The organism is Prevotella melaninogenica (assembly GCF_003609775.1).
Lineage (GTDB): Bacteria > Bacteroidota > Bacteroidia > Bacteroidales > Bacteroidaceae > Prevotella > Prevotella melaninogenica_A.
Map to the genome: position 1 here is coordinate 692,057 of NZ_AP018049.1, position 115,343 is coordinate 807,399.

A 115,343-nucleotide genomic window follows, 5' to 3' on the forward strand; every position below is an offset into this window, starting at 1 on the left:
TTCAATACTTGGATGATGATATTTCAGACTCTTTTCTTACCATGTTATGAATGAACTTCTTGTAGAACTGATGCGAGAAATTATAATCTTTATCCATAATTCTATAAGGCTTGATAGATAATATATGTGTAACTTTGCAAACGATAAGAATAAAACAGAATAGTAATCACATAATATTAATAGAAAGGAAAGACTTATGGAGAAGAAAGTTTTTGCAGTAAGTGGTATGAAGTGTGTACATTGTAAGGCAAATGTTGAGAACGCCTTAAAAGCACTCAATGGTGTAGTGTCTGCTGAAGCTAATCTTGAAGATGCTAATGTCACAGTAGAATATGACGAAAGTAAGGTTAATCCTTCTGAAATCAAGGAAGCTGTAGACAACAGCGGACGCTATGAGCTGAGTTTATAACAGCTTATTTATAATCTTAAGAGCATATTTTTATGCTCTTTTCGTTTGTGAATTCTTTCTCCTTCTTATGTAAGGGGAATCAAAATATAGTATCATTATGAAACAAACAATTCCTGTTATAGGTATGGCTTGTTCGGCATGTTCAGCCAATGTTGAAAAGAAGTTGAATGAGCTTGATGGCATTAATGCAGCGTCTGTTTCGCTTCCAGGGCGTTCAGCTTTGGTGGATTTTGACCCTCAGGTGATTTCGCTTGAGAGGATGAAGGCTGAAATTAATGCGCTTGGATATGACTTAGTGATTGATAAGGAGACATCGGTCGAAGAGATAGAAAAGCGTGAGTATGTACTCTTAAAGCGTAAAACGGCATTATCATGGTTGTTCTCAATAGCTGTGATGTGTGTGTCTATGCGATGGGTAGACTTAGGTTCTCGTGATATTGCCAATCAGGTTGCATTATTGATAGCCTTGGCAAACATGCTTTATTGCGGTCGCCAGTTCTATGTATCATCGTTTAGACAATTACTTCATGGCAGTGCAAACATGGATACATTGGTGGCTTTATCTACGGGAATCGCCTTTCTGTTCAGTACGTTTAATACGTTTTGGGGCGATGCCGTATGGATGAGTCGGGGAGTTGTATGGCACACCTACTTTGATGCTTCAGTAATGATTATCACCTTTGTCTTGACTGGTAGACTATTAGAAGAGAAAGCCAAAGACGGTACAGCATCCTCTATTCGTCAGATGATGGGTATGGCTCCAAAGACAGCACATATCGTTGATGGCGACAAGATAGAGGAGGTTCCAATCTCAACCATTGAGGTTGGGGATGTTTTGGAGGTTCGCCCCGGTGAGAAGGTACCTGTGGATGGTGAAGTAATATGGGCAGAAAGCTTTATGACAGCTGATGCAGCCTACGTCGATGAGAGTATGATAACGGGTGAACCAACGCCTGCGGAGAAGAAAAAAGGCTCAAAGGTGTTGGCAGGAACGATACCGAGCCAGGGTAAGTTTCGCATGCGTGCTCGTCAAGTTGGTGAAGATACAGCCTTAGCACATATTATTCGAATGGTGCAAGAAGCACAAGGTTCAAAGGCACCTGTACAACGAATTGTGGATAAGGCAGCCTTGGTATTCGTCCCAGTAGTAGCTTGTATTGCTCTTGCTACCTTCCTTTTGTGGTGGTTGATAGGTGGGAATAGTGCTTTACCACAAGCTATTATGTCAGCTGTTGCAGTCTTAGTCATTGCGTGTCCATGTGCAATGGGGTTGGCAACACCAACAGCTCTGATGGTTGGTATTGGTAAAGCTGCTCTGAAACAAATACTCATTAAGGATGCTGCAGCCTTAGAGAGTCTGCGTAAGGTAGATGTGTTGGTGACCGATAAGACTGGTACATTGACCATTCCGAATAAGAATATCGATTTTACAAAGGCTGATAACCTTCCTTTTGAAGAGCGTGAAACATTAAAACCTAATGCTCGTGAGGCAATGGATGAGCTACAGAAGAAGGGGATTGAGGTCTATATGATGAGTGGAGATAAGGACGAGGCTGCTCGTTATTGGGCTGAAAAAGCTGGTATAAAACACTATCATAGTAAGGTGTTACCACAAGATAAGGAGAATCTTGTTAGACAGTTGCAAGCCGAAGGAAAACGTGTAGCAATGGTAGGTGACGGTATTAATGATACACAAGCCTTGGCTTTGGCAGATGTAAGTATTGCTATAGGTAAGGGAACGGACGTAGCTATGGATGTAGCACAGGTGACACTCATGGGAGATGATTTGTCTGCTATCCCTGAAGCAATACAGTTGAGCCGCAATACAGTACGTATGATTTGGGAGAATCTCTTCTGGGCTTTCATCTATAACATTGTCTGTATCCCATTAGCAGCAGGTATGCTTTACGCTTTCGGCATTGATTGGCAGATTACTCCATCATGGGCAAGTGCGCTGATGGCATTCTCCAGTGTTAGTGTTGTACTTAACAGTCTTCGCTTACGGTGGATGAAATAAGATGAATTTAGTATTATAAAAAATAGAGTTTACTAATTACTCGTTCAGCAATGTGCTGTAGTAATTGTAAACTCTATTTCCTTATCTAAACCTGTTGTTTCTTTATCTTACAGGATAATCGTATCGATTGCTATTATAGAAACCATTACGTTGCGAAGGGAGACGGTCAAACTCTACGCTAACAGAAATTGAATTCTGATTGTTTGAGCCCCATTGATAGGTCACACCACCACCAATTCTATCCATGTAGCGACTAACTCCGGTACCATAAGTCCAAGCCATTGGTCCATATCCGTATCCCATTGAAGCATAACCATAGCCGAAAGGCGAATAGCCAAAGCCACCATAGCCAGCCCAATAAGGTGAACCGTAACCTCCGTAGCCAAAGGCATCTCCGAAATTGTTAGATGTGAAAGCCTTCTGTACGAAGGCGTATGCACTCCAATGTTCATTGAACTGATAGCCAAAGACAGCATTGATACCACCCACGAAATAGTTATCACCACGGTAGGTAAGGTGGTTTACATATCCACCCACAGCCAATGTAGCCTTCTTTGATAGGTTTGTAACATACATTAATGATACATCCTGTGAGAAGCCTGCACCATGATTGCTTCCGTGACCAAAGCTTGCAAAGGCCGATGCACCAAGGTTGATGTTCAATCCTTTATGTAATCTCCAAGCTCCAACACCATAACCCCAAGCCGGATAATAGAAATCATTTGGTGTAACTGTTTGTCCGTTCTCTGTAATGAGGGGTAGGTTGTTATCTATCTGTGCCTGTTGTGCACGGTCTTCAGCCAATCGTCTGGCATACTCCTTCTCAGCCTCTGTGGCCTCGCGTGGGCCTTGTAGACGTGCCGATTCTATAGGTTCCACATTGGAAGTGTTCCCATTGTGGTCTCCATTTGTATTCTGTGCATACAATGGTATACAGAGAATAGCCGCTATTATGAAACTATATTTCCTCATTTGCTTGCAAATATAAATATTTGACAGTCAACTGCCAAGGATTTTAAAGATAATTAGTGCTTTTTCAAACTGGAGATATGAACGTCCGAGTAATACAGAAGTTCTTAACGCTTATCCTTTTACTTGGTGCGCATAATCAGTGGAGGATCAGTTGTGAAGAAGAAAACTGTGGCACCATGGAATACCTGTCCTGGGCGTAATTCGTTACTTACTTTCTCCATACCACTATTATATCCAGCATGAATTGGCTGTAATGAGATACCGTAACTCTCCTTACCGTATGTGTTAATATTGAGTGTTGGTTCACTTGAATAGACCGTCATAGCACGTCCACTCTGTGCATCAAAGAGAATTGCTGCCGCCTTCTGCATGTTGTCTGGATGTCGCAACTGATAGGCATTGTCATATCCCTTACTCGTACTCTTGATACGCTCACCAATCTCCCTTGGTTTGGTAAAGTCGAATGGTGTGTTCTTTATGCGTTGAAGCACACCAGTCAACTGTCTTTGAGCGTTATAAGTATTAATCTGGACAGCATCAACCCAAAGATGTTGTTTGAGGATAGAGCGGTGCATCTCTCCTGATAAGTTGAAACAAATACCATTTGTTACTTCCAACTTTGTTTCAGCTGTTGTTGCAACACGATAGTCTACATCAAGGGCGTTTTGGTCAGATAGGGTGTAAGTAACTGTGGCGTTTAACTTTCCATCTAATCCATTCTCTCCCTCTGAAGTCACATATCGCAGCGTAACTGATTGGTTGTCAGAACTAACAAGTTCCCACACTTTTCCAGATAGTGTCTCCTCATTATTTTTACCAAAGTAGATGAGCGTAGCACCTAAAGTTCTATCTTTCAAATATTCCTCCTTATTGGTATATCCTTTTACGACAGGCTCCAACCTACCATTCCAGTTGTGGGCAGTAAGCGAGACAAGGCGAGCACCATAGTTACTGATAACTGCCTCCATACCGTTTCCGTTCACAAGTCGTATTTGTACTTGCTCTTGTGCGTGTGAGCAGAGAACAACGCTAAGCATTGCTACTGTCAGTATTGCATATAACTGCTTCATAGATTTCTTTATATGTTTATGCAAAGATAGTACCAGCGAGTGCAATGAAAGTTTACTTTTATATTGCCGAGTGCAGCCTATCTTATGCAAAGATAATAAAAAAGATGATATGTTACTCAGAATTTCCTTATTTTAATAGAAAGGAATAATGTGTTTTAGTGATAGACACTGGTCACAGAAGCTGGTTATAAGTGTTTTTTAGTGTTTTATACATGTCTATATTGACTCTTTTTTACCATTTTCTATAATGGTATTGATGCCCCGCACATATTGTGCTGTTGGTAAGCACCAATGGTGTTGAGGGCAAGCACAAGGTGTGATGAGCGTTTAATGCCTTGAAGTATGTTGTAGAGAGACGTATGGTCGTCCGTTATGTGCGTATTTTTCTACGTCTAAAAGAGTAGTTGATGATGAAAGCATGCAATCAAATTGTATCTTTAGAATGGTAAAATAAGGTTTTATGCATGATTTGTATTACCTTTGGGGAACAATTAAGTAAATAAGGAATATAAGATATATGATGATGGAGTTAGAATTAGAGCCATTGCGACTTCCGAGCGACAAGGAACGTCCATTAGTCATTGCAGGGCCTTGTTCGGCAGAAACAGAAGAACAGGTGATGTCTACGGCACATAGTCTTGCAGCCAAGGGGTGCCATATCTTTCGTGCAGGCGTATGGAAACCGCGTACGAAACCAGGTGGTTTTGAGGGCAATGGAGAGATGGCTTTACCATGGATGCAGCGTGTAAAGGAAGAGACAGGCATGATGATTTCGACCGAGGTGGCGACGCCAGAGCATGTTGAATTAGCTCTGAAATATGGTATGGACATTCTTTGGGTAGGTGCAAGAACATCTGCTAACCCTTTTGCTATGCAGGCTTTGGCTGATGCTTTGCAAGGAATAGATATCCCAGTGTTGGTAAAGAACCCTGTGAATCCTGACCTTGAGCTGTGGATTGGTGCACTTCAACGTCTTAATCAGGCAGGCTTGAAACGTTTAGGAGTTATTCATCGTGGTTTCTCAAGCTATGATAAGAAAATCTATCGAAATGCTCCTATGTGGCAGATTCCTATTGAGTTGCGGAGAAGAATACCAGGACTTCCTATCATCTGTGACCCAAGTCATATCGGTGGTCGTCGCGATTTGATAGCACCACTATGTCAGCAGGCTATGGACTTAGGCTTTGATGGGTTGATCGTTGAGAGCCATTGTACGCCAGAGAAGGCGTGGAGCGATGCAGAACAGCAGGTAACTCCTGATATCCTTGATTATATTCTTTCGCTTTTGGTAGTACGCGATCACAGCTCTACAACTGAAGGATTAAGATTTCTTCGTGCCCAAATAGACGAGCTTGATAACTCCTTAATGGGACTTCTTGCCAAGCGTTTCCGCATTTGTCGTGAGATAGGAGCCTTTAAAAAAGAGCATAATATGACCATTCTTCAAGCTGGTAGATATGGTGAAATCCTCGAAAAGCGTGGCGCACAAGCAAGCCTATGCGGTATGGATGCCAACTTTGCTGCTCAGGTATTTGAATTAATACATGAGGAGAGTGTACGTCAGCAGTTGGAGGTTGTGAATAAGTAGGGTGATAGGTGGTGAGTGTAGATGAATAGTGATGAAGGAGGTTATTATGGTTTTATGTAGATATTGATGAAAAGGATACAGCTGACATGAGGCGTATTAGGCTAAAATATGTAATCATGTGGCACGAGAGATTGAGATAAAGAAATAATAACTTACTTATCTATAAACCTGAAACTTATGCGTATCTTGTTAACCTTTTTGTTCTTGTTGAGTTCTTTTTTATCTGAAGCTCAAACTCGTTTGACGATTGTTGAACTCAATACCGAGAACTTGTTTGATACTCGACACGATACTTTGAAGAATGATTATGAGTTCTTACCAGACTCTCCTCGCCATTGGACACGTACGAAGTATTGGCAGAAACTGAATAGAATAGGACAGACAATCATTGCTTGTGGCGAAGATAGTAGCGGTTGGACGCTACCTGATATTGTAGGTTTATGCGAGGTAGAGAACGATAGTGTGCTCTTTGACCTTACTCGTCGATCTTTGTTGCATAAGGCTCGTTATGAATATGTGATGACAGTTTCGAATGATGCGCGTGGTATTGATGTGGCGTTGTTATATTCCCCTTTTTCCTTCCGATTGATAAAAGCCGATACGATACGTGTCATACCCATGAAGGAAATGCGCCCAACTCGAGATATTCTATATGTAGAAGGTGAAATAGAAAGCGGTGATACGCTACACGTCTTCCTACTTCATGCACCAAGTCGAATGGGTGGTGAACTTTATTCTCGTCCTTTTAGAAAGCACGTGATGGAACAGTTGTGTAATGTAATAGATTCTCTTCGTAGGCAGTATGTTGAACCTAAATTGTTGGTGATGGGTGACTTTAATGATTATGCAGATAGTCCTTCACTACAACTTGCGTACGAACATGGATTGATAAATGTGTCTGCGGAAGCACATGGGTGTAATGGAGCAAAGGGAACTTATCGCTATCATGGAGAATGGGGAAGTCTGGATCAGATTCTTGTAAGTGAAAATCTACGTTCATGGGTGATAGACTGCCGTATTAATGATGCTCGATTTCTGTTAGAAGAAGATACAAAATACGGCGGAGTAAAGCCCCGCCGCAATTATAATGGTATGCGTTTTAATAATGGATTTAGCGACCATCTTCCACTTGTTCTGCGTCTCCAGCATTGATATTTGCACTTCTTCCCGTATTATTTTCATGAAAAAAAATATTTTTCTTCATGAAAATAAACATTTACTTTCATGAAAATAAATATTTATCTTCGTGAATAAAAAAAGAAAACACTACCCTTCTCGATAGGAAAGGTAGTGTTTAAATTTATGAATTAGTGCAGTCTTCGACTATTGGTTATTAACAAACTTGATGCGTTTGTTACAGTCATCAATCTTTGCCTGAAGCTTAGCAATCTTTCTTTCCATCTTGCTTAAGGTCTTCTGACTCTTAGCCAACTTCTTGTTGATAGACTTAGCTTCCTTCAGACGCTTGATAGTGGTCTTTGCATCCTTAACAGTGCTTGATGCGTTGGTTGTGCTGAATTCTGTTGTTGCTATATTTGCTTCAACATTGATGTCAGCAGCTTTCTTACTGAGTTCGACATTGTTTGCCTTCTCTTTCTCGTAATCTAACTGTAGTTTGTTCAACTCAGTAGTCATCTTAAGCACCTTCTGCTGCTCTTTCAGAGTGTCAATCTTTTCATTATTAAGAGAAGAGGCACAAGATACAAAAGACAACGTTATTAACGCTAAAAAAAATAATTTCTTCATACTTGTATTCTATTTAAATTAATTGTGCAAATGTATATAAAATATTGTTTACATGCAAAAGATAATATGTAAAACCTTTCCTTTTATGTAGAAATATTGTTTTTTAACAACTATCTTTTGCATTATTATCCATCTATAAGTCAGTTCTCTTGTTATCTGAAAGCCTAATATTTACTTAGATAGAATCAGCTTCCACTGTCTTTTTCTTACTATGTCTTGAGGGTTGATTGTCTAAACCGATTTCATCCAGAAGACCATCCATAGCACTTCCCAATAGTCCTTCGATGGCTGAGGTTGCAGGTGCAATGATGTTTTCCTGTAACATCTTCTGTGCTTTCTTCTTAAGTTGTTCCTTCATGTTGATTTCTTCTTTCTTGTAATACTGTTCTGCAGCTTCTTGAAGGTCATCTTCATCTACAGTAAAGATATGCCCGAAGACACCTAAAGATACGATATGATCTTTGCCATCATAGTGTACCTTACCCAATGAGCACACAACATAGTTGTCGACTGTGACGAGATTATCAACTGCAGTCTCAATAACCTTACCTGCAAAGGCATTGCTGACTGTTTTGAAAGCGTTGTCGATGAAAGTGTTGCCTGTAAGATTATCGTTGTCATTTACAGCATCGTTCACAGTAGTGGTGATAACGGTAGAGAGAACTTCCTTGTGTTGTTCCGTCTTAGGACAAGTAACAACCATTACTGCAACCAAGACTACGAGTGTGAGCAGAATACCGATAAGGCAGCCAGTATGGCTTTTCTTCTTAGGTGCTGGCTGCGCCTGCTGGGTTGCTTCTTGTGGTGCAGCTTGTATGATTGGTCTGGCTTCAACAAAAGGTATGTCTTCTGTTTTAACAGGATTATCAGTTGAATCTTTGCTATCAAAGAGTGTGCGAAGTTCCTCTATCTGGTTGGCAGGGATCCATTCTACACCATCTGTTGGCATAACCAATGACGTTTCATCCAACTTACGTTCAGCTAATTCGTTGAGGCTATAAGGACCTCTCTTTTCTTCGTTAATCTTGATATAGTATTCCATTTTTGTCTTTATTTTATGGTAAAGGGGAAGAATCCTCTTATTTAGGCATCTATTAATCACTCTACCAATTTGTTCGGTGCGAAGTTATATATTATTTCTGAACTGGCAAAGGAGTTGCTTTCTTTTTTAATTCTACAAGTGGCTTTATAGCTATATAAGACTTGTTTATAGGCTTTCTGTAAATAGAATTAATTGTTTCGTAGTGTATTTTTAGTCATGTTATTTGCGAGTTAAGTATAAAAGACGTATTTTTGTAGCATCAAAAAGAATAAAAAATGAATTTATAATTACGCCTTAAAACAACAAGAAATGATTGAATTTATTCAGCCTTATGTAGGCATTACCTTGAAACTTGTTACGGGTATGATTGGTATCTTGGCTTTTCTGCGTATTACAGGAAAAGCCCAAATGGCACAGCTTACGCCACTTGATACCGTGAGTGCCTTTGTGATTGGTGCATTAGTCGGTGGTGTCTTGTATAATCCTGATATGTCTATGTGGCATATTCTCTTTGCTTTGGCAGTGTGGACGGGCTTTAATATGCTTGTTCGTTTTGCTATGCGTTCTGCTCGTCTACGTCATATTATCAAAGGAGAGAGTGTTTTTCTTGTGAAGAATGGCGTTATTAACTTTAAGAATTTTAAGCGTAATAGTCTTGAAATGGAGCAGTTTCGTTTGCTTTTAAGGCAGAAAGGAATCTTCTCAATGTTTGAAGTTGAGGATGTTTTGTTTGAAGTAAATGGTGCGGTGACAGTCCTTCCAACAGGCAAGACATCAGAGTCTTTTTTATTGGTAAATAATGGTGAGTTCGTAGCAAGTGGTCTTATGCAGAGTGGTCGTTCACAGGCATGGGTATTACGCGTTATCAAGAAGAATGGGTTTAATAGTCCTGGAGAACTCTTCTGTATGGAGTGGACACCAGGTAAGGGTATTTACTTCGTTACTTACGATGGTCATGTTAAGCGTGGTGTTGTAGAGGTAGGAGCCGACGAGATCGAGTTGGATAACGCACAAGTATAAATATTCAAATATTAGATGGTGATACATGGTTTATGTGTCACTATTTTTATGTTGTTTTTGAAGGGTTCGGAAAATATCTATTACTTATTAACGTTAATAGTATAAAGCTACTATATAAACTCTGTTAGCTTTATGCTATAGAGAATGAAACTATTAGTTCTTAGTATTTAAAGGGACAATAAAATATGAAAAAGCTATTGTTAATAGTCGATCCACAAATCGACTTTATTACAGGAACACTTCCTGTAGCAGGTGCAGCAGAAGCAATGGATGCGCTGGCAACGTATGTAAAAGAACATGGTAATGAATATACTGTAAAGATAGTTACAGCAGATTGGCATCCTTATCATCATAGTTCGTTTGCTGATGAGGGTGGAGTGTGGCCACGCCATTGTGTGCAGCATTCTGTTGGTGCAGCTATTTGGGAATCATTATTGGTTGCTCTTAATGAATCAAAGGGCGGCTTTACCTTATTATATAAGGGTGATAGCATAGAAAAGGATGAGTATTCTATCATGCAAAATGAATCTTCTGCGGATGTTCTCAGCCAGTTGATTAAGGCTTTGAAGATAGAACAAATAGATGTTTGTGGCTTGGCTGGAGATATATGCGTTCTAAATACTGCAAAGGATTTAAAGGATGTTATTGGCAGTACAAAGCTTAATGTACTTGAAGATTATTCGCCTTCTTTGGATGGTGGAACGGCTTTAAGTGCTTTTATTGCAAGCCTATAACAAACGAGAAGAAGATTGGTTAGTTCTGTTTTCTTAAATGGGAATAGAGCTAAAACAAATTAGAAGGAGTTAAGTCCATGTCTGTCTCCGCTACTATCTATAGAATGTTAGCGTGAGAAGATAGGATTTAACTCCTTCTAATATATTGTTTTTTAACTGCTGTGGGGAGTAAGTCCTGACGAAAGATAATTGTCTAAAGTCTGTTAGTCTTACTTATCAGCAATGCGTCGAGTATTGTCATTGCAGCCATAGCCTCAACAATAGGGACGGCACGAGGTAAGACACAAGGATCATGTCGGCCACGTACATCCATCGTTGTTACTTCACCCTCCATGTTTACTGTCTGCTGTTCCATAAGCAGGGTTGCGACAGGCTTGAATGCAACACGGAAGTAAATATCCTCTCCGTTACTGATACCACCTTGTATACCACCGCTATGGTTAGTTTCTACATTGCATATTGGATATTGCATACTATCACCAGCAGGTAGGAAGGTATCATTCTGTTGGCTACCTCTCCATGAAGAACCAGCAAAGCCTTCGCCATATTCAAAACCCTTTACAGCATTGATACTAAGCATAGCAGCACCTAATTGTGCATGAAGTTTTCCAAATTCTGGTTCGCCTAAGCCCACTGGACAGCCTTTGATAACACAAGAAATAACACCGCCGATGGTGTCTCCTTCGTGCTTTACCTGTGCTATCAGATTCTCCATCTCCTTTGCCTTTAAAGGGTCAGGACAGCGAACAGGATTGGACTCAATAAGAGTTAAATCATATTTATGATAATCTCTTTCAAGTTGAATGTCACCCACTTGTGAGGTATAGGCTAAAATGCTGATACCTTGCTGACGTAATACAAGTTTGGCTAAGGCACCTGCTACGACACGTGAAAGAGTAATGCGAGCCGATGACCGACCGCCTCCACGATGGTCACGAATACCATACTTACTATAATAAGTATAATCAGCATGCGAAGGGCGGAATAAGTCACGGATATTATCATAGTCCTTTGAATGTTGATTGGTATTGCGGACAAGAAAGCCAATAGGCGCACCTGTTGACTTTCCCTCAAACACACCGCTCAGCAGTTCTATTTGGTCTGCTTCCTTTCTATCCGTTGTGATGTGGCTTTGTCCTGGTCGACGACGTGCCAGCTCACGCTGAATGAAGTCTATATCAATGGTTACGCCTGCAGGCATACCATCAACAATACCACCCACGGCAGCTCCATGGCTTTCGCCGAAGGTGGTAAGTGTGAAGAGTTTTCCGAATGTATTCATATCAAAGTTTCTATGAATGATTATCGTGAAGTGTGATGATTAGTTGAAAAGCCTGTAGCTTGTCTTACCCAATCACTTCTTTCGCGCTAACTCTCTCTTGTCATTAACAAACGGAAGAGTGCATGGGGTGACTCTTAATGGCAGCCGCAGCAGCCTCCTTCACCTTCCTCATGGCCTCCGCAACCACAGCCACCTCCGTTGTCGCTACCGCAGCCTCCGCCACATCCACCACCACAGTGGTGCTGATTCATCTGCTCAAAGAAGTCCTTTACTTCCTCTTCGCTTGCTTCGCGGTTTTCGAAAACATGACCATAGAACACAAGGTCCTTGCCAGCAAGAGGATGGTTGAGGTCGATGGTTACTTTATCATCTGATACTTCCAAGACCTTACCTAAGAAACGCTGACCATTTTCATTCTGCAAAGGAACGACGGCATCTTTGTAGATATTCTCTGCATCAAATACTCCGTTAGGAGAGAAGGTAGACTTGTCGAGTGCCAAAACACTATTGTCATCATGCTCACCATAAGCCTGCTCCTTTGTGAGAGAGAACTTAAAGTCTGCATCTTTCTCAAACTTAACAATCTCCTCCTCAAAGGCTGGTAACGCCATGTCGCAACCTGTATAGAGCTGCATGGGCTGCATATCCTCTGTCTTTTCGAGGAATTGCTCCTCACCATTTTCTATACTGTATAGTTCGTAGCTGACTACAACGAGTCGATGTGTATTATTCTCCATTGTTATTTTATTAATCTATATTTATTATACGTATTTGCAAAGGTAATGATTTTAAACGGAATAAAATCTGCTTAGTTACTGTTTTTTCCTTTTAGTAGTACTAATATATAGGGGCTATTATATAAGTCAGTGTTGAAACTTTACTTTTGTTACTGATATAAATCAAATGTATTGATGTGTATCAAAAATACACTAAAAAATAAATGATAAGTGTTGAATAGTTATATTGTGTGCGAATAAACTTGTATCTTTGCACTCGTAATAAGGAAATAAATTACAGAATATAAGATAATGATTAGTCTTTTAATAAGACTTTAAATAAATAAGAAAGGATAATGAATATGAAGAAGATTGTATTGACAGTAGCAGCGGTAATGAGTATGACAATGGCTTTCGCAGCGGGCGAGAACGATAACAACAACACAACTACAAACGCAAATGCATACAAGTTTAATTTAAGCACATACGCTTTGAGTCGCGCGCTGAACCTTAATTATGATCAGGTTGATATTGTTGAGGATATTAATCGCACTTTTGCTACAGATATGATGAATGCTTCTGTTGCTGATGGCTCAGAGCGTGAGGCAAAGGTACAGAGTGCTATTAAGAAGGATCTTTCTTACATGCGTTATGTTTTGAACGACCGTCAGTATCGTGAGTATGTAAAACTTCTCAACGTTACACTGAACAACCGTGGTTTGAACAAGTAATAGTTTAAGATACTCTCAGGTAGAAAAGGTTTTATATATGTTATTGGATGGCTATGAGTCAGATTCTGACTTGTAGCCTTTTTTTGTGTGTTTTTATTGCTGCCAGGTGAAAGTTTCTTGTATAAGTCAGTGTTTTTTCTTGTCGTATTAATGACATCTACAGAGTCGACTAATCAATTTTAATCTACGTACTATTGCTTAGCACATGTTGTGTTAGTGCTCCGCACATGTCGTGCTGGCGGTAAGCACAAATGGTGCTGATTACTAAGATGTCTTGCAAGAGTCAGTTTTTTTTTGTTCCTTTGTAGCAGAATATACGCCTTATAATACATTAATTGCAATTAGCCGATAAAGAAATGAACCGTTTAATAGTCTTTCTACTATTTATATTTATCTCTCTCAGCATGAATGCTCAGCGTCCTCGATATGAGAAGATGTCGTCCTTTGTGCGTGAAGCAATGGCTTCTTCTCTGGTCAATAAGCAGCTTACTCGTAGTAAGAGTGACAATAGATTGCTGACTGCTTTTGTGCGTATTGATGGTAATTCAGCAGAAGTGCTTAAACAATATGGCTGTAAAGAACTGGCACGTGTGGGAGATGTTAGTATTGCGGCTATCCCTCTTAACAAACTTGGGGCATTGTCTTGTGGTAAACAAGTAAAGCGGATAGAAACGGGTAGGCGATGCAGTGTACAGATGGATACGACTCGTTTGGTTGTTAATGCTGAGGCTGTTTATATGGGTGAGGGACTATCACAAACCTATACTGGACGTGGTGTAGTTGTTGGTGTACAAGACATAGGGTTTGATTTGACACATCCTAACTTTTATTCGGGAGATATGAGTCGTTATCGTATCAAAGCGATGTGGGATCAGTTGTCGCGTGATACGATAGGTTCAAATTTATATGTGGGGCGTGATTACGTGGGAAAAGATGTCTTGTTACAGTTGAGTCATCCTTTTGATGGTGAAACACAAACACATGGAACGCATACGGCTGGCATCGCAGCTGGTAGTGGGGCGGAAGGGAACAGAGTGATTTCTCCTTATCGAGGTGTGGCATGTGAAGCTGATTTGGTTTTGGTAGATAATGCTGCTGATAATATTTCTTTGATTGCCCCAAAGGATTATTATAAGTACACCTATGCTACTGATGCACTTGGTTTCAAATATATTTTTGATTACGCAGAACGTATGCATCAACCTTGTGTTATCAATTTTAGTGAGGGCAGTTCACAAGACTTTCATGGTGATGACCAGTTGTATTATGATTTACTTGCTAAACTGGTAGGACCGGGACGAATTATTGTGTCTTCTGCAGGTAACAATGGAGCAAGGAATTCGTATATACATAAAGGTTTTGGGAAGGAGCGAGCTGGAGCATTTATCATGAGTAGTGAGAAGCGATTCAGTTGTACGGCTAAGTCTAAGCAGCCTTTTACTTTCCGTGTTAGTGTATATGAGAATGCTACTTCTCCAACTATTGTTGATGTCTCAACAGTTAATATTTGTAGTGCTCAAGACTCACTTCTCACTGATACCTTATCAGTAGGAGGAAAGAAGTATATATGGCGTGTGTTGGCTTATCCTAATAGTTACGATGCGAGTGAGACGGCTTATGACTTTCAACTGAGTAGTCCATCAAAAGTAGGGGATAGTCCACAGGTTTCACTACAAGTTATAGGTAGGGATGCTGATATAGAACTTTATCGTATGTCGGGCTATATGTTTCCACACACACTTGACCCAGTATTGGATGCGGGTGATTGCAGATATACAATCTTTTCCCCTTCCAGTTCTCCTGATGTGATATGTGTTGGTTCAACAAGCTATCGTACACAGTTTGTCAATTATCTGGGTGAAAAGAAAGTATATGATAGCGGGCGGAATGGTATACGTTCTCCATTCTCCGCTATGGGACCAACGTTGGACGGGCGTATAAAGCCAGATGTAATGGCACCAGGTCAGAATATCGTTTCATCTTATAGTACTTTCTTTATCAACAATCCAGCGAATGTAAATGGTTCTGTACAGAGTGATGTTCGTCATTTTGATTATAATGGTCGTACCTATGCATGGAACGCTAACGCAGGGACATCCATGTCTGCACCAGTTGTAGCAGGTGCGATAGCACTTTGGTTGCAAGCAGATCCAACGTTGACACCAGCTGATTGTCTGGAGATATTCTCTAAGACTTGTACCCGCTATGATACTTCACTTAGTTATCCTAATAATCTTTATGGATATGGACAGATTGATGTTGCTGCAGGTCTGAGAGAAGTCTTACGTAGAACGACTTTAGGTATTAATACGATTGGTCAAAAGAAGGTGCCAACGCAAAATGATAATCGTATTTACCTCTTAGATGGTCGTTATGTAGGAATTTCTGAAACAAATCTACCTAAAGGTATATACATAAGAAATGGAAAGAAGTTTATAAAGTAAAACTAAGTACTCCCTAAAAGTAGGTATTTTGCACAAACCATCATTTTTAGGTATTGCAGGTAATAGTTTTTCATTGTATCTTTGCAACCGTAAAGATTAATAAAATCAGAAATTAAATCAGTAACAAAATATGAAGAAGACTATTGTTGTTTACGGTTCATCAACCGGTACATGCGAAAGCATTGCAAATACCATCGCTGAGAAACTCGGCGTTGAAGCTATTAACGTGTCTGATTTCTCTGCAGATGTTGTAGCAGAGAATGATAACCTTATCCTCGGTTCTTCAACATGGGGTGCAGGTGAGTTACAGGATGATTGGTATGATGGTATCAGCGTACTGAAGGGTACTGACCTCTCTGGCAAGACTGTTGCTATCTTTGGTTGCGGTGATAGCGAGAGCTATTCAGATACCTTCTGCAGTGCAATGAAGGAGATTTATGATGCAGCAGAGGGCGCAAATATCCTTCCTGGTGTATCAACAGATGGCTATACTTTTGATGACAGCGAGGCTGTTGTTGATGGTCAGTTCGTAGGTCTTGCTTTGGACGATGTAAATGAAGACGATCAGACAGAAGGTCGTATCGATGCATGGTTGGCAGCTATTAAGCCTGCATTGTAAGGTAAATTGAAACTTAGCGCTTACATTATAACTATTCACACAAAGGGATAACTATGATGACAGATATGATTACCGCCGACATGAAGGTGTTGATGAATCACATCTACGAGTTTCAGAAGGGCGTTCGACAGATGGTTTTGTATACTTGTAACAAGAAGTATGAGTCATTCGCTACGCTACGCCTTGAACGTCAGAATATCCCTTATATTATTCAGCCGGTGGGTCGTGACCGTATGAACCTGTTCTTTGGTCGACAGGAGTGCCTTGATGCTATCCGACTGATGATAACTAAACCACTCAACCAATTGTCACCAGAAGAGGATTTTATCCTCGGTGCAATGTTGGGTTATGACATTCGCGTGCAGTGCGAGCGGTACTGCGAACGCAAGTGTCGCACTTGTAAATGTGCGACATAAGCCATAATTATTAAATGATAATCTTGTTCGCGAAATAAATTATTTCATAATGTTTTTGTATTATAAATAGGTTTGTCGGGAGACAAGCCTTTTTATCTTTTATGTGGTTCTTACTTGCTGAAATATTAAACCCAGATTGGTCATTAGAGGCTAAACAAATTTTGTTTTCAGTTGCTGTCACTTTTAATATTTCTCGTAATATGCATATTATAAAGTGTTTATGTTATATGTTAGGCTGACAGTAGTGACAGTAACTTTAAACTCATGTCGTTTATTAGTGACTAAGGCTGTCTAATTTGATCGACAAATAAATGAAAGAAGTTAGGAATAATATGCAAAGAAGAAATGATGAGTATTATCGTCTACTAATCAATTAGGGTTAAATAAAAGTAGGTGTGTAAAAATACAAATATCTTTCAGTAATATTATAAACAGAAATAAACCAATCAAAAAAGACCATTTCAATAGTCGTTTTATAATAAAGAAATAGTCTTTTCTTTTCGGAGAATCCTACTAATAGTTCTAAAACTTGTCAAACTGTAAATTTATATTTTGACACATCCTCTTTTTTACTATTTTATTATTCTACCTTTAATGTTGTATTTGCTGCAACATTTGCTTGTATTTCATATCCAGCTTGCATTTCAGCTTTTGAACCACAAATAAAGCATGCTGGCCATACGACAAAAGTAAATAGTACAACAGACAAGGCTGTTCTATTTTTACCTTGAATTTGTACCATACCATTTTCCAATGGAATAACTGTACCATTTGGCATAACCAATTCTGTAACATTAAGACTTAGTCTTCCTTTTGTACCCCACCAAGAAGATTTCTTTGCTAATGTAATTATTCCTGAGACAGAAGTTCCATAGGGGATAGCTGTCACGCCATCAATATTGACATCACGTGCTACTGTAAATAAAACTTTGTCACCAGCCTTCACATCAGCAGCAGCTACTGTGTTTGTAGCTCTTAAAGGAATAATTGTTCCTGCTTTTACTTGAACTTCTTTCTGCGCAAAAGCAGATACACACATCAAACTCATAATGAGTGAAAATAAGAACTTTTTCATAGTTTTGTTCTTTATGCAAACTTGACTCCCCAAAGTAAGCAGTTTGAAAATTAAGTTAAATAGAGAAGCGTGGGGGCAATGACGTTTATCCCCTTTGTCTGTTCGTTTATCTATTACTAAAAATAAAGTAGTTCTTTACCCTACGCATACAGAAAAATCATTCCTTTAAAGGACTTGGTTAAGCGCAGTTACTATCATTCAGAATAGATGAATTTTCAGGTGAGGGTTGGTCAAACGCTCTTTAATTCAGGTGAAATCTTTATAGCGTAAATCTACACATAGATCTGCTTGATATTCGGCTGCAAAGGTAAATAAAATTTATTATATAATGTTTGGTTTCTTTAAAATATTATATACATTTTCTTTATATATTTTTTAATCCCTCCTAAATATATCTCTTGTGTACACTTTTTCTTTTACATCATCAAGGCACTTATCGTATCGGTTGGCAATGATGGCATGGCAACGCTGTTTGAAGTCAGCAAGGTTGTTGACAACAAGGCTACCGAAGAAGGTTGCGCCATCTTCAAGCGTAGGCTCATAGATGATGACTTGTGCACCCTTTGCCTTAATTCGTTTCATTACTCCTTGAATTGAACTTTGGCGGAAGTTGTCACTATTAGATTTCATAGTAAGTCGATAGACACCGATGATGCACTCTTTCTCATCTTCAGGGCTATAGTCGCCACGGTCGTAATAGTTGTAATAACCAGCTTTGTGCAATACTTGGTCAGCTATGAAGTCCTTGCGTGTACGATTGCTCTCAACGATGGCTTGGATAAGATTTTCAGGTACATCGGCATAGTTAGCAAGCAGCTGCTTAGTGTCCTTAGGCAAACAATAGCCGCCATAACCGAAAGAAGGATTGTTATAAAAAGAGCCGATACGTGGGTCAAGGCATACACCTTGAATGATATTAGACGTATCAAGCCCTTTTACCTCTGCATAAGTGTCTAACTCATTGAAATAACTTACGCGCAGGGCAAGATAAGTATTCGCAAATAGCTTCACTGCTTCTGCCTCTGTTAATCCCATAAATAGGGTAGGGATATTCTCTTCAATAGCTCCTTCTTGCAATAACTGAGCAAATAACTGGGCTGCTTGTTCCAAGCGTTCGTCACCTTCAGGACGACCAATGATAATACGACTTGGATAAAGATTGTCGTAAAGTGCTTTACTTTCGCGTAAGAATTCTGGAGCAAAGAGAATATTATTGCAGTTGTATTTTGCTCTGATATTCTCTGTGTAGCCAACAGGGATAGTAGACTTAATGACCATGATAGCCTCTGGGTTCACCTTCATTACGATTTCGATAACTTCCTCAACACGACGTGTATCAAAGTAGTTCTTCACTGGATCGTAATTTGTTGGCGTAGCGATGACTACAAAGTCAGCACCTCTATAAGCAGTCTCTGCATCCAAAGTAGCAGTGAGTTTTAAGTCTTTCTCTGCCAAATACTGCTCAATATAATCATCTTGAATAGGCGAACGTCTATTATTTATCAGGTCAACCTTTTCTTTTACTACGTCAACAGCCGTTACATGATGGTGCTGACTCAGTAATGTTGCAATGCTGAGTCCTACATAGCCAGTTCCGGCTACAGCTATCTTTAAGTCTTTAATATCCTTATCCATTGTCTTGTTCAGATTCTTTGCAAAGATACGTATTTCTATTTGAATAAGACAATGGATAAGGACAAAATCCTTACTAAACTCTTTCTTATCTCTTTTTCGCTTTTCTATGTGTTCCCCCTATTACTTAGAGTGATCATAGCCCAGTAAAGGTAATTAACAGGATAGTGCCTAAACCAAGTGATAGGTTTCCTCAAATGGACGGCGATAACGATCTCCCCACACACCATTTGGCATACGAACCCCACAGGTAATAACCATGTTTATTTCTGTATTGTAAGGTAGATTCAGTGCCTTCTTTACCAATAGACTGTCGAAACCTTCAAGTGGACAGGTGTCATAGCCAGCCTCACTCATAGCTAACATAAAAGTCTGAACAGCCAAAGCACAACTTTTGTGTACATTAACTCGCATATCACCTTCGCTCACTTGGCGCATGATTGGGCGGAAAAGACCAATTGTTTGTGCTAAGACCTTACGAACAAGTCCCCATAATCCAAAGCAACGCGAATAGAGAAGCGGCATTACTTTCGCATAATATAGTTCTAACTTTTTAATGCGCTTTTCCTTCTTCTCTGTTGGACTATAATTATTAATATTTTCCTTTTCAAATGCAAGTGCCGCCTGTGCATGTTTCTTGTAGAGGTCTTGACGGGTTACAAACACAACTATCTGTTGGGCAGAACGCGCTGTTAACTGGTCTAAGCATGCTGGTGCCAATTTCTCTAAAACCTTCTTGTCAGTTACATGATAAGCCTCCCAAAGTTGTAAGTTAGAACTTGTAGGGGCTAAGGTTGCCTGCTCAATACATTTCTTTACAACAGTGCTATCAAGTGGCTTGTTAGAGTCAAAAAGCCTAACAGCCCTTCTATGGTCTAATATTTCTTGTAAACTCATAATTTCTTAATCTTTAATAGATTTAAAAGTAGCAAAGTGTATGCCATTAATTCTCTTCAGATAGGTTTGTATGATAGTCTTGTAATAATATGTTAAGTATGAGATTAGATATATAAAACTAAGTAAAACTTTTATGTTTGAAAAATCCCAGACAACCTTTTCGTTGCCTGGGATTTTATATTTGGACTACTATTAGTCACACTTTAAAATGATATTTTGCTTTATCCGCAGTGGAAGTATTGGCGAACAAGTTTCTCCATCATCATTTCCTTGCTCTCAACCTCTTGGCGAAGTGTACGGTCGTTGAAAGAACGGAGCTGTTTGATTATACCATCAATCATAGCAGGAGAGAAGACACCATGCTCTTCATATACCTTACGTTGACGCTCTAAACAGTCAGCCGAAGCGGCACAACTGTCAGGTAACTGAGCTAATGTGGCATAGCGTTCTGCATTCTTTGGATCGTGGATATCACCATCAGCAAAGGTTCTTTCTGCCTCAGCCTCCGCATTCTCCATCTCAAATCCATGGCGACAAGCTACGCAAAGACCAGCTAAAAGCTGATAGATATCAGCTGAAGCGTCTGGGGAACGCATCTCAACGGTCTGCTTGATTGTGTAGTCACGTGCTGTGAGTGGCTCTATGTCATTAGCTTTGTGACACATATCTTCGCCAGAAGTCCAACCTAATGGTACGCGAACAAGTACAGAACGGTTGCTCATACCCCAGCATACATTTGTTGGTGCTTCCTGATGCGGAACAAGACGGAAGTAAGAGGTTGGGTTCTTATTGCCAAAGGCTGTGATACTTTCTGCTAAGTCCATCATACCTGCAATAGCACGGCGCGCATCCTTAGAGAGCTTTCCTCCATCGAGCATCATGTTTTTACCATCTTTCATTATACGCATGTGGATGTGCATACCAGAACCAGCTTTGCCCACAGTAATCTTTGGAGCGAAAGTAACATCGAGTCCTTCTTCATAACCTAAGCTACGGATAACCCATTTGGCAATGAGTAACTGTTCTGCACATTCATTTGCAGGAACAGGCAGGAACTCAATTTCGTTCTGCTCATAACAGCGTCCATTCTCGATGAAATTACCCACTTCAGAATGTCCATACTTAATCTTTCCGCCACACTCAGCAATCAACTGCATAGAGCGCATACGGAAGTCATTACCCTTAGAGAAAGGAGAACTCTCGTGATATCCATGCTGGTCGTCTGCAGGGAACACTCCTTCGTCCTCTCTGATAACATAGTATTCTAACTCACCCATGGCATGAAACTCCATTCCTGTCACTTTCTTAAAGGCATCCATAGCCTTGTGGAGTGTGTACTCTGGAGACGAAGCTAACGGATTTCCATCTCGGTCGAAGAAAGAGCAGAGCATACAGAGCGTTGGAATCTCAGAGAAAGGATCGATAAACGCTGTAGAGAAACGTGGCATGACGTAGAGATCACTACTTGCTGCAGCAATAAAGCTGAAAAGCGAAGAACCATCAACGCGCTCGCCACTTGTAAGTATTGTTTCCAAGTAGTCGGGTGTGTGAAGCATGAAGTTTAGTGTCTTCAATCGTCCGTCACCAGCAGGATACATGAAGTTGATCATTCTGATATTCAAGTCACTAACAACTTGCTTGATATCATCTTTTGTAAACTCATGTGAATCTTTGCCCAAGTGTGCTTCCAGTCTATTGGCTGAATGCTTAAAAAGGTTATTCTCCATTGTTGTAGTTTTTTATAAGATTAGTATTTGATTATGATGACAAAAATACATATTAATTTCTTTATTCGCAATTATTTTTTGTACATTTTTTCTTCATCTCATTATCAGCGAGATACTCATTATTTTTCGTTTTGTCCAACTTTCTTTTATATCAAGAACTTGATGTTAGGTTTTCTTTGTATTTTTGCATCGTAGGAAAAACAAAAGTAGCATTCTTATGACAAAGGAGAAAACAATCAATCCGTCATCTGGTCGTACTATCTGCAGAGCATCAATAGATGATTTATCTATTGTGATGGGACTTATTGAGCAAGGGAAAGCAAAGATGATTAAGGCAGGTAATCCTAATCAATGGTCAGCAAGTTATCCTGCTGAGAGTACTATAAGGCGTGACATCACACAAGGTGTTTGTTATCTAATTCATGAGTGTGGAAAACCTATAGCAACATTTGTAGCTAAGGAGGGACCAGAGCCTAATTACCACCATATTGATAATGGTAGTTGGCTTGATGATCAACCTTATTATGTCATTCATCGTGTGGCTTCTGTGGAAGGTGTACATGGTGTAATGGCTGATATTATCAAGTATTGTTCGGCACTAACCTCATCTATTCGTATAGATACTCATGCAGATAATCGTCCAATGCAGACCTCTTTGGCTCGGTTAGGTTTTGTTTATTGTGGTATTATTTATGTTGAGAATGGAGATAGTCGACAGGCTTATCAACGTGTCTTTTAGTTGTTTTTCATCGTATAACCTTGTTTTTATTTTATAATAAAGAGCTTATTTTGTCTTTAATCGTATAACTTTTTATCCTTCATTGTGGGCTCTTTTATATGGACCTAAGTTCTATGTCCGAATTATTTTCGTGAAAAGAAGAATTTATTTACGTGAAAAAAAATAATTTTCTTCATGAACAAAAATATTTTTTTTCATGAAAATAATTTGTAGTTAGTAGTCGGAATGGTCATATATAATTGGTTATACGAGTCTTATATTGCTATTCTTCTATAGCTTAAAAGCATGCTTTAGGAGTATAATAAGTTATGCTTGATAAAACTCTAAATTTATCCTTTGCCTTTATCAAAATGTAAGGAAGCAATAAGGGCACACGTTTCATACTTCTGTGTTAAGAGTTTGTTTACAGCTGTGTGAAAGGTGTGCCCCTTATTATGATGCTTCTATTTACTCCATAGTTTCGACGGTTACGTTTTCAAATTCAGCCATAAAGTTGAGGAGGTGGTTCTTATAACGCTTCCGCTTGAACTTCATTTCCATCGTTACAACGTAGTAATAGCCTGATGACGTGTCTTTGCGCTTCATCTCGTAGGAGTCAATGATAATTTCCTTATCACGTAATCGCTGCAGAACAAGTTGGATATTTTCTTCTTTTGGTGTGCTGAACGTAACTGTTATATTGCGTGTGCCAAAGTGTAGGAGAATAAAATAAAGTGCTTCCAAACAGAGCAAGACAAGGACCGTTGTAGCAATAGATAGAACATACATTCCTGCACCTGCCGTCATACCGATAGCCGATGTGACCCATAGACCTGCCGCTGTCGTCAGTCCGCGTACCACATGTTTTTGGAATATGATAGTTCCTGCACCAATGAAACCAATACCCGTTACTACCTGTGAGGCTATACGGCTGGGGTCGAGTGAAACCAGTTCGTAATGTCCGAGTACATCGTCAAAGCCAAATTGTGATAGAATCATAAACAGACCGCTACCTAAAGCAACGAGAAAGTGAGTTCTGAAACCTGCTTCCTTCGCACGATATTCACGTTCCAAACCAATTACACCACCGAGAATTGCTGCAACGAAAAGTCTCAATAAAAATTCGTATGTTATCGTATTCATGTTTTTTCTTTATTAAGTTATTAATAGATTGTAGTCGCAAAAATACAAAAAACTTCACGCATCTCGGCCTTTTCTTCCTTAAAAATATATTTTTCGTGAATGAAAATCTCTGTTTCTTAGAAATTGATTTGTATCTTTGTGAGCATAAACGTTAAAGTCAAGATTATGACAGAGAAGGAGAAACAGCAGAAAGGGATGCTTTATCAGGCAAACGACCCAGAGGTTTTGAGTGATCTATACAACTGCGAGAATGAATGTTTTGAAATCAATCAAATTCCGCCTTCACGTAGGGAGGAACGCATGGAACGCCTTAGAAAGTTGTTTGGTAAGGCTGGCGAGGGAATGTTTATTGTTGCTCCGTTCTTTTGTGACTATGGTTATAATATTGAAGTAGGTGAGAATTTCTTTGCTAATACTAATTGCGTGATCCTCGATGAGGCTAAGGTGACATTTGGCGATAATGTTTTTATTGCGCCTAATTGTGCCTTCTATACAGCTGGACATCCACTTGATGTTGAGCAGCGAAACAAGAAGTTAGAGTATGCGTTGCCTATTCATGTAGGAAATAATGTGTGGATTGGTGGTAATGTCGTAGTTGTTCCGGGTGTGACAATAGGCGATAATACAACTATCGGTGCTGGTTCTGTCGTGACACATGATATACCAAGTGGCGTTGTGGCTGCTGGTAACCCTTGTAGGGTGATTCGGAAACTGGAAGAGTAAGGTGCTTCCTTAATTACGATCAAGAGCATGAAGTTGAAGATATGAAAGAATTTTATAGTACTTATGTCATTAAGGTTTTGTTGCTTTCATTGCTACTCTTTATGGCGATAGCCTCGGTGGCACAGAACCGTCTTTCCCCTTGTAATAAGCAGGATTATGAACTCTATGCGCCTGTACTTAAGGAGTTGTATAATCCTCTCGCCTCACAACAGTATATTGTTGTAGACGGGGAGTCTGAGAAGTACGCTTTGCAAGTAATCAAGGGTTCACACTTCTCAGAACGAACATACATACTTGCTTACAAGGACTTAAAAGGCAATAAGAAAGAAATCACTGATAGTCTTTGTCAAATGAAAATAGCATCATTGCTGCGTTATGCTGTGTTTTCTTCTACAACTTTTGTACGTAAGAAGCTTGGTATTCAATTAAAGACTTGTTTCTTCTTTGACTTGCAAGATGGGGCTGAATACTCTTCACGTAAGGTAGATGTTGGGCGAGGAAGTTTGATTGATATTTTGGAAATATCATGTAATGCTGTGAAGAATAATAAGCCAGAAGTTATTCAACAGCTCATCCCTCAAATTGATTCTTTGACACGACACTTTAAGACATTTGAGTTGGCGGAGAGTTGGAATGTCTCTACGTCTGAGGGTTATGCGTATAGTTCCCCTTGTACACAATTATCTACACACTATAACGGATTTCATGTGTGTTTTCTTCGACCAGCGATGACGCCCGATGAACTCAGTAATAAATATGGGAACTTGACACAAACAGTTGCAAAGTGGTTGTTCCTAAATTCAAATATATTAGACTTCACGAGGAGTGTATATATCAATGTGTGCCGTGATAAACCTGATAAGAACAAAAGATTTTCATATAGTTATGGGCATTACTATATAAATGTAACAGAGGATGAACTGACGGAAGAAACTCTGATAGCTCTATTCAAGTTATATTTATTAAAATAGCTCCATGTGGTTTTGAAAAGTATCTTTGTCTATTAATTAATGTATAATCTTGATAGTAGTAGAATCAGTCTCTTTTTTCTCGATTGAGCTTCCTTTGTTGAATAGCATGTTATCCATGTGCCTGAAAGAGTCGCTGTCAGGTCTTGTTTAATGTAGAAAAGTGCAAAAGAATGTATGAATTGTGGTTGTTTTTATTACAATAAACTAAACAAAGCGTATCTTTAACGTTTTTTATCATTGATATTGTAGAATGGACGTTTAAAATGATTTAACTTTGCGATAAATAAACCTAAAAGTATTTTTTAACCTAAGTATACTTAAAGCCTATGTACCTAAAAAGAAAAAGGACTACGAGCTTGTTAATGGTGGCTTTGTTCAGTACAAGTTTACTGCATGCCAACATTACGTATGAAGCGAATGCAGCTGTTGTTCAACAGCAGTCTGTATGTAAAGGAACAGTTGTCGACAATAATGGAGATCCTGTCGTAGGAGCATCTGTCTTTGTCGTAAGTAATGGACAGAAAAAGGGAAGTGTAACTGACCTTGATGGTAATTTTGAGATTGCAGGCGTTGCTTCTGGATCTTCACTTACTATTTCTTATGTTGGTTACAAGACCCAGCAGGTAACTTGGAGTGGTAAGGACCTTAAGGTTACTCTCCAAGAGAACAGTGAGATGCTCGAGAACGTTGTTGTTGTCGGTTATGGTACTCAGAAGAAGGTCAACCTTACTGGTGCTGTCTCTGTTGTAAACTCAAAGCAACTTGAGTCTCGTCCTGTAACGAGTGTTGCACAGGCATTGCAGGGTGAGGTTCCTGGTTTGAACTTCAGCGTAGGTAATGCGGGTGGTTCATTGAAGAGCCGCATGGGACTTAACATTCGTGGTATAGGAACTATCGGTCAAGGTTCTAATGCTGCTCCACTCGTACTTATCGATGGTTCTGAGGGTGATTTGTACTCTATTTCTCCAAATGACATCGAGAGTATCTCTGTATTGAAGGATGCTTCATCAAGTGCAATCTATGGTTCACGTGCTGCGTTTGGTGTTATTCTCGTTACAACCAAGAGTGGTAAGGAAGGTCGTATGAACGTTTCTTATAATGGTAACGTACGTTTCTCTACAGCAACTCAGATTCCTGAGATGCCTAACTCATACGATTTCGCACGCTATTGGAATGATGCTGCTGCTAATAGTGGTGGTAATGCTCCATTCAGCCAGGATATGCTGAACAAGATTAAGAATCATATCAATGGCACACCTGCACCAGGTGAAGAGGTTACTACAACATGGCAGGGTACTGCTGCTAATGAGCCTTGGAGTATGTACACAGGTTCTTGGGACAATACCAACTGGTTCAAGGAGATGTATAGATCTGCCGTACCTTCAACAGAACATAATATTTCTGTAAGTGGAGGCGGTAATAAGGTGAACTACTATATCAGTGGAGCTATCTTAAGTCAGCGTGGATTGATCCGTCATGGTAAGGATAAGTTGAAGAGATATAACTTCTCTTCTAAGGTTACAGCAAATCTCACTGATTGGGCAACAGTTACCTATAACTCTAAGTGGATTCGTGAAGACTATAGCAGACCATCTTATATGACTGGACTCTTCTTCCATAATATCGCACGCCGCTGGCCTACCAACCCTGTTTACGATCCAAACGGACACTATGTTCATGGTAATGAGATTCTACAGATGGAAAATGGTGGTATTGATGCAACCCAAGAGGATAAGCTCTTCCAGCAGCTTGCTCTTGAGTTCCGACCAATCAAGGGTTGGAAGATTAGATTAGAAGGTAACTATAATACAACTAACTACCACAACCATTGGGATGTGTTGCCTATCTACTACTATGACCCAGATCAGCATCCAGTAGCTGCAGCATGGAGTGGAGACTATGCAGCAGGAAAGTCTAATGTTGGTGAAGCAATGTCAAAGAATAATTACTACAATGGACGTTTCTTCACTGAGTATAATATGACACTCAATGACAAGCATGAATTTAAGTTCCTTGCTGGTTTGGACATGGAGTCTAATCTTTATACTTACCTCAGTGCTTCACAAGCTGACCTTGTAACACCATTAGTGCCAACCCTTAACAATGCAACTAATAAAGTTGTTGGACGTGGCTTCTCTAATACACAATGGTCAACGATGGGTATGTTTGGTCGTATCAACTATGCTTACGACTCACGTTATTTGGCTGAGTTCTCTATCCGTAGAGACGGCTCTTCACGTTTCATTGGTGACAAGACATGGGGTACTTTCCCATCTATTGCACTCGGTTGGAATATTGCCAACGAACAGTTTTTCAAGCCTCTTACTAAGACTATTAATACTCTTAAGTTGAGATTGACATATGGTTCACTTGGTAATACTAATACAGTACAACTCTACCCTTGGTTCCTCAGTCAGCCTATCAGCTCAAACTCTTCTGCATGGATTATCAATGGCGAACGCGTCAATACTTCAAATGTTCCTGGACTTGTTTCACCTTTCCTCACATGGGAGAGAGTACAGTCATGGAACATCGGTCTTGACTTCGGTATGTTCAACAACAGATTGCAGGGTACTTTCGACTACTTCGTTCGTACAACAAAGGATATGGTAGGTCCTGCTCCTGTTAAGCCTTCTATCTTGGGTGCAAAACAGCCAGCTGAGAATAATAGTGATATGCGTTCTAATGGTTGGGACTTAGAAGTAAGATGGAGAGATAGAGTTGGACAAGTAAACTATGGTATTAAGGTTGTTCTCTCTGATGATTACCAGACTATTACGAACTTCTATAATCCAAATAGACTGCTTTCTCAATGGTGCGCAGGTAAGCGTATGGGCGATATCTATGGTTATAAAGTAGAAGGTATAGCACAGACTGATCAGCAGATGAACGAATGGTTAGTTAATAACAAACCATCTTGGGGTTCTAACTGGGCTGCCGGTGATGTTATGTACAAAGACCTTGATGGTGATAAGAAAGTGAACTCTGGTAAGAGCACATACGATGATATGGGTGACTTGACCAAGATTGGTAACTCTTTGCCACGTTATCGTTTCGGTATTACTTTGGATGCTAACTGGAAGGGCTTTGACTTCCTCATCTTTATGCAGGGTGTTGGTAAGCGTGACTTCTGGGATGCTTCTCCTTATAGCGTTGGTGCTAATACTGGTTTGTGGCAGAGTGCAGCATTTAAGGATCACCTTGACTACTGGCGTCCAGCTACCGATACCAACTTCGGTCCTAATCCAAATGCTTTCTATCCAAGACCTCTCTTCGGCGCGGGTTCTAAGAACTTCCAGACAAGCGACAGATATCTACAGAATGCAGCATACATGAGAATCAAGAATATTCAGCTTGGTTATACTCTCCCTGCTGCTATTGCAAGCAAAATTGGTGCAAGCCGCGTTCGTTTCTATTTCTCTGCTGAGAACCTTGCTACATTCACTAAGATGAATAAGATTTTCGACCCTGAAGCAACAGGAGGAGACTGGGGACCTGGAAAGATTTATCCTCTTCAGAGAACTGTTTCATTCGGTTTGAATCTTAACTTCTAAACATAACGGAATTATGAAAAAGATTATTTCAGATATACTAAAAGGTGGTCTACCATTGCTGTGCCTTGGCATGACTGTTACTTCATGTAATGATTTCCTTGATAGAAAACCTCTTGATCAGGTTTCACCAAGCGAATACTTCAAAACTGCGGATCAACTTGGTACATTCACCATCAACTACTATACAAGTATTTTCCCTAATAATAGTGGCTGGTTTGGAGGTGTTGCTACATTTGATAATGGTACAGATAACCAAGCTGCAAGAGATGGAAACTCTGGAATGTACCTACAGGACCAGTGGAAAGTCCCAACATCAGGAGGTCTTGATGTGTATGCTATCAGAAATGTAGATAAATTCATTAATGAAAGTGAAGCAAAGATTGCCAAAGGAGAAGTAACTGGTACACCAGAACTCATCAATCAATACATGGGTGAAGCTTACTTCATCAGAGCTATGCTCTACTTTGATAAGTTGAAGACTTACGGTGACTTCCCTATCATGCTTGAGGAGTTAAACATTGATAAAGACCTCGTAGCAGCAAGTAAGCGTCAGCCTCGTAACCTTGTTGCACGTCAGATTCTTTCTGATATGGATAAGGCTATTGATAAGTTGCAGGTGAACTTTGCTAATAAGGTTCGCATCAATAAGAATGCTGCTTTGGCTATGAAGTCAAGAATGGCACTCTATGAAGCAACCTTCGAGAAGTATCACAGAGGAACAGGTCGTGTACCAGGTGATGCTAACTGGCCAGGTAAGAATAAGGAGTGGAACAAGAACTTCACTATCAATCAGGATGATGAGGTAAACTTCTTCCTTGATCAAGCCATTGATGCTGCTAAGAAGGTGTGTGATGCTGTACCTTTGTCTACTCAGAATAGTCATGTGATGAACCCAAGTACTATTGGACAGTATAATGGTTGGAATCCATACTATGATATGTTTGCAAGTCCAAACTTGGCAAAGTATCCAGAAGTTCTGTTGTGGAGAGAATTCAATACTGATATCAATGTAGCTCACCTTACATCAAACAAACTGCGTGGTGGTTTGTCTTCAGGTTGGACACGTGGTCTCGTAGAGTCATTCCTTATGAAGAATGGTTTGCCTATCTACGCATCTGGTTCAGGCTATCACGGTGATACTACTGTTGACTTGGCTAAGACTGATCGTGATGAGCGTCTGCAGCTCTTCATGTTTGGTGAGTCTGATGTTCTTGGTATTGATCAGAAGAGTATTGACTTGGCTAACGAAAAGTTGGCTGCAGGAGCAACTCCACTTACTAAGATCTTGTTTAATGCTGCAACACTTTTTGCAACAGACCAGGCAAGTAGAGACGTAACTGGTTATCGCCAGCGTAAGTTCTACAACTACGACCCTGCAATGCAGTTAGGTCAGACTTTCTCTGATGTTGATGGTCAGATTATCATCCGTGTTGAGGAAGCTATGCTCAACTACATTGAGGCTTCTTACCTCCGTACTGGTTCTTTGGATGCAACAGCAACAGGTTATTGGACAGCTTTGCGTGCACGTGCAGGTATCACTGCTCCAATCTCAACAACTATTGCTGCTACTGATATGAGTAAGGAGGCTGATGTGAATCGTCCATCATACGATTGGGCAGCATTCTCAGCTGGTCATCCAGTAGATGCAACACTCTATTCTATCCGTCGTGAGCGTCGTAGCGAGTTTGCAGGTGAGGGTCTTCGTGACGATGACTTGATTCGTTGGGCAGCTTTGGATCAGGTGAAGAAGTATCAGATTGAGGGTGTTAACTTCTGGGATCAGATCTATCAGAATCCTTCTTTTGTAAATGATAAGGGTGTGAGTCTGATTATTGCTGATGGTGAGTCTAAGGCTACGATGTCAGCTAAGACACTTTCAAAGTATATTCGTCCTTACCAGATTCAGAAGACTAACAACATTCTCTATAATGGTTACACCTTCTATCAGGCACACTACTTGTCTCCATTCTCTTATCAGGAGATGCAGCTCTGTTCACCTGATGGTAATGCAGAGAACTCTAACTTGTACCAGAATATCTATTGGCCAGTTGAGGCAAATGGTGAAGCTATCAAGTAAGTTTAGACTGAACGAAGTATAATCAAATAGATTACAAATAATGTTTGAGGGTGTGTCAAGTGATTGATACACCCTCTTTCTATAACATGTTGCAAGGAGTTTAACAATCAACGCTATGTGTGACGAGTTACAATATATACATGATAAAACTTTCTTGTAAGTTATTGAAGTCATTTCTTTATAGATGCTTCACTTGTATATGTGAGAATAAAAGGATATCTTTGCAAGAGGTCTTTCTTGTTATTTATACGGTCGGCTTTTCTGGCACAATAAATTAATTATGATTGCATTTACTATCATTATACTAATTTGTATTCTTGCTCTTGGTGTATCACTATTAGTGAGTCATTGGAATAATGGTGCGAAGAGTGGGGAAGCGGTAAAAATAGAAACGCTTTATAAAAAGAATTGGCTCTCCTTTTTTTGGATATCCCTACGTGTGCTGGCGTTTGCTTTGGTTACTGCCTTTCTGTTCTTAACATTATACGCTTCGTTTGCAGGTGATGATGCAGGCGAATGTTGCTTTTGGATCATGATATTTGTTGTTGGAAGTTGGTTTATTTCAATACCTCTTATTATTATTTATTTTTGCTCGCTGGTTCAAGCTATTCGACATCGTGATAATACGAATAAAGTTTTTCTTGTTTTTCATTGTTTTAATGCTCTCCAGCTACTTTGTGTTGTGATATTGGGTAGTTTACCTATTTCTTCCTGAAATCAAATTTGCTGTCACTGCTGTCATTCTTTGTAAAGAGGTAATAAACTGTTACACAGTGAGTTCTCTTTAAATGTTAAAATGACAGCAACTTGAAAATAAAAAAAACATTATACCGATGTGTAATAAATGGCTTCTTAGTTAAGTGAGATTTAGCCTATTTATTAATGAACATATTTTAGCTTGTTCTCTTGTAATTAAGGAGATAAATAAGTATCTTTGTCCAATAATGTCCTGAAAGTTTAATCAACATATAATATGATTATTTTTACTGTTAACATTTTCCTCTTCTTAATAGTTCTTGGAGTTTGGCTATTGATGAATCAAGGGAAGAGGAATAAACAAAAACAAGATGTAAGTAGTATGGATGTGACTTGCGTAAGTAATTATCACTTCTCTTGCTGGTTGTTATTACGTTTTTTGATGCTTGTTTTTATAACAATTTTGTTGTTAATAATCATGTATGTCATCTATGAAGAGGACGATATAGCTGGCTCCTTTTCCTTGCTTATCTTTTTTGTGAAGCTTGGGTGGTTTATTTCAATACCGATTGCTATTGTTTATATCAGTTCTGTTGTACAGTCAGTTTGGTATCGTAATTATGTGAACAATATCTTTCTTGGGCTCCATTGCTTTAATATCTTACAGATGTTGTGTATTACGGTATTTGCTGTTGTTCCACAAAAAGAATGTACCCCTGAGACGATGGAGGCATCATACAAGGCTAATCAACAGAATATAGAGAGACTTATTAAGGTTACAAGAAGTTGGCTGCCAGATAGTACAGGCTTCTTTGTAGAATATTCGAAGCATGGAAAACTGACGCACTGGGGAGTCTCTTCAAATCAAGAAATCAATTTTCATGGCGTTGATATTGGGTCCCAAAAGGAACAAGAGAAGGAGTTACGAAAGATAGGGTTAAGTTTAGAGCGGCTTGATTCAGTTCGTTTAGCCTTGCAGAAGATGGGCTATCGAAGCTTGTCTATCAATAGAGATGGTCCAATAAGTGACTATACAGAAATCGTTTATGGGAAGACAGGAAATAAAGAATTTAATTATAGAATCTATGATAAACCGCTTACAGACTCGCTTGTGTATAAGTTAAATAGGTGTTATGACCTGATAGTTTACAATCGATATGTGGTATTTAGTTGTGTAGAGGATTTTGATTATGATAGCCCTTTCCCTGGTAAATATGATTATTTGGAGAAACGTACAAAGTCAAAGGAAAAGTAGTAGAGTATAGGGAAGTATGAGCACAATAAGTTTGTGAGCTTTATTTTATATTGATAAAGAAAAGAAGTTGCAGTAAAAATAAGAAAACGCTGATAGAGCCTCTATCTTTTACTGCAACTTCTTTGTTTGAGTTAAGAGTGAAATTGTTAAATCTTTAAGTATATCTGCATGTAATTTCTGCAGCTCTACTTATCAGTCTTCTATTCCGTTTATTGTTCAGAGTGCTCAAGAACATATTTTGGTGACTCACCATACTTGTTTGCTTCTGGCTGGCTGTCTTGGAGAAGGAAAATCAAGATTATAATGGCTAAAGCCATGTTTAAAAGATAGAAAACAATGGCTAAAAGCCCTGTTGTACTTGTGATTGCAGTTGTAAGGACATTAATTGCACCTTGAACATCTTGTGATCTTAAGGCTTCAAAGTAGGCACTGAAATCAATTGAAACGATGAAAAGTGTAATAGCAGTGAAGCCTACACAAGTCTGAGCTGCCCACCACCAGCCACTTCGCCCAGTGTCATGTAAGCGACGAAACTGCATAGATACGCCTGCAAGTCCTAAAACAAATACTCCAAGTATTCCGACAAATGGAATTAATGAAACCACAATGGATGCGAGGAAGATTGTAAGAACGCCCCACCAATATTCAGAGCGACGAATACGTCCATTGAACTGGATGATTTTTTTGAATGCATTCTGTGCAGCTACTTCAAACCCAACTTGTGGAAGTTCCTTAAACTGTGACATAGTTATTATTATTTTAAAAGTATGCGTTTGTCTTATTCTTTCAATAGGTCAGGACGTAGGCGTTTGGTGCGTTCCATTGCTTGATCAAATTCCCATTGTCTAATCTTTGCCTCGTTTCCACTGAGTAGAATCTCAGGAACATCCCAACCATTATAGCTGCGTGGACGTGTGTAGATCGGTGCTGAGAGCATATCATCCATAAAGCAGTCGGAGAGTGCACTTTGTTCGTCACTGATAACACCTGGAACTAATCGTACAACAGCATCGGCAATGATGGCTGCTGGTAATTCTCCACCTGTTAGAACGAAATCACCAACAGAAATCTCACGCGTAATAAGGTGATCGCGTACACGTTGATCAACACCTTTATAATGTCCTGCAAGAATAATGAAGTTACCTCCCAATGAGAGGTCATTAGCAATCTTCTGATTGAATTGTTCACCATCTGGTGACGTGAAGATAACTTCATCATAGTCACGTTCTTCCTTCAAAGCAGCGATACAACGATCGATTGGCTCAATCTGCATGACCATACCAGCCTGTCCACCAAAAGGATAGTCGTCGACACGACGCCATTTATCCTTTGTGTAGTCACGAAGATTATGCAGACGAATCTCTGCCAACCCTTTCTTTTCAGCTCTGGCAAGGATACTCTCGTGTACGAATCCCTCCAGCATCTCTGGTAATACGGTGATGATATCTATTCTCATATAGGCACAAAGTTAACTAATCTTTTGCTATTACGTTGATAGTTTAGGATTTTTTTGTAACTTTGCCGTAGATTCTAATATATAAACTAAGAACAGTTATGAAGAGATTCTTTACCCTCGCTATCTGTATGGTAGCAGCTTTTTGTTGTGCAAATGCACAAGATGTCCAGTTACATTATGACTTGGGTCATAGTCTTTGCAAGGACCTTAATTCACGTACGTCAGTAACAACGACGGTTGAAATGTTTAAACCTGACACTTGGGGTTCTACCTTCATGTTCACAGATCTTGATTACAAGAGCGATGGAGTAATGGGTGCTTATTGGGAGATTTCACGTGAGTTTAATCTTACGAAGAATAAGCAGTGGGCTGCACATATAGAGTATAATGGTGGTTTAGGCTCTGGTAAAACTATGGATAGCTATTATGGTAATCGTTATCAGCATGCTGTTCTTCTTGGTGGAGCATGGAATTGGGCTTCAAAAGACTTTTCAAAAACGTTTAGTCTTCAGCTAATGTATAAGTATCAGTTCAAGAATGGTCACACTGGTGCACATCCTTTCAGTGGTTTTCAGCTGACAGAGGTGTGGGGTACAACCTTCGCTAAGGGTCTTTGTACATTCTCTGGCTTCTGTGACCTTTGGTATGATCCAAATGTTAATGGTAAAATGATTCTTCTCTCTGAACCTCAGTTCTGGTTTAATCTCAATACGCTAAAGGGAATGAAGGATGTAAACCTCTCTTTGGGTACAGAGGTTGAGATTAGCAACAACTTTGTTTGGAATGATAAAGGTCAGAACAACCGCTTCTATGCTATCCCTACTGTAGCTGCTAAGTGGACCTTCTAAATTAGCGAATAAGACTTTTATTATTATAATACAACAAAAGGAGATGATGTGTATATCATCTCCTTTTGTTGTATATAGTTTTTTCTTTTATCATTAGAATAAACTTCCTTCTGTTGGTTGTGAGGGAGAATCTGGGGCTGTGGACTGTGCAAAGCGAGCGATGAACTCATCTTCAGAGATAATTGGAATAGAAAGTTCCTTTGCTTTCTGATTCTTTCCAGAAGAGCTTTCTACATCATTATTAATAAGAAAATTCGTTGATTTAGAAACAGAACCAGTTACTTTACCTCCCTGACTTTCAATGTATGCTTTCAGTTCGTTACGGTTCTTATAATGATGAACATCACCTGTAACAACAAAGGTTAATCCCTGGCAACTATCACCAGTTGGTGCTGATGAAGGTTGACTAATATTTAGCTCAACCAGCAGATGTTGTAGCATAGACTGATTATCAGTATCTTTCATCCAGCGCACAAAACTTGCACTCTTCTCTGGTCCAATACCAGCAATGGTCGAGAAGACATCTTCTGCAGCACTTTCTGTAGCCGTTTTAATAAGTTCCTCCAATGGATATGCTGATAACAAACGATTGCAGACATCTTGACCTACAAGTGGAATGTTTAAAGCAAAGAGTAGACGACGTGCCTCTACGTTGCGAGCCTTTTCAATGGCCGCCAACAACTTGGTGACACTCTTATTACCGAAGCCTTCCATTGTACGCAGCTCATTAGCATGGTCATTGAGGTGGAAGAGGTCAGCATATTCACGAATCCAACCAAGATTGATAAACTTCTGCACGGTTTGTTCAGAGAGTCCGTCAATGTTTACACCTTCTTTTGATACAAATCTACCAAACTTCTTCAGCTGTTTAGCTGGACAATGTGTATTGGTACAGTGTAGTGTGCGTGTTCCACTAACCTCGCTTTCACTAACTTCTGTAGCAGAATGGCATACTGGGCAAGTCGTAGGAATATGGAAAGTACCAACGCTTTCAATAACGTTAATAACCTTCGGAATAATCTTATTTGCCTTTATAACAGCTATCTTTGTTCCTTTATCACCAATCCCTAATCGTTCACATTCGGAGATATTGCAGAGTGAAGCACGCTTAACGGTTGTTCCTTCTAAGTCTACAGGACGAAAAACAGCTACTGGAGAGATAGTTGAAGCAGCACATGACCATTCTATATAGTTTAATTCTGTTTCAGCACTCTCGTCTTGCCATTTGAAGGCATAGCCTGCACGTGTGGCATGATGCCCTGTGACAGAACCTGTTGCAGCATAAACGGTATCGTCGTAAGTGATGACTAAGCCATCAACAGGGTAGGGGAAAGGCGATGAACTTGCGCCTGTTACCCTTTCTGTCCAATGATGTATGACAGTTTCTATATTGTCAACGGTTGGTTGTTCGATAACCTCTCTGTCTATAACTTTGAACCCTTGTTGTTCAAGCCACTCCATTCTTTTTCCCCAAGAAGTTATTTCTTCCTCTGTATAAACGAGTGTAAAAGGAATCCAACGCAAGTGGCGAGCTTTTACTTCATTGATGTCTTTCAGTGTGAGTGAGCCTGATGCGAGGTTGCGAGGATTAGCATATTCTTCCTCTGCTTCCATGTTAAACTGTTCAAAGTCAGGATAACTGATGACAGCTTCACCACGGATAACAAGATGTCCCTTGTAAGGAATGGTTTGCAAGATACCATCAATAGCCGTAGAAAGATGAGTAATATTGGTACCAATATGACCATTACCACGTGTGACAACCTTTGTCAGTTTACCATTATCGTATGTAACAACAAGTGTCAATCCATCCAACTTCCATGAAAGCCATATAGGTCTATTCTCTGCCCATTTGGCAAGGTCCTCTACCTTCTTGGTCTTTGCTAAAGATAGTGCAGAGAATTCATGTTCTTCCTTTTTACCAGCAACATTATCAGCAGATACGTTTTGTGTTGGAGAATTCGGGAGTATAATACCTGTTTCTTCTTCTAACTTCTTTAACTTATCAAAGGCTGCGTCCCATTCATAGTCAGTCATAAGTTCATCACGACCATTGTAATATGCATCGGAAGCAGCATTAAGTTGATTGACAAGTGATTGTATTTCTGTGTTCATTGTTTTGTTTGATGATTGACGATGACAAATCGTATTAAATGATTAAAAGTAAAAATAGGTAAAGGCAAACTCCTTACTATTATTTCCAAAGCTTTTTGATAAGTGCGGCGTCAGCTTCAGTCCAGTTGAGTTTTGAGAACTCTTCAGGCTTTAGCCAGCAAGAGTCAATATGCGCAAGCAACTTAAAGTTATTGTCATGTGCCATACAGTCGTAGGCTGTAAGGGTGATGGTAAAGTCTGGATAGTCATATTCAATAGTTCCCAACTTTGCCCCGACATAGATACTCCAATCCATCTCTTCAAGCAGTTCACGACGCAAAGCCTCATGATCACTTTCTCCCTCATTGACTTTCCCGCCAGGAAACTCCCAGTGTTCAGCAATATAATTAGGACCTTTACGCAATCGCTGTGTACAAAGAATTCTGTCACCGTCATGGATAACAGCACAGACAACGTTGAGATGTTTCTTTTCCATAATCTTATCTATTGTTCGGTTATTTCTTCCCTTTTATTTCTTGCTTTACATGCAAATATACTACAATTTGGTGAATGATTCCATCTTTCTTAGAATTTATTTGATTTCTTTATGTGCAACTCATATCTTTTGCGTATCTTTGTACATTAAATAAGATATTAGAAATTATAATCATTTATGTCTACACTAACAATTGCGATTATTGTAGTCTTCGTGCTGGGCTATGCGCTCATAGCAATGGAGAGCCTTACTAAGGTTAACAAGGCAGCAGTTGCCTTGTTGATGTTTGTTTTCTGCTGGACACTTTACATGTTTGATCCAGCACCGTTTGTACAGCTAATGCACCCAGACTTTGAGGGAACAGGTGATAAGGTTGTGTCGTTTGTAAATGCTTTGATAACGGAGCATTTAGGCGATACTGCTACCACACTCTTCTTCCTTATGGGAGCTATGACGATTGTGGAAATCGTCGATCAGAACGGAGGATTCAACTGGGTGAAGAATGTGATGCAGTCTAAAACAAAGCGTAGTCTTTTGTGGAAGATTGCTTTCATGACCTTCTTCCTTTCTGCTATCCTTGATAACCTGACAACAAGTATTGTTATGGTTATGATTTTGCGTAAGCTTGTGCAGGATAAGCATGACAGAATGATTTATGCTTCGTTAGTTATCATTGCTGCTAATTCTGGTGGAGCTTTCTCTCCAATTGGCGACGTAACCACGATTATGTTGTGGAACGCAGGTATGATAACTGCAGGTGGTGTAATTAGTGAGATATTTATTCCTTCATTAGTTTCAATGTTGATACCAGCATTCTTGCTTCAGATGCTTTTGAAAGGTAATATCCAGTATGATGATATGACAAGTGATATGTCAGGTGATCGTGAAGTCTTGGAGTTTAATGGGTTCCAGCGTAAGATAGTCTTTGCTATCGGTGTAGGTGGTCTTTGCTCTGTTCCTTTGTTCCACTTCTTTACTGATTTACCTCCTTTTGCTGGTATTTTGCTCGTATTGGGTATTTTATGGACAGTGACAGAAGTATTCTATCGTAATCTTCATAAGAAAAGAGGTGATGAGATTCAATTCTCAAAGCGTGTAAGCAGTTTGCTAAGTCGTATTGATATGTCTACTATCCTTTTCTTCCTTGGTATTTTGATGGCTGTGGCTTGTTTGGAAGAAGTAGGTGTGTTGAAGGAGTTAGGTCGTGGTCTGAACACAACCTTTAATGGTAATCATTATGCTGTGACTGGTATTATTGGTGTACTTTCAGCTATTGTTGACAACGTTCCACTCGTAGCTGGTAGTATGGGTATGTATCCTATCGGAATAGAGCCAGATATGGCAGTGGATGGTATCTTCTGGCAGTTGCTTGCTTATTGTGCTGGTGTGGGCGGTTCAATGCTCATCGTTGGTTCTGCAGCAGGTGTTGTTGTTATGGGTCTTGAGAAGATTACCTTTGGCTGGTATATGAAGCGTATTACGTGGATTGCTTTCTTAGGTTACATTGCAGGTATCCTTTCATACTGGGTTATCCGTACATGTATTTTTACCACTCCGCTTTAATCGCTAATTCTCAAAATACTATATTTTAAGTAGGAGTATAAACCCTCGTCTGTCCAATCTGAATATTATCATGTGGATAGGTGAGGGCTTATTCTATTCTTTAGGAAATGAGAGGTAAGGTAAGAAGTAGCTTCTTTTCCATCTTACGAAAATGCAACAAAGTAGTTTTATTTTTGTTTTGCTGTCACTTTTAACACTTTGTTTAAATGTGTTGTAAATCAGTAGGTTGCATGGTTAAATTAGATGATAGGAATGACAGGAAAACTTATTTTGTAGAAATTGCTTTGTTATAAGAAAGCAGAGAAACGGAATGAAAGAGGATAGAATATTACAAATACAGAATTGTCTTTGGTGAACAGTGTTAAGGGTTATCTTTTACATTGAAAGCATGCCTTATCATTATGCTTATTTCTCTATATGAAAAGAAATCTATCATTAAGCTTTCTTCCCTTTCTTTATTATTGTGTGGAGGCTCAGCACCAATTGTGCGGAGGCTTAACACTAATTGTGCGAAGGCTTAACACTAATTGTGCGAAGGCTTAACACCAATCATTTGGATGGTTTATAGCCTTGAAATCTTTCTCTTATATTTAGAATAAAAAGAGCAGTTAGCATGTTTATTACGATTAAAAATATAGGAGATGCACAAGTCATGCACCTCCTATTTATCGTTTATAGCGAGTTTTATACAGCCTTGACCTTATTGTGTTTGTGTATTATATAAAACTTTATGATTATTTTGACTCTTTATAAAAGTCGTAAAGTCAAGCTGTATAGTTTATCTTAGTTGGCAAAACGAACGTTCTGTGCGCTATAGCCTACCTGAATATTGCCCTGAATAAGTTTACCCTCTGGAGAGTAATAGAAGACTTCACTTGGTACTGTATAGCTTGGGATATCTATAACATAGATGTTACCATAGCGGTCAACATTAACCTGTGATGGATTATGGAGGCCTGTCATATCAAGGTCGGTTTCCTTTCCAGTTGCGAGATCATAAATAAAGAAACGCTTGTTCGTATCATAGTAGGTAGCATATAGACATACAAGTGCGTTCTTTTTAGCACTGTATGCAATTGAACTTGCCTTGAAGAGTTTTTTAACCTCATCATTTTTAGCATTAATCTTCTGTACAAGTGCATCGTCGTTCTTGAACATTGATACAAAGTAAACATCATTACCAACAGCAATACTTTGGTTATAAGGATTTTTCCCTACGGTAAGTGTCTTTGTCTTCTTAAATGAGTTACAGTCAACAACAGCAACAGTATTTCCTTTACCATAACCTGAGATGTTTGCATAAAGTTTACCATTAGCAACAGAAAGTGCCTCTGGATGATCGCCTACTTCTACAGAGTCAACTAATGGTTTCTGTGCGTTGTTAGGGTTCATCTTGTATACCTTACCATTGTAAGCAGAGAAGTAAACATAATTACCATCTGTTGCCAAATAGCGTGGGCTGGCGTTATGCAACTTAATTGTCTGTTCTTTCTTACCCATTCTATTCAAAACTTCAACCTTTGAAGAGGTTGTACAGGTAACGACAAGCTTAGTTCCAAAGACAATTAAGTCCTGTGCATCACCGATTCCGATACCATTCTGAGTTCTATAAGCATCACTGTAGATGTATGGTGCAGTTGGACGTGACTCGCTGTTATAGTCGAGAATACCCACTGTACCATCATTTGCATTCCAATTACCAGCACAAGCAACATATACATCTGTGTTAGATACTGCTGGCTGTGTGTAAGTAAAGTCATTATCATCACTACAAGCCGTAAATGTAAGTGCTGACATAAGAATAACACCAAGTGTAAGAAGATTCTTTTTCATTTTTTCTTGTTGTTTTGTTTATAATTTATTGTTATCTTGTTTTGTTCTCTTTCTTATTATTTTTGCACATTCCTCTTTTGCTTTTTTGCTACTTTTTCCTCAGAGTTTCCAACTTACTGTGAGTCGCCAGTTTGTTCCTGGCATAGGATAAAAGCGTACCACCTCATAGTTCTTGTTGCCAAGGTTGCGTAAGTCTAATTGTAGGCGCAGTTGTTGTTTGAAGATGTTGATATCCTTTGAAACCGTAATACTATGGTCGGTGAAGGCTGTCATGCGGTTGTCAGGAATATTATATCCCAATGAATAGCGTTCGCCCATCAACAATAGGTTGTAGCTTAAATCCAGCCACGGAGTGTGTAGTAGCGAACTAACTGACCCCGAGTGGCGTGGAGTATAAGCTATCTGGTGTCCATAGTAAATATAGGTTGGATTAGTTTTATCGGTTGCGTTGAGCATACTATAGCTTCCTGTCACACTGAGTGACCAGTCATTCCTCCATCGTTTCTCCGCATTAGCGGAGATATCAAGTCCTATTTGTCGCACTTTACCCGCATTCATCATTTGCCAATAGAACATCTTTGGCACTGCAATAATCTTATCGGTGACATTCCCGAAGTATCCATCTGCCGTCAATGAGAGCTGAAGTGTACGGTTGAAGGTATGAGAATAGGTTGCGCCGAGATTCCACTGGCGTGACTTCTCAGGATTTAAGCGACGATTTCCAATACCTGTATAATAAAGTTCATTAAGTGTTGGTGTGCGGAAGATGTCCTTATATCCAAAGCGGAAACGGAGGTCTTGTAATGCTCTCCATTGTAGGCTGAAGGCAGGGGAGAGGCGATGGAAACCATCAGAGGCATTACCTATCTTTACATGCTCCGTGATATTCGTTGCAAGGAGTGAGGCATTGAAAGTGAACTGACCTATACGATAGTTTGCTGCCAATGCTGTCCATAGGGAGTTGCGTGTAGGGTTTGCAGCCTGTGAAAGCGACATTGATAGATGATTATGCGCATAGTCTTGTGCCAAAGAGAGGTGAAGCCCTTGTAAAGGCTCACTCCATAAAGTTGCTGTCAGATATGCCTCCTGCTGTCTGTAGATATCTTCTTTATAACCACTGGCAGGTACATCTGAATAGCGTGACCATGAATAATTCCACTTAGCAGCAGCTTTCAACTTGATATGCTGGCTGAATTTATTCTCATAGAAAAGCTGTGTGAAGACATTCTTGTCAACTAATCGCTCAGCAGAGTAGGTGTTATCGTAGATGACTGCACCCGGTAAGCCTCGATGAGAGGTGAAACCGTATGTCTTCCACTTCAGTATTTGCTTATCATTGAGCTGATAATCAAGGTTAATTTCTCCTCTCCAAGTCTCAATGTCACTATTGTTACGTCGTTCATTGATAGTCTTGATACCATTTTTCAACTTGAATGCGTAAACGCCATCAGCCCTTTCATAGCTTCCGTATGCTCCAATGCCAAGCCGTGAGAACTGCTGGTGAAAGAGTAGGGAAGGTGAAAAAAGTCCGTAACTACCCGTGCGGATGGTTGTGGAAAGTTCTGTCTTCTTTCTTGTTGACTCGCTATCACGGTCTGTATAGCTTTGCAGTGTATTAATATTAATCATTCCCGCAGAAGCGTATGACTTTGCACTCTGATAAATATTATCGTCTTGACCAATCTGAAGACTGATGAGTGAAATGTTATCGAGGGTAAAGCGAGATAAATCTACTTGTCCGCTTTGACAGTCATCCACCTGTACACCATCATAGATAACCCCTGTATGAGCAGCACCAAGACCACGAATGTTGACCGTCTTCATACCGCCCACACCGCCATAGTCCTTCACCTGCACGCCTGCAAAACGTTTTAAGGCATCACCCATATCGTGGATGCCAAGTCGTTCCATATCAGCATGTGAAAGTGTCTGTACTGGCGAACTTGCCAATACATTTCCAGAAATGCGGAAACCATTGACCACAACCTCATCTATGGTTTGTGTTGTGTCAGTACCAAGGGGCTGTGCAGTTGTACCGAGCGGGCACAATAATAGCAAGAAAGAAGCCAATTGCCTCATATCTCATTCAGTAATCAAAGGGTTCTATGCAGGGCCCTTCCTCGAGGGGTGCAATGACTTGCAATGGCAGGTCTTCTGACTTGTTGTTTAAAGTGAGGTAAGCGCCTTCCCAGTTTAATATGAGCCAGTGGCATTAGCTTACCTTTGACAAACAACTTACAGCTGCGGGACAGTAGCGGACTCCCACCGCTTTCCCTTTTTAATCATGATGGTAATGAACCTATTGCATTTGCAAAGATACGATAAAGGTGAGAGATAGGCAAATAAAGGTGTACTTTTCTACTTACAGCGTAATGGTTATCACTTATTGAAAAGTGATTTTAGAGGGGTTTTTGTAGGTGTTTCATCTTATGACCACCCCATTGGTTGTCATCTACGTAAACGAAACCTACTCGATGATAAAGTCGTTCTGCTTGTGGGTTGCTTGTGTCAACAAGTAATCCAGTAGGGAGGTTCATCTTTCTACCTTTCTCAATTGTTGCTTCAAGCAGTTGCTTTGCAAGACCTCTTCCACGGAAAGAATTGTCAACACAAAGCGAATCAATATATAGTTCACCAGCTGTTGTCTCGTCATCCATATCAGAAAAGTCACGACCGAAAGCCTCCAAAGCTCCTTCAACGAAAGCCTTTCTTAGTTCTTTAAGTTTGGCTCCATCGTAGCTGACACAGACACCAGCAATCTTATTTGTTTCCGTTATTGCTACAAGTGTATTAAGATAGGAGTATTGCGAGTCTTCACGTTCTACCAACTTTGTTATGAGTTGATGAAAGTCTTTTAAACTATGGTTGGGGCCTGCAAACCACTGACAACACTCATGGTTCATAGCCTCCATTATCAGATGGGCTATCACCGTAGCCTGCTCTTTTTGTGCATCTTCAATCCTAATCATAATGCGAAGATACGAAAACTATTTGATTTAATATGTTTATCGTGGATGTTATCTATCGAATAAGGTGTGTTTTTCAAAATATCCCCAACTCTTTTTCAAACTGAAAAGGGTTGGGGATAAACGTTAATTTATTGGAGACCTAAGTCCTTCATTGCCTTCTGTGCAGCCTCGCCAGTCTTGCCCTGCATCTTTTCTGCAGCTTCCTTGGCAGCCTTCTTTGCAGCTTCTACCTGCTCAGGTGAAGCAGACTCAACAGCTTCCTTAGCCTTTGACATACCCTCAGTGATAGCCTTTGGATCAGCCTTTGAGGCAGCGTCGATAGCAGCACCTACTGCGTTTGCTGCAGCCTCATTGCCAGAAGACTTCAATGCAGCCTGAATATTCTCAGAGTTACTCTGCATCCACTGCTGAAGCTTTGCAACATAAGCCTGTGCCTCTTTTGGATCTTTCTGTGCCAATTCAGCCATCTTTGTCTGTGCTGCTGTAAGCAATGCAGCTACACCCTTATCGTCCTTAGCCTTTACTTTCTCGTTGAGCTGCTCGATAAGCTGGTCTGGTGAAGCAGGAGCCTCTGCTGTTACAGCTGAGTCACCAGCAACTGCTTCTGTTGTAGCTGAGTCAGCATTAGCCTTTGGAGCGTTGGTCTTACAGTTGTTACAGCAACTTGTGAAGGTCATTGCTGCTACAGCAATTGCCATGATAAATACTTTCTTCATAATTTTTTTAGCTTAAGTGATTAAAATCTTAACTATAATAATTGCCAAAGATAGGTATTATTTTGTTTATTCGTTCCCCTTTTTAGTATGTTTTAACTATAAAGATGAAAAAAGTACTAATACTACCTTCTTCTAAAGGTGATCTGTTTACTTTCTTAAGGTATAGTATAAATAATAAGATTGATAGGTGTTGTAGGAATGATATTTGTTTTTACATAAAGTCCAATAACACACTCTTTTATGATATAATGTATGCCTATTTCTTTTAGAGTAGAACAGAGTAGTAACTCGAATATAGTAGATAAAACGAATTGTTTTTCGTGAAAATAATTCTGAAATGATTGATATTTTGGATAGGGTAGAGAGAAGACTACTTCTCTATTTTATATTAATGGGGGTTATTCCACCTGTGTTTTCGGCCAGTTTACGAGGTATAAATGCTCTGTAGCACGAGTGAAGGCCGTGTAAAGCCAATGGATGTAGTCGGGTGTGAGCATTTCATCTGTCATATATCCTTGGTCAAGATAGATGTGTGCCCACTGTCCGCCTTGTGCTTTGTGACAAGTGATAGCATAGCCAAACTTTACTTGTAGGGCATTGTAATATTCATCTTCGCGCACCTTCTTCATACGATCAGCCTTTAATGGGATATCTTCGTAATCCTCTAATACACGTTGGAAGAGTTGTTCGTTCTGCTCTTGTGTCAAGGCTGGGGCTTCCGTCATCAGTGCATCAAGGATAACTGTCATCTCCTCTTCTGCATTATCATAATCAGGAAACTCCAAAGATACATCGGCAAAGCGGAATCCATAGAACTCTCGAAGATTACGAACACGGCGTACAACTGCGCGGTCACCGTTGGCAATAAAAGTAAGTGCTGGTTGCTTCTCCTTCCCATGCTCCGAGGGGAGGGGGGATAGAGCATTCTTGTACTTATTCTTCACCACCATCAGCATGTCGCCTGTTGTCAGTTCTTCCTCACGTCCAAGAACCATGTTTCGAATGCCTTGATTGAAGACATTTGCACGTTTGTTAGAGCGGGTGATGACCATTGTTTCGTCTATTCCTACCTCTGAATAGCTGGAAGCAAGTCGTTCGATAAGTTCATCACCTGGTACGATGGAGATGTCAGCAAAACCTTTGAAGCGAATCTTTGGTAGTTGCGTTACCTCATCATGGGTTATCATTTGACGAATAACAGTGGCATTATAGAGGATACCAGAGTCTTGACTCTGTCGGAGAACTTCGTTCAGATCACATTCATAGACTGTTAATCCATAGGCACGAAGGACATCTGAACGCAGGGCCGGACTCTCTTCTTCACCAATAGGGGGAAGCTGTGCCTTGTCGCCAACGAGCAACATACGGCAGTTACGGTCGTTGTAAACAAATTGGATAAGGTCGTCGAGAAGGCAACCGCTGCCGAAAGTGCTATTATTTGATGACAAACTAATCATTGATGCTTCATCAACCATAAACAAACGGTCATGGAAGAGATTGATATTTAGATTAAATTTTCCATCAAGTCCTGTAAATGCTTTTTCCCGATAGATTGCGCGATGAATCGTTGCTGCAGGCTGATTGGCATTTAATGAGAATACCTTTGCGGCACGCCCCGTCGGAGCCAGTAGCGAAACCTTTTGTCGTAATTCCAGCATTGTGCGCACAATCGCACCTGCTAAGGAGGTTTTACCCGTACCAGCACTTCCACGGAGAATCATTACAGCACGCTCATCACGGTCGGTCATAAAGCGTGCAAAGAGGTCTACAGCATACATCTGGTCGACTGTTGGTTCAAAGCCGAAGTTCTGTAATATTCTGTATTTTAGTTCCTCATTTATCATTGCTTAATGTCTTATATATCTTATTAATTCCACTCTTTAATGTCTGCTTGACCTTCTATCTGTTGTTCGATATCATCTGGAAGTTGTGAGAAGAAATCCATTCCCGTGATTCGTTCTACCTCGTCAACAGTATTGACGTAGTCGGTCTTCTTATGTCCTTTGGCAGATGCGTTCCTACATATAAAACCAATAGCCTTCGGTTCGTCTTTCAAACGGAGGACAACCTTGAAGAAAGCCTCAGGTACTTGTACTTTGTTCTTTCCAATAGTCTTATGCTTTTGATTGAAATAGATAGGTCCACAGACGATATAGACATCGCTATACTCTTGTGCCCATGTACGGCATTGTTTCTCTATTGTGTTCCACAAGCCACTGTTTAGAGCTGGTATTTGCGGACAAATATTTGTCATTAGGAAACTCTGTTCCATTGCTTTTTGGCTCCAATGGTTATCACCAGCAGGACACATGTGTCCACGATCATATCCAGAGCGCATATAATCGTAGGTGTCAACGCGTGGTTCTGGAACCTCTTCGTCTGCTTGAAAGTTAATACCATTACGCTTAACTGGTCCGTTGGTATGGTTTGCTGTAAGGTGCCATGCCACCCAGTTAGGCGTACGTGTGTCGACATTATACGAAGTGGTATAACCTTCACGATAGAGTAGTAAAGATGGAACATTAGCTTTACTTATAGGAATTTCTAAACCTTGTTTTACCTCAAAACTACTCTTTTGAGTTGTCTTCTTTTTCCCATTTGTCTTTTGGGGAGAATCAGACTTATCGCTGTTATAGGATTCTACAAAGGGTTTGTCTAATGTTGAGAAATCTCCCTTCTTCTTCACTCCTTGGCAAGCAATAGCCATAAAGGATAGAGAGAGTATGATAATCTTAAAGAATATACGATTCATCTATTGATTTTCTTACTATAATCCCTCTTGAAACAGGTGCTTTGCTCTCTTATTTTATATTACTCTTAATGAAAGATGATAATAGTTTCCATATCAAATAACTGAATAGGAATAAATTAAAAGAAGCATATTTTGCTGTTAAGGGTTCAAACTTAAAGTAAATTGATTATGTTTACAAAGTTACTATTTTCTTGTTATTTAATTGGTGCTTTTCATTAAAGACTTTACTTAAAATCTGTCTTTTATTTGCTTTTTGGGGGTTTAGCGTATGGTTAAGAGTTTGTTCTTTGATTGAATATTTTATCCTTTAAGGTATGAAATATATTTACATAATTTCTTATTTTTAAGCCTTTTGAAATGTATAAAAGTGGGTTTTATGTTGTCTTTGTAACTTCTTTATATTCTGATAGTTATAAGGTTGTATTTTAAAAGGTGCTTACTTGGCTCCTTAAAGGGCGTTAGTTAGACCTCAAAAGGGCATCTTTTGAAAGCCAATTAAGGCTTAATTCAAACGCTGCTGAGCATGAATTGAAAATGAAGCAATGAAAAAATATTACAAAATATGTTTTATAGTTGTTACTCTATTCTATTTATACCTTATTTATATATGGTTATCTTTTTTCGTAGAAAACCTATAGAATATGATTGTTAAGTTGAGGTTAGTCATAAGAAAATGATTATCTTTTCATCACTTTTTTACTAAAATACTTGCAAGTATTGATTTTTAATCTTACTTTTGCAGTGTACTATTATAGTAGTACACTTAGGTTAAAAAAAATGAGAATAAAAAATGCAATCAAAGAAAACAATCTATTAAAAAGAAAAGCCTTATGATTCAAGTAAATGAACTGACTTTCAGCTATCCTAAAAGCAAGCACAACGTGTTTGAGGGGCTGAATCTACAACTCAATGAGAACCGAATTTACGGTCTCTTAGGAAAGAATGGTATGGGAAAGAGTACGCTGCTATACCTTATAGCTGGACTTCTGAAACCTAAGAAGGGTAGTGTTATCGTTGATGGTTACACCGCTTCATGCCGTTATCCAGAAATGTTAGAGGAACTGTATATTGTACCTGAGGAGTATGACTTGCCTAACATGTCACTCAGTAAGTATGCAAAGATTCATGAAGACTTCTATCCTCGATTCAGTGAGGAGGTTCTTGAGAAGTGCTTGACAGACTTTGAGATGTCCGTTGATATTGACTTTAAGCAACTCTCTATGGGACAGAAAAAGAAGGTGTATATGAGTTTTGCACTTGCTACTGGTTGTCGCCTTCTTCTGATGGATGAGCCAACTAATGGTCTTGATATTCCATCAAAGGCTCTCTTCCGTAAGGTTGTGGCAGGCAATATGGCAGAAGATTCATCGCTGATTATCTCTACCCATCAGGTACACGACGTTGAGCAGCTGCTTGATCATATCATCATCCTTGACAATTCACAAGTGATTGTGAACGCATCAACTGAGGATATAACAAATGATTACACCTTCGGTATTCGTCAACCTAACGAGATGGATGACAGCGTACTCTATGCAGAGCCATCCATTCAAGGCAACAACGTGATTGCACGACGTCAGACGGGTGACAATGAGACTACTATCAATCTTGAATTGTTGTTCAATGCAGCAACAACAGGTAAACTTAAATAAAACGAGGAGGAAGAGAATTATGAAGACAACATTTGCAAAAATCATTAATATCAGCCTAATCTCTGTAGCTTGCTTACTTGCTTTAAGTTCTTGCTACATCCGAAAAATTGACTACGGAAAGATGGTGACAGAGGAGGCCTCTGTTGATTCGTTTGACACGATAGACATCCGTGGAGCTGCTACTGTTTATATATCACAAGGTAAGAAGTACAGCTTAAAGTTTAAAGGGGAGGAGAAGCGACTTGATGTATTAAGTTTTGTCAATCCACAGAATAGACTGGTAATTGACATGAAAAACCTGATTCGCCACATAGGTTTTTTTAATGTGAGACCTTCAGATATGGTAACGCAAAGTATTGATATTTATATCACTACGCCAACACTCTCAAAGCTAAGTTGGAACAATTCTGCTACTGTTATTCTTTCAGATTCTTTTAAACTTGATAAGCTCAGCATTGATGCTCCTTTAGGTGGTAATCTGAAGATAAATAAGATGAATATCAATCAGTTGGAAGTCTCTATGGTGGGTTTTGGGGCTGTTGATGTTAAAAGCCTAACTGCTAAAAAGGTAATCTTTGATACCTATGGCGATATAGGCTTAGGTGTAAATTTCTATCGAACTGATACGGCAATTATCTCTGCGAAGGGTGAACCAAAGATCAATACTACGGGAACAACGCGCTTACCTTTGACCATGGTTACAAAGAAGGGAGCCGTTATTAAAGATAAAACAACAAGAATAAAATAGAATCAAGGAGGACATAAATTATGACAAAGTTTGATTTAGACCGTTTCGGTAATGTAATGAGCAGACTCTTGGTTATGTGCCAGCGCAAGATAAATGTAATCTTTATTACTTTTCTTATTATATTCTTAGCTCTTGCAATGTTCACTATACCTATGTTTTCTGGAAAGACGATGGATGATATTAGTTACAGGCAACTCGTCATTGACCTCGTACCTCTTAGGGGTTTTTCTCCAGTTGTCTTCTTCATGTTAGGTACATTTTTTATTCAAGACCTTGAAGGACGTCAGCAACGTATCAATGAATTGATGCTACCAGCTACTAATCTTGAGAAATTTGTTGCCCGTGTACTATTGGTTGCAGTGATTTATCCATTAGCTATTTGTGCATCTTTTATTGTTGCAGACGGATTACAGCAGTTGATTTCAATGATTATTGCACACGGAGAAAGGATGTCTATGGTGGTAGCCTACTTTGATGCTGATACGTATGTAAGTGCAGACTCACCCCTATGGACCAAGGCTTTGTCGACACTTTCGAACTATTCAATTGCTATCTTTGGAGGTTTACTCTTCCGCAAGTTAGCTTGGCTGAAGTCGATAGTTATTTATTTTGTAGTGATTATTCTTTCTTTTATAGGTTTTATCTACTTAAAGTTGTACCTTTACGAAAATACAGACTATGAGATTGTTTTTATAGAGAATCCTTATGCTTCTCTTATCTCGATTGGAGTAAGCCTATTGATGTTCTGGTCTTCCTACAAGATTTTCACGCATCTGCAGGTTATTAATAACCGATGGAGAAACTTTTAGTAAAGAGCTGATTAAATATTAAGGCTTATGAATTTTGAAAATAATAAGGCTATCTATGAGCAAATGGCTGACCGCCTTTGCGATGAGATCATAGCTGGAACCTATAAAGCTGACGACCGAATACCGTCTGTCCGGGAGTATGCGGTTATGCTGCAGGTGAATACGAACACTGCAGTGAAGGCCTATGAGCTACTTTCTCGTGAGGAGATTATATACAATCGGCGTGGACTTGGCTACTTCGTTTCAGCTGGTGCACGTGAGCAAATTATAATAGCTCGGCGTAAAACATTCCTTACACAGTCTCTTCCCTCTGTCTTTCGTGAGATGAAACTATTAGGAATAACAATAGAAGATATAGAGAAAGAGTGGGAAAAAGCGCAACAATGACAGCCTCTTTCTAAATGGATAATAAGTAAGAGGGTTCTCTCTCTATCATGATCTGATAATAAAACTGAGGGATGCACAGGCTGAAGTGCATCCCTCACTTTATCAACACTTACGGATATATAGGTTTAAGATTTTGTGTTTGCTGTCATTCCTGTCATGCAGAATTAAACGTTAAGAAATTGATTATAAGTCTGTTATAAGCAAATGTTAAAATGACAGTAAACTATTCTTAAACATATAATAGAGATAAAAACCTATGGTATCAGAAATGTACTTGTATGAAAGAGTTACATTCAAGTTACCATAGGTTTGTGCTTATTACTTCGTCTGCTCAATGATAGCATTTTTAATCAAGCCCTCCAACTCTTCTGCAAGTTCTGGATTATCCTTGATCATAGTCTTAGTTGCATCACGTCCCTGTGCGAGTTTGGTTCCATTGTAGCTAAACCAGCTACCACTCTTCTGGATAATACCATACTGAACACCCAAGTCAACAATCTCGCCAATCTTTGAAATACCCTCACCAAAGGTAATCTCAAACTCTGCCTTGCGGAAAGGAGGAGCAACCTTGTTCTTTACAATCTTCACACGAACCTGATTACCGATAACCTGATCGCCATCCTTGATAGATGTAACACGGCGGATGTCAAGGCGTACAGAGCTATAGAACTTCAGCGCGTTACCACCAGTCGTTGTCTCAGGGTTACCAAACATCACACCAATCTTCTCACGTAGCTGGTTGATGAAGATACAGCATGTATTGGTCTTTGAGATGGTTGAGGTGAGTTTACGCAATGCCTGACTCATCAGTCGTGCTTGCAGACCTACGGCAGAGTCGCCCATATCGCCCTCAATCTCTTTCTTTGGAGTCAATGCTGCAACTGAGTCGACAACGAGGATGTCAATAGCAGAAGAGCGAATCAGCTGGTCGGCAATCTCTAAAGCCTGCTCACCATTGTCTGGCTGTGAAACCCAAAGATTATCAACATCCACACCTAATTTCTCTGCATAGAAACGATCGAAGGCGTGCTCAGCATCAATGAAGGCTGCAATACCGCCCTGCTTCTGTGCCTCTGCAATAGCGTGAATGGCCAATGTAGTCTTACCAGAACTTTCTGGACCATAAATCTCAATGATTCTACCACGTGGATAACCACCCACTCCGAGTGCAGTGTCAAGTGCAACACTACCTGTCGGGATAACCTCCACCTGTTCTATTTGTTCGTCGCCCATACGCATGATGGACCCTTTACCAAAGTCTTTTTCTATCTTAGACATTGCTGCCTGCAAGGCTTTCAGTTTTCCTTCAGCTGACGATGTCGTACCTGTATCTTCTTTTGCCATATACTATTATCTTGTTTTTGATTGATAAAACATTATTTATTCTTCTTTCTACTCTTTGGATAAGGCAATACCTCTGCCAAGATCTTAACGACCTTGACAGCAAAATCAGATCTTGAAACATCTAACACATAGTGTTCCTTAGCTCCTTCATAAGGGAATCCACGTTCGGCAGATAACATCATTGATTTAATTGCCTCGTGTTCTTTGACATAAGGAATATTGTCACAGACTATGATAACAGGCTTTTCGTCAACATAAACCATGTATTCACCAAACATCTTCCTACATCTCACAGTCCCTGCAGCAGCTATCTGACTACTGACAAATTCAATAAAGTCTAAAGAGCAAGCCATCTTCTTATAGTTCTAAATCACCACCAAACTCTTCATGCCAAGGTAAGCCCTGCTTATTGAGTACCTCCAAGAATGGATCTGGGTCGAAGTCTTCCACATTCCATACACCTGGTTTTCTCCAAAGTCCCTTGAAGAACATCATTGCACCAGCCATTGCCGGTACGCCAGTAGTATAGCTCACTCCCTGCATACCTGTTTCGTTGTAAGCATCTTGATGCTTGCAGTTATTATAGATGTAATAAGTCTGCTCCTTACCATCCTTGATACCACGAATACGGCAGCCGATAGAAGTCTCACCATCATAGTTCTCACCGAGGTCCTGTGGGTTAGGCAACACAGCCTTCAAGAACTGTAAAGGTACAATATTAACCTTCACTGTCTTACCAGAACCGTCTGCCAATGGTGCTTCATACTCAATCTCGTCGATACGGCTCATACCAAGATTCTGGATACAATCGAGGTAAGTGAGGTACTGCTGACCAAAGGTCATCCAGAAACGTGCACGCTTAATCGTAGGATAGTTCTTAACCAATGACTCCAACTCTTCGTGGTGCATCAAGTATGAGTCACGAGGTCCGATATTTGGATAGGTTATGTCCTGATGTACTACCAATGGGTCAGTCTCAATCCATTTGCCATTCTCGTAATAAAGACCCTTCTGGGTAATCTCACGGATATTGATTTCTGGGTTGAAGTTAGTTGCAAACGCCTTGTGGTGGTTACCTGCATTACAGTCAACAATATCAAGATAATGAATCTCATCAAAGTGATGCTTTGCTGCGTATGCGGTATAAGCCTGTGACACTCCAGGGTCGAAACCACAGCCGAGGATTGCTGTCAAGCCAGCCTGCTCGAACTTATCTTTATAAGCCCACTGCCAACTGTACTCGAAGTGTGCCTCATCTTTTGGCTCATAGTTTGCGGTGTCAAGATAGTTGCAACCGCAAGCTAAGCAGGCATCCATGATAGTGAGGTCCTGATAAGGGAGTGCAAGATTGATAACCAGCTCTGGCTTGAATGAGTTGAAGAGTGCCTTCAACTGCTCAACATCGTCTGCATCAACTTGTGCAGTCTTGATGTCAGCCTTGTAGCCCTTATCATGAATTGCCTTAACCAGTTCGTCACATTTCTCCTTACGACGGCTGGCAATCATGAACTCTGTAAACACGTCCTGATTCTGGACAATCTTAAAAGCGGCTACAGTAGCTACGCCACCTGCGCCAATCATTAAAACTTTTCCCATAGTTCAATTCAATTCCCTATCATTTATTCCTATTTCTCTCTCCGAAGAAGAGAGTAAAAGAATGTTATGTTGGGAATCCTTGTTTATTATTATTATTTTATTTTTTACTTAATCTTTTGTTCAATCTCTGATGAGGAAATACCCATTGCGTTAAGGAGCGAATAACCTAAAATCTGCTGTTTGAAGTTACCTCCTTCGAGTGGTTGCATTGCAAACAATGTAATATGCTTTAATTCATCATCTGCATCGCGAAGGGTAGAACGAAGTGTACTCATTAAATGGCTGTCCTCAGCATTTGGTACAAGCATAATACGCTTAATCTCTTCATGACTAAGAACCGTTTTTAGAAGGTCGAGAAGAACGTTGTTTTTTTCAGCTACTTCATCGCTTGTAACAATAGAATTGATAATGAATTCGCCAAGCTGTGGGTCCTTGAATGCCTGCCCATTCAGTTCTTTCACATAATCCGCTGGAGCAAAATTCTCAAGTTTTGGATTCTTTTTATCATGTAAAAGCACCACTTGTGTCTCGTGATTTCCAGGCTTCAAACGTCCATCAAGGGCAATGTTAACAGCCCACTGACTGAAATCAGCAGCGGGAATACGACGGTTCAACATTCGCTCAAAGTTGACAATGAGGTCGAAAGCGACATGGTCTATGTAATCACCATCCACAATGATGATGTTCTCACTCCATTTAATGTTCTGTGCTTCTTGTGCATTCATAGCTACAAAGATACATTAAATCAAGCGAAATGCAAAATAAATAAGGTCGTTTTTATTGCTTTATTGACTTGCGTGATTTATAGATAAATAGAATTATAGCAATAATAATAAGAGAGAATGGTACTATTGATGACATGATAATTAATTTGACAGAACATACTGTAATATACAATATAGCCAACAATAGGATTGGCATTATATCACGAAGAGCTTTAGGATTCCTGTTCTTTCGAGATTTTTCGCTCATAAGACTTGTGTCGTATGGATGCTTTTCTTGGTTGACAATCAGCAAGAATATGATTAATGAAATAACTGGGAGTGTCAGTATAAGATACTTAGAACCATAGCTTTCTGCTTCTCCACCAATGTTCCAATGTAGGATAATAGTCTCAGGTCCACTCAGAACACAATATAATGCAATTATTGTAATTGCAATGATAATGGCTAATGATAGAATTTTACTTTTCATATTATGATTGTTGTTGATGTTAGAAGAGTCAGTTCTTATGACAAAAATACAATTTATTTTGTAAAATACAAAGCAAATACACTTTTTATTATATAAGCCACAATATTGTATTTGCTTCTGAAAACCAGGGCCCTAAGCACATCGGTTGAGATTGTTTTTAGTAGTATAGCTTGTTCTTAATAATAAGTTGAATTTATTTCGGTAGTATATTCCAATGTGTTTATTACTCCACACCAATGGTGCTCACCATTAACACCATTGGTGCGAAGCCTTAGCACGGCATGTGTTGGATAGTGATACATTGGTTAATGATATTGAAAGAGAGGTATTAAGGTTGTTGTTTTGATGGGAGTATGACGCTAATACATATATAATAAAGTTTAGTAAGTTGCACGAATAGGTATAAAAAAAGAGGCTCCTCCATAATGAAGAAGCCTCTTTGCGTATGTTATATAGTGTTTTAACTATATCTTTTTAATCTGTACGTTAGGCGATTATGCCTCCTCGCTCCAGTCTTCCTGAGTCTTGCGAACATAGCTCTTGTAACGGAGCTTAGCCATATCCTCACAAGCCTTGAAGAGCTCCTCACCCTCATTTGGATAAGCCTTGAGGACAGAGAGGAAACGAACCTCACTATGAAGGAAGTCTTGGAACTTATCCCATTCTGGTTCCTTAGAATCGAGTGAGAATGGGTTCTTACCCTCTTCAGCCAACAGTGGGTTGTAACGCCAGAGCTGCCAGTAACCACAAGCAACAGCATTTGCTTCCTGAGCCTGGCTACGACCCATACCACCCTTCACCTTCAAACCATGGTTGATACATGGAGAGTAAGCGATGATGAGTGATGGTCCAGGATATGCCTCAGCCTCACGGATAGCCTTCAATGTCTGTGCATTGTCAGCACCCATAGCAATCTGAGCTACGTAAACATAACCGTATGTAGTTGCCATCAAACCGAGGTCCTTCTTGCGGATACGCTTACCCTTAGCTGCGAACTGAGCAATAGCACCGAGTGGAGTAGCCTTAGAACTCTGACCACCAGTGTTAGAGTAAACCTCAGTATCGAGAACCAAGATGTTAACGTCCTCACCAGAAGCGATAACGTGGTCGAGACCACCATAACCGATATCGTATGAAGCACCGTCACCACCGATAATCCACTGGCTACGCTTAACGAGATAGTGGTCGAGAGTCTTCAGTTCTGCGCATACAGGGCAACCCTTCTCTGCACCAGCAGCGATCAATGGCTTCAACTTAGCAGCAGCAACCTTTGATGCATCAGCATCCTCCATGTTGTCGAGCCACTCCTGTGCAGCCTCCTTGAACTCAGCAGGTGTATGGTCGTTAGCCATAGATTCGTTAAGAAGTACAGCGATACGCTCGCGCATCTTCTTGTTACCCATAGCCATACCCATACCAAACTCACAGAAGTCCTCGAACAGTGAGTTATTGAATGCAGGACCATGACCATCCTCGTTAGTTGTGTAAGGAGTTGATGGTACTGAAGCTGAGTAAATTGAAGAACAACCAGTAGCGTTTGCAATCATCTCACGATCACCGAAGAGCTGTGAAACGAGCTTAACGTATGGAGTCTCACCACAACCAGCACAAGCACCAGAGAACTCGAATAATGGCTGAGCAAACTGAGAGTTCTTAGCGTTAGACTTGATATCAACGAGATGCTGCTTAGTCTTAACGTTCTTAACGAGGTAGTCCCAGTTAGCTGCACGGTGGTTAGCCTCTTCCTCGCCAGCAACGAACTGTGTCATAGAGAGAGCCTTGTTACCCTTCTTACCTGGACAAACATCAGCACAGTTGCTACAACCTGTACAGTCGAGAACTGATACCTCAATGCGGAACTGCATTCCCTTGAGCTGCTTTGGAGCGATGATGTCGAGAGTCTCCTCATTGAAGTTAGCCTTCTCTGCCTCATCCAATACGAATGGACGGATACAAGCGTGAGGACAAACGTATGAACACTTGTTACACTGGATACAGTTCTCTGCATCCCACTTTGGAACGAAGGTAGCAACACCGCGCTTGTCGAAAGCTGCTGTACCTACTGACCAAGTACCGTCAACAGTACCATGATTAACGAAGTCAGAAACCTTCAAGAGGTCACCTGCCTGTGCATTCATTGGGCGAACAAGCTCCTTAACGAATGCTGGTGCATCGTCTGCTTTAGCATCGTCATCAGAGAGGTTAGCCCAAGCTGGATCAACAGCCAACTGCTTGTACTCGTTACCACGGTCAACAGCAGCAAAGTTCTTGTCTACAACGTCCTGACCCTTCTTACTGTAACTCTTAACGATAAACTTCTTCATCTGGTCAACTGCAAGGTCGAGAGGAATAACCTCTGTAATACGGAAGAATGCAGACTGGAGGATAGTATTGGTACGGTTACCGAGGCCAATCTCTTGTGCAATCTTTGTAGCGTTGATATAGTAAACGCTGATATTGTTCTTAGCGAAGTAGCGCTTTACCTTATTAGGAATGAAGTGTACAAGCTCCTCACCATCAAAGATTGTGTTCAACAAGAATGTACCGTTCTTACGCAAACCACGTGTAACGTCGTACATGTTCAAGTAAGCCTGAACGTGACAAGCCACGAAGTTTGGAGTATTTACCTGATAAGTAGAACGGATTGGATTATCACCGAAACGGAGGTGAGAACATGTGAAACCACCAGACTTCTTAGAGTCGTATGAGAAGTAAGCCTGACAGTACTTATTGGTGTTGTCACCGATAATCTTTACTGAGTTCTTGTTAGCACCAACGGTACCGTCAGCACCAAGACCGTAGAACTTAGCCTCGTAAGTACTTTCACCACCCAATGGAATCTCCTCAACCTCTGGGAGAGAAGTGAAGGTAACGTCATCAACGATACCTACTGTGAAGTGGTTCTTTGGCTCTGGCAACTCGAGGTTGTCATAAACAGCGATAATCTTAGCTGGTGTTGTATCTGAAGAACCGAGACCATAACGACCACCAACGATCAATGGCTTGTTCTCAACATCGTAGAATGCGCTCTTAACATCGAGGTACAATGGCTCACCCTCTGCACCTGGCTCCTTAGTACGGTCAAGAACAGCGATGCGCTTAACAGACTTTGGAACTGCAGCGAGCAAGTGCTTAACAGAGAATGGACGATAAAGGTGTACAGCAACCATACCAACCTTCTTACCCTGAGACATCAAGTAGTCGATAGCTTCACGAGCTGCCTCAGTAGCTGAACCCATCAAGATGATGATGTTCTCTGCATCCTTAGCACCATAGTAATCGAAGAGATGATACTCACGACCAGTAATCTTTGATACTTCGCCGAGATAGTGCTCAACAACCTCTGCTACATTCTCGTATGCACTATTAGATGCCTCACGATGTGTGAAGAATGTCTCAGGGTTCTCAGCTGTACCACGTACAACTGGACGCTCTGGTGACATAGCACGGTCACGGAAACGCTTGATATCCTCCTCGTCAACTAATGGGCGAATATCCTCTGCATCGATGCACTCAATCTTATGATACTCGTGTGATGTACGGAAACCGTCGAAGAAGTTGATGAATGGTACTGATGTCTTCAATGTAGCAAGGTGAGGAACTGCAGAGAGGTCCATAACCTCCTGAACAGAACCTGAACAGAACATTGCGAAGCCTGTCTGACGGCAAGCCATTACGTCCTGGTGGTCACCGAAGATACAAAGAGCGTGACTTGCGAGTGTACGTGCTGAAACGTTGAATACACATGGCAAAAGTTCACCAGCGATCTTGTACATGTTAGGAATCATCAAGAGAAGACCCTGTGATGCGGTGAAGGTTGTTGTGAGAGCACCAGACTGCAGTGAACCGTGTACGGCACCTGCTGCGCCACCCTCTGACTGCATCTCCTGAACGCTTACAGTCTGACCCCAAAGGTTCTTACGTCCGCGTGCTGACCACTCGTCTACGTGCTCAGCCATTGGAGATGATGGAGTGATAGGATAGATAGCTGCTACCTCAGAGAACATGTAGCTCACATGAGCAGCGGCCTCGTTACCATCACAAGTGATAAACTTCTTTTCTTTAGCCATTTTGAAATTTATTAAATGAATATTTTATAATGTTTTTGGTCTTGCCTAATAAAGGAAACCCATTAGCCAAAGTGGTACTTGATTGTCTTTACCCACTTCGGTGTTGTATATAGTATAGGTTGTGTCACTGCTAAAACGTTTTTTAGCCTTTCCAGTATCACATACCTTAAACTTTTCTTTTTGATTGATAATATATGTACCTTGTTTATTACCTTCATTTACCGAGCATACTTCTTGTAACGCATTTACAAAGAATGTCTCCATAAGCTGCTGTTCATCAAGTTGGATAGGATAGATGGCATATATCAAGTTTGAGTTTTGCAACATAACCTTTGCAGGTTTCTTTGGAAACTCCTGCCCAACAGGATAAACAAGGTTGATAAGCCGTGCGTCAGCAAGATTCTTGATATAATTCATCACCGTAGCACGGCTGGTATTGATATCTTTAGCAAGGTTGCTGATGTTTGGAGCCTTAGGACCTTCCAAGGCGAGAAGGTAAAATAACTTTTTAATCTTGGTCAGATATTTCAAGTCAATTTGCTTGATGAGAAGGATATCTACCTCAGTCATCATGTTCATCGTCTTCAGTAGATTCTCTGAGAAGTTGCGATGCTCTAAGAAGAAAGGGTAAAAGCCGTGATGAATATAGTCCGCAAAGAACTTCATCGGACTTACCTTTGAGAGGATCTCTCTTGTAATCTCCTCATGGTTGTTTATGATATCCTTTAGTGTGTAAGGCTCAAACTGTTGGTTGGTTTGTAAGTTCAAGTACTCACGGAAAGAGAAGCCTCGAAGGTTATAGCTCTTAACAATGCCATTAAGTTCGGGATTTTCTTCTTTCAGTCTCATGACGCTTGAACCAGTGAAGACAATCTTCAACTCTGGATAATTGTCATAACATTGACGAAGCTCATGACTCCAGTCTGGCTGTTTAAATACTTGATCAATCAACAAGACTTTTCCTCCGTGACGATAAAACTCGCCAGCGAAGTCTGCTATACCTCTGCCTTGGAAGTAAAAGTTATTCATGTTTACATAAAGGCATTGGCGATCAGTAGAGCCATAACGCTCTTTGGCATATTGTAGGAGGAAGGTCGTTTTGCCTACGCCTCGCGTACCCTTGATGCCGATGAGCCGGTCGTCCCAATTAATTTCATCCATGAGACGACGACGCACTGGGGCATTTACATGCTCCACCAAGTAAGTATGCGTGCGAAAGAATGCGTCCATCTTGTTCTCGTTATATAATGTTATGCAAATGCAAAGTTACTGTTTTTTTCTCTAATTTGCAAACTATAGATAGCAAAAAATGATTTTTTTGTTTTTATTTTGTGTTACATTTGCTTTGATGTACCTTTGCACAGCATTAACAAAAGAATTCAATGACATTACACGTATTTAACCCCGAACATGATATAGCATTAGCTTATGATAACAAATACTTTACAGCTCCACACGCAGGTAGGCAGCTGCGTCATGATTTAGATTATCTGCCAGTCCTCTGGGCAGAGGAAGGCGACTTTGTGCTTGTAGAAAACGTGAACTCTGCTCAGCAGCATGCGCTCCGGCTTCAACGTTATGGTAAGCAAGTGCAATTTGTAGATAGAAATGATGTGGAACGTCTGTCAGAACAGATAGATAGAGTCTTGCCGTGGGGGTGGGACTCTTCTGTTAAGTTTCAGTTGGAACAGATGGGTGTTAGTGGTTCGGTACTACCTGATGATGAGGTGCTTGCTGACATTCGTAAACTTAGTAATCGTCAGTTTTCTTCTGATGTTTTAAAGGAGTTACAGGGGTGTCTTAATCATCCAATACTGCTGGGTAAGGCTTTCTATGTTGATAGCCTTTCTGATTTAGAAAATATTCTTAAAGAAAAAGGAAAGATTGTTATTAAGGCTCCTTGGAGTAGTAGTGGGCGAGGAGTGCGCTATATTGATACTGTTTTGGATGCTGCTTTAGCTAATTGGGCTAAGAATGTAATAAAGACGCAAGGCGGTATTATGATAGAACCTTATTATAATAAGGTGAAGGACTTTGGTGTGGAATTTTATTCTGATAATGAAGGAGTTCACTATGCAGGCCTATCAGTCTTTCATACTGTTAATGGAGCGTATATCGGTAATAGTCTTGCTGACGAGGAAGAGAAGCAATCAATTTTGTCAACCTATATATCGAATGAATTATTGATTAAGGTGATATCAACCTTAGAACAGTTGCTTACTGTAAAGTTGAGAGGAGTTTATACTGGTGCGTTAGGTGTTGATATGATGATTGTAGCTGCTGACGAGGACTTTATGCTTCACCCAGTTGTGGAAATCAATCTAAGGCGTACAATGGGGCATGTTGCCTTGGGTTTGTCTGCTTGGGAAGAACTCCATGACAGAATGATGCGAATAGATTATGATGGATCGCATTATTACCTTCATATAGTCCATAAGGATAGATAGTGTTTGCAATCAAACAATTGTTTACAACAAGGGTATATGAGGTGAAATTAACTCTTGTTTTGCAATGTGTTAATCTATAGCACGAATGGTGTTTGCCCTTAGCACGAGTGGTGTTAACCCTTAGCACCACATGTGCTGGGCTACAGAATTTTATTAATAAAGGGGATAAAAGGCTTTTGACTGTCATTAATCATACTTATAGTAATATACTAATGACAATCTAATGTGAGAAATGTTTACCAAGCGGTAGTATTATACAATAATATTTCCGTAGCGTTGTAAGCTTGTAATTTACTCGCAAACTCATTCTTATTCAGCTATATGTAGCCGAATAAGATGTGAAATATTGTACTTTAGTTCGTTAAGAGTTTAATAGCCTTAGTTGTTATACAACCAATAAGCCAATCCTACAACTGCTAAGGCGAAGAATGTCATTACAATCTTCATTACCTTGTTTAATACCTTACGGCGGCGTGCTGCCGATGAAGAAGAAGGTTTGATACCTCCAGTCTGATAGTCGATGTGCTGATGTCTTGTCATGTTTTAGAGTTTGTACGAGGAGGTCTTTCCGTGAATGGTGTAAAACCTTCGTTTGTTAATATATATTTACATTAGTTGTGGCAAAGATACAAAAAATCACGGATACAACCTAATGTATCCGTGATTTTTTAATTTTAATTTATTTTAGAATCGGAAACTTAATTCTAAGTCAAACATTGAGTAGTTTGGTTTTCCGTTAGGACCATTCATTGAGCGATCGTGAACATGAGAATAAATACCACTTAATGCAAGGGTTTTGGTGAATTCATAATCAAGGCCTATGTCGTACTGTGTACGCTGTTTTGCTGCACCATCAGATGGCTGATACATATCGTAACGTGCCTTTGCGTGTAGCTTATTAGGAATAATAGGCGCAATCACGAGTGCATAAACACCTTGAGCCTTGTCGCCATCTGCGCTGAGATTACAGTCAGTTGCAGCAGCTGCGTCTGTATTGCTAAGTGACTTTGCAAAGGCGTAACCTGTTGAATGAACATACTCAGAACGAATTGTCCAGTCTTTTACTTTGTACTCTGCTGATATGGCATAGCGACGCTGTTGTAAGCTGCGAACACCATTTATAGTTGCACCTGCGTCATCAAGCCATGAACCCTTACGTGCATAAGAACCAGTCCATCCAAACCAACCTAAGCGCATACCTTCTACAGGCATAATCCAAATACCACCAATGATATTCTTCTGTTGGTCAGCATCTCTTACGTTGATACCCTGACCATTAAATACACCTACTTGATAGTGAACAAGATTTCTACCTGCATTGGTTTTTAGGAAATCACCTTGTATCTGTACACCGATATCACGGCCATTAGAAGGGTGTGCACCTGCTCGATCAGAGAAGCTTGCCAACTTCAGAACACTTTGAGCTACACTCATAAAGCCTTGGTCGATAGGGTGGATAGGATTGTCAAAGGTAAATGGGTTCTTGAACTGACCTGCCTTAATACGGAAAAAATCATACTTCTGCCATTCAATGAAGAGGTCAAGTAAACGTGGCGATGCGCCCAGTGTCGATGTGTTACCATTGAATTGTAGCTGTGCTTTCCAAGCCCAGTCATTAAGAATACGGCCATCAAGTGAAACACGACCTAAGCGGAGGTTGAACGTGTTTGACTTATTGTTGTTCATACCATTGTATTGGTACTGAGCAATACCGAAGCCAGACAGTTTTACGTTATTAATCCACTTGGGTACTTCCTGTGCTTCTTGTGCTTTGCCGAGGAGTGAGCATAGCATCATTGCTGATAGGATAATTGTTTTTCTCATAACTTTATGAATTTAGGTAATGATAATATTTTTAGGTTGATAACTCGGCTGTTAACGATGCAAAGATAGTATTTTATCAAATACTAACAAAATATTATGCTGTTTTTGTCATGCCTTTTTCTTGGTAATAGCTGGTGATATGGACTGTCTATATATATAAGGTGGAATTGCCTACTATATCAGTCGTAGGGAAGGATAATCCTTTGGGCTGGTATAGCAGGCAATCTTAAAAAATATAGTTAATTAGTTTTTATCGTTTCTCCAATAAGACAACGTTTTCAACGTGCGGAGTATGTGGGAACATGTCTACTGGTTGAACAGCAGAAACCTTATAATCAACGTCAAGTAAAGCAAGGTCGCGTGCCTGTGTTGCAGGATTACAACTGACATAAACGATTCGCTTTGGACTTGCGCCAAGGATAACGTTTACAACGTCTGGGTGCATACCTGCACGTGGAGGATCGGTGATGATAACATCTGGACGGCCATGCTCGCTGATAAAGTCTTCTGTCAGAATGTCTTTCATGTCGCCTGCATAGAAGAGCGTATTATCAATCTTGTTAACCTCAGAGTTTACTTTTGCATCTTCTATCGCCTCTGGAACGTATTCAATACCAATGACTTTCTGTGCCTTCTTAGCTACGAAGTTAGCAATAGTTCCTGTACCAGTGTAGAGGTCATATACGAGTTCGTTGCCTGTAAGGTTTGCAAATTCTCGTGCAACAGAATAGAGATGATATGCCTGTTCAGTATTGGTCTGATAAAAACTCTTTGGACCTACCTTGAACCTCAAGTCTTCCATCGTCTCAAAGATATGATCATTACCTTTGAAAAGTGTAAGCTCAAGGTCGTTAAAAGTATCGTTACCTTTCTGATTGTCAACGTAGAAGAGCGAAGTGATTTGTGGGAATCGGTCTGCAATATGCTGCATCAAAGCCTTTGCACGCTCGTCGTCTCCCTCCTCGTCATAATGGAACTGTACAAGTACCATCCATTCGCCAGTGTTAGAGTTGCGCACCATAATATGACGTAATAAGCCATGCTGTGCACGGATATCGTAGAACTTCATGCCAGTGCTGAGTGCATAGTCACGAATATCTTTGCGAATCTCGTTGCAAAGGTCATCCATCAACCAGCATTTCTCAATAGGATATACCTTGTCGAAGGCTCCTGTAATATGGAAGCCAATTGCTCCTTCTGCCAAACCAACACCTTCTGGAAGAGCCTTTAACTCCTCTTCTGTATACCAACGCTTATTAGCACAGCCGAATTCGAGTTTATTTCGGTATTCTCTGGTGTGTACCGAACCCATAATTGGGCGAAACTCAGGAAGTTCCACCTTTCCAATACGGCTGAGTTGGTCATATACCTGCTGCTGCTTTGCTTTCAGTTGCTCATCGTAAGGAAGGTTTTGCCACTTACATCCACCGCAGATGCCAAAGTGTTCGCACATAGGCTCCTGGCGTACAGTGCTTTTGCTGATGAAACGGATAACTGTAGCCTCGCAATAACTACGCTTCTTCTTGCGTACCTGAAGATCAACTACATCCCCTGGTACAACAAAATGAACAAAGATAACTTTATCGTCAACGTGTGCAACACATTTACCTTCGGCAGCCACAGCTTCTATTGTGACATTCTCCAGAATGGGTAATGGCTTTCTTTTTCTACTCATAATCTGTTTTGTATTTCGGTGCAAAGTTACTAATTTTTTCCCGTTTGCAGTCTGCTTGATAGTTTTTATCAGGTCTGTGTTCGCCAACAAAGTGAAAATGTAAGGTGAGGATAGCAATTTTTATAGAAAAGTTTGCTACTTTGCCTATTTATTGGTATATTTGCACTATAGAAAATAACTAAAATTCATTATCATTTTTAACTTATGAGCGAAAAGAGAGTTTATACCTTTGGTAATGGTACGGCTGAAGGTAAGGCCGACATGAGAAATCTCCTTGGTGGCAAGGGTGCCAATCTGGCTGAGATGAATCTTATCGGTGTTCCTGTTCCTCCAGGCTTTACAATTACCACTGATGTATGTACTGAGTATTATGAGAAAGGTAAAGAGACTGTAGTAGGCTTGCTGAAGGCAGAAGTAGAGAATAGTGTTAAGCACGTAGAAAGCTTGATGAATTCAACCTTTGGTGATCCAGCTAATCCTCTCCTGATGAGTGTACGTTCTGGTGCACGTGCTTCAATGCCAGGTATGATGGATACAATTCTCAATCTTGGTCTTAATGATGCTGTGGTTGCAGGATTAATTGAAAAGACGGGTAACGAGCGTTTTGCTTACGATAGCTACCGTCGTTTTGTACAGATGTACGGTGATGTTGTTTTGGGTATGAAGCCTGTAAACAAGGAAGACATTGATCCATTTGAGGCAATTATTCAGCAGGTTAAGGCTGAGCGTGGCATTAAGCTCGACAGCGAGATGACTGTTGAAGATTTGAAGCAGCTTGTAGCTCTTTTCAAGAAGGCTATCAAGGAGCAGACAGGTAAGGACTTCCCAGATGATCCAATGGAACAGTTGTGGGGTGCTATTTGTGCTGTGTTCGATTCATGGATGAACGAGCGTGCTATCCTCTATCGTAAGATGGAAGGTATTCCACAGGAGTGGGGTACAGCAGTAACCGTTCAGGCAATGGTATTTGGTAACATGGGTGAGTCATCTGCGACTGGTGTTTGCTTCTCTCGTGATGCTGGTACTGGTGAGAACCTCTTCAATGGTGAGTACCTTATCAATGCGCAGGGTGAGGACGTTGTTGCAGGTATCCGTACACCACAGCAGATTACAAAGGAGGGTTCACTTCGTTGGGCTGCACAGCAGAATATTGATGAGGAGACTCGTGCTACTAAGTATCCTTCAATGGAAGAGGCTATGCCAGAGTTGTACAAGCAGCTTTATGCAGTACAGGATAAGTTAGAGAAGCACTACCATGATATGCAGGATATGGAGTTCACTGTACAGGAAGGTAAGCTTTGGTTCCTCCAGACTCGTAATGGTAAGCGTACAGGTACTGCAATGGTTAAGATTGCTATGGATCTGCTCCATGAGTGTGAGATTGATGAGAAGACAGCGCTTATGCGTTGTGAGCCAAACAAGCTCGATGAACTTCTCCACCCAGTATTTGATAAGGAAGCATTGGCACAGGCTCATGTCTTGACACGTGGTTTGCCAGCTTCTCCTGGTGCTGCAAGCGGTCAGGTAGTATTCTTTGCTGATGACGCTACAAAGTGGCATGAGGATGGCCGTCAGGTTATCATGGTTCGTATCGAAACATCTCCAGAGGACCTCGCAGGTATGTCTGCTGCTGAGGGTATCTTGACAGCTCGTGGCGGTATGACTTCACACGCAGCCGTTGTGGCACGTGGTATGGGTAAGTGTTGTGTCAGTGGTGCTGGTGCTATCATGATCGACTACAAGGCACGTACTTTGGAGATTGACGGAACAATTATCCGTGAGGGTGACTATATCTCATTGAACGGTTCTACAGGTGAGGTTTATCTTGGTGAGGTGAAGACTCGCCCTGCTGAGGTGACAGGTGACTTCGCTGAGCTGATGGATCTTTGTAAGAAGTATAGTAAGTTGGTTGTTCGTACCAACGCAGATACTCCACACGATGCAGAGGTAGCAAGTAACTTTGGTGCTGTTGGTATTGGTCTTTGTCGTACAGAGCACATGTTCTTCGAGAACGAGAAGATTAAGGCTATGCGTGAGATGATTCTCGCAAACAGCACAGAGGAGCGTGAGAAGGCTCTTGATAAGCTCTTGCCTTATCAGAAGCAGGATTTCTATGGTATCTTGAAGTGTATGGACGGTATGCCAGTTAACATCCGTCTGCTCGATCCTCCTTTGCATGAGTTTGTTCCACACGATCTTAAGGGTCAGGAGGTAATGGCTGAGGAAATGGGCGTAAGCGTTCACTTTATCCAGAGCCGTGTAAGCGCACTTTCTGAGAGCAACCCAATGTTGGGTCTTCGTGGTTGCCGTTTGGGTAACACATTCCCAGAGATTACTGCTATGCAGACTAAGGCTATCCTCGGTGCTGCTGTTCAGTTGAAGAAGGAAGGCTTTAATCCTAAGCCAGAGATTATGGTACCATTGGTAGGTATTGTTAATGAGCTTGACATTCAGGAGAGCATCATTCGCAAGACTGCAAATAAACTCTTCAAGAAGGAAGGTGTCGAGGTTGAGTTCAAGGTGGGTACAATGATTGAGATTCCTCGTGCTGCTTTGACAGCTGATGTTATTGCACAGAAGGCAGAATACTTTAGCTTCGGTACAAATGACTTGACTCAGATGACCTTCGGTTATAGCCGTGACGATATCGCAAGCTTCTTGCCAAGCTACTTGGAGAAGAAGATTCTCGATGTTGACCCATTTCAGGTTCTCGACCAGAAGGGTGTTGGTCAGTTAATTCAAATGGGTGTTGAGAAGGGCCGCAAGACTCGCAAGAACCTAAAGTGTGGTATCTGTGGTGAGCATGGCGGTGAGCCAAGTTCTGTTAAGTTCTGCCATCGTGTAGGTCTTAACTACGTGAGCTGCTCTCCATTCCGCGTGCCTATCGCAAGACTTGCGGCGGCACAAGCAGTGGTTGAAGAAATGAAGTAATTTCTTAGAAATATAGTATATTAGGCGGTGTATCACGTGTTTACGTAGGTATACCGCCTATTTGTTTACGTAAATCTTTATTAAAAAGTCTTTTGTGTAAGTTGACACAAATAGTTTAAAAAGTGAAATATAAACTTACCAACTATTGATGTCCGGTAAACCTTTTTCAGATATAAAAGTTAAGGGCTGAGATCCTCTCTCGGATTTCAGTTTTTTTGTGGTTCTTTCGTTAAATGCGTGGATGCTTTTCGTATAGCTTTAACGGAAAAACCGAGGTTATTCATTAAACAAAAATATAGTTAAGACTGTCAATTGTCTATTCTATTATCACCTTCCAACACCGCCATCTTTTTTCATTTTAATACTTCAAAAATGTAGATAAGGCTCTGAAAAATCATTACATAATTCAGAATGAAATATCTATAAATAAAGATAAAAACACGTGTAAAAAGCAAGTTTGCAACTAGCAGAAAATCAGTTGGTTATATAGATGTGAAAGAAAAGGTGCTTAATTGGTCTTCAAAAGGGCGTTAGTAACACTCCAGAAGAGCATCTTTTGCAAGTCAATTAGGTGTCTTTTCGCAGGCAAAAGAGCATGTGTTGGTTTTGAGTCGCATGAAAATAGTTTACAGATATTGATTGATAAGAAAATAAACTGTTTGTAGAAGACAACAAGACGTGCTAATGGATAGACATATTTTAATTTGTCTTTTCTACATTATATCTTGTAGTTTATCCCTTTTATATAAACCTAATGGGATATAATCTATCCATTTAGCGGAATAACAAAAAAGTGCTGCGGAATTAAGATGTTAGCTTACCAATGTTTGATTTGATATTAATATTTTTGAGCGATACTACTTTCAAGCCATAGAAACTTATTCCTTTACGTGTGATATAGAACCAAAATTGCGTTAAATTCCAGCTCTTTATATAGTCTTTTTCCTTTTTTTGAGTTATCTTTGTAAATTAAATTAAGAGAAAGCAAAAAAAGAAATGACAGATAATATTTCAGGGAAGAAAGAGCGTGTAAATCCTTTCTTCCTACCTTACGATACACCGCATAACACGGTACCTTTCGACCGTATTACTCTTGCTGATTATGAAGAGGCAATGATGGAAGGTATTCGTCGTGAGGACGAGCAGATTGAGAAGATTATTAATAACCCTGATGAACCTACCTTTGAGAATACAATCATACCAGAGGATGAGGTCAAGGGGCGTAAGCACTACTATGATCTTCTGAGTCGTGTGGAGAGTGTGTTCTTTAATATGCTCAGTGCCGAAACCAATGACGACATGGATGCTTTGGCACAGAAGATGAGTCCTATTCTCACTAAGCATAGTAATGATATTAGCTTAAATCCAAAGATATTCGAGCGTGTTAAGTATGTTTACGAGCATCATCGTGAGTTAACTCTAGAGGAAAACTGTCTGTTGGAGAAAAGTTATGAGGGCTTTGTACGTAGTGGTGCGTTATTGGATGAAGCTGGGAAAGACCGTTTGCGTAAGCTTACCGAGGAGGCATCTATGCTTTCACTGCAGTTTTCACAGAATGTATTGAAAGAAAATAAAGCATATACTCTGCACATTACAGATGAGCAACAACTTGACGGTCTACCTGATACAGCACGTGATGCAGCACAAGAAGCTGCTAAAGAGCATGAGTTAGAGGGTTGGGTGTTTACTTTGGATGCTCCGAGTTATGGCCCATTTATGATGTATAGTACACAGCGTGAATTGCGTAAAGACCTCTATATGGCACGCAATACGCTCTGTATAAAAGATAACGATACAAACAACCTTGAACTTTGCAAGCGTCTGATAAATCTTCGTAGAGAGATGGCACAACTTCTTGGTTATGATACCTTTGCTGACTATGTGATGAAACATCGCATGGCTACGAAGGTTGAGAATGTGTATAAACTTCTTAATGACCTTATTGAGGCTTATAAACCAAAGGCTATTCAGGAACGTGAAGAAGTTGAAACTTTAGCTAAAGAGGAAGAGGGTGTAGCCTTTAAGATGGAGCCTTGGGACTTAGCTTATTATAGTCAGTTGCTAAAGAAGAAGAAATACGACCTTGATCCCGAGATGCTTCGTCCTTACTTAGAGTTAGGCAATGTTATTAAGGGTGTCTTTGGTTTGGCTACACGCCTTTATGGTATTACATTCAAAGAGAACAAGGATATACCAGTTTATCATTCAGATGTTATGCCGTATGAGGTTTACGACAAGGATGGTAGCTATTTGGCTGTACTCTACGTTGACTTCCATCCACGTAAAGGAAAGCGTGATGGTGCTTGGATGACAGAGTTCCAAGGTCAGTGGATAGAGCGCGATGGTACGAATGTACGTCCACATGTTTCCCTTGTAATGAATTTCTCAAAACCTACAGAGGATAAGCCTGCATTGTTAAGATTAGGTGAAGTTGAAACCTTCTTACATGAGTTTGGTCATTCTCTTCACGGTATATTTGCTAACACTCGTTTTGAGAGTTTGTCAGGTACTAATGTATGGTGGGACTTCGTAGAACTTCCTTCTCAGTTTATGGAGAACTTTGCAGTTGAGAAAGAGTTTCTCCGTACTTTTGCTTTCCATTATCAAACGGGTGAGCCAATGCCAGATGAGTTAATTGAAAAAGTGATTGCCAGCCGTAATTACGGAGCTGCAACTGCATGTCTGCGACAGGTGAGCTTCGGTCTCTTGGACATGGCATACTACACTCATAGGGATGAGTTCACAGAGGATATCATTCCATTCGAGAAGAAAGCATGGGCGCCAGCTATCATTGATGAGCAACGTATGGATACATGTATGACTGTTCAGTTCTCTCATATTATGGCAGGAGGATATGCTGCTGGCTATTATAGCTATAAATGGGCTGAGGTGCTTGATGCCGATGCCTTCAGTGTTTTCAAGAAAGAAGGAATCTTTAATCAGACAACTGCACAGCGTTTCCGAGATAATATTCTCTCACGTGGTGGTACAGAACACCCTATGACACTCTATAAACGTTTCCGTGGTCAGGAACCAACAATTGATGCGTTGAAAGAGCGAGATGGACTATCAAAAGAACAATAATAGTTTTTTAGCTGGACAACACTTAAAGGGTACAGCCATAAACTAATGTTCTCATTGCTTTTCCTGTTTATTTATATAATTCTATCAAGACAATGAATAACGAACATATAACAGAACAATTATCTGTTTCTTCTTCCTCTGTGGAGGGAAGAGGTAAAGCTGCAGTGGACTATCGTTACCTTCGTATGGCACGTATTTGGGCTGAGAACTCTTATTGCAAACGACGTCAGGTTGGTGCCTTGGTTGTGAAGGATAAGATGATTATTAGCGATGGATACAATGGTACACCGAGTGGTTTTGAGAATATATGTGAGGATGAGTCGGGTGTAACAAAGCCATACGTTCTTCATGCTGAAGCAAATGCTATTACGAAACTTGCTCGAAGTGGTAATAATAGTGAGGGGTCAACGCTTTACGTAACAGCTTCTCCTTGTATTGAATGTGCAAAACTTATTATTCAAGCGGGTATTCGCCGTGTTGTTTATGCAGAGAAGTATCGTCTTACAGATGGTATAGACCTACTGACGAGAGCAGGAGTAGAAGTGGAGTATAGAAGTCTTGAAGAGGGCTGTAGTTCTTCTTCAGAGGTTCTATAAACGAGAAAAGGAAATTGAGTAAACTGTTGGAGTTTAATTAAATGGATTTTATATCTATTTTTGTTAAGCCCTATTGTTAATAAAATAAAGTATAACAAGTAATTATCGTGTCCCTCTTAAAATTCTCTTCTAATTAAGAAAGATGAGGGTTAGGCTTTTATGAATCAGAATAAAAACAACCGTTTCATGCCGCTGCTGATGGCACTGTGTGTTGTCATTGGTATTCTTATTGGTACTTTTTATGCCAATCATTTCTCAGGTAATCGACTGAATATCATCAATAGTGGTAGTAGCCGATTAAGTAATCTGCTGCATATAATTGATGACCAGTATGTTGATTCTGTTAATATTGACGAACTTGTTGATAAGGCTATCCCTGAGATTTTGTCAGAGCTTGATCCACATTCAGTCTATATCAGTGCAAAGGATGTACAATTAGCAACAGATGATTTGAAGGGTTCTTTCTCAGGGGTAGGTATTGAATTTAATATTCGTCAAGATACATTGCGTATACAGAATGTTATCAAGGATGGACCCGCAGATAAGGCTGGTTTGTTAGCAGGTGACAAGGTTGTTAGTATCAATGGTAAATCGTTTGTTGGTAAAGATGTTACAAATGAGGAAGCTATGCACCGCCTTAAGGGTCCGAAGGATTCGAAGGTAAAGATAGGTGTTAAGCGATATGGTGAAAAAGGCGTAAAGATGTTCACCGTAACACGTGGTGACATTGCAGTGAAGAGTGTTTCAGCTGCGTATATGCTTAACGATACAACAGGCTATATTCGTATTAAGAACTTTGGTGAAAGAACTTATGCAGAGATGTTAGCAGCTTTACAAACTCTTAATATTCGAGGTGCTGACCACTTAGTTATTGACCTTCGTGATAATGGGGGAGGGATCTTGGAGTCTGCTGTACAGATGTCAAATGAGTTCCTTCCAAAGAATCGTCTGATAGTTTATACACAAGGTAGGAAGAGTCCACGTGTTAATTATCGTAGTGATGGTAAGGGAAGCTATCAGCATATTCCAATGGTTGTACTTATCAATGAGGGTTCGGCTTCTGCAGCGGAGATTTTTGCTGGTGCTATGCAAGATAACGATCGTGCAACAATTGTTGGTCGACGTTCCTTTGGTAAGGGATTGGTACAGCAGCAGATTCAGTTTAATGATGGTAGCTTGATTCGATTGACGATAGCACGTTATTATACTCCTTCAGGTCGTTGTATTCAAAAACCATTCAAGCCTGGTGATAATGCTGACTATGAGAATGATATTCTCACACGTTATCAGCATGGTGAGTTCTTCTCTCAAGATAGTATTAAACATGAGGGACCAGCTTATCATACAGTAAATGGTCGTACCGTATATGGTGGCGGTGGTATTACGCCAGACATCTTTGTACCAGAGGATACATCAAAGGTAACTTCTTATTATAAGGAAGCTGTGATGAGTGGACTTATCCTTCAGTATGCTTTCAATTATACTGATATCAACAGAAAAAAACTCAGTAGCTTTGGGGAAATGAAACCATTGGCAAACTACTTGGAGCATCAGAACCTTGTAGGTGACTTCGTTAACTTTGCAGAAAAGAACGGATTGCGTCGACGCAATCTGATGATTATGCGTTCACACTCACTTCTGCAGGATTATCTTAACAGCCGTATCATTTATAATATACTTGATGAACAGGCTTGGATAGAGTATGTGAACCGTGACGATGCAACAGTTAAGGAGGCTGTCAAAGTATTCCATACACCTTCACTTCTATTGCTTAAGCCGAAACAGAAGTCGCAGAAGCAGTCTGATTCTTTACATAAAACAACCTCTCAACGTCGATGATACAGCTTGATAAAAAGTCCTTACGTAAAGAAGTGAGGTCACGTAAAAGGCAGTTTTCTACGGAAGAACTGATAGAAGAATCACGTCCACTAATCCAGCGTGTATTAAGTCATCCATGCTTACAGTACGCTAAGACAATTCTTCTGTATAACTCATTGCCTGATGAGGTCTACACACACGACCTCATCAAGCAGCTTCATGATGCGGGGAAGACAATTCTTCTACCCGTTGTCATCAGTGATACAGAGATGGAACTTCGACGTTATAGCAGTTCTACCTCCTTTGAAACGAGTAGTTATGGAATACTTGAACCTATAGGCGAGGCTTTTACGGATTTTTCTTCAATAGAGTTTGCGCTTATTCCTGGTATGGCATTCGATGGAGAACGCAATCGTCTTGGGCGTGGAAAGGGTTATTATGATCGTTTTCTTCCGCTGCTAACAAATGCCTATAAAGTTGGTATTTGCTTTCCTTTTCAGTTTCTTCCAAACATACCAACTGAAGAAACAGATATAAAGGTAGATGAATGTATCTACTAAAATTATGAGAATCTGTGAAAAAATTACTCTTCTATAAGACAGAAAGATAGTGTGTTGTATCTTTAGATTTTATAGATAATGTCAAAAAAAATCTTATTATAAAAATAGTTAGTGCTTAATTGGATTTCAATTAAGCACTAATTGTATTGTAAAAGGTGCCCTTTTGAGGTCTAATTAACGCCCTTTTGAAAGCCAACTAAGCATCTTTTCTTACGCTATATTGTAAAGCATTGAATTACAATTGATTATATGTGCGTTAAAGAAAGACGTTTTTTATTGTCTCCTAATAGTTTTTGTAGAATGAAATGTAAAATAAATTCTAACCTTAAAAGCCGTAAAAGCGATGTTGTATAGCTGCTTTATGGTGACGGATAATATGGTGTTTCAGTGCTACCTTTCTAAGGTCTTTGTTTTGAAAATATTTGTATTAAACCAAGTCTTCGTAGGCTTGGTTCATTTCATTCATCAGATTTTCAAAGTTATCAGAATTTAATGATACCTTTCTAAACATCATTTCCAGATTTTCCTCTTCAAATTTTACAGGTGCTTCATGAAGGAGTGTCATCATTCCTGCAATCATCAAGCGGTAGACAGTAGCTTGGTGCAAACCGTTAACCTCTGTCTTTGCTTGTGTTACTCCCGCAGCATAAGCTTGCATCTGAACACGGACAATAGAGCGGATAGCCAGTGAAACGGGTACGCTGTTCTCATGAGATAAGGCTGGACAATCAGCAAAATAGTCTTCAGCAGACTGTAAACGACCATCCAGTAGAGCATACATCTGCTTTTGATATTCAGCTGTTACAAGGTCATATAGTTCCTTACTTCCACATGCGTAACGCAACAAGATCTTTGTTGAAGTAGTTTCTGAAAAATGATGACGCTTCATATCCTCTGCCACTGTTTCAAGGTCTGAATAGTTCAGACGGATAAGTACAGGAAAGAGTACTGATACGAAATGACCTGAAAGGTTATCAAAATTGTTAACCAATAATTGCTTGTATTCTTTTGGCTCTAAGCCTTTCTTCCCCGGATGTAAGGCATCAGCCAGTCCTGAGAAAAAAGCATGAAAGTAGCCCCTGACCATTACAGAGGCTACTCTTGAGCGGTTTATGTCCGTTATTCTCATATATTAATTTTTCTACTATCTATGTCCGCCGAATCTACTGTTATTCGTTGGTGCATCAGAACGAGTTGAACCAGATGAAGACTGATTAGAATTCATTGGAGCACTTGGTACTGATGAGCGAGAAGCACCGCCAAATGAAGACTGATTAGAATTCATTGGAGTACTTGGTGCTGATGAGCGAGAAGCACCGCCAAATGAAGACTGATTAGAGTTCATTGGAGTACTTGGTGCTGATGAGCGAGAAGCACTGCCAAATGAAGACCTGCTGCCTGAAGGCTGTTGAGGAGTAGAATACTGCTGCTGTTGAGGTTGGTAAGTCTGGCTTTCCGACTGTGGCCTTGCCCCTCCAAATCGCTGATCATAAGACCTACTTGGTGCAGTGTTCATATTCTCTCTTCTTGCATTGCCAAAGCTGCTTTGTCCATTATTCTGCTGAGGGCTGTTCCATGAGCCACCATTCTGATAAACCTCTTGAGTTGTTCTTGTACGGTTTGTTACAGTTGGTGGGTTACGGCGAGCACCGAATCGGCCTGCGTAATAACTCTCATTATATCTGTTTCGTCCGCCACGATAAGTGTTATATTCTGCTGGAAGTGAACGATAATAATAATTGCGGTCGCGGTAACGATTGTAAACGCGATAAGCATAATCATTATTGTACCAATAAACTGGACGGTAAAAGTAGTCTTCACCTATGTAATAGTTATATTGGCGAGCATTCAGTACGTAGAACAAATCGCTGTTACGGCGTGCCCAATAATCTCCATAAAGTGAGCGTTCGCCCTGCATATTAAGGAGGTAATCAAGATTTATCTCGTACACAGCCTGATACTGTGCGTCACTCAATCCAAGTTCATAAGCCATTTTGTCCGACAAGAAGAGTGCCTGACGGCGTGCCTCTTCATAACCAATTCTGCTGTATGTGCTACTATATCCAACGTTATATCCATCGTCATATACAGAAATAGGACCACCATATCCACCACCCGCAGAGAGGTATGTACCACATGAAGTAAGTGAAAGGCTTAAGCAACCTAAAGCGAATGTATATAAAATATTCTTTTTCATATCTGTAACCTTTTTAAAATGACTACTTATGTTATATCTCTATTGCAAAAGTAGTCTTTTGGTTTCAAATATCCAATAGGTAAATTCCTATTCCGAAAGGGAAAGTTCCTATATCTTATTCCACTTCCTCTACTATGGTGTTAGGAACTTCCTTCGACTTCAACATCTCATCTAAGCTCTTGAAAGTATAAGCAGCCTTGTCTTTAACAAATGTCTTTGCAAAACGATCACGGAGGCTCATTAGCTTCTGTACTGCCTCCTGATATGTTTCGGCTGTAATGCGATCAGCCATTGCTTGTGCATTTACAGGTGTAAAATCGAAGTACTGTACAAGATACTGCTGGAACTGTCGACGCTGGTTCTGTGTCATTTCTTGCAACTGTACATTCATCTTATCCTTAGTGCGATGTATGATAAAGATAAGCTCATCTGGCTCACCACCACGCTGGCCATGGTCATACTTCTTCTCATACTCAAAGTGACAATCGCAAAACCCTTTTTCTGCAAGTTCCTTTAATTCCTGCATAGCTGGGTCAAGAACACGACGACAGAAGTCTGAGAACTTCTTGTAGTTGTTTTCCAAACGAAGCATCTTGCGGAACTCCAAAGTCTTGATAACGGTACGACCTTTGTCCACCCATGACTCTATAAACATATAGATACGCTGAGTATAGCGGTTTTTGCATGCAAAGACAATCTGTTTGCCTAAGCGGTGATAACCGAAGTCTAATGATACAAGACGCTCTGCAACACTATGATCAAGTTTCAGAATTGCATATTTGTTATAAGAACGGTCCTCAGGTATATATACGTCACAAAGGTTAGTAGCCTTTGTGTACTTTCTTCCCTCAGCCGATTTATAGGGAATTTCAACAGGAATTGAAGCAAGCATCTTCAGCGAATTTCTCAACTGAGGGTAGTGATTTGGGTCAACGCCTAATTCCTTAAATGGCAATTTAATAGGCATACGTCCATCCTCATCCAACTCGTCAGTGTGGAATAAGTCAAGCTGAAAACCTCGTTTGTTATTCAAAATTCCATGTAAGATAGATTGCAGACTCTCAACGATAGATACCAGAATTCTCACCTGAATGAGCGAATAGTCATGACGCATCATGGTCACAGCAATAGGCTGCAGAAGCCAAGTTTCTTCTTCTATTGGGATAAGGTCATTCGAGATAGTACGGCTTTTTAATGGGGCTTTCTGTGCCTTTGCTCCATGCTTGCGAGTAACCTTTTTAATGGCTGTTTTATCTGTTGTCATATCTGTTCTCTTTGCTTATCATGTATTTTATAACACTTTACAAGCTACAAAGATACCGCTTTTATTTGGAACAAACCACTAAATAAACAAAAATAGTTTCATCATAGTTGCTTGATATCTTTTACCTGAGGCTATTCTAACTATAAGTTGCTTTGCTCTTAGCTATATATTGCAAGGTGTTTAGTGCTCAGCACCATCCGTGCTAACCAACAACACGACATGTGCTGGGCAATAGCACATCTATAAAAGAGGGTAGATTGCTTTATTAATGTCAGCATAATATATTGCAAGGAAAGGGATGTAAGAAAATAGTTGAATATTAAGTAGCTCTCTTATAGTTGTTTTTCTTTAGAATAATAATTAATAATAAAAAATAAATACTTAATAACAACTATTGCATTATTGACTTTTTTTTTGTTATTTTGCATACGATATCATTACAAAGTGACAAGATGAAGAATCAGAAAATGTATGAGCCCGATGATAAGATGATTTATCTTATCAGAGATAATTATGACCTATTACAGAGCTTGGGTAGCTTTGGTATAAATTTGGGCTTTGGCGATAAGAGCGTGAGAGAGGTTTGTGATGATCAGAATGTAGATACATACACCTTCTTAGCTGTTGTCAATTTTACGATAAATGGATTTAAAGGATTTGATGATGTTGACAGATTGTCCATCCCAACCCTTATACAATATTTGAGAGCGAGTCATACATATTATCTTGAATATAAGTTACCTTTCATACGTAAGGAGTTATGTGCTTCTTTGGATGAAACAGATAATCTGGCTCGTCTTATTATTCGTCTTTATGATGAATATGCTCATTCTATTCACAACCACATGCAGTATGAGGAGAAGAACGTGTTCCCATACGTTGACTCATTGTTGAAAGGTGAGGCAAATGATGCATACGATGTAGAGACTTATTCTAAGCATCATAGCCAGACAGACGTGAAGTTGCGTGAGTTGAAGAGTATTATTATCAAGTATCTTCCTTCTGATGCGCATCATAACAACCGTCTTACAGCTACGTTATATGACATATATAATTGCGAAGCATGGCTTGAACAGCATGCTTTGGTTGAAGAAGAAATCTTTATTCCAGTAATCAGGCGCTTAGAGCAGAAGAGTAAGCAGAATGATGTTAGTGCGAAGATTTCAAACATGATTACGCAGAACCCTGTTTCAAATGAGGTGCTTAGTGATCGTGAAAAGGATGTGATTGTAGCTGTTGCGCAGGGAATGACAAACAAGGAGATAGCTGACCATTTATGTATCTCTACAAATACTGTCATTACGCATCGCCGTAATATCGCCCGTAAGTTGCAGATACATTCACCTGCAGGATTGACAATCTATGCGATTGTTAATAATCTTGTGGATATCAGTAGTGTAAAACTTTAATAGAAATCAGATAATAGGGTGGGTGAGTCACCCTATTACTTTATAAATAAAATGATGGAACATCCAGCTAACATGAGTATGGGGCGTCCCAAGATAGCTATAGTTGATTCTAATACACTTGTGGTTTTAGGACTGAAACAGCTGTTACAGAATGTTATGCCAATCATGACTGTTGAGTCTTTCTCAAGTTTTCAAGAGTTTGAGAAAGCACAGGTTGACTCATACTATCATTACTTTGTGTCACAAGTAATTGTTCTTGAAAATAGACAATTCTTCTCACAATGTATTCACAAAACCATTGTCTTAACACTTACAAAGGACCCAAATGCTCAGCTTTCAGGTTTCCATAGTTTCTGTATCAATGTGCCTGAAGATGAGCTTGTAAAAGCAATTCTAAAGATTGCACAGTACGGTCATTCTGGTGGTAAGAATCTTCCAGAACTTCCGCAGGTCTTAAAGAATAAGATTCTAAGCAATCGTGAGATTGAGGTTTTATCTTTGATTGTTCAAGGGTTGATAAACAAAGAGATTGCAGAGAAACTAAATATCAGTCTGACAACAGTTATTACTCACCGCAAGAATATTATGGACAAGCTTGGAATGAAGAGTGTGTCTGCCTTAACTATCTATGCGGTGATGCATGGTTATATTGATATCAATAAGATTTAATACGGCTAATTTGCTATTTCCTTTCCGTTATAGGAATGGAGATAGCAAATGAGCAAACCAGCCACGGAAACGCTGCCATGGTGTACGCCATTGTTTCCACTTTTCTTCGGTAAGCTTAAAACTATCTTTCTTTTGCGCCTCAAAGATCTCATCTAATTCATGGGTCGTACATGCATCAACTATAACAGCATTTTCTTCACGGTCCCAACGTAGGCTTCTTGCATTAAGATTAGCTGATCCAACTGTGCAGAATTGTCCATCTACAGTGATAATCTTGGTATGGTGGAAACCTTTTTCATACATCCATATCGTACACCCTTTTTTCATTAGTTGATGTGCATTATAAAACCCACAGTCAGGAGTAAGAGGGATGTCACTCTTTACACTCAGTAGAATTTCAACCTTTACCCCTCGTTTTACAGCATTCCTCAAAGCTTTCTTTAAGGCTCTGCTAAGGGTAAAATATGGATTAATAAGTTTAATACTATCCTTTGCATCATTGATAGCATTAATATAAAAATAGCGTATAATATCCTTTGAAACGTGCGGTTCACGGTTAATAACCCCCACCATCTTACTCCCTGCACTCCCACAAGTATCAGGCTTCAATCCTGTTATATAATCAGCATTGGAGATACCACGATAGTATTTAGCACCATGTACTCTTTGTCCTGATGCTAAAAACCACATATTAAGAAAGATGTTCTGCAATGTATTAACCTCGTCTCCTTCTATTCTGCAATGCATATCATGCCATGAGCCAACGACTTCAGTTCCATTAATATAATAGTCTGCTACATTCATTCCACCCGTATAGGCAACCTTGCCATCGATAACAACAATCTTACGATGGTCACGATTGAATATGTCATGTAGCCATGGGAACTCCATTGGCTTAAACTCATAAATCTCAATGCCTTTTTCACGAATTGCCTTCAGGTGTCGTTTCTTCATAGGACGATTATTACTTGCATTGCCAAAGCCATCGAAGACAGCCCTAACTTCAACTCCTTCTTTTGCCTTTGCAGCTAAATGCCGTATCAGTTCCTCATTGATAGAATCATTGCGGAAGTTGAAGTATTCCAAGTGAATGCTTGAACGCGCTTGATCAATTGCTTTAAAAAGGTCATTAAATTTATCTTTACCAGTTGTAAGAAGCGTTACAGAGTTGTTATGAGAGAAGTGTACATTCTTCTTGCGAAGCTGATTAACAATCATTGAATCTGCTCTGTCCGCAAGTATCTTGTGTCCTTCAGGTACAGCGTTTAGTGTCTCTGTTTGTGCTGAAAGACATGTTGGAAACAATATGTAAGATAATGCCATCACCCATGTGATGGCTTTTTTTGTATTAAAGTTCACTTTTTTCTCTCTCATTTTCGTCAATAGCAAGCAATAGCCTATATCAAACAAAGCTTATTATGCTCAATATAAATATCGTAGATAAGATAGTAAAATACTATTTTACAGCATACAACTATAATGGTCAACAACACCTAATAGGTGTCTTTCCGCATCGCACACTAACACAGTATGCACCTTGTTTTGCTGCATAATCTGTTGAATCTCTGTAATCTTAGTTGTTGGTAAGACTATCTTAGGTTCCTTTGTCATAATGTCACTGACTGTATGATCAAAGAACTCAGCCTGCCAACGTTCCATAGCTCTACGGATATCACCATCCGTTATCAATCCTATCACCTTACCATTGTCAAGCGATACACCTAAACCAAGTTTACCCTTACTAACATGTATGATGGCTTCTCCTAAGTGCATATCCTTTGGAATAATAGGAAGTTCGTCTGAACGCATTACATCTTGAGCTGTTGTCAACAATCGTTTACCCAATTCTCCACCTGGGTGAAACTGTGCAAAGTCTTGTGGCTTAAAGTTACGAACACGCATAAGTGCAATCGCTAAAGCATCACCCATAACGAGTGCTGCCGTTGTTGAGCTGGTTGGAGCAAGGTTGAGAGGGCACGCTTCTTTCTCAACCCAAACCTTTAAGTGGGCTGAAGAATATTTAGCTAATAACGAATTTGGATTGGCACTCATTCCGATAATAGGAATATTCATGTGAAGTACCATTGGAATGAAACGTAGCAACTCGTCTGTCTGTCCAGAATTTGACAATGCCAATACCACATCGTCCTTTGTCATTACGCCCAAATCGCCATGATAGACGTCCAAAGGATTAACAAAGAATGCAGGTGTACCTGTAGAAGAAAGGGTTGCAGCAATCTTAGCACCAATGTTTCCACTTTTGCCAACACCCGTAACGATAACCTTACCTGTACAATGGAACATCAAGCTAACAGCCTTATCGAAGTTCTCATCTAACTGGTTAATCAGGTTAAGTGTTGCTTCAGCCTCTTCTCTGATACACTGTGTAGCATACGCTCTGACTTGTGTCAATCTTTGTTCTGCTTCGTTCATACCAGTTTCCCAATTAATTCATCTAACTTATCAAGTTCTAACATATTTGCAGCATCTGATAGTCCTGCGTCTGGAGTAGGGTGTACTTCAAAGAAGTAGCCTGTTGCTCCAAAGGCTTTGGCTGCTAATGCCATTGAAGGAACAAACTTACGATCGCCAACCGTCTTACCGTCTCCTGCACTTGGACGCTGTACACTGTGTGTACAATCCATAATGACATTAGGAACGATTTCTTTCATGTCAGGGATATTACGGAAGTCAACAACAAGGTTGTTATATCCAAAGCTATTACCACGTTCAGTCAACCACACATCCTTAGCTCCACTTTCCTGACACTTCTGTACAGGATAGCACATATCTCTACCACTAAGGAACTGTGCTTTCTTGATGTTTACAATCTTGCCAGTCTTTGCAGCAGCCACTAATAAGTCGGTCTGACGACAAAGGAAAGCAGGAATCTGGATGACATCAATAACTTCTCCAACAGCCTCAGCCTGATAACTCTCATGGATATCTGTCAGTAATCGTAATCCATACTTATCCTTGATAGCTTGCAACATCGAAAGACCTTTGTTGAGTCCTGGACCACGGAAAGAGTGTATGCTTGTACGATTAGCTTTATCAAAGCTTGCCTTAAAAATGATATCAATATCGTATTTCTTATTAAGCCTAACCAACTCTTCTGCAACAGTGCTGAGCAGTTCTGGGCTTTCAATAACGCAGGGGCCTGCAATGAAAGTAGGTTTATTCATCATAACTTGATAGTATATAAAGCTCCTGTCACCATGAAATATTGATATGTTCTATCAGAAGCTACTGCAAAGTTATATATAATAAGGTGAACAGACAAATGATTAACGTTCATTTAGATGTTTAAAGTAAAACTTATGCATAAAATTTGGTTGTTTAATAGAAAACCTTTTACTTTGCACCCAGAAAACAGAGCTTATTACCCCTTTATGGGTGGTATGTAGCATAAGGTAAATAGATTTAATTCAGTATTAATTTAAAAGTTTTCTATTATGAAAAAGATTTTATTGTCATTTGCAGTAGCATGTGTTTCACTTGCAGCAAGCGCACAGGGTTATGTTGGTGGTAGCATTGGTATCGCTTCATCAAAGATTGGCAATTCAGAGAACGTAACAACTTATCAGGTTCTCCCTGAGATTGGTGTTAATCTCGACGAGAACTGGGCAATCGGTACAGTAGTTGGTTGGGGTAAAGGTAATCCTGTTAACATCGAGAGCGAGAATTCAGTTAATAACTACTTCAAGTTGGAGCCATACGTTCGTTACACTTATGCACGTAGCAAGTATGTAAATGGATTCATTGATGGTGGCTTTGCTTACCAGCATTATAGAGGTGGTACAAACGCATGGTCTGTAGGTTTGAAGCCAGGTGTTGCTGTAAACGTTAGCCCAAAGGTAAGTTTCGTAGCTCACGTAGGTTTCGCTGGTTGGAAGTCTGTTAAGCAGAAGGGTTCAAGCGTAGATGCTCACACTTGGGGTGCAAGCCTCGATGGCAACAACATTACATTCGGTGTTTACTACAACTTCTAATAAATTGATTTGAACAAAGTTTAAGTTATATAGAGGGATGCATATTGCATCCCTCTTTTTTTATATTATAATACTAACCATTGGTCTTATATTTGTCAACATTTCTTCTCTTTATCAAGTCTAATCAATGCTTTACTATATCTCTATTAAGCCTTACTTGGCTTTTAAAAGATGCCCTTTTGATCTCTTATTAACGCCTTTTTAAATGCTAAGCAAGCATCTTTTACTTCTGTAATGTGTAATCAATTGATTTTATGATAGTTATAAGTATCTTTGAAAAGCGTATTCTTGAGTTGTTTTAATTAAGTTTATGTTGTTATTCTGTAATAACTTTTTTAGCATAATAGCTGTTGATATATGTAGAAAAACAAGTAATAAGTTTCTTATTACATACTTGTACTCATCGTTCCAAACGTTGAGTTGCATTCTCTCCAATAATATATAGCTTGGAGTTTGCCCTTCGCACCATTGGTGTTAAGCATTCGCACCACACGTGCTAAGCCTCAACACAATTGTAGGAGAGGGTAAAAAGGCTTATAATCGTCATCATATATATGACGAAATAAGCCTATTCTGACTAACAAAATGGAGTGTATTTTACCTACCTATAGTCCTTATACCTAAGTAAATAGACTAATGTGTTAGATTTCATGTTGATGCTTAATTGTAATCTCACGCTGTGGGAATGGGATTTCAATGCCGTTATTGTTCAGCGTATCATAGATACATTCCATAACAACTGATATATCATCTCCCTGTGTTAACACGTTCAGCCAAACAAGAATCTTCAGTGTAATACAGCTATCGTCGAAACTTTTAAGTCTGACAATAATATCCTTATTTTCATTAGTGATACCAAGTTTCGCTATAGCATCTATAAGAAGTTCTCTTACTTCTTTTACATTAGTGCCGTATGCAACGCCTACTTCAATAACTCCCACTTCATAACCATCGTTCTTAGTCATGTTTTTATAGTTCTTTGTGAAGAGTTGTGAGTTCTGAAAAGCAATTGTTGAACCATCGAGCGCATCAATCACTGTTGAGGTATAGTTGATAGAACTAACCTTACCACGTATGCCATCACAGATAATGTAATCGCCAATCTTAATACGTCCTGCCATCAAAGAGATACCATAATAGATATTCTCCAGAATATCCTTCATGGCAAAACCGATACCTGTTGACAGACCACCTGTTACGACTACCAGCCATGTACTGCTAACTTTGAATAAGCCAAGTGTAATCAATAACCAAGAACCCCATACAATTACCTGCAGTACATTGATATACATCGTAGCACGTGCTTCAGCCGTAGATGGATCATTTCTTTGGAGATATAACTTAATAGCATCTCTAATTGTCAGATTAAGGTAGTTAAAGATGAACCATAAGATAATAACGACTGCAATCGAGTAAACGCTAATCTGAATCTTATCTGAATCAATAAAGTTAGTGCGGAACAAGTTCCATGTTAAGCCACTAAGATTGAATACGTCAGTTGCCCAGTAAATAGCAATGATAAATGATATTACCAAGGTTGTTGGAATGAGGACAATATCAATAAATCGAAGGAACCAAACCTTATAGGGTGACAGCTTTTTGATAGGATGTTTCTCTCTGTACTGGTTCAGATAATCTTTAAAGAAAGCAATAGTAAGAATACAAGCCAACTGCATTGACCACCAAATAATTACCTGCACCGCAAACAGAGTGTATCCAATCCATGCACTTACAAGTGAGAAGATGAATACAAATTGAGAGATATATGCAAAATTCAAGTCGTAACGTGGAACAAGCTTATGGTATTTGTGAATCATTCTTGCCTGCCACAAAGTAGCAATGAGCAACAGAGGGGTGAAGAGGAGGGTTACGACAGAGCTTGGTAGCATCACAATGCGGAAGGCGATGACAAAGAAACCTATCATAATCAGCGGGTAGTAAATGCGGTAAGCATTATGTGTCTGTGAAGCCTCTACACGCAGAAGTAGGGAAGCAAAGATGACTGCTAACATCCATGTATACTCCAAGAGTAGGCTACAAGCCATGTGTACGAAGTTAGAAGGCGAGAATAATCGGATGATAATAAGTACGATACTAAATGTGATGACAGATGCAAGCATAATGATACATGTACGCTTGGCAAGGAAGCTTTGATTCTTCTGTTCAAAGCGATTGGTCTTCATCACTCTCGTTACAAGGAATCGAATACTCAGATAATTGATGATAATGGCTATCAACCCATAAATCAGAATCATACTAAAGAGGGTGATAATCCATTTTACATCCCATTGTGATACGATGACAGTATTTGGTGTGTATTTCTCAGAGAGTGTTGTGCTCATCTGGCTGATGCGGAAACTAACCGACTTGAGAAACTTAAAGTAGTTGTCTCCAGCGTTTGTAAAGATGCCAGACTGAATCTCAGCATATCTTTTTTGGGCATAAGCATCAAGTGCTTGCAACTGCTGCTGGCTGTATTTGTAGTATTGGATATACTCTTGATAAGAGTCATTGCGCTCCTTTAGCATCCTCCGAATACTTACTGCAAGCGTAAGACATACGTTACGATCAGTCTTCATCTTAGGTGTAAGACCAATGGTGTACATCGTACTAAGAACGTTGACAAGGGAGTCGTAGCGTGCTATCTCCTCGTTACTCTCTGTAATAAGGTCATGGAAAGGACGTGTCTTTGTTTGAAAGTCTTTCCATAGCTCAGATGCTTGTTGGCATGCATAGGTGAGGTCAAAGATATTGTCTGTTTTCTGCGAATAGAGCATCAATGACACCTGTGCAGACTTATCACCGATTTCTTTTAGCTGATTTGTCACCTGTTCAGTTATGAATCTTGAGTTGTTCAGCTGCTTTGTCTGTTCAATATGCTGACTGATAAGTTCGTGGCGAAGTACTTGAAGTGAGTTCTTCAGTGAGTCTTCTTGTAGTACAGCACTTGCTGGAAGAGTCAGGATGAACAGCAATATAGTGATAAAGAATAGCTTTTTGCGCATATCTGTTTTATTGTAAAGAATAGTTCTTATGATTGGTTTAATGTCTACAAAGGTACGGAAAGTTTGTCATTTAGACTTATATAGAAATGTAAAATGATACAAAAGATGTGTTTGTACATGCTTTTCTTTGGGCATAAGGCATATAAACGGATAAAAAATCGTAAGTTTGCACGAAAAAAGTATACTATGATATTGATTGCAGATAGTGGAGGTTCTAAGACAGACTGGGCATTGGTTAGTCTGCCAACAGATACCAGTAAGTGCGTTCTTAAAGTTCGTACACAAGGATTGAACCCTTTTCATCAGTCGAAAGACGTTATCTTGAAGGCGTTAGCAGAAGAGCTAATACCAGCATTATATAAGGCTGCAGAGCAAAGTGGCACTATCTCTAAGGAGTATGATATTGCTGAAAAGGTTACGCAGATAGCCTTTTATGGAGCAGGTTGTACAAAGGCTCTATCGCCAGTTGTAGGTGAAGCACTTGCTGCAGCTTTTCCATCTGCTTCGATAAAGGTGGAGAGTGATTTATTGGGTGCTGCTCATGCTGTTTGTGGACATGAGGAAGGTATCGCTTGTATCTTAGGAACTGGTGCTAATAGTTGTTTGTATGATGGCGAACAAATTGTGGCAAATATTCCTCCATTGGGCTATATCTTAGGAGATGAAGGTAGTGGGGCTGTGCTTGGTAAGATGCTTCTCAATGGTATTTTTAAGGGTGATTTGTCTGCGGAGATACACGATTTATATTTAGAGTGGAGTGGTTTAACCTATCCTGAGATTATAGATAAAGTCTATCGTCAACCTCTTGCGAATCGCTTCTTGGCAAGCAGTTCAAAGTTTATTAAAGAAAAATTGCAACACATTGAATTAGAATCATTAGTAAGATGTAACTTCGATAACTTCTTTAAAAAGAATATTTTGAAATATTCGGGATCTTTTACTCGTACTATTTCTGCGGTTGGTGGAGTCGCTGCTGCTTTTGAAGAACAGTTGAGAGAAAGTGCCAATAGTTTCGGTTATCAAGTTGGTAAAGTGATAGCATCTCCAATAGAGGGATTGATAGAATATTATTCTTAATTATTACTGGCTGATACATCGGCAACAACATTCTATTGTGTGCAAACTTTCTTTTCAATAAACAACATTGTATTTGCTTTTGAAAGATAAGTCACCGAAGTGTTCTTGTTTAGTTCGTTTTTGGTAATATAACTTATTTCTAATGACAAGTCAACTCCATGTTAGTGGCATATTGTAAGGCGATTAACCCTCCGCACCATTCGTGTTTACCATCGACACGATATGTGCTGGGCAGCAACACATTGATTGAAGATGAGAAGGGTGGGGCATTATGGTTATTATAAAGAATTATTATGATAGACTAATGGCTACCTAATATGGTAAATACTTACCAAATAGTACTAAACCTTAAACCGTTTTGTCTTTTAATAGCTTGTTGTAGAAATTTCACATTGGTAGCTCTGTCAGACACTTGAATATAATAGAAAATGAACACATCGTATTTGATAGATTGATGATATTAGTCTTGTGAATCTGCCTATACGTCGTTTGTAAAGTAGAGTTTGCAAAAAGTGGTATGTTTTTCTGTTTAATTTGCAGACTTTCTCAAATATTTTTGTATCTTTGCACACGTTTTAAAACAAGTTTTCTTAGAGCAAGATTGAACAATTAAATTATAGCTATATAAAGTTTATGTATTTCACACTTTTTGTTACCGTTTTGATAACGGCCGCATTCTTGGTAGTAGCAGCTTATGCTATTGCTAAGTGGATTGGTCCGCGTTCATACAATCCGGCGAAGGGTGAGCCTTACGAGTGTGGTATTCCGACTTACGGAACCTCTTGGTTACCAGTACATATCGGTTACTACCTCTTTGCTATCCTCTTCTTGATGTTTGACGTGGAGACTGTATTCCTCTATCCTTGGGCTGTTGTCGTAAAGACAATGGGACCACTCGCACTTGCTACGATTGGTTTCTTTATGCTGGTATTAGTATTTGGTCTTGCGTATGCTTGGCGGAAAGGAGCACTTGAATGGAAATAAGAAAGCCAAAAATCAAGTCTCTTCCATACGATGAATGGAAAGACAACGACACGCTTAGCAAAATGGCAAGCGATTTGAACGATGGTGGTACTAACCTCGTTCTCGGTAACTTAGACCAACTTATCAACTGGGGTCGTAGTAACTCTCTTTGGTCATTGACCTTTGCTACATCATGCTGTGGTATCGAGTTTATGTCTGTAGGTTGTTCACGTTATGACTTCTCCCGTTTCGGTTTTGAGGTAACACGTAACTCTCCTCGTCAGGCAGACTTGATTATGTGTGCCGGTACAATTACAAACAAGATGGCTCCAGCTTTGAAGCGTCTCTATGACCAGATGGCTGAACCAAAGTATGTAATTGCGGTTGGTGGTTGCGCTATCTCTGGTGGTCCGTTTAAGGATAGTTATCACGTTATGCGTGGTATTGATGAGATTATCCCTGTGGATGTTTATATCCCAGGTTGTCCTCCACGTCCAGAGGCTATCATCTATGGTATGATGCAGCTTCAGCGTAAGGTGAAGGTTGAGAAATTCTTCGGTGGTGTTAACCACAAGCAAACCGCTGAGGAGCGTGAGTTGGGTAAGAGTAATGCCGAACTTATCTTTAATGAGAAGTTGGGCATCAACCCTGAGGAGATTAAGGAAAAGCGTGAGGCAGCTTGGAATGAAGCTAAAAAGCCAGCTCCAAAGCCTGCTCGTCCTGTTGAGAAACCAGCTGCTGCAACTGTAAAGCCAGCTGATGCTCCTGCTAAACCAACAGAGGCTACTACTCCTTCTTCTGAGCCTGTTGCTCCAAAGAAAGATACGATTGTCGTTAATCAGCCAGTAACAAAAGAAGATGTTGAGACGCTGGGTAAGGAAATCGATCAGATTGATGCTGCAACTAAGGCTGCAGACGAGACTGCTACTAACAATTAATATATAAGGTACGCGAGAATGAAATTAGAAAATAAAGAATTCGGTTTTGATAGCTTTGCTTCAGAAATGGCAAGGCTGAAGAATGAGAAACATTTCGATTACCTTGTAACTGTTGTCGGCGAAGACTTTGGTGCAGAGGAAGGTCTTGGATGTATCTATATTCTTGAGAATACAAATACGCACGAGCGTTGTTCTGTTAAGCAGCTTGCAAAGAAGGTAGGAGAGGAGCATGTTATTCCTTCTGTCTACAATATTTGGGCTGATGCTGACTTGTTAGAGCGCGAGGTCTATGACTTCTATGGTGTTAAGTTCCTCGGTCACCCTGATATGCGTCGTCTCTACTTGAGAAATGACTTCCAGGGTTATCCACTCCGTAAGGACTATGACATGGATCCTGAAAAGAACATGTACACTACGGAGGATGATGTAGAACTCGACACAACTACAGAATGGAATCTTAATAAGAATGGTGAACTCGTTGGTACACAGCGTCCGCTGTTTACTGATGATAACTTTGTTGTGAATATTGGTCCTCAGCACCCATCTACTCACGGTGTGCTTCGTTTGCAGACGGTGTTGGATGGTGAAACTGTAACCAAGATTTATCCACACTTGGGTTATATCCATCGTGGTATTGAGAAACTTTGTGAACAATTCACATACCCTCAGACGTTGGCATTGACTGACCGAATGAATTATTTGTCAGCAATGATGCATCGTCATGCGCTTGTTGGTGTTATAGAGGAAGGTATGGGCATTGAGTTGTCTGACCGTATCCTCTACATCCGTACAATTATGGATGAGTTGCAGCGTATTGATAACCACCTTCTTTATACATCTTGTTGCGCTCAGGACTTGGGTGCTCTCACTGCTTTCCTTTATGGTATGCGTGATCGTGAGCATGTGCTGAATGTAATGGAGGAGACAACCGGTGGTCGTCTGATTCAGAACTATTATAGAATAGGTGGTTTGCAGGCTGATATTGATCCAAACTTTGTTTCAAATGTCAAAGAACTCTGCAAGTACTTGCGTCCAATGGTTCAGGAGTATCTGGATGTCTTTGGTGATAATGTTATTACCCACCAGCGTTTCCGTAATGTTGGTTTAATGAATGAGCAGGATTGCATCAGCTATGGTGTTACTGGTCCTGCTGGTCGTGCAAGTGGTTGGAAGAATGATGTTCGTAAGAACCATCCATACGCAATGTATGACAAGGTTAACTTTGAGCAGATTACCTTGACCCATGGCGATTCTATGGATCGTTACTATTGTCACATTCAGGAGATTTATCAGAGTCTTAACATCATTGAGCAGCTGATTGATAACATCCCTGAGGGTGAGTTCTATATTAAGCAGAAGCCAATCATCAAGGTTCCTGAAGGACAGTGGTACTTCTCTGTTGAGGGTGCAAGTGGTGAGTTTGGTGCTTATCTGGATTCACGTGGTGACAAGACTGCATATCGTTTGAAGTTCCGTCCTATGGGTTTGACACTTGTTGGTGCTATGGATAAGATGTTGCGTGGTCAGAAGATTGCCGACTTGGTGACTACTGGTGCTGCGCTTGACTTTGTTATTCCTGATATTGACCGCTAACAAGGTTATCATTAAAGTAATCAATTAAGAATTAAAATCATACTATGTTCGATTTTAGAATAGTAACAACATGGTTCGATGAGTTACTCCGCGTCACTTGTGGCTTGAGTAACTTCTGGACCGTTCTGATTGAGTGCGTTGCGGTGGGACTGGCAATACTTCTTGCTTATGCTCTACTTGCAATTGTACTTATCTTTATGGAGCGTAAGGTCTGCGCCTACTTCCAGTGCCGTATCGGTCCTGTCAGAGTAGGATGGTGGGGTACCTTGCAGGTCATTGCCGACGTATTGAAGATGTTGATTAAGGAGATTTTTGCTGTTGATAAGGCAGATAAACTGCTTTATTATCTGGCTCCTTTCTTAGTAATCATTGCATCTGTCGGTACATTCTCTTTCCTTCCTTGGAATAAGGGTGCTCATATCTTGGATTTCAATGTAGGTATCTTCCTCGTAACAGCAATCAGTTCTATTGGCGTGATTGGTGTGTTTATTGCAGGATGGGGTAGTAACAACAAGTATTCTGTCCTTTCTGCTATGCGTGGTGCTGTACAGATGATTTCATACGAGTTGTCTTTAGGTATTTGTTTGATTTCAGCAGTTATCCTGACAGGTACAATGCAGATTTCAGGTATTGTTGAAGCACAGACTGGTCCTTGGCAGTGGTTGATAGTACAGGGACATGTTCCTGCTACTTTGGCATTCCTCGTATTCTGTGTTGCTGGTAATGCAGAGGCTAACCGTGGTCCGTTCGACTTGGCAGAAGCTGAGAGTGAGTTGACTGCAGGTTACCACACTGAGTATAGTGGTATGGGATTCGGTTTCTACTATTTGGCAGAGTATCTTAATCTTTTTGTTGTAGCAGGTATTGCAACTACCGTATTCTTAGGTGGTTGGGCTCCTTTGAACATTGGATTAGATGGCTTTGATGCTGTTATGAATTATATTCCAGGCCTTGTATGGTTCCTTGGTAAGACATTCGCAGTTGTATTCTTGCTGATGTGGATTAGATGGACATTCCCACGTCTCCGTATCGATCAGATTCTGAAATTAGAGTGGAAGTATCTTATGCCACTATCATTGGTTATCCTTGTGTTGATGACTGTATGTGTTGCATTTGGATGGACAATTCACTATTAATGGTTAAAGAGAATGGAAGATAAAAAACAATCATATTTTGGTGAGGTCGGGAGTGCGCTCAAGACACTTGCTACGGGTATGAAGGTGACAATGAAGGAGTACTTCACACCAAAATCTACCGAGCAGTATCCTGAGAACCGCAAGACAACCCTTCACGTAGCCAAGCGTCACCGTGGCCGTTTGGTCTTCAAGCGTGACGAAGAAAAGAATCACAAGTGTACAGCTTGTACAATGTGTGAGAAGGCTTGTCCTAATGGTACTATCAAAATTCTTTCTGAGATGGTTACCAATGAAGAGACAGGTAAAAAGAAGAAGCAGCTCGTTGATTATGAGTATGACTTAGGTGATTGCATGTTCTGTGAGTTGTGTGTTAATGCCTGCAACTTTGATGCAATTGAGTTTACGAATGACTTCGAGAATTCTGTCTTCGACCGTTCTAAGTTAATTCTTCACCTTGATAAGGAAGTTTATGAAGGCGGATCACTGCCTGGTCTTATTGATGGTGGTGCTGACTGGAAGGTTGGAACATTCAATACTAAAAAGAAATAAAGGTTTAGAGATATGGCAAGATTAATTATGTTTGCGGTTCTCGCCGTTATTATACTGGCTTCAGCCGTATTCTGCGTGTCGACGAAGCGTATCATGCGAGCTGCGACAGCATTGCTGTTTGTGCTCTTTGGCGTTGCAGGTCTCTACTTCCTGCTCGATTACACATTCCTTGGTGCTGCTCAAATCAGTATCTATGCTGGTGGTATCACTATGATGTATATCTTTGCTATCCAGTTGGTAAGCAAGCGTACATTGCAGGGACTCTCTGAGCGTTGGTTAGGAAAGCGTACTTTCCTTGCAGCCTTCATTGCTTTAGTTGGATTTGGAACAGTAGTACTCGTTATGTTGAAGAATGAAGTTCTACGTCAAACTGTTGTGAGCGGAGATTCTTTATCAAATGAGGTTACAATGGAAACCATTGGTCATAACTTGATGACAGCTGATAAATATGGTTATGTTCTCCCATTCGAGTTCATTTCTGTATTCCTTTTGGCTTGCATCATCGGTGGCTTGGTAATTCTGAATAACAAAAATAAGGAGGAAAGCAAATGATACCAGTAGGATATTTCTTTGTCCTTAGTGGACTATTGTTCTTTATCGGAGTATTTGGTTTCGTAACCCGTCGCAACCTTGTTGCAATGCTTATTTCCGTAGAGTTAGTTCTCAATAGCGTTGATATCAACTTCGCTGCATTCAACCGTTTGCTTTTCCCTGATGGATATGAGGGTATGTTCTTTACGCTCTTCTCTATCGGTGTAAGCGCTGCCGAATCAGCTGTTGCACTCGCTATTATTATTAATGTTTACCGTCATTTCCACAGCGATCAGGTGAACAGTATTGAAAATATGAAATTATAAAGAGAAACAAATATGTTCGATTACGCATTTTTGATACTTCTTCTCCCGTTCCTAAGCGCTGTTGTGCTTGGCTTGTTCGGTATGAAGATGCCTCGCAAGGTCGCTGGTATTATCGGCACCTGTATGTTGGGTACACTATTTGTGCTTAGCCTCTATACAGCTTACCATTATTTTTTCTATACTGGTGAGTATACAGCTATGGGCGAGACCTTCAATGTAACAGATGGTCGTTTGGCAAATGGTACATACCCAACTGTTACAGTCTTCAACATTACATGGTTGAAGTTTACTGAGCTTTTGACATTCAATATTGGTTTCCGTCTTTCTCCAATCAGTGTGATGATGTTAATCGTCATTACTACTGTTAGCTTGATGGTTCACATCTATTCATTCGGTTATATGGCTGAACGTGATGAGAACTATAAGTTTGAGGAGTATGAGCATGGCTTCCAACGTTTCTATGCCTACCTGTCACTCTTTACGATGTCAATGCTTGGCCTCGTAGTAGCAACTAATATCTTTCAGATGTATCTCTTCTGGGAGTTGGTAGGTGTATGTTCATATCTGTTGATAGGATTCTATTATCCAAAGCACACAGCAGTACACGCCAGCAAGAAGGCATTTATTGTAACACGTTTTGCTGACTTATTCTTCTTGATAGGTATCTTGTTCTTTAGTTTCTATGTAGGAACATTCAACTATGACCTTAGTGTCAATCCTGATCTTGCAGAGACATTGAATGGCTTGGCAACTAATCCAGAGTTAGCTTGGGTACTCCCAACAGCTCTCTTCTTAATGTTCATTGGTGGTGCTGGTAAGTCTGCAATGTTCCCATTGCACATCTGGTTGCCAGACGCTATGGAGGGTCCAACACCAGTATCTGCATTGATTCACGCAGCTACAATGGTTGTTGCTGGTGTTTTCCAGGTAGCATCATTGTTGCCTATCTATGTACAGTTCGGTGCACAGGAGCAGCTCCACTGGATTGCTTGGATTGCAGCATTTACTGCTTTCTATGCCGCAGCAGTAGCTTGTGCTCAGCGTGACATTAAGCGTGGTTTGGCATTCTCTACTATCTCACAGATTGCTTACATGCTTGTTGCACTTGGTGTTTGTTTCTATGACAGTAAGCATGGTTCATTTAATAGCCCAGAGTATCTTCATCACGGAGGTCTCGGTTATATGGCAGCAATGTTCCACCTCTTCACTCATGCTATGTTTAAGGCATTGCTCTTCCTTTGCTCTGGTGCTATCATTGTTATCATTGGCAGCAACTTTAAGGAGTATATGGGAGGTTTGCACAAATACATGCCTATTACAAATATCTGTTTCTTGATTGGTTGTTTAGCAATTGCAGGTATTCCTCCATTTGCAGGCTTCTTCTCTAAGGATGAGATTATCTCAGCATGTAATGCACTTCCTGGTGTAGAAGGTCAGGCTTTGAAGTGGATTATGACACTCGTAGCTGGTATGACAGCATTCTACATGTTCCGTCTCTACTATGTAATCTTCTGGGGAGAGTCTTACTATGAGCAGGACCCAGAGAATCGTCGTCGTCCACAGGAAGTTCCTTTCGTAATGTGGGGTCCATTGGTATTTCTTGCAATTATCTCTATCACTGCAGGTTGGATTCCATTCGGTCACTTTGTTAGTGCTAATGGTCTCAGCTATGATATTCATCTTGACTGGAGCATTGCTACAACCAGTATCATAGCAGCAGTTATCGGTATTGCTCTTGCAACTTGGATGTACATGGGCAAGAAACAGCCTGTTGCTGATGCTTTGCAACGTACATTCCCACGTTTGCACAAGGCTGCCCTCAACAGATTCTATATTGATAATGCATGGCAGTTCTTTACACACAAGATCGTGTTCCGTTGCTTCTCTATTCCAATAGCATGGTTTGATCGTCATGTTATTGATGGTACTTTCAACTTTATGGCTTGGGGTACACAAGAGGCTGGTGAGTCACTTCGCTCATGGCAGAGTGGCGACGTACGCCAGTATGCTGTATGGTTTATTACCGGTGCAGTAGCATTAACATTAGTATTACTTTGCTTGATTTAAAGAAATGAGTTGGATATTAACTGTATTTGTAATTATCCCCGTCCTGATGCTTTTCGCCCTTTGGGTTGCGAAGAACGATAATCAGGTACGCGGCGTGATGGTAGCCGGCTCTACGGCACTTTTGATAGGTGCAATCTGGCTGACTGTTTATTTCGTTCAGCAGCGCAACGCAGGTAATCATGATGCGATGCTGTTGACAAACTCCGTAATGTGGTTTAAGCCTCTAAATATCGCCTTCTCTGTAGGTGTAGATGGTATCTCTGTTGTAATGATTTTACTTTCTGCAATCATCGTCTTCACAGGTACTTTTGCCAGCTGGCAGCTTGAACCAATGAAGAAGGAGTACTTCCTTTGGTTTGTACTCTTGTCTTCAGGTGTATTTGGCTTCTTTATCTCTACGGATATGTTCACCATGTTCATGTTCTACGAGGTAGCTCTTATTCCTATGTACCTCCTCATCGGTGTATGGGGTACTGGTCCAAAGGAGTACTCAGCAATGAAGCTTACCTTGATGTTGATGGGTGGTTCTGCTCTCTTGGTACTCGGTATTCTTGGTATCTACTACTTCAGTGGTGCTACCACAATGGATGTAATCGAGTTGGCACGTTTACACGCTATGCCAAAGGATGTACAGAACATTTTCTTCCCATTGGTGTTCATTGGTTTCGGTGTACTTGGTGCATTGTTCCCATTCCACACATGGTCTCCTGACGGTCATGCCTCAGCCCCTACAGCCGTATCAATGCTCCACGCTGGTGTATTGATGAAGCTTGGTGGTTATGGTTGCTTGCGTATCGCAATGTTCCTTATGCCTGACGCATTGGAGATGTGGGCACCAATCTTCCTCGTGTTGACAACTATCTCTGTAGTATATGGTGCACTTTCAGCTTGTGTACAGACCGACTTGAAGTATATCAATGCATACTCTTCAGTTTCACACTGTGGTATGGTACTCTTCGCTTTGGTTATGACTACACAGACAGCTATCACAGGTGCAATCCTACAGATGCTTTCACACGGTTTGATGACAGCCTTGTTCTTTGCATGTATCGGTATGATTTATCACCGTGCAGGAACACGTGATGTTCGTTACCTTGGAGGTCTTATGAAGGTTATCCCATTCTTGGCTGTATCTTATGTGGTAGCAGGTCTTGCTAACCTTGGTTTGCCAGGTTTCTCAGGTTTCGTTGCTGAGATGACAATCTTCGTAGGTTCATTCGAGAATGCAGGAACATTCCATCGTGTAGCAACAATCATTGCTTGTACAGCAATTGTAATTACAGCTGTTTACATCTTACGAGTGGTAGGAAAGATTCTCTTCCAGAAAATTCCAAATAAGAAGTTCTATGAGTTACATGATGCAACATGGGACGAGCGATTCGCTATTGGCTGCTTAATCTTCTGTGTTGCAGGTTTAGGTCTCTGCCCACTCTTCTTTGAGAATATGATTATGGATGCGGTTCATCCTATCTTTGATCACATCTTTACATATATACCAAATTTGGGTAATCTTTAATAAACTGGCGAAATGAATTATAGTGATTTCTTTAAGATGATTCCGGAGGCAAGTCTTATTGCCATCCTGATTGTTTTGTTCGTTGCTGACTTTGTAACGGCAAAGACTGAAGAACGCAAGTGGTTCAACCCGCTGGCTTCTGTACTCTTGCTTCTGAACACATTTGTGTGTCTTTGTCCTATGGGCCCACAGAGTCTGTTCGGTGGTATGTATGAAACAACACCTGCTGTTGATGTAATGAAGGCAATCCTTTCTATGGGTACCTTTATTGTTGTGGTTCAGAGTCGTGTTTGGGCTGCAAAGAGTGGTAAAGAAGCTGAGTTTTATATGCTCATCGTTTCAACATTGCTCGGTATGTTCACCATGATGAGTGCAGGTAACTTCTTGATGTTCTTCCTTGGTCTTGAAATGGCATCTGTGCCTTTGGCATGTACTGTTGCCTTCGATATGTATCGCAAGAACTCTGCAGAGGGTGCAGCTAAGTTTATCTTGACAGCAACCTTCTCGAGTGGTGTAATGCTCTATGGTATCAGCTTCCTTTATGGACAGTTCGGTACACTTTACTTTGCTGATATTGCTACAAAGATGGAGGCAACTCCATTGGCAATTATGGGTCTCGTGTTCTTCTTTAGTGGTCTTGGTTTTAAGATTTCTCTTGTTCCATTCCACTTCTGGACAGCTGATACCTATCAAGGCGCACCAACAACCGTTACTGGTTATTTGAGTGTAATCTCAAAAGGTGCTGCAGCTTTCACATTGTTGAGTATTCTTTTCCATGTCTTCGGTGGTTTGATGGAGTATTGGCATGTGTTGCTGATGATTGTAGTTGTTCTTTCAATTACTATTGCCAACCTCTTTGCCGTACGTCAGAATGAATTGAAGCGTTTCATGGCGTTCAGTTCTATCTCACAGGCAGGTTATATTATGTTGGCTGCAGTCGGTAATAATTGGGCAAACTCAGTAGCCGCTCTTAGCTACTATGTTTTGATTTATGTTGTTGCTAACATGGCAGTCTTCACAATCATTTCAGTTGTAGAGCAGAACAATGGTGGTAAGACTAATATAGATGATTACAATGGTTTCTATCAGACCAACCCACGTCTGAGCTTCTTGATGACCTTAGCAATGTTCTCACTCGGTGGTATTCCTCCGTTTGCAGGTATGTTCTCTAAGTTCTTCATCTTCATGTCAGGTGTTAATGGTGCTGACATCAACACCACAATGGGAGCATGGGCTTACGGAGTTGTATTCATCGCATTGCTCAACACTGTTATCTCACTCTACTACTATCTTAAGATTGTAAAGGCAATGTATATTGTTCGTACAGACAACCCATTGCCAACCTTCAAGAGTGATTGTAACACTAAGTTTGCGTTGGCTGTTTGCATGGCAGGAATTCTCCTCTTTGGTGTTTGCAGCTTTGTATATGAGTGGATTGCAGCAGCAGTTTAATAGGCAACAGACTTATTAAATAAGTATATAAATTGCCCAAGGGTTTCGGTAAATCCTTGGGCGATTTTTTGTTGATTATGTCTTTTGATGGGTAAGAGATGATACCGCTTTCTGTATCAGTAAGTCATTAATCTCTTATTATATGATTATTATAATGCTCTCTCCCTCTCATCTTTTTCTGATGTATTATTATTTAGCACATATCGTGTTTGTGCCCAGCACGTGTTGTGCTGATGGTAAACACCAATGGTGCTAAGTACAGAATAGCTTGTAATAGGTTATCAATTACTCGCAAAAACATTTACATAAATATAGTCATATAAGCTTCAAGAAAGTAATATTGCTGTCCGATAAAACCTCTACATGCTGCAATACTCTCTCTCAATCCAGCTGAAATGCACATGATTAGTTCTAATTTCAAATTCCAAGCCCCCCTAGAATAATGACAACTCTTCTGGTGGGGCTTTTACCTGGGTAATCAATCTATCCCAGTCTCTATGTGGCTGCTCAAAGAATCTTTGTATTGAGACATAACTCATAAGTAGAATTCTTATCATTGTTGCCAAGCCTGAGAAACTCCAAGGTCTCTTTATTTTGTCCTTCATTAGTGTTATAAGCAGGTTGGCTATAAGCGTAATCCATATTTGTATTTTTATAGCATTCGCACTCTCTCCATAGAAGTATCTTAGAGGGAAATTCTGTTTTATTTGCTTAAATAAGGTTTCTATTTGCCATCGTTTCTTATAGATAGCAATAATATCTTCTGTCGACATCTGAGAATCATTGGTCAGCAGAGATATTAATCTGATTTTCCCTTTCTTAGTCTTATCCTGATATGTAATTTTTCTTGCTTTATGGTAGATATCTTTTTCCTTTGTATGCTTATGAAAGATAATGGTTTCTACATGTACAGCTCCATAATCTGTTGTCATCTCATAATCTGTATCAGCAATTCTTTCAAAGCTAAGATTACTTTTCATCTTAGTTACATATATAACGCCTCTTTGCGTGAGTTCTGAGAACTTTTCATAGTTGATATAGGCCCTGTCAAAAGCAATCAGTTCCTCATTGGCGTATCGTTTTGGAATAAGTGCAAATTGGTCATGACTGGCTGCGGATGTGAACTTGATATCGCTTGGAACATTCTCATTGGCGAATATCTCTGTATGTACTTTTATTCCACCCTTTTTCTTACCAGTTTTGGGGTTACGTCCTACACCTTTAAAGACCAAGTTAGAAAACAGACTTATTGTCGTAGAATCTATTATCTTTAGATTCTTCAGCCATTTAGGCTGTCCACAATTTCGGCTGTCCGAGTAAAGCTCATGGCGGTATTTCTCATATAAGTTCATATAGATTGAACCGAATATCTCGGAATCTCGACGTTTGTTTGCATCTGACAAGGTACTTCGATAAGGAAAATGCTTTAAACTAAGATGATTAAAGCGATTAACATTAGCAAAGAGAGAGGCCTTTATCTCACGCAGAGAGTCTAAACGCATCATTACTGCATAAAGCATGACGACAAGATGATGCCATGCGTCAAACTTCTTTATATAGTGTTCACCTCCCTGAGCTTGGCTCAGAGATGCAAGTTCCAAAACGAAGTGCAATAAAAGAGTGTCCCTCTCCGAGCAGATGTACAACACCGCGAACCAGCATATCTATGACATGTTGAGCGGCGGAAAGAGCCTTGCCAAACAGCAAATTACAGAACGAATGGCTGAAAAAGGCTTACCTTCGGACACTGTTTTTATGAACCTTTTTTGGAGAATACCGAATGCGAGGCACTCATTTGCAGCGGCCCTGAAGTGGGAAACGCACATACCTACATGCTCTTAGACGAGCGAGTAGCCCCTATACCCTTACCCACAAAAGACGAGGCGTTGAGCATATTGGCACGCAATTACTTTAGAAGTCATGCCCCAGCAACGTTAGACGACTTCTGTTGGTGATCGGGATTGTCAGTGAAAGAGGCGCGATTGGGCGTTGAAATTATTGAAAAAGAGTTTCAAAAGGTCGTTTTCAACGATAAAACTTATCTGCTGCACGAATCTTCTTCAATCGGCATCAAAGAGAAAGAAAGATTTATCTTTCTGTCTGCTTACGACGAATACATCATTGCCTACAAGTATCGCGGCGATGTTTTGCAAGCTTCTCACAACAGCAAAGCATTTACTAACGGTGTTTTCTTTCCCCTTATCCTACAAAATGGTAGGGCGACGGATAATTGGAAAATGACTTTGACACGCCGAAACATCGCCATCAACACATCTTACTTTGATAACAACGCCCCCAACAAATTTGTCTGCGGCTGAAGAAAAAGCCCGTTTGCAACTTATTTCGTTCCATAACTAACGGTAAAGATACCGAAGTTATCGAGTTTCATGCCATATTTGGTTAAGCCATAAAAGGCGAAAAGACTGTCTAGTTCGCGTTGCGAACGCCGCCGCATAATCCAATCACGCTCTTGATGGTTGTTTAATACGAAAGCAATCATTTTTAACTGAGGGTGCCAAGGCTGACCAGTATAGACCAAAAAGCCGCCCGGTTGCAGTGCGGATAAAGCACCAGAGATGGCCTTACAAACAAGCTCGTTATCACCAAACAGCTCAAATATACCAGAAATAATAACAATATTAGGTTCAAAATTCAGCTGTCGATATGAGTCTTTATTAAAACAATCAAGACGAGTAAACCGTATATTTTGAAGTCCTTGCTGTTGTATCTGTGCCTCGCCGAAAGCAATATTTGCTTCCGAAAAGTCGTTTATAACCACTTCTATTTCCGGAAACTTGCGTTTGATGTCGAACAAATAATTACCCGTCCCACCGGCAATATCGAGTATTTTCACGGGTTCATTGCGCTGTTTAAGCGTTTCAATACGCTCTTCTACGGTTGCGATGAGATGCTCTCGTCGTATTCTTACTCCTCGCCAACCAATGGCGTTAAGATAGCCTTTGTCTATCCATCGCCCAATTGGTCCGCATCCCTGTGCTTGGTTGCGATAAACATAATCCAGAGACATACCCGAATCAAAACCATATTTTAGTCCCACACGCATTCCTTTACTAAGAAATCCCAAGTGATGGAGCATCCATTTCTGCATCCGAAAGCCCCAACGTTCAATTCGGGGAAGCATATTCAAAGTCATTTTGTTATACTCGTCAACTGTAAATTTATCAGGCATACAGGTCGCCGGCGGTTGTTCGAGTGAGAAACAGCGGTTAATAAACTCAGCAATAGGATTGTAAACCTGCTCACGTTGCGTTTCAAACAATAGCCCGTGATAAAACCCTTTAAGCTTGACAAACCGCTTTTGGGTGGAGCTGATGTCAACAAAAAACCGCTTTTGCATATCGTCTTTCACCACGTAATCTTTACCGGCAGAGAGCAATAGCGTCGGTATGGTTATGGCAGCAGCATCTTCTACTATACGCTTTCCTGCTTTCAGCAAATCCAAGAGATAGTGCGCATCAATTTCTCTAGTAATTAGCGGGTCGGTGTCGTACGCCTTTTGCTGTTCCACATCATGTGTCAACACCTTCGATTTTACATAACTGGGCACTGTTAGGTGTTTGAAGAGCCGCGCTGCCAACGCAATTCCCGTCTTTGCAAAAGGCACATATAACTTAATGGTAAACGCAGGAGCAAGAAGTGCCATACCAGCAATACGGGGCGCAAAGTCGTGACACCACGCCGAAACAATTACACCTGCAATGCTGTTAGCCACCACAAAGATGTCTCTCTCAACAATTCCATACTGCTCATAGAGGTATTTTACGAAAGCATCCAAGTCGCGTACATAGTCCATAAAATGGGGCGAAACGGATTGCGAAGTATGCCCCAGTCCACGCATATCAAAGCCAAAGATGTTGAAATGCACAAATTGCTCGTTCTCGGCAAAGGCTTGCAAACGTCCCGAATGTTCGTGCCCGCGATGCAATATCACAATGGTTTTCTGCGAAGGGTTGTAATTCCACACCCTATAAAAAATATCTGCGTTGTCAAAACTCTTAAATGTTCCTGTTTCCATTTTTATCTTTGGTTAAATTTTTACTTATCATTAACTGCACCGTTTCACCTATTCGGCGACTCCGAAAACGGCCCATTGCACAATGAATATATAGCTTTCGAGGCACATCTTCGGCTTTCATCTTCTCTAAAACCGTATTTACAATACGCTCCTCACAGGCTTTGGGGATAGTGGCAATATCCAAAAGCGGAAAGCAATGGTAATTTGCCGATGTGCGAAAGTAGGCGTTTTCGGGTAATTCGGCTGAAAGGTCGAACACCGAAACCTCTCCCAACATGGCGAATTTCCGAGCAGAACGGCATGAAAGCAAGCCTCCAACGAAGATGTTGGGTGCAATTTCTACAGGTGCCTGACGAGAAAACAACCACAATATGCGATACACTGCGATATAGGGAAAATAGAAAATATAACGCAAAAAACCGATGCAACCGTGGTCGTCTTTAAGAAAATGTCGATTAGAGCGATAATAAGCACGGCCCAATAAAAGCAAGACGAGTATGCCCCACAATAAAAAAATACTTCCTAAAACAGAATGTTCGATGGCAAACAATAACGCCGTCAACCCCACAGCGGCAACAAAAAAGTAAACCGTTGCTATTTGTTGGTTGCGCTTTTTACGGTAAGGAAACATCCATAACGTCAGAAAACCTGCCATCAAACCAGTAGTAATATCGATGAAATGGTGCTGATACACCAAAAGGGTAGACAGCATTAACAACACCAACCACATTCTCAGTAAGTTTCTGAACCTGCTATTTCGCACCCCACTCCAAAAGATGCAGGCATAACCTATATGTAAAGACGGGACCTGATTAAAAGGTGTATCGTACGTATTGATGAAAGAAAACAAGATATGGGCTGTTTCCGGACGTACAAAACTTTGTTTTAACGGAAAAATAATAAAACAAATTCCCGATAAAACGGTTATAAAAACGATGCGTTTACTTAATGTCGACAGCTGCCGAAAAGTATTGCAGAGGAAGAAAACCCATATAAAAAACACCACACTACTGCTATAAAAATAGATGGCAAAAGGTACAAACGGTATGGCTTTTTCAAACGAAAAGCAAAGCGAAGACACCTCTTTAAGCGATGCCGCATAGCTTGCAGCAAAAGTATAAACAGCATAGAATACACCCCAACAAATAACAAGGGCGATGTATTTGCTTACTTGCAAGCATTTGTTATCTATACCGCAACGCTGCATCAAACCGTTTGGCAAGGGCCGCTTACACGTCCATACAGTTTTGTTGTTTATTTGGGAATGCTCCATAATGTCTTTCGGTGCATAAAAGCCGATAACAAACAAGTGGGTAAAAGCGAAAGAAAAGCGATGGAAAGGCGCATTTTTGGCGGAAACACCACCTGTTCTTTGCGCTGCGCTATGGCCTTTGTCATTGTTTCAACAGCCCGATTTAAGGGCATGCAGAACGGACATTTGGAAAGGTCATTACGGTATATCTCTCTCAATCGTGGCGTGTCTATGTAGCCCGGAACAAGTGTTGTAACCGTTATTTGATAGTCGGCAAAACTTCGGCGATAAGCATCGGCTATCTGTATCAATGCTCTTTTGCACTTGGCATATACGCTTGCGCACGGATAATGCAACAATCCTGCCACCGAAGCAATCACTACCAAATGTCCGCCGGATGCATTCATTGCTTCTCGTGCCACTTCCATCGCATTCAATGCACCCGCGATATTAACCTTCAACATTTGTGAAGTCTGCTCAAAATCCACTTCTTCAGTAACGCCGTTACGGTAATATCCAGCAGCAACAATCATCATGTCCAACCCCTTATCGGCACAAAACACTTCTACGGCAACGGTTAATGCGTCCTTATCACACACATCCAGCTGGTATGCAAGCAACAGTTTGTTAACCTCATCACTCCTGTCTATTCGTGCCGTATTTCGTCCGCACACCCCCACCCGATGGCCTTTGGCAGCATAAAACCGCGCCAAGGCCAAGCCGATACCCGATGTTCCGCCCGTAATAAAGATGTTCATACCTGTTTGTTTTTAAAATGTTGGGCAACCCTATCGTATCCGTATTGCCATTGAAAGTTCATATCTTTTACAAACTGGGCATAGGTTTTGGGCAGTTTCAGTTCTACCTGGAGCTTCAGAAGATTGATGTTTTTTTCGATGTAATGGCCCGAAAGTGCCTGGTTCATGTCGGCCGTGTCTACCCAATAGTTCACCGAATGCGTCATCACTTCTTGTAATCGGCGGTTTCCACTATATCCAAATACGGCTCTAATAAGTGCCTCGTCGATGGTGCCAAACCCTTTTTTCTTCTCAAAGATAATTGTTTCGCCAAGTTGTTCGGCCAGTTCTATGGGCATCAAATCAATAATTCCGCCCGCAAAATAGGCACCTTTGTAATGCACGGGCTGAACGTAGAACATATCCGAAACAGATATTCGGGTGGCAATGGGTAAGGGAACATCTTGAAACAGCTCAACTTGCGAGTCGATGGCACTACCCTCATAGCTTTTAAAATTGCAGTTAACAGCCGGCAAATCGATGTTTCTAGCTGTCTCGGCATCGGTAAAAAGCACCTTCCGATAAAGTTTTCTTCCGTTTCTTTCTTTACCGATGTCAGCCCTGTCAAACAACAATCGGGCACCTACTACGATGGTGGGAAGGGTTGGTCGAACAGCCAACGAGGGCAAAAGCGGGCGTATGTCGGTGGGCATGTCTACGATAAATTTATCGAAAATATTTTCTATATAAGGAGCATAGAATGTGTTTCGCACCTTGCGCTGGCAATAGACACCTATCTTATACAGCATTTTGAAACGTGTCATTCGGGTGTTTTGCACAAAGCGATACAGCTCTTCCGACTGTATAAAGGCCTTTCGCTGCTCGTCGGTAGCAAACGAGTTGATGATGTTGGCAGCGATACTGCCACCGCAAGCGGCAATCAGCAGGTCGGGCTTTACACCATAATGTTGCATCGCCGCATACATGCCGAGATACAAAGCATAACGTGTACCACCGCCAGAAAAAACCGCAACCGTTGGATAAGGTTTCTTTTTCATACTCCACTGCTTATCAATACCATCGGTTTACTCAGGCATTTGCGAATTCCTGGTTACTTTTAACGTCTTCTTTATCCTAATCCACGTGCTGAGTACAAGCAACAAATCGATAACCCCAAAGATGTAAACGGAATATCCTGAAAGGTTTATACCAAACAAACAGACCACCCCGTAGAGGCCGAGAACGAAAGCACGGTCGCTCTTGCCCATCGGACCATCATACCGTCGTTCTGCCGACAGCACCTTTCCCATCACTCCTGCGTATTCATTAATAATGCTGAGGGCAATGAAAGCCACAATAAAATAAAGACTTTCGGGATGATACTTCAACAGCGGAAAATAAATAATGGTGTCCGAAACGACATCACCCACTTCGTTTAACAGCTCTCCCTTTCGGGTTATTTGATTGTAACGACGAGCCATCATGCCGTCTAAGGCATTCAGGGCCATACGTATCAGCAGTCCCACAGGCAGGCAAAGGTAGAGCCATGTACCCACATCGCCCGCAAACCAAAACAAAATGCCGATGACAAGTGAGAGGACACAAGCCCACAAGGTGATTTGGTTGGCAGTAACTTTTGCACGATGCAACAACTCTAAAATAGGCGTTAACACCCGTTGAAACTGCGGTTTGATGGAATAGACAGATATCATAAGTACTTTGTTTTACATGAATATTCTTAATTCCGCAACACTATTATAAATTAAACTTTTTAAGTACCAGAGCAACAAAAAGTTGCTCAGGATTTTGCCATGTCAGAGTTTTCACTTATCTTAGTGTTGCAAAAAAAAAACAAGAGAATCCGACGATGGACATGGCAAAGATACAAATTAAATCTGAGAGACTCACTCCTTTTGGGGTGTTATTTTCAATCATGGAGCAATTTGACTCCACACATTATCATCTGTAATCGACTCAACCCTCGGTCTAAGGTGTAAATCGTTCGGTTATCAGTACAGCGAAATCATTCGTTCTCTCATGAGTATCTACTTCTGTGGCGGATCATGTACCCCAGGATGTCACTACTCATTTGATGAACCACCTCTCGCTTCATCTGACACTTCGCACTTGTAGCTCTGATACTATCCTCAGAGCGATAAAGGAGTTGACGCAAGAAAACATTTCATAGACATCAGATATGGGCAAGACCTACGATTTCAATACGGCTGACACTCTCAATACTTTATTGCTCAATTGTATATTTGCATCTGGCTAACTGAAAGGGAGTGAGATGTATGATGTTGATTTCGACCATCAGATCATAGAGATAGAGAAGTATGATGCAAAGCCTACATACAAGAAGTTCTTTGGTTATCGCCCTGGCGTGTCGGTTATTGGCGATTTGATAGTCGGTATAGAGAATAGCAATGGTAACACAAATGTTCGTTTCCATCAGAAGAACACGCAGAAGAGGTTCTTTGAGAGATTTGAACAAAATGGGCTCATTATCAATCGCTTCAGAACTGATTGTGGAGCATGCTCCAAGGAAATCGTGGAGGAAATAGAAAAACACAGCAAGTCCTTCTATATCCGTGCTAACCGCTGCAGTTCGATCTACAATGACACCTTTGCTCTCAAAGGCTGGAAAACAGAGGAAATCAATGGCATTGAGTTTGAATTGAACTCTATCCTTGTTGAGAAGTGGAAGGGTAAAGCATACCGACTTGTGATTCAAAGACAGAAACGGATGGATGGTATGCAGGATTTTTGGGAATAATACTGCGTATTGCCTCAAGTCACATTGTGGGGTAAGGGGATATTGTAGGCAGAAGTGGGTGTTTCAAATTCAAATTATCTGCAAATTCAGTAATGAGAGGATGTGTAAATGCAATAAGGATGTTGAAAGGCTTAGTTGCGGATTTGAGGTACTATAAATTTGATAATAGGTTTTGCTTTTATAGACATTGTGTTTACAACTCATAGTATCACCATATAATAAGGTATAAAGCTAAGATTTTTAGTAATAAGAATATCTGTTAAAACAAAAAACAGACTCTACTAAATCAGAGAGTCTGTCTTTATTTATATCGGAAAATCGTGTAATTCTATTAGAATGGTAAGTCATCTGTAGAATTCTCCTCTGGTTGTGCAGGAGGGAATGGAGTAGCCTGTGGCACAGCAGGAGCTGGCTGAGGAGTAACAGGAGCTGCAGCAACAGGTGCACCAGCCATAGCAGCTGTAGCGTCTACACGCTGAATGTTCCATGCACGAATATTGTTAAACCAACGGCCGTTGTACTCGTGTGCATCAATGTCAAAACTTACATTGATTTCTTCACCAGCCTTGATAGCGAACTGCTCAATTCTATCAGCACCAAAAACATTGAAAACCATCTTCTTTGGGTACTGGTCGTGTGTCTCAATCACATACTCTTGTGACTTCCATGGTCCTCGAGCTGAAGTTCCTTCACGTGCAGGAAGGACAGCAATTACTTTTCCTTGTAAATCCATTTATCTTACTTGTTTTGGTTATTTTAATACTTTATTCTGTTTGCGAAATTACTAAAATAGTTCTAAAAACCGAAACTTTTATACTTAATTTTTGTTTTTCACGTCCCTTTTTTGTATTTTTGTACGATGAAGTTGAAAGATGGTAGTGGACGCGTTTCAGCCATCTGGATATCTAATAAGTGTAACAGAATATTAACTAAAATACATACTAATGAGATTTAACCTTTCAAGCACTGCATTGAGCAGCCGGTTGTTGACTCTCTCTCGAGTAATTAATAGTAAGAACTCTCTGCCTATCTTGGATTGCTTCTTGTTTGAAGTTCATGATGGTCAGCTTACTATTACTGCGTCAGATAGTGAGAATGTCATGCGCGGAACATTGAATCTTGAGAGTTGTGAAGGCGAGGGCAATTTTGCAGTGAACAATCATACGATTCTTGATGCTGTGAAAGAACTCCTAGAGCAGCCATTGACACTGGATGTAAATCTGGATGAGATGAAGATTTATGTTACCTATCAGAATGGTTCTTATAACTTCCCAATTCTTAATGCTGATGAGTATCCAAAGGCTCAGTCAGTATCAGACAATGCTACAACGATTACACTTCAGGCAGAGAAGTTATCAGATAGTCTGACGCGCTCACTTTTTGCAACAGCACAGGACGAGCTTCGCCCAGTGATGAATGGTGTTTATTTCGATTTGAAAGAAGATGGCTTAGCTGTTGTTGCCAGCGATGGTCATAAGCTCGTAAGAAATAAGAACTTCTCTATTAAGAGTGATTCTCCAGCATCATTTGTTCTTCCTAAGAAGCCTGCTTCGTTGTTGAAGAATGTTCTCTCAAAGGATGGCGGTGATGTCGTTATTCGTTTTGATGAGCGTTCTGCTGAGATTTCTTTTGCAGAAGGAAATCTTGCGTGTCGTTTGATTGAGGGTAAATATCCTAATTATAATAGCGTAATTCCACAGGACAATCCTAATCAGGTTACGATTGATCGTAAGTCATTGATTGGTGCTTTGCGTCGTGTATTACCTTTTGCAAGTGACTCTTCGCAGTTGATTCGTTTCCATGTATCAGCTGGTTTGTTGGAGTTGAATGCTGAAGATATTGATTTTGCAACAAGTGCTAAAGAGAGTGTTACTTGTGAGTATGGTGGCAATCCTATGAGCATTGGCTTCAAAGGTTCAAGTATGCTTGATATCTTAAATAACCTTGAGAGTGATGATGTTGTCATTCAGTTGGCTGATCCATCACGTGCAGGTGTAATTGTGCCAGGTACTCAGCCTGAAAATGAGGATATTCTCATGCTGATTATGCCGATGCTGTTGAACGATTAAGGAACAAGTGAAATAGATTTTATCGGGAGGATGGCTGTGTATCTTCTATATAGCCATTCTCCTTTATGATTATATATAGGGTTATACACATAAGTATGAAACTGAATTTGACAAAGCCTTTGATAGTTTTCGATTTGGAAACAACGGGACTTGACCTCGTAAACGATCGTATTATCCAGATTTCTTTCATTAAGGTTTATCCTGACGGAAAGGAAGAAAGAGAAAATATCTTTATTAATCCTGAGAAGCCCATACCTGCTGAGGTAACGATGTTGACGGGTATTTCAGATGCAGATGTGGCTGATGCACCAACCTTCAAGCAGAAGGCTAAAGAGTTGTCAGACAAGTTTGCTGGCTGTGATTTTGCTGGATATAATTCTAATCGTTTCGATGTTCCAATGTTGGCAGAGGAGTTTTTGCGTGCCGGTGTTGACTTTGATTTTTCAAAATGTCGTCTGATAGATGTGCAGAACATCTATCATAAGATGGAGCGTCGTAATCTTGCTGCTGCTTATAAATTCTACTGTGGCAGGAAGATGGAGGATGACTTTGAAGCGCATAGGGCTGATCAGGATACTGAGGCTACATGGCGTGTACTGCAGGGCGAGCTTGAAATGTATGCCCCTGGCAAGCAAGAAGAAGAGGACCGTGTGTTGAATAACGATATGGACGAGCTTGCTGAGTTTTCACGCATGAATGACTTTGTAGACTTTGCGGGTCGTATGATATGGTGTGACATGACTGATAAAGATGGTAATCAGCTTTTAGATGCTGCAGGAAAGCCACGTCGTCATGAAGTATTCAACTTTGGTAAGTATAAAGGCTGGGATGTAGCTGAAGTCTTACGTAAAGATCCTGGCTATTACAGTTGGATGCTTGCAAGTGATTTTACTTATAACACAAAGCAGGTATTGACACGTATTCGCCTGAGGGAGTTTAATAATAAGTAAGGTGATGCTGAAAGGAAAGAAAATAGTATTAGGTATAACAGGCTCTATTGCTGCATATAAGAGTTGTCTTATTATCCGTGAGCTAATAAAGAGTGGGGCAGAGGTACAGGTGGTTATAACGCCTGCAGGTAAGGAGTTTATTACTCCTATCACGCTGTCTGCATTAACACAAAAACCCGTTGTAAGTGAGTTCTTCTCACAGAAGGATGGTACGTGGAACTCTCATGTAGACCTTGGACTATGGGCTGATGCAATGGTTATTGCTCCTTGTACAGCTGCAACATTGGGCAAAATGGCAAATGGAGTAGCTGACAATATGCTTATTACTACTTATCTTTCAATGAAAGCCCCTGTCTTCATTGCGCCTGCAATGGACTTAGATATGTATAAGCACCCGTCAACGCTGAAGAATATAGAGACGTTACGTAGCTTCGGGAATCATATTATTGAACCTGGTAGCGGTTTTCTTGCCAGTGGTTTGGAGGGAAAAGGAAGAATGGAAGAGCCTGAGAATATTGTCAAGACTTTGGCAGACTTCTTCTCTACTTTATCGGAGTCGCAATCTTATACAGAAGATTTAAAAGATAAAAAGATTCTTATAACAGCTGGTCCTACATACGAAAAGATAGACCCAGTACGTTTTATTGGTAATTATTCATCTGGCAAAATGGGCTTTGCTTTGGCAGAAGAATGTAGCCGACGTGGAGCAAAGGTTGTACTCGTTGCAGGGCCTGTAAGTCTTACTTGTTCTGATCGTATTCAGCGAGTTAATGTTGAAAGTTGTAAGGAGATGTATGAAGCTGCAGTAGGGGAGTTCCCTAATTGTGATGTAGCAATCCTTTGTGCAGCAGTCGCAGACTTCCGACCAGACGAGGTTGCGGAGCAAAAGATTAAGCGTGAGGGTGACGATTTGCTGTTAAAGCTGAAGCCTACGCAGGATATTGCTGCAGCGATAGGCAATATGAAGGGAAAAGAACAACGCATAGTTGCTTTCGCCTTGGAAACGAATGAAGAAGAAAGCAATGCCCAAAGAAAGCTGGAAAAGAAGAATGCTGATTTCATTGTTTTGAATTCAACGAGAATTCCGGGAACGACTTTCCAGGCAGATGATAACCAAATAATGATTATCAACAAAGAAGGTAAGAAGAGTTATGCAAAGAAACCAAAGGCAGAAGTGGCTCGTGATATTGTTGACGAGCTTGTTTCTATTCTCTAAAGGAGAGTTAGCTGCACAAGAGTTAAATGCAAAGGTAACCGTGAATCATAATCAGATTCAAGGTACGGATGCTTCTGTCTTTGAGAATTTGCAGCAGACTTTGGAGCAGTTTATTAATACACGCCAATGGACTCATTATCAGTTTCAAAGGAATGAACGTATAAACTGCAACTTTAATATAACTGTAAGCAAGTATGACCCAGGTAGCAACCTCTTTACTTGTTCTGCTTTAATACAAGCAAACCGACCTATTTATAATGCTGCTTATAGTTCTACACTCTATAATAATCAAGATGGTGACTTTAACTTTACCTTTGCTCAATTCGATCAAATTGAGTTTAATGAGGAGAATATAGATAATCAACTGACGGCACTGATAGCCTATTATGCTTATCTTATCATAGGATTAGATTTGGATTCTTTCTCTCCTATGGGAGGTGAGGACGTCTTACAGCGTTGTATGGTTTTGACGAATAATGCACAGAATCTTAACTTTACGGGATGGAAAGCTTTTGACAATTCTCGCAATCGCTTTGCTATTATCAACGATTATCTTGATGGTGCTATGAAGCCTTTCCGCCAATTGCAGTATGATTATTACCGTACAGGTTTGGATGAAATGGCTAACAATGCAGAACGTGGTCGTACAAACATTACAGCAGCCTTGGAAAATGGATTAAAGAAAGCACATGAGAACCGTCCAATAAGTATGCTACCACAAATATGGACAGACTATAAGAAAGACGAGTTGGCTAATATATATAAAGGCAAAGGAACACAAAAAGAAAAAGAGTTGGTCTACGATATTCTATTTGGTATTAATGCCAGTCAGAATATTACATGGGATAAAATAAAGCAGTAGTAATCTCATAGTAACGCAAAGTAGTCATATACCTTTATTTCAATTATTCAAATTGGCAAATATATGCTGAAACATCTATATATAAAGAACTACACATTGATTGACCAATTGGATATAGCTTTCCACTCGGGTTTCTCGGTTATTACTGGAGAGACAGGTGCGGGAAAGAGTATTATCTTGGGTGCAATTGGTTTGCTATTAGGCAATAGGGCTGACAGCAAACAGATAAAGCAAGGAGAGAAGAAATGTACGATTGAGGCACATTTCGACCTCTCTAACTATGGCTTTGAATCCTTCTTTGAAGAGCAGGATATAGATTTTGAACCTGAAGATACAATCGTTCGTCGTGAACTAACGGCTACAGGAAAGTCACGTGCTTTTATCAATGATACTCCAGTATCACTGCAAATGATGCGTGCATTGGGTGAGCAGCTTATTGACATTCATTCGCAGCATCAGAATCTGTTGTTACAGAAGGATGACTTCCAGTTGAATGTTGTGGATATTATTGCTCAAGACAATAAGGAATTGGCTGCTTATCGTTTGGCTTATCATGACTATAAAGAAACTGAAAGGCGTCTTTCTGATTTGAAAGAGCAGATTTCCAAAGCACAGGAAAATGAAGAATTTATGCGTTTCCAGTTCAGTGAATTGGAGAATGCAGGCTTAATTGAAGGCAGACAAGAAGAATTGGAGCAGGAGAGTGAAACTCTCTCTCATTCAGAAGATATCAAAACTGCTTTCTACGAGACTGATAATCTGTTGAATGATGACGACAATGGAGTTATCCGAAAGCTGGGACAGAGTCTGGATAGCCTTGGAAATATTGAGAAGGTATATCCTAAAGCGCAAGAACTTGTACAACGTTTATCATCTGTACATATAGAACTGAAAGATATTGCAGGTGAGATTGGTAGTGAAGTTGAGAATATAGACTTTGACCCTTCTTGCTTAGATAGTATAAATCAACAACTTGATTTGCTGAATACACTTGAGCAGAAGTATCACGTTTCTACAGAGAAAGAACTCATTGAGATACGTGATAACATTGCTAATCAGCTAAAGAATATTGATAACAGTGATGAAGAACTGGATTTACTTGAGCAAGAAGTGAAGACAAAACTTACTGCTTGTGAAAAGCAAGCAGAGAAGTTGACTGCACTCAGACGTAAGGCTACCAAGACTGTTGAAGAACAGATGAGTAGTCGACTTATACCATTGGGTATTCCGAATGTTAGATTTAAGGTTGATTTGTCATCTAAACCATTGTCGTTGGATGGTGCAGATAAGGTTCAATTCCTTTTCTCTGCCAATACAAGTACGGCTATGGAACCAGTTGCACAGGTGGCATCTGGTGGTGAGATTGCCCGTGTAATGTTATCGTTAAAGGCAATGGTAAGTGGGGCAGTGAAGCTGCCAACGATTATCTTTGACGAGATTGACACGGGTGTGAGTGGTAAAATTGCTCAGAAGATGGCATTTATCATGCAGGAAATGGGTGATAACAATCGTCAAGTTATTTCCATTACTCATCTTCCACAGATTGCAGCTTTGGGTAGCTCACACTATAAGGTTGAGAAGGAGGAAACGACAGAAGGAACGCGTAGTCACATGCGTGAGCTGACTCAAGAGCAACGTGTGAATGAAATTGCGCAGATGCTTTCGGGTGCTGATGTCTCTGATGCTGCTTTACAGAATGCTCGTGAACTATTAGATTTAAGTAAGAAGAAATAATAACACCTTACTAAAAATATACAATGAAAGAAATAATGAACATGAAACTGAAAACTTTAATTTTGACCATTGCCCTCATATTGGGTGCCTCTACTAACATTTTTGCTCAGCCTGGTGCAGTTAAGAAGGCTGCAGATGCTGCTTTTACATTGACAACCTTTAAAGCAGACGGTAGTATTTTAGCAACATCTAACGGCGTATGTATTAGTACGGAAGGTATTGCTGTGAGTCCTTGGAAGCCTTTTATAGGAGCAGATAAGGCTGTTATTATTGATGCTAAAGGACAGAAAC

The 115,343-nt window shown here is 40.3% G+C and carries 94 protein-coding genes, 3 pseudogenes and 1 riboswitch (1 of these 98 cut by a window edge); of the genes and pseudogenes, 52 read left to right on the forward strand and 45 right to left on the reverse strand.

Going from position 1 to position 115,343, the window contains the following annotated elements; genetic code table 11:
- Positions 1-196: 196 nt before the first annotated feature.
- Both PMEL_RS02730 and PMEL_RS02735 read left to right on the forward strand, forming a co-directional pair.
- Entirely contained in the window at positions 197-409 is a 213-nt protein-coding gene (locus PMEL_RS02730; RefSeq protein WP_120173857.1) for a heavy-metal-associated domain-containing protein, read from the forward strand.
- 97 nt (positions 410-506) lie between these two features.
- Positions 507-2,426 carry a heavy metal translocating P-type ATPase gene (locus tag PMEL_RS02735; protein WP_120173858.1) on the forward strand — a complete coding sequence of 640 codons (1,920 nt, stop codon included), beginning with the start codon at positions 507-509 and terminating at the stop codon, positions 2,424-2,426.
- Between the two features lie 102 nt (positions 2,427-2,528).
- Here PMEL_RS02735 and PMEL_RS02740 read toward each other — a convergent pair whose 3' ends face one another.
- Positions 2,529-3,398, reverse strand: a complete 870-nt coding sequence (locus PMEL_RS02740; protein WP_120173859.1) for a hypothetical protein — start codon at positions 3,396-3,398, stop codon at positions 2,529-2,531.
- A gap of 119 nt (positions 3,399-3,517) precedes the next feature.
- The gene (locus PMEL_RS02745; RefSeq protein ID WP_120173860.1) at positions 3,518-4,468 is read right to left on the reverse strand and encodes an aldose epimerase; all 951 of its coding nucleotides are present in this window, start codon (positions 4,466-4,468) and stop codon (positions 3,518-3,520) included.
- A gap of 523 nt (positions 4,469-4,991) precedes the next feature.
- On the opposite strand from PMEL_RS02745, the gene PMEL_RS02750 reads away from it, so the two are divergent.
- Entirely contained in the window at positions 4,992-6,056 is a 1,065-nt protein-coding gene (locus tag PMEL_RS02750) for a bifunctional 3-deoxy-7-phosphoheptulonate synthase/chorismate mutase type II (protein ID WP_120174620.1), read from the forward strand.
- Between the two features lie 177 nt (positions 6,057-6,233).
- On the forward strand, positions 6,234-7,208 hold the full coding sequence (locus PMEL_RS02755; RefSeq protein ID WP_120173861.1) for an endonuclease/exonuclease/phosphatase family protein: 975 nt from the start codon (positions 6,234-6,236) through the stop codon (positions 7,206-7,208).
- Positions 7,209-7,379: 171 nt separating this feature from the next.
- On the opposite strand, the gene PMEL_RS02760 is transcribed toward PMEL_RS02755, so the two are convergent.
- Together PMEL_RS02760 and PMEL_RS02765 are read right to left on the reverse strand one after the other, a co-directional pair.
- Positions 7,380-7,802: a hypothetical protein gene (locus PMEL_RS02760; protein ID WP_120173862.1), complete on the reverse strand. Its 423-nt coding sequence runs from the start codon at positions 7,800-7,802 to the stop codon at positions 7,380-7,382.
- A 175-nt stretch (positions 7,803-7,977) separates the two neighbouring features.
- On the reverse strand, positions 7,978-8,844 hold the full coding sequence (locus tag PMEL_RS02765) for a GYF domain-containing protein (protein ID WP_120173863.1): 867 nt from the start codon (positions 8,842-8,844) through the stop codon (positions 7,978-7,980).
- A gap of 309 nt (positions 8,845-9,153) precedes the next feature.
- Here PMEL_RS02765 and PMEL_RS02770 point away from each other — a divergent pair, with 309 nt between their 5' ends.
- Complete coding sequence (locus tag PMEL_RS02770) at positions 9,154-9,864, forward strand: DUF421 domain-containing protein (protein ID WP_120173864.1); 711 nt, start codon at positions 9,154-9,156, stop codon at positions 9,862-9,864.
- Between the two features lie 185 nt (positions 9,865-10,049).
- Entirely contained in the window at positions 10,050-10,598 is a 549-nt protein-coding gene (locus tag PMEL_RS02775; RefSeq protein ID WP_120173865.1) for an isochorismatase family protein, read from the forward strand.
- Positions 10,599-10,791: 193 nt separating this feature from the next.
- Here the strand turns inward: PMEL_RS02775 and aroC are convergent, their stop codons facing one another.
- Together aroC and PMEL_RS02785 are read right to left on the reverse strand one after the other, a co-directional pair.
- Positions 10,792-11,880, reverse strand: a complete 1,089-nt coding sequence (gene aroC, locus PMEL_RS02780; protein ID WP_120173866.1) for a chorismate synthase — start codon at positions 11,878-11,880, stop codon at positions 10,792-10,794.
- A 134-nt stretch (positions 11,881-12,014) separates the two neighbouring features.
- Positions 12,015-12,617: a peptidylprolyl isomerase gene (locus PMEL_RS02785; RefSeq protein WP_120173867.1), complete on the reverse strand. Its 603-nt coding sequence runs from the start codon at positions 12,615-12,617 to the stop codon at positions 12,015-12,017.
- Between the two features lie 335 nt (positions 12,618-12,952).
- On the opposite strand from PMEL_RS02785, the gene PMEL_RS02790 reads away from it, so the two are divergent.
- From PMEL_RS02790 to PMEL_RS02805, 4 genes are all read left to right on the forward strand, one after another.
- Positions 12,953-13,327, forward strand: a complete 375-nt coding sequence (locus PMEL_RS02790; protein ID WP_120173868.1) for a hypothetical protein — start codon at positions 12,953-12,955, stop codon at positions 13,325-13,327.
- 356 nt (positions 13,328-13,683) lie between these two features.
- Positions 13,684-15,771, forward strand: a complete 2,088-nt coding sequence (locus PMEL_RS02795; protein ID WP_120173869.1) for a S8 family serine peptidase — start codon at positions 13,684-13,686, stop codon at positions 15,769-15,771.
- A 130-nt stretch (positions 15,772-15,901) separates the two neighbouring features.
- Positions 15,902-16,390, forward strand: a complete 489-nt coding sequence (fldA, locus tag PMEL_RS02800) for a flavodoxin FldA (protein ID WP_120173870.1) — start codon at positions 15,902-15,904, stop codon at positions 16,388-16,390.
- 56 nt (positions 16,391-16,446) lie between these two features.
- Positions 16,447-16,806: a DUF2023 family protein gene (locus PMEL_RS02805; RefSeq protein WP_172586764.1), complete on the forward strand. Its 360-nt coding sequence runs from the start codon at positions 16,447-16,449 to the stop codon at positions 16,804-16,806.
- A gap of 580 nt (positions 16,807-17,386) precedes the next feature.
- On the opposite strand, the gene PMEL_RS02810 is transcribed toward PMEL_RS02805, so the two are convergent.
- The 4 genes from PMEL_RS02810 to PMEL_RS02825 all read right to left on the reverse strand — a co-directional run bounded on the left by PMEL_RS02810 (position 17,387) and on the right by PMEL_RS02825 (position 22,137).
- Complete coding sequence (locus PMEL_RS02810; RefSeq protein ID WP_120173872.1) at positions 17,387-17,881, reverse strand: hypothetical protein; 495 nt, start codon at positions 17,879-17,881, stop codon at positions 17,387-17,389.
- Positions 17,882-18,256: 375 nt separating this feature from the next.
- Positions 18,257-19,516 carry a nucleotide sugar dehydrogenase gene (locus tag PMEL_RS02815; protein ID WP_120173873.1) on the reverse strand — a complete coding sequence of 420 codons (1,260 nt, stop codon included), beginning with the start codon at positions 19,514-19,516 and terminating at the stop codon, positions 18,257-18,259.
- Between the two features lie 168 nt (positions 19,517-19,684).
- Complete coding sequence (locus tag PMEL_RS02820; RefSeq protein WP_120173874.1) at positions 19,685-20,410, reverse strand: nitroreductase family protein; 726 nt, start codon at positions 20,408-20,410, stop codon at positions 19,685-19,687.
- 221 nt (positions 20,411-20,631) lie between these two features.
- Complete coding sequence (locus tag PMEL_RS02825) at positions 20,632-22,137, reverse strand: glutamine synthetase family protein (RefSeq protein ID WP_120173875.1); 1,506 nt, start codon at positions 22,135-22,137, stop codon at positions 20,632-20,634.
- Positions 22,138-22,354: 217 nt separating this feature from the next.
- Here PMEL_RS02825 and PMEL_RS02830 point away from each other — a divergent pair, with 217 nt between their 5' ends.
- Entirely contained in the window at positions 22,355-22,876 is a 522-nt protein-coding gene (locus PMEL_RS02830) for an N-acetyltransferase (protein WP_120173876.1), read from the forward strand.
- Between the two features lie 447 nt (positions 22,877-23,323).
- On the opposite strand, the gene PMEL_RS02835 is transcribed toward PMEL_RS02830, so the two are convergent.
- On the reverse strand, positions 23,324-23,998 hold the full coding sequence (locus tag PMEL_RS02835; protein WP_120173877.1) for an MgtC/SapB family protein: 675 nt from the start codon (positions 23,996-23,998) through the stop codon (positions 23,324-23,326).
- Positions 23,999-24,163: 165 nt separating this feature from the next.
- Here PMEL_RS02835 and PMEL_RS02840 point away from each other — a divergent pair, with 165 nt between their 5' ends.
- The 6 genes from PMEL_RS02840 (at position 24,164) to PMEL_RS02865 (ending at position 33,274) form a co-directional block, all read left to right on the forward strand.
- Positions 24,164-24,721, forward strand: a complete 558-nt coding sequence (locus tag PMEL_RS02840) for a sugar O-acetyltransferase (protein ID WP_120173878.1) — start codon at positions 24,164-24,166, stop codon at positions 24,719-24,721.
- 41 nt (positions 24,722-24,762) lie between these two features.
- Positions 24,763-25,692, forward strand: coding sequence for a hypothetical protein (locus PMEL_RS02845; protein ID WP_120173879.1), 930 nt, complete (start codon positions 24,763-24,765; stop codon positions 25,690-25,692).
- Between the two features lie 326 nt (positions 25,693-26,018).
- Entirely contained in the window at positions 26,019-29,246 is a 3,228-nt protein-coding gene (locus PMEL_RS02850) for a SusC/RagA family TonB-linked outer membrane protein (protein ID WP_120173880.1), read from the forward strand.
- A 13-nt stretch (positions 29,247-29,259) separates the two neighbouring features.
- Positions 29,260-31,323: a RagB/SusD family nutrient uptake outer membrane protein gene (locus PMEL_RS02855; protein ID WP_120173881.1), complete on the forward strand. Its 2,064-nt coding sequence runs from the start codon at positions 29,260-29,262 to the stop codon at positions 31,321-31,323.
- A 280-nt stretch (positions 31,324-31,603) separates the two neighbouring features.
- Positions 31,604-32,038 (forward strand): hypothetical protein, encoded by a 435-nt coding sequence (locus tag PMEL_RS02860; RefSeq protein WP_120173882.1) that lies wholly within the window; start codon positions 31,604-31,606, stop codon positions 32,036-32,038.
- 459 nt (positions 32,039-32,497) lie between these two features.
- Positions 32,498-33,274 carry a hypothetical protein gene (locus PMEL_RS02865; RefSeq protein ID WP_231999400.1) on the forward strand — a complete coding sequence of 259 codons (777 nt, stop codon included), beginning with the start codon at positions 32,498-32,500 and terminating at the stop codon, positions 33,272-33,274.
- 209 nt (positions 33,275-33,483) lie between these two features.
- On the opposite strand, the gene PMEL_RS02870 is transcribed toward PMEL_RS02865, so the two are convergent.
- Positions 33,484-34,020 carry a DUF805 domain-containing protein gene (locus PMEL_RS02870; RefSeq protein ID WP_120173884.1) on the reverse strand — a complete coding sequence of 179 codons (537 nt, stop codon included), beginning with the start codon at positions 34,018-34,020 and terminating at the stop codon, positions 33,484-33,486.
- A 32-nt stretch (positions 34,021-34,052) separates the two neighbouring features.
- On the reverse strand, positions 34,053-34,730 hold the full coding sequence (gene trmD / locus PMEL_RS02875) for a tRNA (guanosine(37)-N1)-methyltransferase TrmD (protein ID WP_120173885.1): 678 nt from the start codon (positions 34,728-34,730) through the stop codon (positions 34,053-34,055).
- 98 nt (positions 34,731-34,828) lie between these two features.
- Between trmD and PMEL_RS02880 the strand changes: the two genes are divergently transcribed.
- A complete protein-coding gene (locus PMEL_RS02880) occupies positions 34,829-35,578 on the forward strand; it encodes a DUF5020 family protein (protein WP_120173886.1) in 750 nt (249 codons plus the stop codon).
- A gap of 93 nt (positions 35,579-35,671) precedes the next feature.
- Here PMEL_RS02880 and ligA read toward each other — a convergent pair whose 3' ends face one another.
- Positions 35,672-37,693 (reverse strand): NAD-dependent DNA ligase LigA, encoded by a 2,022-nt coding sequence (gene ligA / locus PMEL_RS02885; protein WP_120173887.1) that lies wholly within the window; start codon positions 37,691-37,693, stop codon positions 35,672-35,674.
- 79 nt (positions 37,694-37,772) lie between these two features.
- Positions 37,773-38,168: a (deoxy)nucleoside triphosphate pyrophosphohydrolase gene (locus PMEL_RS02890; protein WP_120173888.1), complete on the reverse strand. Its 396-nt coding sequence runs from the start codon at positions 38,166-38,168 to the stop codon at positions 37,773-37,775.
- Positions 38,169-38,345: 177 nt separating this feature from the next.
- Here PMEL_RS02890 and nhaD point away from each other — a divergent pair, with 177 nt between their 5' ends.
- Positions 38,346-39,731: a sodium:proton antiporter NhaD gene (gene nhaD / locus PMEL_RS02895; RefSeq protein ID WP_120173889.1), complete on the forward strand. Its 1,386-nt coding sequence runs from the start codon at positions 38,346-38,348 to the stop codon at positions 39,729-39,731.
- A 783-nt stretch (positions 39,732-40,514) separates the two neighbouring features.
- Here the strand turns inward: nhaD and PMEL_RS02900 are convergent.
- From PMEL_RS02900 to PMEL_RS02925, 6 genes are all read right to left on the reverse strand, one after another.
- Positions 40,515-41,564, reverse strand: coding sequence for a YncE family protein (locus PMEL_RS02900; RefSeq protein ID WP_120173890.1), 1,050 nt, complete (start codon positions 41,562-41,564; stop codon positions 40,515-40,517).
- A 99-nt stretch (positions 41,565-41,663) separates the two neighbouring features.
- A complete protein-coding gene (locus PMEL_RS02905; protein ID WP_120173891.1) occupies positions 41,664-43,643 on the reverse strand; it encodes a TonB-dependent receptor plug domain-containing protein in 1,980 nt (659 codons plus the stop codon).
- Between the two features lie 47 nt (positions 43,644-43,690).
- Positions 43,691-43,882: riboswitch (cobalamin riboswitch) on the reverse strand.
- Between the two features lie 81 nt (positions 43,883-43,963).
- Positions 43,964-44,533: a GNAT family N-acetyltransferase gene (locus tag PMEL_RS02910; RefSeq protein WP_120173892.1), complete on the reverse strand. Its 570-nt coding sequence runs from the start codon at positions 44,531-44,533 to the stop codon at positions 43,964-43,966.
- Between the two features lie 128 nt (positions 44,534-44,661).
- On the reverse strand, positions 44,662-45,249 hold the full coding sequence (locus tag PMEL_RS02915; protein WP_120173893.1) for a biopolymer transporter: 588 nt from the start codon (positions 45,247-45,249) through the stop codon (positions 44,662-44,664).
- Positions 45,250-45,647: 398 nt separating this feature from the next.
- Positions 45,648-47,093: an ATP-dependent RecD-like DNA helicase gene (locus PMEL_RS02920; protein WP_120173894.1), complete on the reverse strand. Its 1,446-nt coding sequence runs from the start codon at positions 47,091-47,093 to the stop codon at positions 45,648-45,650.
- Between the two features lie 23 nt (positions 47,094-47,116).
- Positions 47,117-48,001 (reverse strand): DNA/RNA non-specific endonuclease, encoded by an 885-nt coding sequence (locus PMEL_RS02925; RefSeq protein WP_120173895.1) that lies wholly within the window; start codon positions 47,999-48,001, stop codon positions 47,117-47,119.
- Positions 48,002-48,831: 830 nt separating this feature from the next.
- On the opposite strand from PMEL_RS02925, the gene PMEL_RS02930 reads away from it, so the two are divergent.
- From PMEL_RS02930 to PMEL_RS02945, 4 genes are read left to right on the forward strand one after another with little or no spacing between them, the layout of a single operon-like run.
- Positions 48,832-49,653 carry an ATP-binding cassette domain-containing protein gene (locus PMEL_RS02930; protein ID WP_120173896.1) on the forward strand — a complete coding sequence of 274 codons (822 nt, stop codon included), beginning with the start codon at positions 48,832-48,834 and terminating at the stop codon, positions 49,651-49,653.
- Between the two features lie 19 nt (positions 49,654-49,672).
- Entirely contained in the window at positions 49,673-50,401 is a 729-nt protein-coding gene (locus PMEL_RS02935) for a GIN domain-containing protein (protein ID WP_120173897.1), read from the forward strand.
- Positions 50,402-50,421: 20 nt separating this feature from the next.
- Positions 50,422-51,210, forward strand: coding sequence for a hypothetical protein (locus PMEL_RS02940; RefSeq protein WP_120173898.1), 789 nt, complete (start codon positions 50,422-50,424; stop codon positions 51,208-51,210).
- A 27-nt stretch (positions 51,211-51,237) separates the two neighbouring features.
- The gene (locus tag PMEL_RS02945; RefSeq protein ID WP_013264829.1) at positions 51,238-51,597 is read left to right on the forward strand and encodes a GntR family transcriptional regulator; all 360 of its coding nucleotides are present in this window, start codon (positions 51,238-51,240) and stop codon (positions 51,595-51,597) included.
- 318 nt (positions 51,598-51,915) lie between these two features.
- Here PMEL_RS02945 and recA read toward each other — a convergent pair whose 3' ends face one another.
- From recA to PMEL_RS02980, 7 genes are all read right to left on the reverse strand, one after another.
- Positions 51,916-52,941 carry a recombinase RecA gene (gene recA / locus PMEL_RS02950; RefSeq protein WP_120173899.1) on the reverse strand — a complete coding sequence of 342 codons (1,026 nt, stop codon included), beginning with the start codon at positions 52,939-52,941 and terminating at the stop codon, positions 51,916-51,918.
- A 32-nt stretch (positions 52,942-52,973) separates the two neighbouring features.
- The gene (locus tag PMEL_RS02955; protein ID WP_120173900.1) at positions 52,974-53,294 is read right to left on the reverse strand and encodes a TfoX/Sxy family protein; all 321 of its coding nucleotides are present in this window, start codon (positions 53,292-53,294) and stop codon (positions 52,974-52,976) included.
- A 4-nt stretch (positions 53,295-53,298) separates the two neighbouring features.
- Positions 53,299-54,537 carry a saccharopine dehydrogenase family protein gene (locus PMEL_RS02960; protein ID WP_120173901.1) on the reverse strand — a complete coding sequence of 413 codons (1,239 nt, stop codon included), beginning with the start codon at positions 54,535-54,537 and terminating at the stop codon, positions 53,299-53,301.
- Between the two features lie 104 nt (positions 54,538-54,641).
- Positions 54,642-55,262 carry a DUF6621 family protein gene (locus tag PMEL_RS02965; protein WP_120173902.1) on the reverse strand — a complete coding sequence of 207 codons (621 nt, stop codon included), beginning with the start codon at positions 55,260-55,262 and terminating at the stop codon, positions 54,642-54,644.
- Between the two features lie 52 nt (positions 55,263-55,314).
- Complete coding sequence (locus PMEL_RS02970) at positions 55,315-55,731, reverse strand: DUF1648 domain-containing protein (RefSeq protein ID WP_120173903.1); 417 nt, start codon at positions 55,729-55,731, stop codon at positions 55,315-55,317.
- A gap of 494 nt (positions 55,732-56,225) precedes the next feature.
- On the reverse strand, positions 56,226-59,801 hold the full coding sequence (gene nifJ / locus PMEL_RS02975; protein ID WP_120173904.1) for a pyruvate:ferredoxin (flavodoxin) oxidoreductase: 3,576 nt from the start codon (positions 59,799-59,801) through the stop codon (positions 56,226-56,228).
- A 45-nt stretch (positions 59,802-59,846) separates the two neighbouring features.
- Positions 59,847-61,031, reverse strand: coding sequence for an ATP-binding protein (locus PMEL_RS02980; RefSeq protein ID WP_120173905.1), 1,185 nt, complete (start codon positions 61,029-61,031; stop codon positions 59,847-59,849).
- Positions 61,032-61,183: 152 nt separating this feature from the next.
- Between PMEL_RS02980 and PMEL_RS02985 the strand changes: the two genes are divergently transcribed.
- Positions 61,184-62,248 carry a hypothetical protein gene (locus PMEL_RS02985; RefSeq protein WP_120173906.1) on the forward strand — a complete coding sequence of 355 codons (1,065 nt, stop codon included), beginning with the start codon at positions 61,184-61,186 and terminating at the stop codon, positions 62,246-62,248.
- A gap of 378 nt (positions 62,249-62,626) precedes the next feature.
- Here the strand turns inward: PMEL_RS02985 and PMEL_RS12190 are convergent, their stop codons facing one another.
- The 3 genes from PMEL_RS12190 to rlmD all read right to left on the reverse strand — a co-directional run bounded on the left by PMEL_RS12190 (position 62,627) and on the right by rlmD (position 65,747).
- Positions 62,627-62,788 carry a hypothetical protein gene (locus PMEL_RS12190; protein ID WP_172586737.1) on the reverse strand — a complete coding sequence of 54 codons (162 nt, stop codon included), beginning with the start codon at positions 62,786-62,788 and terminating at the stop codon, positions 62,627-62,629.
- Between the two features lie 144 nt (positions 62,789-62,932).
- Positions 62,933-64,072, reverse strand: coding sequence for a porin (locus PMEL_RS02990; protein ID WP_120173907.1), 1,140 nt, complete (start codon positions 64,070-64,072; stop codon positions 62,933-62,935).
- 250 nt (positions 64,073-64,322) lie between these two features.
- Positions 64,323-65,747 carry a 23S rRNA (uracil(1939)-C(5))-methyltransferase RlmD gene (gene rlmD / locus PMEL_RS02995; protein ID WP_120173908.1) on the reverse strand — a complete coding sequence of 475 codons (1,425 nt, stop codon included), beginning with the start codon at positions 65,745-65,747 and terminating at the stop codon, positions 64,323-64,325.
- Positions 65,748-65,951: 204 nt separating this feature from the next.
- Here rlmD and ppdK point away from each other — a divergent pair, with 204 nt between their 5' ends.
- From ppdK to PMEL_RS03020, 5 genes are all read left to right on the forward strand, one after another.
- Positions 65,952-68,678, forward strand: coding sequence for a pyruvate, phosphate dikinase (ppdK, locus tag PMEL_RS03000; protein ID WP_120173909.1), 2,727 nt, complete (start codon positions 65,952-65,954; stop codon positions 68,676-68,678).
- A gap of 996 nt (positions 68,679-69,674) precedes the next feature.
- Positions 69,675-71,762 (forward strand): M3 family metallopeptidase, encoded by a 2,088-nt coding sequence (locus tag PMEL_RS03005; protein WP_120173910.1) that lies wholly within the window; start codon positions 69,675-69,677, stop codon positions 71,760-71,762.
- A 92-nt stretch (positions 71,763-71,854) separates the two neighbouring features.
- Entirely contained in the window at positions 71,855-72,358 is a 504-nt protein-coding gene (locus PMEL_RS03010) for a dCMP deaminase family protein (RefSeq protein ID WP_120173911.1), read from the forward strand.
- A gap of 159 nt (positions 72,359-72,517) precedes the next feature.
- The gene (locus tag PMEL_RS03015; RefSeq protein WP_120173912.1) at positions 72,518-74,197 is read left to right on the forward strand and encodes a S41 family peptidase; all 1,680 of its coding nucleotides are present in this window, start codon (positions 72,518-72,520) and stop codon (positions 74,195-74,197) included.
- Positions 74,194-74,736, forward strand: a complete 543-nt coding sequence (locus tag PMEL_RS03020) for a 5-formyltetrahydrofolate cyclo-ligase (RefSeq protein ID WP_120173913.1) — start codon at positions 74,194-74,196, stop codon at positions 74,734-74,736. The genes PMEL_RS03015 and PMEL_RS03020 overlap by 4 nt, the downstream gene beginning before the upstream one ends.
- Positions 74,737-75,163: 427 nt before the next feature.
- Here the strand turns inward: PMEL_RS03020 and PMEL_RS03025 are convergent, their stop codons facing one another.
- From PMEL_RS03025 to PMEL_RS03035, 3 genes are all read right to left on the reverse strand, one after another.
- A complete protein-coding gene (locus PMEL_RS03025) occupies positions 75,164-75,865 on the reverse strand; it encodes a hypothetical protein (RefSeq protein ID WP_172586738.1) in 702 nt (233 codons plus the stop codon).
- Between the two features lie 15 nt (positions 75,866-75,880).
- Positions 75,881-76,933: a hypothetical protein gene (locus tag PMEL_RS03030; protein ID WP_120173915.1), complete on the reverse strand. Its 1,053-nt coding sequence runs from the start codon at positions 76,931-76,933 to the stop codon at positions 75,881-75,883.
- Between the two features lie 115 nt (positions 76,934-77,048).
- Positions 77,049-78,197, reverse strand: coding sequence for a replication initiation protein (locus PMEL_RS03035; RefSeq protein ID WP_120173916.1), 1,149 nt, complete (start codon positions 78,195-78,197; stop codon positions 77,049-77,051).
- Positions 78,198-78,649: 452 nt separating this feature from the next.
- On the opposite strand from PMEL_RS03035, the gene PMEL_RS03040 reads away from it, so the two are divergent.
- Positions 78,650-79,606, forward strand: coding sequence for a helix-turn-helix transcriptional regulator (locus PMEL_RS03040; RefSeq protein WP_120173917.1), 957 nt, complete (start codon positions 78,650-78,652; stop codon positions 79,604-79,606).
- A 54-nt stretch (positions 79,607-79,660) separates the two neighbouring features.
- A complete protein-coding gene (locus tag PMEL_RS03045) occupies positions 79,661-80,275 on the forward strand; it encodes a response regulator transcription factor (RefSeq protein ID WP_172586765.1) in 615 nt (204 codons plus the stop codon).
- A gap of 27 nt (positions 80,276-80,302) precedes the next feature.
- Here the strand turns inward: PMEL_RS03045 and PMEL_RS03050 are convergent, their stop codons facing one another.
- From PMEL_RS03050 to kdsA, 3 genes are all read right to left on the reverse strand, one after another.
- Positions 80,303-81,649 (reverse strand): phospholipase D-like domain-containing protein, encoded by a 1,347-nt coding sequence (locus PMEL_RS03050; RefSeq protein WP_120173918.1) that lies wholly within the window; start codon positions 81,647-81,649, stop codon positions 80,303-80,305.
- 87 nt (positions 81,650-81,736) lie between these two features.
- Positions 81,737-82,708 carry an SIS domain-containing protein gene (locus tag PMEL_RS03055; protein ID WP_120173919.1) on the reverse strand — a complete coding sequence of 324 codons (972 nt, stop codon included), beginning with the start codon at positions 82,706-82,708 and terminating at the stop codon, positions 81,737-81,739.
- The gene (gene kdsA / locus PMEL_RS03060) at positions 82,705-83,463 is read right to left on the reverse strand and encodes a 3-deoxy-8-phosphooctulonate synthase (RefSeq protein WP_120173920.1); all 759 of its coding nucleotides are present in this window, start codon (positions 83,461-83,463) and stop codon (positions 82,705-82,707) included. Before kdsA ends, PMEL_RS03055 begins: the two co-directional genes overlap by 4 nt.
- 267 nt (positions 83,464-83,730) lie before the next feature.
- Here kdsA and PMEL_RS03065 point away from each other — a divergent pair, with 267 nt between their 5' ends.
- Positions 83,731-84,267 (forward strand): outer membrane beta-barrel protein, encoded by a 537-nt coding sequence (locus PMEL_RS03065; protein WP_120173921.1) that lies wholly within the window; start codon positions 83,731-83,733, stop codon positions 84,265-84,267.
- Positions 84,268-84,908: 641 nt separating this feature from the next.
- On the opposite strand, the gene PMEL_RS03070 is transcribed toward PMEL_RS03065, so the two are convergent.
- Positions 84,909-87,272: a mechanosensitive ion channel domain-containing protein gene (locus tag PMEL_RS03070; RefSeq protein WP_120173922.1), complete on the reverse strand. Its 2,364-nt coding sequence runs from the start codon at positions 87,270-87,272 to the stop codon at positions 84,909-84,911.
- A 186-nt stretch (positions 87,273-87,458) separates the two neighbouring features.
- Here PMEL_RS03070 and PMEL_RS03075 point away from each other — a divergent pair, with 186 nt between their 5' ends.
- The 11 genes from PMEL_RS03075 (at position 87,459) to PMEL_RS03125 (ending at position 99,420) form a co-directional block, all read left to right on the forward strand.
- A complete protein-coding gene (locus PMEL_RS03075) occupies positions 87,459-88,349 on the forward strand; it encodes an ATPase (protein WP_120173923.1) in 891 nt (296 codons plus the stop codon).
- Between the two features lie 633 nt (positions 88,350-88,982).
- The gene (locus tag PMEL_RS03080; RefSeq protein ID WP_120173924.1) at positions 88,983-89,333 is read left to right on the forward strand and encodes an NADH-quinone oxidoreductase subunit A; all 351 of its coding nucleotides are present in this window, start codon (positions 88,983-88,985) and stop codon (positions 89,331-89,333) included.
- Positions 89,324-90,250, forward strand: a complete 927-nt coding sequence (locus PMEL_RS03085; protein ID WP_120173925.1) for an NADH-quinone oxidoreductase subunit B — start codon at positions 89,324-89,326, stop codon at positions 90,248-90,250. The genes PMEL_RS03080 and PMEL_RS03085 overlap by 10 nt, the downstream gene beginning before the upstream one ends.
- 18 nt (positions 90,251-90,268) lie before the next feature.
- On the forward strand, positions 90,269-91,843 hold the full coding sequence (locus PMEL_RS03090; protein ID WP_120173926.1) for an NADH-quinone oxidoreductase subunit C: 1,575 nt from the start codon (positions 90,269-90,271) through the stop codon (positions 91,841-91,843).
- Between the two features lie 44 nt (positions 91,844-91,887).
- Positions 91,888-92,979 carry an NADH-quinone oxidoreductase subunit NuoH gene (gene nuoH / locus PMEL_RS03095; protein WP_120173927.1) on the forward strand — a complete coding sequence of 364 codons (1,092 nt, stop codon included), beginning with the start codon at positions 91,888-91,890 and terminating at the stop codon, positions 92,977-92,979.
- 12 nt (positions 92,980-92,991) lie between these two features.
- Positions 92,992-93,528 (forward strand): 4Fe-4S dicluster domain-containing protein, encoded by a 537-nt coding sequence (locus PMEL_RS03100; protein ID WP_120173928.1) that lies wholly within the window; start codon positions 92,992-92,994, stop codon positions 93,526-93,528.
- A 12-nt stretch (positions 93,529-93,540) separates the two neighbouring features.
- Positions 93,541-94,080 carry an NADH-quinone oxidoreductase subunit J gene (locus tag PMEL_RS03105; RefSeq protein ID WP_120173929.1) on the forward strand — a complete coding sequence of 180 codons (540 nt, stop codon included), beginning with the start codon at positions 93,541-93,543 and terminating at the stop codon, positions 94,078-94,080.
- The gene (gene nuoK, locus PMEL_RS03110) at positions 94,077-94,385 is read left to right on the forward strand and encodes an NADH-quinone oxidoreductase subunit NuoK (RefSeq protein ID WP_004360908.1); all 309 of its coding nucleotides are present in this window, start codon (positions 94,077-94,079) and stop codon (positions 94,383-94,385) included. Before PMEL_RS03105 ends, nuoK begins: the two co-directional genes overlap by 4 nt.
- Before the next feature lie 12 nt (positions 94,386-94,397).
- On the forward strand, positions 94,398-96,452 hold the full coding sequence (locus PMEL_RS03115) for an NADH-quinone oxidoreductase subunit L (RefSeq protein ID WP_120173930.1): 2,055 nt from the start codon (positions 94,398-94,400) through the stop codon (positions 96,450-96,452).
- 4 nt (positions 96,453-96,456) lie between these two features.
- Entirely contained in the window at positions 96,457-97,968 is a 1,512-nt protein-coding gene (locus PMEL_RS03120) for a NuoM family protein (protein ID WP_120173931.1), read from the forward strand.
- 12 nt (positions 97,969-97,980) lie between these two features.
- Positions 97,981-99,420 (forward strand): NADH-quinone oxidoreductase subunit N, encoded by a 1,440-nt coding sequence (locus PMEL_RS03125; protein WP_120173932.1) that lies wholly within the window; start codon positions 97,981-97,983, stop codon positions 99,418-99,420.
- A gap of 434 nt (positions 99,421-99,854) precedes the next feature.
- Here PMEL_RS03125 and PMEL_RS03130 read toward each other — a convergent pair whose 3' ends face one another.
- Positions 99,855-101,021 (reverse strand): IS4 family transposase, encoded by a 1,167-nt coding sequence (locus PMEL_RS03130; protein ID WP_231999401.1) that lies wholly within the window; start codon positions 101,019-101,021, stop codon positions 99,855-99,857.
- Between the two features lie 210 nt (positions 101,022-101,231).
- Here PMEL_RS03130 and PMEL_RS03135 point away from each other — a divergent pair.
- Positions 101,232-101,738, forward strand: a pseudogene (locus PMEL_RS03135) (DNA glycosylase AlkZ-like family protein).
- Between the two features lie 20 nt (positions 101,739-101,758).
- Here the strand turns inward: PMEL_RS03135 and PMEL_RS03140 are convergent.
- Genes PMEL_RS03140 through PMEL_RS03160 form a run of 5 tightly spaced genes read right to left on the reverse strand, consistent with a single transcriptional unit; the run spans position 101,759 to position 107,157 of the window.
- On the reverse strand, positions 101,759-103,456 hold the full coding sequence (locus tag PMEL_RS03140) for a bifunctional alpha/beta hydrolase/class I SAM-dependent methyltransferase (protein WP_009011241.1): 1,698 nt from the start codon (positions 103,454-103,456) through the stop codon (positions 101,759-101,761).
- Positions 103,437-104,729, reverse strand: a complete 1,293-nt coding sequence (locus tag PMEL_RS03145) for a phosphatase (protein ID WP_120173933.1) — start codon at positions 104,727-104,729, stop codon at positions 103,437-103,439. The genes PMEL_RS03140 and PMEL_RS03145 overlap by 20 nt, the downstream gene beginning before the upstream one ends.
- Complete coding sequence (locus tag PMEL_RS03150; RefSeq protein WP_120173934.1) at positions 104,711-105,466, reverse strand: SDR family NAD(P)-dependent oxidoreductase; 756 nt, start codon at positions 105,464-105,466, stop codon at positions 104,711-104,713. The genes PMEL_RS03145 and PMEL_RS03150 overlap by 19 nt, the downstream gene beginning before the upstream one ends.
- Complete coding sequence (locus PMEL_RS03155; RefSeq protein WP_089366022.1) at positions 105,463-106,503, reverse strand: patatin-like phospholipase family protein; 1,041 nt, start codon at positions 106,501-106,503, stop codon at positions 105,463-105,465. The genes PMEL_RS03150 and PMEL_RS03155 overlap by 4 nt, the downstream gene beginning before the upstream one ends.
- Before the next feature lie 27 nt (positions 106,504-106,530).
- Positions 106,531-107,157 (reverse strand): CDP-alcohol phosphatidyltransferase family protein, encoded by a 627-nt coding sequence (locus tag PMEL_RS03160; protein WP_120173935.1) that lies wholly within the window; start codon positions 107,155-107,157, stop codon positions 106,531-106,533.
- Between the two features lie 161 nt (positions 107,158-107,318).
- On the opposite strand from PMEL_RS03160, the pseudogene PMEL_RS03165 reads away from it, so the two are divergent.
- A pseudogene (locus PMEL_RS03165) lies at positions 107,319-108,218 on the forward strand (IS1380 family transposase); the annotation flags it as partial.
- Positions 108,212-108,427 (forward strand): annotated as a pseudogene (locus PMEL_RS12310) (hypothetical protein). The pseudogenes PMEL_RS03165 and PMEL_RS12310, both read left to right, overlap by 7 nt.
- A 125-nt stretch (positions 108,428-108,552) precedes the next feature.
- Here PMEL_RS12310 and PMEL_RS03175 read toward each other — a convergent pair.
- Complete coding sequence (locus PMEL_RS03175; protein ID WP_120173936.1) at positions 108,553-108,954, reverse strand: DUF3127 domain-containing protein; 402 nt, start codon at positions 108,952-108,954, stop codon at positions 108,553-108,555.
- A 211-nt stretch (positions 108,955-109,165) separates the two neighbouring features.
- Between PMEL_RS03175 and dnaN the strand changes: the two genes are divergently transcribed.
- From dnaN to PMEL_RS03205, 6 genes are all read left to right on the forward strand, one after another.
- Positions 109,166-110,290 (forward strand): DNA polymerase III subunit beta, encoded by a 1,125-nt coding sequence (gene dnaN / locus PMEL_RS03180; RefSeq protein ID WP_120173937.1) that lies wholly within the window; start codon positions 109,166-109,168, stop codon positions 110,288-110,290.
- Positions 110,291-110,385: 95 nt separating this feature from the next.
- Positions 110,386-111,240, forward strand: coding sequence for a 3'-5' exonuclease (locus PMEL_RS03185; RefSeq protein ID WP_120173938.1), 855 nt, complete (start codon positions 110,386-110,388; stop codon positions 111,238-111,240).
- A gap of 4 nt (positions 111,241-111,244) precedes the next feature.
- Positions 111,245-112,456 carry a bifunctional phosphopantothenoylcysteine decarboxylase/phosphopantothenate--cysteine ligase CoaBC gene (coaBC, locus tag PMEL_RS03190; protein WP_120173939.1) on the forward strand — a complete coding sequence of 404 codons (1,212 nt, stop codon included), beginning with the start codon at positions 111,245-111,247 and terminating at the stop codon, positions 112,454-112,456.
- On the forward strand, positions 112,392-113,318 hold the full coding sequence (locus PMEL_RS03195) for a DUF4835 family protein (RefSeq protein WP_231999402.1): 927 nt from the start codon (positions 112,392-112,394) through the stop codon (positions 113,316-113,318). The genes coaBC and PMEL_RS03195 overlap by 65 nt, the downstream gene beginning before the upstream one ends.
- 63 nt (positions 113,319-113,381) lie before the next feature.
- Positions 113,382-115,052, forward strand: a complete 1,671-nt coding sequence (recN, locus tag PMEL_RS03200) for a DNA repair protein RecN (RefSeq protein WP_120173940.1) — start codon at positions 113,382-113,384, stop codon at positions 115,050-115,052.
- A gap of 23 nt (positions 115,053-115,075) precedes the next feature.
- Positions 115,076-115,343, forward strand: partial view of a serine protease gene (locus PMEL_RS03205; protein ID WP_120173941.1) — the 5' portion only. The gene runs 1,415 nt beyond the window's last position; the window shows 268 of its 1,683 coding nt (coding positions 1-268); the start codon lies at positions 115,076-115,078; the stop codon falls past the right edge of the window.

Excerpts from the sequence above, each read along its gene's own strand:
- PMEL_RS02730 (WP_120173857.1), top strand. The coding sequence starts at position 197 with ATGGAGAAGAAAGTTTTTGCAGTAAGTGGTATGAAGTGTGTACATTGT.
- PMEL_RS02735 (WP_120173858.1), top strand. The coding sequence starts at position 507 with ATGAAACAAACAATTCCTGTTATAGGTATGGCTTGTTCGGCATGTTCA.
- PMEL_RS02740 (WP_120173859.1), bottom strand. The coding sequence starts at position 3,398 with ATGAGGAAATATAGTTTCATAATAGCGGCTATTCTCTGTATACCATTG.
- PMEL_RS02745 (WP_120173860.1), bottom strand. The coding sequence starts at position 4,468 with ATGAAGCAGTTATATGCAATACTGACAGTAGCAATGCTTAGCGTTGTT.
- PMEL_RS02750 (WP_120174620.1), top strand. The coding sequence starts at position 4,992 with ATGGAGTTAGAATTAGAGCCATTGCGACTTCCGAGCGACAAGGAACGT.
- PMEL_RS02755 (WP_120173861.1), top strand. The coding sequence starts at position 6,234 with ATGCGTATCTTGTTAACCTTTTTGTTCTTGTTGAGTTCTTTTTTATCT.
- PMEL_RS02760 (WP_120173862.1), bottom strand. The coding sequence starts at position 7,802 with ATGAAGAAATTATTTTTTTTAGCGTTAATAACGTTGTCTTTTGTATCT.
- PMEL_RS02765 (WP_120173863.1), bottom strand. The coding sequence starts at position 8,844 with ATGGAATACTATATCAAGATTAACGAAGAAAAGAGAGGTCCTTATAGC.
- PMEL_RS02770 (WP_120173864.1), top strand. The coding sequence starts at position 9,154 with ATGATTGAATTTATTCAGCCTTATGTAGGCATTACCTTGAAACTTGTT.
- PMEL_RS02775 (WP_120173865.1), top strand. The coding sequence starts at position 10,050 with ATGAAAAAGCTATTGTTAATAGTCGATCCACAAATCGACTTTATTACA.
- aroC (WP_120173866.1), bottom strand. The coding sequence starts at position 11,880 with ATGAATACATTCGGAAAACTCTTCACACTTACCACCTTCGGCGAAAGC.
- PMEL_RS02785 (WP_120173867.1), bottom strand. The coding sequence starts at position 12,617 with ATGGAGAATAATACACATCGACTCGTTGTAGTCAGCTACGAACTATAC.
- PMEL_RS02790 (WP_120173868.1), top strand. The coding sequence starts at position 12,953 with ATGAATATGAAGAAGATTGTATTGACAGTAGCAGCGGTAATGAGTATG.
- PMEL_RS02795 (WP_120173869.1), top strand. The coding sequence starts at position 13,684 with ATGAACCGTTTAATAGTCTTTCTACTATTTATATTTATCTCTCTCAGC.
- fldA (WP_120173870.1), top strand. The coding sequence starts at position 15,902 with ATGAAGAAGACTATTGTTGTTTACGGTTCATCAACCGGTACATGCGAA.
- PMEL_RS02805 (WP_172586764.1), top strand. The coding sequence starts at position 16,447 with ATGACAGATATGATTACCGCCGACATGAAGGTGTTGATGAATCACATC.
- PMEL_RS02810 (WP_120173872.1), bottom strand. The coding sequence starts at position 17,881 with ATGAAAAAGTTCTTATTTTCACTCATTATGAGTTTGATGTGTGTATCT.
- PMEL_RS02815 (WP_120173873.1), bottom strand. The coding sequence starts at position 19,516 with ATGGATAAGGATATTAAAGACTTAAAGATAGCTGTAGCCGGAACTGGC.
- PMEL_RS02820 (WP_120173874.1), bottom strand. The coding sequence starts at position 20,410 with ATGAGTTTACAAGAAATATTAGACCATAGAAGGGCTGTTAGGCTTTTT.
- PMEL_RS02825 (WP_120173875.1), bottom strand. The coding sequence starts at position 22,137 with ATGGAGAATAACCTTTTTAAGCATTCAGCCAATAGACTGGAAGCACAC.
- PMEL_RS02830 (WP_120173876.1), top strand. The coding sequence starts at position 22,355 with ATGACAAAGGAGAAAACAATCAATCCGTCATCTGGTCGTACTATCTGC.
- PMEL_RS02835 (WP_120173877.1), bottom strand. The coding sequence starts at position 23,998 with ATGAATACGATAACATACGAATTTTTATTGAGACTTTTCGTTGCAGCA.
- PMEL_RS02840 (WP_120173878.1), top strand. The coding sequence starts at position 24,164 with ATGACAGAGAAGGAGAAACAGCAGAAAGGGATGCTTTATCAGGCAAAC.
- PMEL_RS02845 (WP_120173879.1), top strand. The coding sequence starts at position 24,763 with ATGAAAGAATTTTATAGTACTTATGTCATTAAGGTTTTGTTGCTTTCA.
- PMEL_RS02850 (WP_120173880.1), top strand. The coding sequence starts at position 26,019 with ATGTACCTAAAAAGAAAAAGGACTACGAGCTTGTTAATGGTGGCTTTG.
- PMEL_RS02855 (WP_120173881.1), top strand. The coding sequence starts at position 29,260 with ATGAAAAAGATTATTTCAGATATACTAAAAGGTGGTCTACCATTGCTG.
- PMEL_RS02860 (WP_120173882.1), top strand. The coding sequence starts at position 31,604 with ATGATTGCATTTACTATCATTATACTAATTTGTATTCTTGCTCTTGGT.
- PMEL_RS02865 (WP_231999400.1), top strand. The coding sequence starts at position 32,498 with ATGTATGTCATCTATGAAGAGGACGATATAGCTGGCTCCTTTTCCTTG.
- PMEL_RS02870 (WP_120173884.1), bottom strand. The coding sequence starts at position 34,020 with ATGTCACAGTTTAAGGAACTTCCACAAGTTGGGTTTGAAGTAGCTGCA.
- trmD (WP_120173885.1), bottom strand. The coding sequence starts at position 34,730 with ATGAGAATAGATATCATCACCGTATTACCAGAGATGCTGGAGGGATTC.
- PMEL_RS02880 (WP_120173886.1), top strand. The coding sequence starts at position 34,829 with ATGAAGAGATTCTTTACCCTCGCTATCTGTATGGTAGCAGCTTTTTGT.
- ligA (WP_120173887.1), bottom strand. The coding sequence starts at position 37,693 with ATGAACACAGAAATACAATCACTTGTCAATCAACTTAATGCTGCTTCC.
- PMEL_RS02890 (WP_120173888.1), bottom strand. The coding sequence starts at position 38,168 with ATGGAAAAGAAACATCTCAACGTTGTCTGTGCTGTTATCCATGACGGT.
- nhaD (WP_120173889.1), top strand. The coding sequence starts at position 38,346 with ATGTCTACACTAACAATTGCGATTATTGTAGTCTTCGTGCTGGGCTAT.
- PMEL_RS02900 (WP_120173890.1), bottom strand. The coding sequence starts at position 41,564 with ATGAAAAAGAATCTTCTTACACTTGGTGTTATTCTTATGTCAGCACTT.
- PMEL_RS02905 (WP_120173891.1), bottom strand. The coding sequence starts at position 43,643 with ATGAGGCAATTGGCTTCTTTCTTGCTATTATTGTGCCCGCTCGGTACA.
- PMEL_RS02910 (WP_120173892.1), bottom strand. The coding sequence starts at position 44,533 with ATGATTAGGATTGAAGATGCACAAAAAGAGCAGGCTACGGTGATAGCC.
- PMEL_RS02915 (WP_120173893.1), bottom strand. The coding sequence starts at position 45,249 with ATGAAGAAAGTATTTATCATGGCAATTGCTGTAGCAGCAATGACCTTC.
- PMEL_RS02920 (WP_120173894.1), bottom strand. The coding sequence starts at position 47,093 with ATGATAAATGAGGAACTAAAATACAGAATATTACAGAACTTCGGCTTT.
- PMEL_RS02925 (WP_120173895.1), bottom strand. The coding sequence starts at position 48,001 with ATGAATCGTATATTCTTTAAGATTATCATACTCTCTCTATCCTTTATG.
- PMEL_RS02930 (WP_120173896.1), top strand. The coding sequence starts at position 48,832 with ATGATTCAAGTAAATGAACTGACTTTCAGCTATCCTAAAAGCAAGCAC.
- PMEL_RS02935 (WP_120173897.1), top strand. The coding sequence starts at position 49,673 with ATGAAGACAACATTTGCAAAAATCATTAATATCAGCCTAATCTCTGTA.
- PMEL_RS02940 (WP_120173898.1), top strand. The coding sequence starts at position 50,422 with ATGACAAAGTTTGATTTAGACCGTTTCGGTAATGTAATGAGCAGACTC.
- PMEL_RS02945 (WP_013264829.1), top strand. The coding sequence starts at position 51,238 with ATGAATTTTGAAAATAATAAGGCTATCTATGAGCAAATGGCTGACCGC.
- recA (WP_120173899.1), bottom strand. The coding sequence starts at position 52,941 with ATGGCAAAAGAAGATACAGGTACGACATCGTCAGCTGAAGGAAAACTG.
- PMEL_RS02955 (WP_120173900.1), bottom strand. The coding sequence starts at position 53,294 with ATGGCTTGCTCTTTAGACTTTATTGAATTTGTCAGTAGTCAGATAGCT.
- PMEL_RS02960 (WP_120173901.1), bottom strand. The coding sequence starts at position 54,537 with ATGGGAAAAGTTTTAATGATTGGCGCAGGTGGCGTAGCTACTGTAGCC.
- PMEL_RS02965 (WP_120173902.1), bottom strand. The coding sequence starts at position 55,262 with ATGAATGCACAAGAAGCACAGAACATTAAATGGAGTGAGAACATCATC.
- PMEL_RS02970 (WP_120173903.1), bottom strand. The coding sequence starts at position 55,731 with ATGAAAAGTAAAATTCTATCATTAGCCATTATCATTGCAATTACAATA.
- nifJ (WP_120173904.1), bottom strand. The coding sequence starts at position 59,801 with ATGGCTAAAGAAAAGAAGTTTATCACTTGTGATGGTAACGAGGCCGCT.
- PMEL_RS02980 (WP_120173905.1), bottom strand. The coding sequence starts at position 61,031 with ATGGACGCATTCTTTCGCACGCATACTTACTTGGTGGAGCATGTAAAT.
- PMEL_RS02985 (WP_120173906.1), top strand. The coding sequence starts at position 61,184 with ATGACATTACACGTATTTAACCCCGAACATGATATAGCATTAGCTTAT.
- PMEL_RS12190 (WP_172586737.1), bottom strand. The coding sequence starts at position 62,788 with ATGACAAGACATCAGCACATCGACTATCAGACTGGAGGTATCAAACCT.
- PMEL_RS02990 (WP_120173907.1), bottom strand. The coding sequence starts at position 64,072 with ATGAGAAAAACAATTATCCTATCAGCAATGATGCTATGCTCACTCCTC.
- rlmD (WP_120173908.1), bottom strand. The coding sequence starts at position 65,747 with ATGAGTAGAAAAAGAAAGCCATTACCCATTCTGGAGAATGTCACAATA.
- ppdK (WP_120173909.1), top strand. The coding sequence starts at position 65,952 with ATGAGCGAAAAGAGAGTTTATACCTTTGGTAATGGTACGGCTGAAGGT.
- PMEL_RS03005 (WP_120173910.1), top strand. The coding sequence starts at position 69,675 with ATGACAGATAATATTTCAGGGAAGAAAGAGCGTGTAAATCCTTTCTTC.
- PMEL_RS03010 (WP_120173911.1), top strand. The coding sequence starts at position 71,855 with ATGAATAACGAACATATAACAGAACAATTATCTGTTTCTTCTTCCTCT.
- PMEL_RS03015 (WP_120173912.1), top strand. The coding sequence starts at position 72,518 with ATGAATCAGAATAAAAACAACCGTTTCATGCCGCTGCTGATGGCACTG.
- PMEL_RS03020 (WP_120173913.1), top strand. The coding sequence starts at position 74,194 with ATGATACAGCTTGATAAAAAGTCCTTACGTAAAGAAGTGAGGTCACGT.
- PMEL_RS03025 (WP_172586738.1), bottom strand. The coding sequence starts at position 75,865 with ATGAGAATAACGGACATAAACCGCTCAAGAGTAGCCTCTGTAATGGTC.
- PMEL_RS03030 (WP_120173915.1), bottom strand. The coding sequence starts at position 76,933 with ATGAAAAAGAATATTTTATATACATTCGCTTTAGGTTGCTTAAGCCTT.
- PMEL_RS03035 (WP_120173916.1), bottom strand. The coding sequence starts at position 78,197 with ATGACAACAGATAAAACAGCCATTAAAAAGGTTACTCGCAAGCATGGA.
- PMEL_RS03040 (WP_120173917.1), top strand. The coding sequence starts at position 78,650 with ATGAAGAATCAGAAAATGTATGAGCCCGATGATAAGATGATTTATCTT.
- PMEL_RS03045 (WP_172586765.1), top strand. The coding sequence starts at position 79,661 with ATGGAACATCCAGCTAACATGAGTATGGGGCGTCCCAAGATAGCTATA.
- PMEL_RS03050 (WP_120173918.1), bottom strand. The coding sequence starts at position 81,649 with ATGAGAGAGAAAAAAGTGAACTTTAATACAAAAAAAGCCATCACATGG.
- PMEL_RS03055 (WP_120173919.1), bottom strand. The coding sequence starts at position 82,708 with ATGAACGAAGCAGAACAAAGATTGACACAAGTCAGAGCGTATGCTACA.
- kdsA (WP_120173920.1), bottom strand. The coding sequence starts at position 83,463 with ATGATGAATAAACCTACTTTCATTGCAGGCCCCTGCGTTATTGAAAGC.
- PMEL_RS03065 (WP_120173921.1), top strand. The coding sequence starts at position 83,731 with ATGAAAAAGATTTTATTGTCATTTGCAGTAGCATGTGTTTCACTTGCA.
- PMEL_RS03070 (WP_120173922.1), bottom strand. The coding sequence starts at position 87,272 with ATGCGCAAAAAGCTATTCTTTATCACTATATTGCTGTTCATCCTGACT.
- PMEL_RS03075 (WP_120173923.1), top strand. The coding sequence starts at position 87,459 with ATGATATTGATTGCAGATAGTGGAGGTTCTAAGACAGACTGGGCATTG.
- PMEL_RS03080 (WP_120173924.1), top strand. The coding sequence starts at position 88,983 with ATGTATTTCACACTTTTTGTTACCGTTTTGATAACGGCCGCATTCTTG.
- PMEL_RS03085 (WP_120173925.1), top strand. The coding sequence starts at position 89,324 with ATGGAAATAAGAAAGCCAAAAATCAAGTCTCTTCCATACGATGAATGG.
- PMEL_RS03090 (WP_120173926.1), top strand. The coding sequence starts at position 90,269 with ATGAAATTAGAAAATAAAGAATTCGGTTTTGATAGCTTTGCTTCAGAA.
- nuoH (WP_120173927.1), top strand. The coding sequence starts at position 91,888 with ATGTTCGATTTTAGAATAGTAACAACATGGTTCGATGAGTTACTCCGC.
- PMEL_RS03100 (WP_120173928.1), top strand. The coding sequence starts at position 92,992 with ATGGAAGATAAAAAACAATCATATTTTGGTGAGGTCGGGAGTGCGCTC.
- PMEL_RS03105 (WP_120173929.1), top strand. The coding sequence starts at position 93,541 with ATGGCAAGATTAATTATGTTTGCGGTTCTCGCCGTTATTATACTGGCT.
- nuoK (WP_004360908.1), top strand. The coding sequence starts at position 94,077 with ATGATACCAGTAGGATATTTCTTTGTCCTTAGTGGACTATTGTTCTTT.
- PMEL_RS03115 (WP_120173930.1), top strand. The coding sequence starts at position 94,398 with ATGTTCGATTACGCATTTTTGATACTTCTTCTCCCGTTCCTAAGCGCT.
- PMEL_RS03120 (WP_120173931.1), top strand. The coding sequence starts at position 96,457 with ATGAGTTGGATATTAACTGTATTTGTAATTATCCCCGTCCTGATGCTT.
- PMEL_RS03125 (WP_120173932.1), top strand. The coding sequence starts at position 97,981 with ATGAATTATAGTGATTTCTTTAAGATGATTCCGGAGGCAAGTCTTATT.
- PMEL_RS03140 (WP_009011241.1), bottom strand. The coding sequence starts at position 103,456 with ATGGAAACAGGAACATTTAAGAGTTTTGACAACGCAGATATTTTTTAT.
- PMEL_RS03145 (WP_120173933.1), bottom strand. The coding sequence starts at position 104,729 with ATGGAGCATTCCCAAATAAACAACAAAACTGTATGGACGTGTAAGCGG.
- PMEL_RS03150 (WP_120173934.1), bottom strand. The coding sequence starts at position 105,466 with ATGAACATCTTTATTACGGGCGGAACATCGGGTATCGGCTTGGCCTTG.
- PMEL_RS03155 (WP_089366022.1), bottom strand. The coding sequence starts at position 106,503 with ATGAAAAAGAAACCTTATCCAACGGTTGCGGTTTTTTCTGGCGGTGGT.
- PMEL_RS03160 (WP_120173935.1), bottom strand. The coding sequence starts at position 107,157 with ATGATATCTGTCTATTCCATCAAACCGCAGTTTCAACGGGTGTTAACG.
- PMEL_RS03175 (WP_120173936.1), bottom strand. The coding sequence starts at position 108,954 with ATGGATTTACAAGGAAAAGTAATTGCTGTCCTTCCTGCACGTGAAGGA.
- dnaN (WP_120173937.1), top strand. The coding sequence starts at position 109,166 with ATGAGATTTAACCTTTCAAGCACTGCATTGAGCAGCCGGTTGTTGACT.
- PMEL_RS03185 (WP_120173938.1), top strand. The coding sequence starts at position 110,386 with ATGAAACTGAATTTGACAAAGCCTTTGATAGTTTTCGATTTGGAAACA.
- coaBC (WP_120173939.1), top strand. The coding sequence starts at position 111,245 with ATGCTGAAAGGAAAGAAAATAGTATTAGGTATAACAGGCTCTATTGCT.
- PMEL_RS03195 (WP_231999402.1), top strand. The coding sequence starts at position 112,392 with ATGCAAAGAAACCAAAGGCAGAAGTGGCTCGTGATATTGTTGACGAGC.
- recN (WP_120173940.1), top strand. The coding sequence starts at position 113,382 with ATGCTGAAACATCTATATATAAAGAACTACACATTGATTGACCAATTG.